Source organism: Mycobacterium hippophais, from assembly GCF_027529605.1.
GTDB lineage: Bacteria > Actinomycetota > Actinomycetes > Mycobacteriales > Mycobacteriaceae > Mycobacterium > Mycobacterium arseniciresistens.
Genome location: NZ_JAPZPY010000010.1, coordinates 56,621 through 170,044, shown reverse-complemented (window position 1 = coordinate 170,044; position 113,424 = coordinate 56,621). Strand labels below are relative to the sequence as shown.

110 protein-coding genes, 1 other RNA gene and 1 pseudogene (2 of these 112 only partly in view) are annotated in these 113,424 nt (G+C 68.2%); 68 read left to right on the top strand and 44 right to left on the bottom strand.

Features of this window, described 5'->3' with window-relative positions; genetic code table 11:
- The 6 genes from O6P37_RS20600 to O6P37_RS20575 form a co-directional block, all read right to left on the bottom strand.
- Nucleotides 1–732: the 5' portion of an SDR family NAD(P)-dependent oxidoreductase gene (locus tag O6P37_RS20600; RefSeq protein ID WP_269895820.1), read on the bottom strand. The gene continues 687 nt to the left of window position 1, outside the view; only the first 732 of its 1,419 coding nucleotides appear in the window; its start codon is at nucleotides 730–732; its stop codon lies off the left edge, out of view.
- A 70-nt stretch (nucleotides 733–802) separates the two neighbouring features.
- The gene (locus O6P37_RS20595) at nucleotides 803–2,497 is read right to left on the bottom strand and encodes a glycoside hydrolase family 13 protein (RefSeq protein WP_269895819.1); all 1,695 of its coding nucleotides are present in this window, start codon (nucleotides 2,495–2,497) and stop codon (nucleotides 803–805) included.
- The gene (locus tag O6P37_RS20590) at nucleotides 2,494–3,498 is read right to left on the bottom strand and encodes a glycosyltransferase family 4 protein (protein WP_269895818.1); all 1,005 of its coding nucleotides are present in this window, start codon (nucleotides 3,496–3,498) and stop codon (nucleotides 2,494–2,496) included. Before O6P37_RS20590 ends, O6P37_RS20595 begins: the two co-directional genes overlap by 4 nt.
- 98 nt (nucleotides 3,499–3,596) lie before the next feature.
- On the bottom strand, nucleotides 3,597–5,219 hold the full coding sequence (locus tag O6P37_RS20585) for a sensor domain-containing protein (RefSeq protein WP_269895817.1): 1,623 nt from the start codon (nucleotides 5,217–5,219) through the stop codon (nucleotides 3,597–3,599).
- A gap of 118 nt (nucleotides 5,220–5,337) precedes the next feature.
- Nucleotides 5,338–6,078, bottom strand: a complete 741-nt coding sequence (locus tag O6P37_RS20580; protein ID WP_269895816.1) for an alpha/beta hydrolase — start codon at nucleotides 6,076–6,078, stop codon at nucleotides 5,338–5,340.
- Between the two features lie 95 nt (nucleotides 6,079–6,173).
- Complete coding sequence (locus O6P37_RS20575) at nucleotides 6,174–6,968, bottom strand: SDR family NAD(P)-dependent oxidoreductase (protein ID WP_269895882.1); 795 nt, start codon at nucleotides 6,966–6,968, stop codon at nucleotides 6,174–6,176.
- Between the two features lie 121 nt (nucleotides 6,969–7,089).
- Here O6P37_RS20575 and O6P37_RS20570 point away from each other — a divergent pair, with 121 nt between their 5' ends.
- Entirely contained in the window at nucleotides 7,090–8,514 is a 1,425-nt protein-coding gene (locus O6P37_RS20570) for a dihydrolipoyl dehydrogenase family protein (protein WP_269895815.1), read from the top strand.
- A 21-nt stretch (nucleotides 8,515–8,535) separates the two neighbouring features.
- Here O6P37_RS20570 and O6P37_RS20565 read toward each other — a convergent pair whose 3' ends face one another.
- From O6P37_RS20565 to lnt, 3 genes and pseudogenes are all read right to left on the bottom strand, one after another.
- Nucleotides 8,536–9,645 carry a transglycosylase family protein gene (locus O6P37_RS20565; protein WP_269895881.1) on the bottom strand — a complete coding sequence of 370 codons (1,110 nt, stop codon included), beginning with the start codon at nucleotides 9,643–9,645 and terminating at the stop codon, nucleotides 8,536–8,538.
- A 165-nt stretch (nucleotides 9,646–9,810) separates the two neighbouring features.
- Nucleotides 9,811–10,098: pseudogene (locus tag O6P37_RS20560) on the bottom strand (transposase); the annotation flags it as partial.
- A 187-nt stretch (nucleotides 10,099–10,285) separates the two neighbouring features.
- Nucleotides 10,286–11,812 (bottom strand): apolipoprotein N-acyltransferase, encoded by a 1,527-nt coding sequence (gene lnt / locus O6P37_RS20555; protein WP_408633215.1) that lies wholly within the window; start codon nucleotides 11,810–11,812, stop codon nucleotides 10,286–10,288.
- A gap of 94 nt (nucleotides 11,813–11,906) precedes the next feature.
- Between lnt and O6P37_RS20550 the strand changes: the two genes are divergently transcribed.
- The 4 genes from O6P37_RS20550 to O6P37_RS20535 all read left to right on the top strand — a co-directional run bounded on the left by O6P37_RS20550 (nucleotide 11,907) and on the right by O6P37_RS20535 (nucleotide 14,301).
- Nucleotides 11,907–12,425 (top strand): hypothetical protein, encoded by a 519-nt coding sequence (locus O6P37_RS20550; protein ID WP_269895813.1) that lies wholly within the window; start codon nucleotides 11,907–11,909, stop codon nucleotides 12,423–12,425.
- Nucleotides 12,426–12,613: 188 nt separating this feature from the next.
- On the top strand, nucleotides 12,614–13,033 hold the full coding sequence (locus tag O6P37_RS20545; protein WP_269895812.1) for a hypothetical protein: 420 nt from the start codon (nucleotides 12,614–12,616) through the stop codon (nucleotides 13,031–13,033).
- Between the two features lie 101 nt (nucleotides 13,034–13,134).
- Nucleotides 13,135–13,344: a hypothetical protein gene (locus tag O6P37_RS20540; protein ID WP_269895811.1), complete on the top strand. Its 210-nt coding sequence runs from the start codon at nucleotides 13,135–13,137 to the stop codon at nucleotides 13,342–13,344.
- A gap of 363 nt (nucleotides 13,345–13,707) precedes the next feature.
- Nucleotides 13,708–14,301: a TetR/AcrR family transcriptional regulator gene (locus O6P37_RS20535; protein ID WP_269895810.1), complete on the top strand. Its 594-nt coding sequence runs from the start codon at nucleotides 13,708–13,710 to the stop codon at nucleotides 14,299–14,301.
- A 133-nt stretch (nucleotides 14,302–14,434) separates the two neighbouring features.
- Here O6P37_RS20535 and O6P37_RS20530 read toward each other — a convergent pair whose 3' ends face one another.
- Nucleotides 14,435–15,313, bottom strand: coding sequence for an enoyl-CoA hydratase (locus O6P37_RS20530; RefSeq protein ID WP_269895880.1), 879 nt, complete (start codon nucleotides 15,311–15,313; stop codon nucleotides 14,435–14,437).
- A 95-nt stretch (nucleotides 15,314–15,408) separates the two neighbouring features.
- Between O6P37_RS20530 and O6P37_RS20525 the strand changes: the two genes are divergently transcribed.
- Nucleotides 15,409–16,263 carry an alpha/beta fold hydrolase gene (locus O6P37_RS20525; RefSeq protein WP_269895809.1) on the top strand — a complete coding sequence of 285 codons (855 nt, stop codon included), beginning with the start codon at nucleotides 15,409–15,411 and terminating at the stop codon, nucleotides 16,261–16,263.
- A gap of 88 nt (nucleotides 16,264–16,351) precedes the next feature.
- Here O6P37_RS20525 and O6P37_RS20520 read toward each other — a convergent pair whose 3' ends face one another.
- The gene (locus O6P37_RS20520) at nucleotides 16,352–17,974 is read right to left on the bottom strand and encodes a flavin-containing monooxygenase (RefSeq protein ID WP_269895808.1); all 1,623 of its coding nucleotides are present in this window, start codon (nucleotides 17,972–17,974) and stop codon (nucleotides 16,352–16,354) included.
- A 123-nt stretch (nucleotides 17,975–18,097) separates the two neighbouring features.
- On the opposite strand from O6P37_RS20520, the gene O6P37_RS20515 reads away from it, so the two are divergent.
- From O6P37_RS20515 to O6P37_RS20480, 8 genes are all read left to right on the top strand, one after another.
- Nucleotides 18,098–19,153 carry a ferredoxin--NADP reductase gene (locus O6P37_RS20515; protein ID WP_269895879.1) on the top strand — a complete coding sequence of 352 codons (1,056 nt, stop codon included), beginning with the start codon at nucleotides 18,098–18,100 and terminating at the stop codon, nucleotides 19,151–19,153.
- Between the two features lie 88 nt (nucleotides 19,154–19,241).
- On the top strand, nucleotides 19,242–20,423 hold the full coding sequence (locus tag O6P37_RS20510) for an acyl-CoA dehydrogenase family protein (RefSeq protein WP_269895807.1): 1,182 nt from the start codon (nucleotides 19,242–19,244) through the stop codon (nucleotides 20,421–20,423).
- Nucleotides 20,424–20,438: 15 nt separating this feature from the next.
- Entirely contained in the window at nucleotides 20,439–21,347 is a 909-nt protein-coding gene (locus O6P37_RS20505; protein ID WP_269895806.1) for a VOC family protein, read from the top strand.
- Complete coding sequence (locus O6P37_RS20500) at nucleotides 21,344–22,810, top strand: FAD-dependent oxidoreductase (protein ID WP_269895805.1); 1,467 nt, start codon at nucleotides 21,344–21,346, stop codon at nucleotides 22,808–22,810. The genes O6P37_RS20505 and O6P37_RS20500 overlap by 4 nt, the downstream gene beginning before the upstream one ends.
- Nucleotides 22,811–22,990: 180 nt before the next feature.
- A complete protein-coding gene (locus O6P37_RS20495) occupies nucleotides 22,991–23,842 on the top strand; it encodes an IclR family transcriptional regulator (RefSeq protein ID WP_269895804.1) in 852 nt (283 codons plus the stop codon).
- Nucleotides 23,839–24,783 (top strand): alpha/beta hydrolase, encoded by a 945-nt coding sequence (locus tag O6P37_RS20490; RefSeq protein WP_269895803.1) that lies wholly within the window; start codon nucleotides 23,839–23,841, stop codon nucleotides 24,781–24,783. Before O6P37_RS20495 ends, O6P37_RS20490 begins: the two co-directional genes overlap by 4 nt.
- The gene (locus O6P37_RS20485; protein WP_269895802.1) at nucleotides 24,776–25,123 is read left to right on the top strand and encodes a hypothetical protein; all 348 of its coding nucleotides are present in this window, start codon (nucleotides 24,776–24,778) and stop codon (nucleotides 25,121–25,123) included. Before O6P37_RS20490 ends, O6P37_RS20485 begins: the two co-directional genes overlap by 8 nt.
- Complete coding sequence (locus tag O6P37_RS20480) at nucleotides 25,116–25,733, top strand: Dabb family protein (RefSeq protein WP_269895801.1); 618 nt, start codon at nucleotides 25,116–25,118, stop codon at nucleotides 25,731–25,733. Before O6P37_RS20485 ends, O6P37_RS20480 begins: the two co-directional genes overlap by 8 nt.
- 221 nt (nucleotides 25,734–25,954) lie before the next feature.
- Here the strand turns inward: O6P37_RS20480 and O6P37_RS20475 are convergent, their stop codons facing one another.
- The gene (locus O6P37_RS20475; protein ID WP_269895800.1) at nucleotides 25,955–26,842 is read right to left on the bottom strand and encodes an SDR family NAD(P)-dependent oxidoreductase; all 888 of its coding nucleotides are present in this window, start codon (nucleotides 26,840–26,842) and stop codon (nucleotides 25,955–25,957) included.
- A complete protein-coding gene (locus O6P37_RS20470; protein ID WP_269895878.1) occupies nucleotides 26,820–28,661 on the bottom strand; it encodes a flavin-containing monooxygenase in 1,842 nt (613 codons plus the stop codon). The genes O6P37_RS20475 and O6P37_RS20470 overlap by 23 nt, the downstream gene beginning before the upstream one ends.
- Nucleotides 28,662–28,878: 217 nt before the next feature.
- Between O6P37_RS20470 and O6P37_RS20465 the strand changes: the two genes are divergently transcribed.
- The 6 genes from O6P37_RS20465 to O6P37_RS20440 all read left to right on the top strand — a co-directional run bounded on the left by O6P37_RS20465 (nucleotide 28,879) and on the right by O6P37_RS20440 (nucleotide 34,837).
- The gene (locus O6P37_RS20465) at nucleotides 28,879–30,465 is read left to right on the top strand and encodes an acyl-CoA synthetase (protein ID WP_269895799.1); all 1,587 of its coding nucleotides are present in this window, start codon (nucleotides 28,879–28,881) and stop codon (nucleotides 30,463–30,465) included.
- Between the two features lie 100 nt (nucleotides 30,466–30,565).
- Entirely contained in the window at nucleotides 30,566–31,045 is a 480-nt protein-coding gene (locus tag O6P37_RS20460) for a nuclear transport factor 2 family protein (RefSeq protein WP_269895798.1), read from the top strand.
- 5 nt (nucleotides 31,046–31,050) lie between these two features.
- The gene (locus tag O6P37_RS20455; RefSeq protein WP_269895797.1) at nucleotides 31,051–31,911 is read left to right on the top strand and encodes an SDR family NAD(P)-dependent oxidoreductase; all 861 of its coding nucleotides are present in this window, start codon (nucleotides 31,051–31,053) and stop codon (nucleotides 31,909–31,911) included.
- Between the two features lie 4 nt (nucleotides 31,912–31,915).
- Nucleotides 31,916–32,860 carry an alpha/beta hydrolase gene (locus O6P37_RS20450; protein ID WP_269895796.1) on the top strand — a complete coding sequence of 315 codons (945 nt, stop codon included), beginning with the start codon at nucleotides 31,916–31,918 and terminating at the stop codon, nucleotides 32,858–32,860.
- A gap of 114 nt (nucleotides 32,861–32,974) precedes the next feature.
- Entirely contained in the window at nucleotides 32,975–34,051 is a 1,077-nt protein-coding gene (locus O6P37_RS20445) for a hypothetical protein (RefSeq protein WP_269895795.1), read from the top strand.
- Nucleotides 34,052–34,054: 3 nt separating this feature from the next.
- Nucleotides 34,055–34,837: an SDR family NAD(P)-dependent oxidoreductase gene (locus O6P37_RS20440; protein ID WP_269895794.1), complete on the top strand. Its 783-nt coding sequence runs from the start codon at nucleotides 34,055–34,057 to the stop codon at nucleotides 34,835–34,837.
- Between the two features lie 3 nt (nucleotides 34,838–34,840).
- On the opposite strand, the gene O6P37_RS20435 is transcribed toward O6P37_RS20440, so the two are convergent.
- From O6P37_RS20435 to O6P37_RS20425, 3 genes are read right to left on the bottom strand one after another with little or no spacing between them, the layout of a single operon-like run.
- Nucleotides 34,841–35,653 carry an SDR family NAD(P)-dependent oxidoreductase gene (locus O6P37_RS20435; RefSeq protein ID WP_269895793.1) on the bottom strand — a complete coding sequence of 271 codons (813 nt, stop codon included), beginning with the start codon at nucleotides 35,651–35,653 and terminating at the stop codon, nucleotides 34,841–34,843.
- 9 nt (nucleotides 35,654–35,662) lie between these two features.
- Nucleotides 35,663–35,950, bottom strand: coding sequence for a ferredoxin (locus tag O6P37_RS20430; protein ID WP_269895792.1), 288 nt, complete (start codon nucleotides 35,948–35,950; stop codon nucleotides 35,663–35,665).
- Nucleotides 35,947–37,086 (bottom strand): Rieske 2Fe-2S domain-containing protein, encoded by a 1,140-nt coding sequence (locus O6P37_RS20425; RefSeq protein ID WP_269895791.1) that lies wholly within the window; start codon nucleotides 37,084–37,086, stop codon nucleotides 35,947–35,949. Before O6P37_RS20425 ends, O6P37_RS20430 begins: the two co-directional genes overlap by 4 nt.
- Before the next feature lie 99 nt (nucleotides 37,087–37,185).
- Between O6P37_RS20425 and O6P37_RS20420 the strand changes: the two genes are divergently transcribed.
- Nucleotides 37,186–38,901 carry a 3-ketosteroid-delta-1-dehydrogenase gene (locus tag O6P37_RS20420; protein WP_269895790.1) on the top strand — a complete coding sequence of 572 codons (1,716 nt, stop codon included), beginning with the start codon at nucleotides 37,186–37,188 and terminating at the stop codon, nucleotides 38,899–38,901.
- 41 nt (nucleotides 38,902–38,942) lie between these two features.
- On the opposite strand, the gene O6P37_RS20415 is transcribed toward O6P37_RS20420, so the two are convergent.
- Nucleotides 38,943–39,611: a PadR family transcriptional regulator gene (locus O6P37_RS20415; RefSeq protein ID WP_269895789.1), complete on the bottom strand. Its 669-nt coding sequence runs from the start codon at nucleotides 39,609–39,611 to the stop codon at nucleotides 38,943–38,945.
- A gap of 123 nt (nucleotides 39,612–39,734) precedes the next feature.
- Here O6P37_RS20415 and O6P37_RS20410 point away from each other — a divergent pair, with 123 nt between their 5' ends.
- Genes O6P37_RS20410 through O6P37_RS20400 form a run of 3 tightly spaced genes read left to right on the top strand, consistent with a single transcriptional unit; the run spans nucleotide 39,735 to nucleotide 42,422 of the window.
- A complete protein-coding gene (locus O6P37_RS20410) occupies nucleotides 39,735–40,280 on the top strand; it encodes a flavin reductase family protein (protein ID WP_269895788.1) in 546 nt (181 codons plus the stop codon).
- The gene (locus O6P37_RS20405) at nucleotides 40,273–41,832 is read left to right on the top strand and encodes an FAD-binding protein (protein WP_269895787.1); all 1,560 of its coding nucleotides are present in this window, start codon (nucleotides 40,273–40,275) and stop codon (nucleotides 41,830–41,832) included. Before O6P37_RS20410 ends, O6P37_RS20405 begins: the two co-directional genes overlap by 8 nt.
- Nucleotides 41,829–42,422 (top strand): PaaI family thioesterase, encoded by a 594-nt coding sequence (locus tag O6P37_RS20400; protein ID WP_269895786.1) that lies wholly within the window; start codon nucleotides 41,829–41,831, stop codon nucleotides 42,420–42,422. The genes O6P37_RS20405 and O6P37_RS20400 overlap by 4 nt, the downstream gene beginning before the upstream one ends.
- Nucleotides 42,423–42,443: 21 nt before the next feature.
- Here the strand turns inward: O6P37_RS20400 and O6P37_RS20395 are convergent, their stop codons facing one another.
- Nucleotides 42,444–42,584 (bottom strand): hypothetical protein, encoded by a 141-nt coding sequence (locus O6P37_RS20395; protein ID WP_408633214.1) that lies wholly within the window; start codon nucleotides 42,582–42,584, stop codon nucleotides 42,444–42,446.
- A gap of 179 nt (nucleotides 42,585–42,763) precedes the next feature.
- Between O6P37_RS20395 and O6P37_RS20390 the strand changes: the two genes are divergently transcribed.
- Nucleotides 42,764–43,027, top strand: a complete 264-nt coding sequence (locus O6P37_RS20390) for a hypothetical protein (RefSeq protein WP_269895785.1) — start codon at nucleotides 42,764–42,766, stop codon at nucleotides 43,025–43,027.
- Between the two features lie 90 nt (nucleotides 43,028–43,117).
- On the opposite strand, the gene O6P37_RS20385 is transcribed toward O6P37_RS20390, so the two are convergent.
- The 10 genes from O6P37_RS20385 to prfB form a co-directional block, all read right to left on the bottom strand.
- A complete protein-coding gene (locus O6P37_RS20385; RefSeq protein WP_408633213.1) occupies nucleotides 43,118–44,056 on the bottom strand; it encodes a cutinase family protein in 939 nt (312 codons plus the stop codon).
- Between the two features lie 141 nt (nucleotides 44,057–44,197).
- Nucleotides 44,198–44,566: a transfer-messenger RNA gene (ssrA, locus tag O6P37_RS20380) on the bottom strand.
- 127 nt (nucleotides 44,567–44,693) lie between these two features.
- Nucleotides 44,694–46,961, bottom strand: a complete 2,268-nt coding sequence (locus tag O6P37_RS20375; protein WP_269895783.1) for a putative bifunctional diguanylate cyclase/phosphodiesterase — start codon at nucleotides 46,959–46,961, stop codon at nucleotides 44,694–44,696.
- A 155-nt stretch (nucleotides 46,962–47,116) separates the two neighbouring features.
- Nucleotides 47,117–47,941: an EamA family transporter gene (locus O6P37_RS20370; protein ID WP_456094130.1), complete on the bottom strand. Its 825-nt coding sequence runs from the start codon at nucleotides 47,939–47,941 to the stop codon at nucleotides 47,117–47,119.
- A 29-nt stretch (nucleotides 47,942–47,970) separates the two neighbouring features.
- A complete protein-coding gene (gene smpB, locus O6P37_RS20365) occupies nucleotides 47,971–48,465 on the bottom strand; it encodes an SsrA-binding protein SmpB (protein ID WP_269895782.1) in 495 nt (164 codons plus the stop codon).
- A gap of 2 nt (nucleotides 48,466–48,467) precedes the next feature.
- Nucleotides 48,468–49,364, bottom strand: coding sequence for a permease-like cell division protein FtsX (gene ftsX, locus O6P37_RS20360; protein ID WP_269895781.1), 897 nt, complete (start codon nucleotides 49,362–49,364; stop codon nucleotides 48,468–48,470).
- A complete protein-coding gene (ftsE, locus tag O6P37_RS20355; protein WP_269895876.1) occupies nucleotides 49,365–50,054 on the bottom strand; it encodes a cell division ATP-binding protein FtsE in 690 nt (229 codons plus the stop codon).
- A 40-nt stretch (nucleotides 50,055–50,094) separates the two neighbouring features.
- The gene (locus tag O6P37_RS20350) at nucleotides 50,095–50,592 is read right to left on the bottom strand and encodes a hypothetical protein (RefSeq protein WP_269895875.1); all 498 of its coding nucleotides are present in this window, start codon (nucleotides 50,590–50,592) and stop codon (nucleotides 50,095–50,097) included.
- Nucleotides 50,593–50,618: 26 nt separating this feature from the next.
- Entirely contained in the window at nucleotides 50,619–51,599 is a 981-nt protein-coding gene (locus O6P37_RS20345; protein WP_269895780.1) for a mechanosensitive ion channel family protein, read from the bottom strand.
- Nucleotides 51,589–52,704: a peptide chain release factor 2 gene (gene prfB, locus O6P37_RS20340; RefSeq protein ID WP_269895779.1), complete on the bottom strand. Its 1,116-nt coding sequence runs from the start codon at nucleotides 52,702–52,704 to the stop codon at nucleotides 51,589–51,591. The genes O6P37_RS20345 and prfB overlap by 11 nt, the downstream gene beginning before the upstream one ends.
- A gap of 195 nt (nucleotides 52,705–52,899) precedes the next feature.
- Here prfB and O6P37_RS20335 point away from each other — a divergent pair, with 195 nt between their 5' ends.
- Nucleotides 52,900–54,270, top strand: coding sequence for an FAD-dependent oxidoreductase (locus tag O6P37_RS20335; protein WP_269895778.1), 1,371 nt, complete (start codon nucleotides 52,900–52,902; stop codon nucleotides 54,268–54,270).
- A gap of 4 nt (nucleotides 54,271–54,274) precedes the next feature.
- On the opposite strand, the gene O6P37_RS20330 is transcribed toward O6P37_RS20335, so the two are convergent.
- The gene (locus tag O6P37_RS20330; protein ID WP_269895777.1) at nucleotides 54,275–54,628 is read right to left on the bottom strand and encodes a hypothetical protein; all 354 of its coding nucleotides are present in this window, start codon (nucleotides 54,626–54,628) and stop codon (nucleotides 54,275–54,277) included.
- Nucleotides 54,629–54,651: 23 nt separating this feature from the next.
- Between O6P37_RS20330 and hisN the strand changes: the two genes are divergently transcribed.
- Nucleotides 54,652–55,440, top strand: coding sequence for a histidinol-phosphatase (hisN, locus tag O6P37_RS20325; protein WP_269895776.1), 789 nt, complete (start codon nucleotides 54,652–54,654; stop codon nucleotides 55,438–55,440).
- 261 nt (nucleotides 55,441–55,701) lie between these two features.
- Here hisN and O6P37_RS20320 read toward each other — a convergent pair whose 3' ends face one another.
- Entirely contained in the window at nucleotides 55,702–57,450 is a 1,749-nt protein-coding gene (locus O6P37_RS20320) for an MOSC domain-containing protein (RefSeq protein WP_269895775.1), read from the bottom strand.
- 59 nt (nucleotides 57,451–57,509) lie between these two features.
- On the opposite strand from O6P37_RS20320, the gene O6P37_RS20315 reads away from it, so the two are divergent.
- Complete coding sequence (locus tag O6P37_RS20315; RefSeq protein WP_332909804.1) at nucleotides 57,510–58,019, top strand: nitroreductase/quinone reductase family protein; 510 nt, start codon at nucleotides 57,510–57,512, stop codon at nucleotides 58,017–58,019.
- A gap of 12 nt (nucleotides 58,020–58,031) precedes the next feature.
- Here the strand turns inward: O6P37_RS20315 and O6P37_RS20310 are convergent, their stop codons facing one another.
- A complete protein-coding gene (locus tag O6P37_RS20310; protein ID WP_269895774.1) occupies nucleotides 58,032–59,030 on the bottom strand; it encodes an NAD-dependent epimerase/dehydratase family protein in 999 nt (332 codons plus the stop codon).
- 244 nt (nucleotides 59,031–59,274) lie between these two features.
- On the opposite strand from O6P37_RS20310, the gene O6P37_RS20305 reads away from it, so the two are divergent.
- From O6P37_RS20305 to O6P37_RS20295, 3 genes are all read left to right on the top strand, one after another.
- Nucleotides 59,275–60,480, top strand: coding sequence for a cytochrome P450 (locus O6P37_RS20305; RefSeq protein ID WP_269895773.1), 1,206 nt, complete (start codon nucleotides 59,275–59,277; stop codon nucleotides 60,478–60,480).
- Between the two features lie 48 nt (nucleotides 60,481–60,528).
- On the top strand, nucleotides 60,529–62,721 hold the full coding sequence (locus tag O6P37_RS20300; protein WP_269895772.1) for an MMPL family transporter: 2,193 nt from the start codon (nucleotides 60,529–60,531) through the stop codon (nucleotides 62,719–62,721).
- Between the two features lie 97 nt (nucleotides 62,722–62,818).
- Nucleotides 62,819–64,237 (top strand): wax ester/triacylglycerol synthase family O-acyltransferase, encoded by a 1,419-nt coding sequence (locus tag O6P37_RS20295; RefSeq protein ID WP_269895771.1) that lies wholly within the window; start codon nucleotides 62,819–62,821, stop codon nucleotides 64,235–64,237.
- A 19-nt stretch (nucleotides 64,238–64,256) separates the two neighbouring features.
- On the opposite strand, the gene O6P37_RS20290 is transcribed toward O6P37_RS20295, so the two are convergent.
- A complete protein-coding gene (locus tag O6P37_RS20290) occupies nucleotides 64,257–65,117 on the bottom strand; it encodes a Coq4 family protein (RefSeq protein ID WP_269895770.1) in 861 nt (286 codons plus the stop codon).
- Between the two features lie 201 nt (nucleotides 65,118–65,318).
- A complete protein-coding gene (locus O6P37_RS20285) occupies nucleotides 65,319–66,584 on the bottom strand; it encodes a cytochrome P450 (RefSeq protein ID WP_269895769.1) in 1,266 nt (421 codons plus the stop codon).
- Between the two features lie 327 nt (nucleotides 66,585–66,911).
- Between O6P37_RS20285 and O6P37_RS20280 the strand changes: the two genes are divergently transcribed.
- Nucleotides 66,912–68,312 (top strand): acyl-CoA dehydrogenase family protein, encoded by a 1,401-nt coding sequence (locus tag O6P37_RS20280; protein WP_269895768.1) that lies wholly within the window; start codon nucleotides 66,912–66,914, stop codon nucleotides 68,310–68,312.
- A 35-nt stretch (nucleotides 68,313–68,347) separates the two neighbouring features.
- Complete coding sequence (locus O6P37_RS20275) at nucleotides 68,348–69,562, top strand: acyl-CoA dehydrogenase family protein (RefSeq protein WP_269895767.1); 1,215 nt, start codon at nucleotides 68,348–68,350, stop codon at nucleotides 69,560–69,562.
- 10 nt (nucleotides 69,563–69,572) lie between these two features.
- Here O6P37_RS20275 and O6P37_RS20270 read toward each other — a convergent pair whose 3' ends face one another.
- Nucleotides 69,573–70,571 carry an acrylyl-CoA reductase family protein gene (locus O6P37_RS20270; protein WP_269895766.1) on the bottom strand — a complete coding sequence of 333 codons (999 nt, stop codon included), beginning with the start codon at nucleotides 70,569–70,571 and terminating at the stop codon, nucleotides 69,573–69,575.
- Between the two features lie 72 nt (nucleotides 70,572–70,643).
- Nucleotides 70,644–71,618, bottom strand: coding sequence for an esterase family protein (locus O6P37_RS20265; protein WP_269895765.1), 975 nt, complete (start codon nucleotides 71,616–71,618; stop codon nucleotides 70,644–70,646).
- Nucleotides 71,619–72,000: 382 nt separating this feature from the next.
- Here O6P37_RS20265 and O6P37_RS20260 point away from each other — a divergent pair, with 382 nt between their 5' ends.
- The 3 genes from O6P37_RS20260 to O6P37_RS20250 are packed head-to-tail and all read left to right on the top strand — an operon-like array spanning nucleotide 72,001 to nucleotide 74,171.
- On the top strand, nucleotides 72,001–73,167 hold the full coding sequence (locus tag O6P37_RS20260) for an acyl-CoA dehydrogenase family protein (RefSeq protein WP_269895764.1): 1,167 nt from the start codon (nucleotides 72,001–72,003) through the stop codon (nucleotides 73,165–73,167).
- 27 nt (nucleotides 73,168–73,194) lie between these two features.
- On the top strand, nucleotides 73,195–73,581 hold the full coding sequence (locus tag O6P37_RS20255) for a nitroreductase/quinone reductase family protein (RefSeq protein WP_269895763.1): 387 nt from the start codon (nucleotides 73,195–73,197) through the stop codon (nucleotides 73,579–73,581).
- 26 nt (nucleotides 73,582–73,607) lie between these two features.
- On the top strand, nucleotides 73,608–74,171 hold the full coding sequence (locus tag O6P37_RS20250) for a TetR/AcrR family transcriptional regulator (RefSeq protein WP_269895762.1): 564 nt from the start codon (nucleotides 73,608–73,610) through the stop codon (nucleotides 74,169–74,171).
- A 9-nt stretch (nucleotides 74,172–74,180) separates the two neighbouring features.
- Here the strand turns inward: O6P37_RS20250 and O6P37_RS20245 are convergent, their stop codons facing one another.
- The gene (locus tag O6P37_RS20245) at nucleotides 74,181–74,666 is read right to left on the bottom strand and encodes an SRPBCC family protein (RefSeq protein WP_269895761.1); all 486 of its coding nucleotides are present in this window, start codon (nucleotides 74,664–74,666) and stop codon (nucleotides 74,181–74,183) included.
- 150 nt (nucleotides 74,667–74,816) lie between these two features.
- Between O6P37_RS20245 and O6P37_RS20240 the strand changes: the two genes are divergently transcribed.
- From O6P37_RS20240 to O6P37_RS20205, 8 genes are read left to right on the top strand one after another with little or no spacing between them, the layout of a single operon-like run.
- Nucleotides 74,817–75,938, top strand: a complete 1,122-nt coding sequence (locus O6P37_RS20240; protein WP_269895760.1) for a homogentisate 1,2-dioxygenase — start codon at nucleotides 74,817–74,819, stop codon at nucleotides 75,936–75,938.
- Nucleotides 75,939–75,971: 33 nt separating this feature from the next.
- Nucleotides 75,972–77,159 carry an alpha/beta hydrolase family protein gene (locus O6P37_RS20235; RefSeq protein WP_269895759.1) on the top strand — a complete coding sequence of 396 codons (1,188 nt, stop codon included), beginning with the start codon at nucleotides 75,972–75,974 and terminating at the stop codon, nucleotides 77,157–77,159.
- Nucleotides 77,156–78,397, top strand: coding sequence for a CaiB/BaiF CoA transferase family protein (locus tag O6P37_RS20230; RefSeq protein WP_269895758.1), 1,242 nt, complete (start codon nucleotides 77,156–77,158; stop codon nucleotides 78,395–78,397). Before O6P37_RS20235 ends, O6P37_RS20230 begins: the two co-directional genes overlap by 4 nt.
- Complete coding sequence (locus tag O6P37_RS20225; RefSeq protein ID WP_269895757.1) at nucleotides 78,394–79,308, top strand: hydroxymethylglutaryl-CoA lyase; 915 nt, start codon at nucleotides 78,394–78,396, stop codon at nucleotides 79,306–79,308. The genes O6P37_RS20230 and O6P37_RS20225 overlap by 4 nt, the downstream gene beginning before the upstream one ends.
- 2 nt (nucleotides 79,309–79,310) lie before the next feature.
- Nucleotides 79,311–79,922, top strand: a complete 612-nt coding sequence (locus tag O6P37_RS20220) for a TetR/AcrR family transcriptional regulator (RefSeq protein WP_269895756.1) — start codon at nucleotides 79,311–79,313, stop codon at nucleotides 79,920–79,922.
- Between the two features lie 19 nt (nucleotides 79,923–79,941).
- Nucleotides 79,942–81,180, top strand: coding sequence for an acyl-CoA dehydrogenase family protein (locus tag O6P37_RS20215; RefSeq protein WP_269895755.1), 1,239 nt, complete (start codon nucleotides 79,942–79,944; stop codon nucleotides 81,178–81,180).
- Between the two features lies 1 nt (nucleotide 81,181).
- On the top strand, nucleotides 81,182–82,168 hold the full coding sequence (locus O6P37_RS20210) for a phosphotransferase family protein (protein ID WP_269895754.1): 987 nt from the start codon (nucleotides 81,182–81,184) through the stop codon (nucleotides 82,166–82,168).
- Nucleotides 82,168–82,512 (top strand): DUF6285 domain-containing protein, encoded by a 345-nt coding sequence (locus tag O6P37_RS20205; RefSeq protein ID WP_269895873.1) that lies wholly within the window; start codon nucleotides 82,168–82,170, stop codon nucleotides 82,510–82,512. The genes O6P37_RS20210 and O6P37_RS20205 overlap by 1 nt, the downstream gene beginning before the upstream one ends.
- Here the strand turns inward: O6P37_RS20205 and O6P37_RS20200 are convergent.
- Complete coding sequence (locus tag O6P37_RS20200; protein WP_269895753.1) at nucleotides 82,497–83,135, bottom strand: class I SAM-dependent methyltransferase; 639 nt, start codon at nucleotides 83,133–83,135, stop codon at nucleotides 82,497–82,499. The genes O6P37_RS20205 and O6P37_RS20200 overlap by 16 nt on opposite strands.
- Before the next feature lie 93 nt (nucleotides 83,136–83,228).
- On the opposite strand from O6P37_RS20200, the gene O6P37_RS20195 reads away from it, so the two are divergent.
- From O6P37_RS20195 to O6P37_RS20105, 19 genes are all read left to right on the top strand, one after another.
- Nucleotides 83,229–83,633, top strand: a complete 405-nt coding sequence (locus tag O6P37_RS20195; protein ID WP_269895752.1) for a nuclear transport factor 2 family protein — start codon at nucleotides 83,229–83,231, stop codon at nucleotides 83,631–83,633.
- Between the two features lie 2 nt (nucleotides 83,634–83,635).
- Nucleotides 83,636–84,172 (top strand): YceI family protein, encoded by a 537-nt coding sequence (locus O6P37_RS20190; RefSeq protein ID WP_269895751.1) that lies wholly within the window; start codon nucleotides 83,636–83,638, stop codon nucleotides 84,170–84,172.
- Nucleotides 84,173–84,250: 78 nt separating this feature from the next.
- Nucleotides 84,251–84,652 carry an Rv3143 family two-component system response regulator gene (locus O6P37_RS20185; RefSeq protein WP_264012235.1) on the top strand — a complete coding sequence of 134 codons (402 nt, stop codon included), beginning with the start codon at nucleotides 84,251–84,253 and terminating at the stop codon, nucleotides 84,650–84,652.
- A 183-nt stretch (nucleotides 84,653–84,835) separates the two neighbouring features.
- Entirely contained in the window at nucleotides 84,836–85,240 is a 405-nt protein-coding gene (locus tag O6P37_RS20180) for an NADH-quinone oxidoreductase subunit A (protein ID WP_269895750.1), read from the top strand.
- Nucleotides 85,231–85,785, top strand: coding sequence for a NuoB/complex I 20 kDa subunit family protein (locus O6P37_RS20175; protein WP_264012237.1), 555 nt, complete (start codon nucleotides 85,231–85,233; stop codon nucleotides 85,783–85,785). Before O6P37_RS20180 ends, O6P37_RS20175 begins: the two co-directional genes overlap by 10 nt.
- Entirely contained in the window at nucleotides 85,782–86,495 is a 714-nt protein-coding gene (locus O6P37_RS20170) for an NADH-quinone oxidoreductase subunit C (protein WP_269895749.1), read from the top strand. The genes O6P37_RS20175 and O6P37_RS20170 overlap by 4 nt, the downstream gene beginning before the upstream one ends.
- Nucleotides 86,495–87,835 (top strand): NADH dehydrogenase (quinone) subunit D, encoded by a 1,341-nt coding sequence (gene nuoD / locus O6P37_RS20165; protein WP_269895748.1) that lies wholly within the window; start codon nucleotides 86,495–86,497, stop codon nucleotides 87,833–87,835. Before O6P37_RS20170 ends, nuoD begins: the two co-directional genes overlap by 1 nt.
- Nucleotides 87,832–88,707: an NADH-quinone oxidoreductase subunit NuoE gene (gene nuoE / locus O6P37_RS20160; protein ID WP_269895747.1), complete on the top strand. Its 876-nt coding sequence runs from the start codon at nucleotides 87,832–87,834 to the stop codon at nucleotides 88,705–88,707. Before nuoD ends, nuoE begins: the two co-directional genes overlap by 4 nt.
- Nucleotides 88,704–90,029, top strand: coding sequence for an NADH-quinone oxidoreductase subunit NuoF (gene nuoF / locus O6P37_RS20155; protein ID WP_269895746.1), 1,326 nt, complete (start codon nucleotides 88,704–88,706; stop codon nucleotides 90,027–90,029). Before nuoE ends, nuoF begins: the two co-directional genes overlap by 4 nt.
- Nucleotides 90,026–92,416, top strand: coding sequence for an NADH-quinone oxidoreductase subunit G (locus O6P37_RS20150; protein ID WP_269895745.1), 2,391 nt, complete (start codon nucleotides 90,026–90,028; stop codon nucleotides 92,414–92,416). The genes nuoF and O6P37_RS20150 overlap by 4 nt, the downstream gene beginning before the upstream one ends.
- On the top strand, nucleotides 92,416–93,672 hold the full coding sequence (gene nuoH / locus O6P37_RS20145; protein WP_269895744.1) for an NADH-quinone oxidoreductase subunit NuoH: 1,257 nt from the start codon (nucleotides 92,416–92,418) through the stop codon (nucleotides 93,670–93,672). Before O6P37_RS20150 ends, nuoH begins: the two co-directional genes overlap by 1 nt.
- On the top strand, nucleotides 93,665–94,189 hold the full coding sequence (gene nuoI, locus O6P37_RS20140) for an NADH-quinone oxidoreductase subunit NuoI (RefSeq protein ID WP_269895743.1): 525 nt from the start codon (nucleotides 93,665–93,667) through the stop codon (nucleotides 94,187–94,189). Before nuoH ends, nuoI begins: the two co-directional genes overlap by 8 nt.
- A gap of 11 nt (nucleotides 94,190–94,200) precedes the next feature.
- Complete coding sequence (locus tag O6P37_RS20135; protein WP_269895872.1) at nucleotides 94,201–94,995, top strand: NADH-quinone oxidoreductase subunit J; 795 nt, start codon at nucleotides 94,201–94,203, stop codon at nucleotides 94,993–94,995.
- Nucleotides 94,992–95,291, top strand: coding sequence for an NADH-quinone oxidoreductase subunit NuoK (nuoK, locus tag O6P37_RS20130; RefSeq protein ID WP_264015819.1), 300 nt, complete (start codon nucleotides 94,992–94,994; stop codon nucleotides 95,289–95,291). The genes O6P37_RS20135 and nuoK overlap by 4 nt, the downstream gene beginning before the upstream one ends.
- 6 nt (nucleotides 95,292–95,297) lie before the next feature.
- Nucleotides 95,298–97,178 (top strand): NADH-quinone oxidoreductase subunit L, encoded by a 1,881-nt coding sequence (gene nuoL / locus O6P37_RS20125; protein ID WP_269895742.1) that lies wholly within the window; start codon nucleotides 95,298–95,300, stop codon nucleotides 97,176–97,178.
- A complete protein-coding gene (locus tag O6P37_RS20120; protein ID WP_269895741.1) occupies nucleotides 97,172–98,752 on the top strand; it encodes an NADH-quinone oxidoreductase subunit M in 1,581 nt (526 codons plus the stop codon). The genes nuoL and O6P37_RS20120 overlap by 7 nt, the downstream gene beginning before the upstream one ends.
- 1 nt (nucleotide 98,753) lies before the next feature.
- Complete coding sequence (gene nuoN / locus O6P37_RS20115) at nucleotides 98,754–100,319, top strand: NADH-quinone oxidoreductase subunit NuoN (RefSeq protein WP_269895740.1); 1,566 nt, start codon at nucleotides 98,754–98,756, stop codon at nucleotides 100,317–100,319.
- A 12-nt stretch (nucleotides 100,320–100,331) separates the two neighbouring features.
- Complete coding sequence (locus tag O6P37_RS20110; protein WP_269895739.1) at nucleotides 100,332–101,114, top strand: enoyl-CoA hydratase; 783 nt, start codon at nucleotides 100,332–100,334, stop codon at nucleotides 101,112–101,114.
- A gap of 28 nt (nucleotides 101,115–101,142) precedes the next feature.
- Nucleotides 101,143–101,922, top strand: a complete 780-nt coding sequence (locus O6P37_RS20105; protein ID WP_269895738.1) for an SDR family NAD(P)-dependent oxidoreductase — start codon at nucleotides 101,143–101,145, stop codon at nucleotides 101,920–101,922.
- Nucleotides 101,923–101,925: 3 nt separating this feature from the next.
- On the opposite strand, the gene O6P37_RS20100 is transcribed toward O6P37_RS20105, so the two are convergent.
- Both O6P37_RS20100 and O6P37_RS20095 read right to left on the bottom strand, forming a co-directional pair.
- A complete protein-coding gene (locus O6P37_RS20100; protein WP_269895737.1) occupies nucleotides 101,926–102,615 on the bottom strand; it encodes a PIG-L deacetylase family protein in 690 nt (229 codons plus the stop codon).
- Nucleotides 102,616–102,619: 4 nt separating this feature from the next.
- Entirely contained in the window at nucleotides 102,620–103,222 is a 603-nt protein-coding gene (locus O6P37_RS20095) for a TetR/AcrR family transcriptional regulator (RefSeq protein WP_269895736.1), read from the bottom strand.
- Nucleotides 103,223–103,265: 43 nt separating this feature from the next.
- Here O6P37_RS20095 and O6P37_RS20090 point away from each other — a divergent pair, with 43 nt between their 5' ends.
- Nucleotides 103,266–104,402, top strand: a complete 1,137-nt coding sequence (locus tag O6P37_RS20090; RefSeq protein ID WP_269895735.1) for a phosphotransferase family protein — start codon at nucleotides 103,266–103,268, stop codon at nucleotides 104,400–104,402.
- Nucleotides 104,402–105,514, top strand: a complete 1,113-nt coding sequence (locus tag O6P37_RS20085) for a hypothetical protein (RefSeq protein WP_269895734.1) — start codon at nucleotides 104,402–104,404, stop codon at nucleotides 105,512–105,514. The genes O6P37_RS20090 and O6P37_RS20085 overlap by 1 nt, the downstream gene beginning before the upstream one ends.
- On the opposite strand, the gene O6P37_RS20080 is transcribed toward O6P37_RS20085, so the two are convergent.
- The 3 genes from O6P37_RS20080 to O6P37_RS20070 form a co-directional block, all read right to left on the bottom strand.
- Nucleotides 105,511–105,861 (bottom strand): hypothetical protein, encoded by a 351-nt coding sequence (locus O6P37_RS20080; protein ID WP_269895733.1) that lies wholly within the window; start codon nucleotides 105,859–105,861, stop codon nucleotides 105,511–105,513. The genes O6P37_RS20085 and O6P37_RS20080 overlap by 4 nt on opposite strands.
- A 280-nt stretch (nucleotides 105,862–106,141) precedes the next feature.
- Nucleotides 106,142–107,632, bottom strand: coding sequence for a flavin-containing monooxygenase (locus O6P37_RS20075; RefSeq protein WP_269895732.1), 1,491 nt, complete (start codon nucleotides 107,630–107,632; stop codon nucleotides 106,142–106,144).
- 43 nt (nucleotides 107,633–107,675) lie between these two features.
- A complete protein-coding gene (locus tag O6P37_RS20070) occupies nucleotides 107,676–108,659 on the bottom strand; it encodes an LLM class F420-dependent oxidoreductase (RefSeq protein ID WP_269895871.1) in 984 nt (327 codons plus the stop codon).
- Between the two features lie 28 nt (nucleotides 108,660–108,687).
- On the opposite strand from O6P37_RS20070, the gene O6P37_RS20065 reads away from it, so the two are divergent.
- A complete protein-coding gene (locus O6P37_RS20065) occupies nucleotides 108,688–110,052 on the top strand; it encodes a flavin monoamine oxidase family protein (protein ID WP_269895731.1) in 1,365 nt (454 codons plus the stop codon).
- Here the strand turns inward: O6P37_RS20065 and O6P37_RS20060 are convergent.
- Nucleotides 110,049–111,011: an alpha/beta fold hydrolase gene (locus tag O6P37_RS20060; protein ID WP_269895730.1), complete on the bottom strand. Its 963-nt coding sequence runs from the start codon at nucleotides 111,009–111,011 to the stop codon at nucleotides 110,049–110,051. The two genes, O6P37_RS20065 and O6P37_RS20060, sit on opposite strands and share 4 nt — an antisense overlap.
- A 44-nt stretch (nucleotides 111,012–111,055) precedes the next feature.
- The gene (locus O6P37_RS20055; RefSeq protein ID WP_269895729.1) at nucleotides 111,056–112,141 is read right to left on the bottom strand and encodes an NAD(P)-dependent alcohol dehydrogenase; all 1,086 of its coding nucleotides are present in this window, start codon (nucleotides 112,139–112,141) and stop codon (nucleotides 111,056–111,058) included.
- 60 nt (nucleotides 112,142–112,201) lie between these two features.
- Here O6P37_RS20055 and O6P37_RS20050 point away from each other — a divergent pair, with 60 nt between their 5' ends.
- Both O6P37_RS20050 and aceA read left to right on the top strand, forming a co-directional pair.
- Nucleotides 112,202–113,173 carry an NADPH:quinone oxidoreductase family protein gene (locus tag O6P37_RS20050; protein ID WP_269895870.1) on the top strand — a complete coding sequence of 324 codons (972 nt, stop codon included), beginning with the start codon at nucleotides 112,202–112,204 and terminating at the stop codon, nucleotides 113,171–113,173.
- A 94-nt stretch (nucleotides 113,174–113,267) separates the two neighbouring features.
- Nucleotides 113,268–113,424 carry the start of an isocitrate lyase ICL2 gene (gene aceA / locus O6P37_RS20045; RefSeq protein WP_269895728.1) on the top strand. The gene runs 2,129 nt beyond the window's last position, so 157 of the gene's 2,286 nt are visible here — the first part of the coding sequence; its start codon is at nucleotides 113,268–113,270; its stop codon lies off the right edge, out of view.

Here is a 113,424-nt window from a genome sequence, read left to right as displayed (position 1 = left end):
CCGCTCCGCTTCGACGAGTGCCGCATACGAGCCGGGGGCCCGGCGCACCGTCTGGGCGGCGTTGTTGATCAGGATGTCCAGCGGGCCCTGCGCGGCGACGCTGTCCGCGAGCGCGACCACCTGCGCGGGGTCCCGGAGGTCGATACCCACCACGCGGAGCCGGTGCAGCCAGTCGGCGCTGTCGGGCATCGCGGAGAAGCGGCGCACGGCGTCGTTCGGGAATCGGGTGGTGATCGTGGTGTGCGCCCCGTCGCGGAGCAGTCGCAACGCGATGTACATGCCGATCTTGGCGCGACCACCGGTGAGCAGTGCGGTCCTGCCGGTCAGGTCGGTGCGGGCGTCGCGCTTCGCGCGGTTGAGCGCGGCGCACGCCGGGCAGAGTTGGTGGTAGAACGCGTCGACCACCGTGTAGCGGATCTTGCACATGTAGCAGGCCCGCGGCCGGAGCAATGTGCCCGCGGTGGCGCCGACCGCAGCAGACACCAGCGGCAGGCCCTGCGTCTCGTCGTCGATGCGGCCGGGCGCACCGGTGGCGGTAGCGGCGGTGACAGCCTCGTCGGCGGCCGCCACTGCATCGCGCTTGGCGTGCCTGCGGGCCTTCCGCACCGACTTGAAGATGCTCGCCGTCGCCCGGCGCACGGCCACGGCGTCGGGATGCTCGGGGGGCAACGACTCGATGTCGGCCAGCACCTGCAGGCACATGTCGAGCTTGTCCGGGTCGATCGCGTTCACCAACAAAGAGTACTGGTCGGAAACCGCCGGTCCCGCACACGCACGACGCGGCCGAATGGCCCGTCGCCCGTCAGGTCACATGGGTCGAGTAGATTCGCGCGTCCCAGCCGGCGAGTTCGAGGCACGACGACAGCATGGTGACCGGGGTGTCCGGCATGTTGCCGAGCAGCAGCTCGGCCGCAGTCCATTCCCGACCGACATCGACGGTCCGCCGATCGCGCCCGCAGTTCGCGATCACGAGAATCCTCATCGCCGGGGTGGTTCTCGTGTAGGCCCAGATCTGCGGATCCTCCGTCATCAGCGGTGTGAAGTCGCCGTCGAACAGGACGGCCGACTCGTGACGAAGCCGAATGAGGGCCTGGTAGTGCGCGAAGACCGAATCAGCCGAATCGACCTGGTTCTCGGCGTTCAGCCAGACGTGGTTGGGGTTGACCGGCAGCCAGGGATCACCGTCGCTGAATCCGGCGTTGCGATCTGCGTTCCACTGCATCGGCGTCCGGGCGTTGTCACGGCTGATCTCGGCCATACCGGCAAGCGCAACCGCCTCGTCGTTGCCGAGTTCGAGCACACTCCTCAGATAGTTGACGGCCTCGATGTCTTTGTGGTCCTTCGCCGTTCGGAACGGATAGTTCGTCATCCCGAGTTCCTCGCCCTGGTAGACGAAGGGGGTGCCCCGCATCCCGTGCAGAACGGTCGCGAGCGCCTTGGCCGATGCGGCCCAGTGGTCCGGGTGGTCGTCGCCGAACCGGGACACGACGCGCGGCTGGTCGTGGTTGTTCCAGTACAGACTGTTCCAGCCTGTTTCGGCCAAGGCCGCCTGCCATCGATGCAGCGATCGCTTCAGGACGACGAGGTCGAGACCGATGTAGTCGAACTTGTCCGAGGGGCTCTGGTCAACCGACATGTGCTCGAACTGGAAGACCATGTCGAGCTCGCCGCGTGCCGGATCGGTGTACAGCCGCGCTTGTTCCGGCGTCACGGCGGGCATCTCTCCGACAGTGAGGAACTCGCCGTCGCGGCTTCCGAAGACCTCGCGGTTCATCTCGGTGAGGTAGTCGTGCACGTGCGGCCCGTTGGCGAAGAGGTCGATGGCACTTGCGAATGTGCGCCCCGGCTCCGTTGCGGCGTCGGGCAGTCCGTCGGCCTTGGAGATGAAATTGATCACATCCATGCGGAAGCCGTCGACTCCACGGTCGAGCCACCAGCCCATGACCTCGTGAACAGCACGCCGAACTTCGGGGTTCTCCCAGTTGAGGTCGGGTTGCCTTCGGTCGAACAGATGCAGGTAGTACTCGCCGGTGGCCTCGTCCAGCTCCCACGCCGAACCTCCGAAGACCGACGCCCAGTTGTTGGGTTCTCTGCCGTCACGAGGCTGCCTCCACACGTACCAATCCCGCTTCGGGTGGTTGCGTGACGACCGGGACTCGACGAACCAGGGGTGCTCGTCGGAGGTGTGGTTGACCACCAGATCCATCACCAGCTTCATGCCGCGTTCGTGCACCTCGGCCAGCAGGGTGTCGAAATCGGCGAGCGTGCCGAACATCGGATCGATGTCGAGGTAGTCGCTGATGTCGTAGCCGTTGTCCGCCTGCGGCGAACGGTATACCGGCGACAGCCAGATCACGTCCACCCCGAGCTTCCGCAGATAGTCGAGCCGGGCGAGGATGCCGACCAGATCGCCCATCCCGTCACCGTTGGAGTCGACGAAGCTGCGAGGGTAGATCTGGTAGACGACAGCGGACTTCCACCACGCGGCTGACGTCACGGCCGTTCGCCGATCACGTTGCGGTACAACGATACATACTTGTCGACCATGGCAGTGACCGTGAAATGCTGCGCTGCGTGGCTGGCGATTCCGTGCCGATCGAGCCCACCTGCGGCCGCCACCGCGGTCACCGCCGAATCGATGTCGTCGACCAGGAAGCCGGTGACACCGTCGACGATCAGCTCGCCCATCGACCCCCTCGAATTCGCGATGACCGGTGTGCCACAGGCCATCGACTCGACGACGCTGTAACCGAACGGCTCGTCGAAGTCGATCAGGTGGAGCAGGGCATGCGCCCCTCCCAGCACGTCGGCGCGCTCGGATGCATCGACAGCACCGAGGTAACGCACACGCTCACCGTCTATGTGCGGCGCGACCTCGTCACGAAAGTACCGCTCATCCTGGATGATTCCGGCGATGTCGAGCCGGCGGCCACACCGGCGGGCGACCTCTATCGCGTGCGCGGTGCCCTTGTCGGGGTGGATCCGCCCGAAGAACAGCAGGTGCTCGCCGGGGCTCGGGTGCACCGCGAACGCGTCGATGTCGATGCCGTGATGGATGGTGGCGGCGTAGCGCAGGTCCGGGTGTCGATCGGCGTCGCTGATCGACACGTAGGCGGTGGTGCGGTCGTAGCGCTCGTACACGGGGACGATCTGGTGCGAGGAGAACCCGTGGACGGTGGTGATCACCGGTGTCGCGACGAGGTCACTGTAGGTCAGCGGCAAGAAGTCGAACCCGTTGTGGATGATGTCGAACTGGTCTGCCCGCTCGAACACCGAGGCGATGTGCAGGCACTCTGCGACCTTGGGTTCGATCGTCGCATCTTCGGACCAGCCGGATCGCACGGTGGCATGCAGATGCGCCGTCGTTATCGAGTCTGCGGTGGCGAACAGCGTCACCTCGTGGCCGGCCGCGACGAGTCCTTCGGTGAGCAGCGAGGCGAACTGCTCCCATGGCCCGTAGTGACGAGGGGGCGTCCGCCAGGCGATGGGCGAGAGCACAGCTATTCGCAGGGGGCCGCCGGCACAGGTCTGGATAGGAATGCGACCAGGCTACGCGGACTCCTGCCCTCGAGCCGCCACCTGCTGCCGGCGCCGCGTCACTGACTCCGTCGGCCCCGCGTGCGTTTGGCCTCGTACATCGCCTGGTCGGCGTCGCGCAGAAGCTGGTCGGCCGTTCGCCGATCCGATCGGCCGACCTCGACCACACCGATGCTGGCGCCGATCGGGCCCTGCCCGGCGGGGACGGCGAGCGCCGCGTGCAGACGGTTCACCAGGTCGTCGAGATCGGCGGACGTCGCAGCCCGACATACCAAAACCACGAATTCATCACCGCCCCAACGTCCGACGACGTCGTCGGGAGCGACGGTGCGGCGCAGCCGTTCTGCGGTGGTGCGTAGCACCTGATCTCCGGCCTCGTGACCGTGCGTGTCATTCGTCGTCTTCAGGTGATCGACGTCGATGAAGAGCACGGCCCGCAACCGGAAGTCGCCCGAGTCCCCGCTCAGAGCGTCATTGATGCGCAGGAGCACCGCGGCGCGGTTGGGCAGAGACGTCAGACCGTCGTGAGTGGCGAGAAATTTCATCTCCTCGGCCTCGGCACGTTGCGCAGTGACATCGGTGAAGGTGATGAGCATGTCCGAGCGCCCCGGCTTGTCGGGATCGAGCAGCCGGCAGCTCGACAGGATCCACCCCCTGCCCTGCGGGCGGTCCCACCCGTACACCCGGTTGTCGAACGACATACCTGTACGGAGTACCGCGAGAGCCGGACGGTCCTCTGGCGCGATGGGCGCGCCGCCCTCGTCGTAAAACGGGTGTCTCTCGGTCACGTCGAAGAAATCGACACCCACGAGGTTCGTTCCCTCGGGTGCACCCAGGATCCGCAGGCCGGCGGGGTTGATGGACTTGATGGTGCCGTCCTTGTCGGTAACGATCAGGCCTTCGATCATCGACGTGACGACGGCTTCGAAGTGCTGTTCCGCGCGGTGCAGTGCGGTCAGGTCGCAGCACACCAGGACGTATCCCTCGGCCATCGTCGCGGCGGAGACCCGCACATCGAGGAGGTGGCCCTCGGCCGAGCAGTGTTGAGCCTGGACGACGCCGCCGGACGCGACGATCCAGGCGGGCCTGAGATCTGCGCCGACCGCGACGGCGACGGGCAGTCCCACCGCGTCGGCCGCGGAGCGCCCGTAGATGGCCTCGGCCGCCGGATTCCAGCTGGTCACCGCGCCGTCTGCGGTGGTGCCGATGATGGCGTCGCTGACATGGTTGACGAGTGCGGCCTGTTTCCTGAGCGCCGCCTCGGCGGCGTGCCGCACACTCACGTCCCGGGTGATGATCTGCCATGCGTCGGCGTCATCCGACCCCAGCCTTACCGCGACGACCTCGACCGCGAGCGTGGTGCCGTCGCTGCGCTTCAACTCGGCCGCAAGGTGCGGCGAGCAGTCGCCGGGGTTCACGACGCCGGCAAGATCGGCGAGCATCGGGACCAGCGACTCGGCCGTGACGAAGTCGCTGATCGGGCGGCCCACGAGCTCGGCGCTCGTGTCGGCTCCCATCAGTCGCACACCGGCCGGGTTGACGTAGATGACGCGCGCGGCTGCTGTCACGCAGATTCCGTCGGGGCTCTGCTCGATCAGTTGCCGGTACCAGTGCTCACCCGACCGCAGCAGCTTCCCGTCGGCCCCTGGCGCGAGCATCGACGGGGGCAGCGGGTCGGACATAGATCACCAACGTACCGGCCAGCCCTTTGCCAGGATAGACACGGGCGAATATCATCCCGATGATCTCTGCTGCTGAGCCGCGATTCCGCAGCCGTCGCCGACACCGAGGGGCAATTGCTCACACCCCTGCGTCCGTCAGCCAGCGAAGAACCGGTGGCGCGACCCGGTCGACCGCCGACGCGGCCACGATCCAGTGCGGCAGGTCAGGATGCACCTGATGCTCGGCGCCGTAGCGCTTCGCGATCCGGCGCGAGATCCATGACGCGACGTTGCGGTCGGCGCCGCCGCTGACGCACAACACAGGACACGTGACATCCGCCGCCCTCACCCGGGTCGGGGCCGCCCCGAGCGACATCTGACGGAAAACGCGTCCGGAGTCGCGAACCAGCTCGGGGATGAGCTGTTCCTGCTCGGCCGGCGGAAGCGTCACCAGCGGCACGTTGCGCATCGTGCGCGGACTGGGCAGGAACGGGCGGCCACGCAGCAATGCCGGAAGGATCGGCATCAGATACGGCGTCATCCGCGGCTGAGTCCACAGGATCCCAGGCGGCACGGATGCGAGGAGCACGAGCGCGACGGGTTCGCGCTCCGCGGCGATCTTCTGAGCGAGGAGGCCGCCCATGCTGTGACCGATGACGATGGTCGGTTCGCCGAGCGCGTCGTAGGCCGCCGAAGCGACCGCGAAGCATTCCGGGATGCCCGTCCGTGTCAAGGTCGCGTCGTCGGAGGGGTCTCGTCCGGGCAGCGTCGGCGTGATCACGCGGTAACCGGCGGACTGCAGGACGTCGACCCACGGTCGCATCAGCGCCGGCTTGCCGAATACGCCGTGCAACAACAGAACCGGTGGCTTCGTGGTCATCGGCATGTCACCCTCTTGCTTCGCGTTGTCCTGCACAAGGGCAGTGTCGCTGATCGTGGTGCGCCGCGCCATTACATGAGAGGTAATGGCGGTGGCTACTGCGCCAGGTATCCGCCGTCGACGGGCAGTACCGCGCCAGTGATGAACGAGGCGTCGTCGGACGCGAGAAAGACGATGGCGCTTGCGACTTCGCCCGGTTCGCCGAGACGGCCCATCGGGTGCATGCGTTCGATCGCCGCCAGATACTCCGCGCCACCCGGCTCGTCCGGAATCCGCCTGACAGCGTCGGTCCGGATCGTTCCGGGGGCCACGGCGTTGACTCTGATCCCCCGGTCCGCCCATTCGACCGCCAGGTGTTTGGTCAGGCCGGTGGCGACGAACTTGGCGGGCCCGTAGGCCGCCTGCCGCTTCTGTCCGGCCAGTCCGGAGATCGAGGAGAGGCAGACGATGGCGCCGCCACCGGTCGGCAGCATCGCCTCGATCGCGAACTTGCAGGTGAGGAACATGCCGCGGCCGTCGATGGCCATCACGTCGTCCCAGTCGGCGGCCGTCATCTCCAGCACGTCGCCGAGCGGGATGACGCCGGCGTTCGCCACCAGCACATCGAGCCGCCCGAAGCGCTCGGCCGCCGCCTCGATCATCCGCCGGGCGTCCTGCTCGATCGAGACGTCGCCGATGACCGTCTCGACTTCCGCGCCGGCGTGCCGCAGTTCGTCGGCGAACGCCAGCAACGGCTCGCCCTGAACGTCGGTCACGATCAGGCGCGCGCCCTCGCGCGCGAACAGCTCGGCGGTCGCCCGACCGATGCCGAATGCCGCGCCGGTGATCACCGCGGACTTCCCGACGAGGCGTCCTCGTCCCTGGGCTGTCTCCGCGTCACTGATGGTCACGCCCGAAGCGTACGGGGCTGTTCGACGCCAAAGCCCGCGAATCTGCGGTGACACCGTCACTATTCAGGGACGGCATCGGGTCCTGCCGATGCACCCACGTCCGCGGAGAGGTTTGGTCGACATGCGTGTTGTCGTCATCGGAGGTGGCCCCGCCGGTGTGTCCGCCGCATTGCACGCCGCCGGGCTCGGCGCGGAGGTCACGCTCATCGAGCGGGGGCGAGTCGGTGGAACCGCACTGAACAGCGGTCCGGCACCGGTGCGCACCCTGGCTCGCGCCGCAAGGCTGGTGCGGGACTGGAGTTCCTGGGAGAGGTTCGGTCTGCACGGGCCGCGACCCGAGGTCGACCTCGCCGCGACCCTCGGCAACGCGCAGCGGGTGGCCGACTATCTGTACGAGCGCAAACGGCTCGCAGACCACATCCGCTCCGCCGGAGTCGATCTCGTCGAGGAGGCCGGCGACGCCCGATTCGTCGACGCCAACACCGTCGCCGCGGCCGACGGGCGCAGATGGACCGCCGATCGGGTGATCATCGCCGTCGGGGGCAGGGCGGGGCGACTGCCGATTCCCGGAGCCGAACTCGGCCTGACCTATGAGGACGTCCGCAGCCTGACCGCCCTGCCCGATCGGGTTTGCGTCATCGGAGCCGCCGATACCGGCTGCCAGCTCACGTCGATCCTCGCCGACTTCGGCTCTGTCGTCACGCTCGTCGAGTTCGCGCCCCGCATCGTGCCGCGATCTGATGCCGACGTCTCGGCCGCGCTGGACCACGCTTTTCGCGGCCGTGGCATCAGCGTCGTCACCGGCGCTGCCGTGCACCGGATCGACGCGCTCGCTTCCGGTGTGCGCGTTCTCTACCGCGTCGGCGACGAGGAGGGCACGGTCGACGTGGACGCGGCGTTCTTCGCGGTCGGATGGCCCGGCAACGCCGATGTCGTCGACGCCGCCGCGGCCGGTCTGGTCACCGAGCGCGGCTACGTGGTGGTCGACGAGCACACGGCCACGAACGTGCCGCACATCTTCGCCGCCGGTGATGTCGACGGGAACAGCATGGTGATCAGCAGCGCCACCCTCGAAGGCCGTGTCGCGGCAGAGAACGCGGTGCTCGGCCGGCGTCGCAAGGTGGTGCACGAGATCGTTCCCGGCGGCAGTTTCACCAATCCCGAATACGGCAGCGTCGGGCTCACCGAGGAGCAGGCCCGTGCGCGCTATGACTGCACCGTCGCCGTGGCCCGTTACGAGGACATGCTGCGGCCCGTCGCCGATGGACACCCGGAAGGGTTCTGCAAGTTGATCGTCGAGACCTCGCGTCGGCACATCGTCGGCGCGCACGTGCTCGGCGAGTACTCCGCCGAGGTCATTCAGATGGTGGCGGCCTGCATGGCGGCGGGGATGCGGGTCGAGGACGTCGCCGAACTGCAGTTCGCCTTCCCCACGTTCACCGAAGGAGTGAGCCAGGCCGCGCAGATGGTGGTCAGCCGGCTCGGCGTCCGTCCGGTCCCCCATCTGTGGACCCGCCTGAGTTCCATGCCGTCGGATCTGGAGTAGCCGGATGGGCCGTCTAAATGGTCAGCGTCGCACTCTGGTGCTGCATACCGGCCAGGCGCCCCAGCCCTGGTTCGCACGAGTGACCTCGGCGATCGCGATCTGCTCTTCTCGAGTGGCCAGGTCGGCCCGCGGCGCATATCGCAGTCCACCGTGGCCCACCCAGGTGCTCTGTGTGAACTGCACACCACCGTAGAAGCCGTTGCCGGTGTTGATGGCCCAGTTGCCGCTAGATTCGCACGAGGCGAGCGCGTCCCATGTGGCGCTGTTGCTCACCGGCGGCACCTGGGTGCCCGGCTTGGCACCCACCCGCTGTACCTGCGCCAGGGCGGGTGTCACGACATTGTGAGCGACCAGTCGTCGGCCGACCTCGCGCCCGTTGACCGTCGAGACGGCAAAGGTGACCTCCTGGGTGCCAGGCCTTCCGCGGTGCTCGACGACGCGGCGGCTGAGGTTCATCGTCGGGTCGTGGATGCGCCGCAGCGGCGCCTGCAGGGCCGTGCGCGCGGCGACCTCGTGGGTCCTGATGCGGGTCACCACGATCCGCATGCCCGCGCTGACCGGCGTAGACGCCGGGGGCACCACCTTGTCGTCCTGCTGGAGCGGCGCGCCGGCGGCTGTCAGCAGATGCCCCACGGTGGTTGCCGCCAGGCGTCGATCGCCGGCCATGCCGCCGTCGATGATGTGCACCTGTTTCGGGCTCACCAACGGCAACGCCATGCCGGCCAACGGCAAACGGCCGGCACGAGACGCCGCAACGGGCGCATGGTCGCTCATCGACAGCTGCTCGAGTGCCTCATCAACCGTCAAGGCGGTCGTCCACACCTGCTTGTCTGGTTGACCGTCGATCGACACCTGCAGCGGGCGACCACGTCGCAGCACGATGGTGTCGGACTGATGGATCCGCTGATCGGCGCCTGGCTGGAGCTCGTCGTGCTCGCCAACGGCGAAGCCGTTTTCCCGCACCACGTCGATCACGCGCGACTTCATCGTCGATACCGTCGTCGACCCGTCGTCAACCGACAGCGTGACGCGCTTGTGCACCGCCACGGCGGAGCCGCCCGCGAACATCAACGCCGACAAGAGTGCGCCGACCAGCGCACGTTGCACCTTCGATGTTCCAGTGGCCGTGATCTGCGCTGCACTCCACGTCGCGTCCTCGGCCGTGTCGGTGCGTTCGGCGTCGGCCAGCAGGGTCGCGACCTTCTCGGCCAGGCTGTTCGTCGTCCCGTTCAGCGCGATCCGGCCCAGCCGGAGCACACCCGCTGCCCGGCACAACACCAACGCCTGCACGAAAAGCGGCTTCAGCGCAGACAAGTGCCGCCTACGGAACCGTGCGATCTCTCGATGGTCCAGGATCTGCCCTGCGGCCAGCCACCGGAAACACGCGTCATCGACACACTTGCGTTCGATCAGCCGCGACGAGCGCACCCCGGTGGCGTAGCCATAGAGCAGGACGCCCAACAGCAGACGCGGATCACACGGCGGCGTGTCACGCCCATCGGCGTAGGCGGCCCGAATGGGGGCGAGTTCCAAGTGCTCGTCGACCAAGTCCGCAATCAACCGGGCCAGTTGCTCGGAGGGCATCCCGCCGTCCAGCGTCGGCGCCGGCGATGATCTCCGAAGGCGGGCGGATAACCGGAACAGTCTGTTCCACAGCGGATTTCGACCCCGCGAGACGCGAATCTGCCCGCTGATCAAGACTGGCTCGAACAATCCACCGTCACAGGGTTCATCAGCCATCAATCATGCCCCCGAATCGATTCGGAGCCGGTCATCCCGCCCGGCGTGTTGAGCGCCTAGACCGCAGGGTCGCTATGCCGATGGCGCCGGCGAGGATGGAAAGCGCCAACGCCAATACCCAGTTGCCGAACCGTTGGAATGCGGTGGTGTGTGAATCGAGCGGGACCTCCACCACGATCGCGCCGCGTTCGGTGGCGGGGTACCAGGCGAGTTGTCGGCCTCGTGCGTCGAAGGCAGTGCTGATTCCTGACAACCCGGTGTGAACCGCCGGGTGACCCACCTCCGCGGCGTGTACCGCGGCCTGGCTGGCCAACTGCGCCTGCGCCCAAGTTCCCTGGTAGGTCGAGGTGGAGCTCTGATACACCAGCAGCTGCGCGCCGCGCTGCACCTCCCCGCGGGGAAGATCGGAGAAGGTCGTCTCGAAACTGATCAGCGGTCCGATCGCGAGCCCCCCGACGGGCATTTCCGGGTCAGCACCCGCCGGCCCTCCGGTGTGCAACACGACCTGTCCACTGCCGCGCCGTCGGTCCTCGGCCGCCGCCTCGGTGTGCCGGGTCGCCCAACCGAGCAATGGCCGCAGCGGCACGTACTCGCCGAATGGCACCAGCCGCGTCTTCGAATACGCGCCGCGCGATCCGTTCGGTCCGATGAGGACCGACGACTTGGAGATCCCGCCCGTGCGGTCACGGGCGTCGACGTTGACGAGCAGGTCCGCGCCGACCCGTCGGGACAATGCCGCGAGGTGCGCCATGGCCTCCGGCTCTCCGGTGAGATCAACCCCGACGCTGCTCTCGCCCCAGACGACCACATCGAGACGCCGGCCCGCGAGAGCCGCAGTCAACGCTTCGCCGGCCGCCTGACGAGCGGCGGAGTCCTCGATGTCGCCCGGCTGAACAAGCGCCACCCGTACCGTCGACCCGGCCGCAGGAGCCGGTCCCAGCCAGAACCACGCCGGGCCGAGTCCCGCACACGCCAGTGCCACCGCTGCCGCGATGACGCGGACGGACACGCGCCGATGCAGGATCACACCGGCGATCGCGGTGTTCGCGCCGACGATCAGGAAACTGGTGAGCCACACGCCGCCGAGTGAGGCCGAGGCGAGTGTGGCCGGCTGATTCCACTGCGACGCGCCGAGCAATGCCCATGGACCACCGAGACTCGGCCAGGATCGCACCGCTTCGGCCATCACCCATGCACTCGGCAGCACCACCATGGCCGCGAGGGTCCCGCGGGTCGTGATCGGTTCGCGCAGAAGCAGATACGCGGCCAAGCCCCACGGCAGCCACAACGCGCCGAGTCCGATGGCCAGGACGATCAGCAGCGGACCGGCACTCGGCAGCAGCCAGTACTGGGTGGCCGATACGTAGCCGGCCATACCGCAGCACGCCCGCAGAGCGGCCACGCGGGCGGTCGGCGCCGCACGCACCACCAACAGCAGCGGGACGATGCCGAACCACGCCAGCCACCACCACGACAGCGCGGGGAACGCAAGCGCCGGCAGCGCGCCGGCGAGCACTGCCGCAGCGAGGCCTGACCACGTTCGGCTCAAAACACGCACCGCCTATGCGTCACTCGACGTGTCCGATCCCGTCGGCTGGTCGGTCACCCAACCCCAGTCTGCCGGGTGCCTGGCGCGCTACGGTGGATCGACCATGCAGGTCTTGACCGCTCCTGCGAGTTTCGGTCACACGGACTGCGAGCGCATCCTCGGCGCCGCGCTGGCGCAGCCCGTCCTGGCCGTCACGAGCCTGGCGTACGTCGCCGCCGGGATGACCGTGCTGTGCTGGGCAGTGCGGTGGAGGGCGCCGCTCGCCGGTGCTGCCGGAGCGGCGCTCGTGGCGGTCGGGGCAGGCAGCGTCGCCTACCACGGGCCCCAGCCGTCCTGGGCCGAGCCCGCGCACGACTGGCCGATCGTCGCCGCGGCAGCGGTGTACGCCGCCGTTCTCGCCCGGAGCCGGCGGCCGGGATGGCGGTCGGCCTGGGCGGGAGCGGCCGGGGTCTTCGCGCTGGGAGTGGCCGCCTACGCCGCAGGACGCTCGGGATCGCCGCTCTGCCGACCCGACAGCCTCTGGCAGTTCCACGGCGCCTGGCACGTCCTCTCTGGGGCTGCGGCCGTGTTGGCCGCCCGTGCCATGGCGCCGCACCGAGCGCCTTCGGACATGTCCCCGTGACGTCGAACCGGGCCCCGGCGGCGCCGCGCGGGACGAACCAGCATGCCGGCCGGCCGCCGAAGTGTGCCACCCGCAATTTATCGAAACTGTGATCGCCAGCAACGTTGACAGGGTCTAATGACAGCACACGAGCAGCACCAATTATCTGACGCGTCAAATATCAGCAAACGCAAGGTATTCGCAGCCCGGTGGCCGCGGCGGACAAAGGAAACGACATGAACACCAGCAAGATGATGACGCGCACCGTCGCCGGGGCGCTGATCTCGGGTGCTGTCGCGGCGGCCGGTTTGGGACTGGGCGCGGGTATCGCCGCCGCCGAGAATCCCGCCGGCAGGTGGTGCCCAGGCCAACCGGTTCCGCTGGGGCCGTTGGCGGACTTCGACTGGGACGAGAACGTCTGCCACGACTTCTGGTACGTCCCCTTCGGGGAAGGCAACGTCCCCATCACGAACATTCCCACCGGCGAACCGGTGAAGAGCCATATTTGGATCGGTTCCCCACCCGGGCGGACGCCACCTCCACCGCCCGCAGCACCGGCACCGGGTTCCTATTGCGCGACCAACCCGGTTGGATGCCATTTCTTCGGCCCGTATGGACCGGGTTCATAGCCGCTTGAAGAGATGGCGCCGGGTCGGCGACACCATGAACGCCCGAAACAGAACCAGGTCAGAGACTGTGTCTCGGTCTCGGTGTTGCCGCAGCTACGTTCATGACCGGCATCGCGTTCGGGGCAAGCCCGCTTGCCAGCGCACTTCCCGAGGGCACCATCACGTCCGAATGCAAGTCCGCGCTAGGCAGGTACGAGACGGGCGTAGGACCGGACGGCAACAGGTACTCGGATTGCACCTATACAGACGTCGGCGGTGGGCTGCACATCGACCAGTACAAGAACGGCAAGTACACGGGCACGGTTGAGTAGGGCGAATCGCGATCAGCCCAACTCCACGGACCGGGCCAATACTCGTACAGCGGGCCAGGTTTTTCGTCCTGGCCCGCGTCGTTTGTGGGATGCCGGGAATCGAACCAGACGCTGAAACGCGATGAGCTGGGCGAACGCCTCAGATCACCCGCCAAACGACGCAAACTGACTCGAAGCCCGGGCAACATCCCGATGACCGGAAGGCGACAGTCGGTCAGAGCGTCTCGCCCCTTAGCGTCAAGAGATCACCGCCGCCTCGAGGTGCGACGCCACTGCGCGGCTGGAACGCCACAAGCTAGGAGGAGTGTCGTCATTCCCAGAGAGCTTCGTCTGATCGACGGCCGCCGGCAATCGGTAGAACCGATGACCGACCAGGTGGCAATCAACAGGGAAGCGCTTCCGGCGGTGCCGTCGAAACGGGGACCCCGACGTGAGCGCATCGTCGCCTCGGCACTCGCGCTCGCCGCTGAGGGCTACGACGCCGTCCACATGCGAACGGTTGCCGAAGACGCGAAGGTAGCGACCGACACGGTGTACCAGCACTTCACGTCGAAGGACGACCTGCTGGTTGCGGCGCTCGATCGCTGGCTGACCACCTTCGAACCGGCATCCGAATCCGGATGGCAAGCAGTCACCGAGCCGTCACGTCAGCTGTCCCACGTGCTGGAGGTCCTCACCCGGCGGCTGTGGGGTAACCCGCTCTGCGCGGATGCGTTGATGCGCGCGTACCTCTCGTCCGACAATTCGGCAGCATCAGACGTGGATCAGGTTCGCGACACCTTGACGCGCATCTTCACCTCGGCCATCAGCCCTCGTCCGGCACCGGCGGAACAGACCGAGATCGCCGGCCTGGTTGCCGACGTATGGGTATCGAACATGCTCGCCTTGGTGCAGGGCCGCGCGACGACGGCCGAGGCAGGGCAACGTCTACTACGAATCGCCAGAGCGCTCAGCTGATCTGACAGCGGCGACAGCTTTCCTTCTGTTCGGTTCCCGTGATCGGGTGTCTAGATGCCGGCGCGTGCAGCAACTTGTGCGCGAACACCCCGATCAGCGCCTCGACCGGAGCGTTGCTCGCACCGGCGCCGGATCAATTCTCCCTACCCGGTTGAACATTCCTGGCGCCCCGAGGTGCCGCCATCGCCTTGACATCCATATCTCCGAGTGAGCCCTGTCCTACTTCGGCATTGTGAGCATGCGCGAAGTGGTGCAGCCCGAACACCGAGTCGATTCCGTTGCGCAGACCCATCTGGTCCTCACATTGGTTGACCGCCTTCTTGGTGAGGGCCAACCCGAACCGCGGCATCGTCGCAATCCGCGACGCGAGCTCGAACGTCGCGCTTTCTAGGGCGTTCCTCGCCACAATCCGATTGACCATGCCGACCTCGTAGGCACGTCGAGCATCGAATCGGTCACCGGTGTAGAGGAACTCCTTCGCGAACCGCGGTCCGAGCACCCATGGGTGCGCGAAGTACTCCACGCCGGGAATCCCCATGCGAACGACGGGATCGGAGAAGAAGGCATCGTCGGCGGCGATGATGAGGTCGCAGACCCAGGCGAGCATGAGTCCGCCGGCGATACACGCCCCGTGCACCATGGCGATCATGGGTTTCGGAATCTCCCGCCAGCGCCGGCACATTCCGACGTAGACCTCAATCTCGCGGGCGAAGCGCTGGTCTCCCCCGGGCTTGTCGACGTGGTCCCACCACAACACCGCCCGGTTGTCGTAGGTGACGTGGTGGTCCCGCTCCGGTGTGCCGATGTCGTGTCCGGCGCTGAAGTGGTCGCCCGCGCCGCCCAGCACGATGACGGCGACGTCGTCGTCCTCGACGGCCCGCTGGAAGGCGGCATCCAAGGCGTAGGTCATGACGGAGTTCTGTGCGTTGCGGTACCGCGGTCGGTTCATCGTGATGACAGCGATACGGTCACTCACCCGGTAAGTCACTACGTCCTGGTCATCGAGCACCATGTCATCGTGGACCGTCGCGAACACGACGTCAGACACGGCGTCCGCTGACCGGAAGTCGCCTACCTCACATCAGCGGCCGATGAAAGGCTTGAGCCATGACCACCGATCTCGAGATCCCTCTTCAGGAAGTGTCGACGCCGGCCGGAACGCTGCGCTACTACGACACCGGTACCGGCTCGCCGCTGCTGTTCTTGCACGGTTCCGGGCCGGGCGTCACGGGGTGGCGCAACTTCCGCGGCATCCTTCCCGCATTCAACAGCGACTTTCGTTGCCTCGTGCTCGAATTCCCCGGCTTCGGCGTGAGCGATGACCAGGGCGGGCATCCGATGGTCACCGCACAGGGTGTCGTCGCGCCCTTCCTCGACGCACTCGAGGTGGACCACGTCGACATCGTGGGCAACTCGATGGGCGGCGGGGTTGGAATCAATTTCGCCACCCACCATCCGGACCGCCTTCGGCGCCTGGTCACGATCGGCGGTATCGGGACGAACGTCTTCAGCCCCGGCCCCAGTGAGGGCATCAGGCTGCTGCAGGAGTTCACCGAGGACCCCACTCGTCAACGGCTCGTCGACTGGCTGTATTCGATGGTGTACGACCCCGAATTGGTGACCGACGAACTGATCGAGGAGCGCTGGCAACTGGCGACCGATTCCGACACGCTGGCCGCAGCGCGACGGATGTACGGAAAGGCGGCGTTCGCCCAGATGATGGCGTTCATGCGCAGTTCCGATGTGCCGTTGCCGTGGGCGCAGATGCACAAGGTGGCTGCGCCCACGCTGCTGACGTGGGGCCGTGACGACCGGGTCAGCCCACTGGACATGGCGCTGATCCCGATGCGCACGATCCCGAACGCCGAACTGCATGTGTTTCCCAATTGCGGCCACTGGGCGATGATCGAGGCGAAGGCGGCATTCGAGGCCACGGTCAGGTCGTTCCTGCTGCGCGAGTAGCGCGATTTCCGCGCGAGCAGACACAGAATCGCGTGGTTGCCTCTCGCAGCATGCGAATCTGCGTCTGCTCGCGGACCGGAGGTCGAACTCATCCGGACTTCAGCAGGGCGAATCCTTTGTATCCGGCGTCGGCGACCTCCGCGCAGATGTCAAGGTAGACACCGAATCCGCCGATGAACAGCATGAACACCCGCGGCTTCCCGGGCACGTTGGCGCCCATGTACCAGGAGTTGGCCTTGGTGAACAGCGTGGCCTCCGCGCGGCGGGCCAGCTCCATACCCCAGCCGTCAACGGCTTCCTTCGTCGCCTCGATGGCCGCGTACCCGTGATCGTCGAGGTGGCGGATACAGTCGGCGATCCAGTTCACATGTGCTTCGGCGTGCAAGACCATGTTGGCCAGCACGGCCGGCGCCCCTGGCCCGGAGACGACGAACAGGTTCGGGTAGCCGTCGACTCCGAGGCCGAGGTATGTGCGTGGCCCGTTGCGCCAGTCATCATTGAGCGTCTTACCGCCGCGCCCAACGATCTGCATCTTTCCGAGTGCACCGGTCATCGCGTCGAAACCGGTGGCCAGCACGATGGTGTCGACGTCGTAGTGCGCGTCAGAGGTGCTGATCCCGTCCGCGTCGATCGAGGTGATCGGGGTTCTGCGGACGCTGACCAGTTCCACGTTAGGGCGGTTGAAGGTTTGGAAGTAGTTGGTGTCGGTACAGATTCGTTTGGTGCCGATCGGGTGATCGGAGGGGATGAGCAGGTCGGCGACCTCGGGGTCCTCGATGACGGCCCTGACCTTCTCCTCGTAGAACTTACGGGCTTCCTCGTTGGCCGCCGAGTCGATCATTTGGTCCCGGAAAGTCTTGGAGAACAACACTCCACCGAGCTGCCAGCGCTTCTCGAAAGCGGCCCTGCGCTCCTCGTCGGACACCTCCATGGTGAGTTTCGGGTGCGCGATGTGCGGGGAGCCGCCGCCGCTCTGCCAGGAGAGCCGGCGCCGTTCGGCATAGGTGGCCTTGACCTGAGCGACGTCCTCGGCACTGAGCGGGCGATTACCGGCCGGCACGCTGTAATTGGGCGTCCGTTGGAACACGTAGAGCTGTTCGGCCTGGTCGGCAATGATCGGGATGGACTGCACCCCGGATGATCCGGTTCCGATTACCGCCACTCGCCGACCGGTGAAGTCGACTCCTTCGTGCGGCCAGTCGGCGGTGTGGTAGATCTTGCCGCTGAATGTGTCCAGTCCGTCGAACTGCGGAGTGAGCGCCGCCGACAGCGGGCCGGTGGCCATGAGACAGAACCGGGCGAAGATCACAGCGCCGGTGTCCGTCGTGACCGTCCACCGCAGCGAGTCCTCGTCGAGGACGGCCGAGGCGACCCTGGTGTTGAACGTGATGCCTCGGCGCAGATCCAGCTTGTCGGCGACCCAGTTGATGTAGCGCAGGATCTCGGCCTGGGTCGCATACTTTTCAGTCCACGTCCACTCCTGCTGGAGATCCTCGGAGAACGAGTAGCAGTAGTCGACGCTCTCGACGTCGCATCGCGCACCGGGATAGCGGTTGTAGTACCAGGTACCTCCGACGTCGGGCGCCGCCTCGAAAACCCGGACCGTCAGACCCTGTTCCCGTAGCTTGTGGAGAGCGTAGAGGCCGGCGAAGCCGGCGCCGACGACCACGGCATCGACGGCTTCGGGCAGCAGGTCAGCGGTGGTGGCCACGAGAGTCGAAGGTAGGCGTCCCGCACGCGCGGAGGGTGAGCCCGTCCCGGTCACCGGACGTCGCGATCGTGGCATCCCAGCCATCGGACTCGGAAGTCGCGCACCGCATGAACCGACAGCAACATCACCGCTGTGTCTTCGCCACCCGAGTCTCGCAGCGTGAAGCTCACCGTGACCGATGTCATCGAGGAGAGCCACGACGCCCGCTCCCTGATCTTCGCCGTCGCAGAACACGAACAGCGTCGGCTGAACTACCGGCCCGGCCAATTCCTGACCCTACGGGTACCCGGCCAAGACAGTACGTCGGTGGCCCGCTGCTATTCACTGTCGAGTTCACCGCACACCGATCAATTGCCCAAGGTGACGATCAAGCGGGTTGATGGCGGCTACGCATCGAACTGGTTGTGCGACAACGTCAATCCCGGTGACGTCATCGAGGCGCTGCTCCCGTCTGGGGTCTTCACGCCGGCGGACCTCGACGCCGATCTGCTGCTGTGGGCGGCGGGCAGCGGTATCACCCCGGTGATATCGATACTGAAATCGGCGCTGGCTGCGGGCACCGGCCGGGTGACGCTGATCTATGCCAACCGCGACGAGCATTCGGTCATTTTCGCCGAAGAGTTGGCTGACCTCGCTATCCGCCATCCCGACCGGTTGACGGTGATGCACTGGCTGGAATCCGTGCAGGGGTTGCCACAGCAGCCGCAACTCACCGGCCTCGCGCGCCGTCTCAACACCGCCGAGTCCTACATCTGCGGCCCCACGCCGTTCATGGCTGCCGTTCGGGCCGCGCTCGAGAACGCCGGTGTCCCACGCAGCGCCGTGCACACTGAGGTCTTCCAGTCGCTGACCGGCGACCCCTTCGCGATCGCAGAACCACCGGTCGTCGACCCCTCCGTCGATCGCGAGGCGGTCACCGTCCGGGTCGACCTCGACGGACAGCAGCACACGTTGCGTTGGCCTGCCAGGTCGACCCTGGTGGACGCGATGTTGGCGGCGAATATCGATGTCCCGTACTCCTGCCGGGAGGGCCAATGCGGATCCTGCGCCGCGACCCTGCTAGGCGGCGAGGTCGACATGCCGACCAGTGACATCCTCGAGTCCGACGACATCGAGGCCGGGACCATCCTCGGCTGCCAGGCGCGGCCGGTGTCAGACGACATACACGTCGAATTCTGACGCGCCGTCCATTCACCGGGATCAGCCCACATATCGGTGCCCTTCGCGGTAGACCATCCAAGACAGCCTCACGAGAGAAGGACACCTCATGACCGAGCGGGTAATCGACCGGGTGATGGAACTGGCCGACCAGTTCAAGGAGCAGGCCGTCGAGGCCGAGAGGCTCGGCCAGCTGTCGGATGCCACCGTCAAGAACATGAAGGCAGCCGGATCGATCCGCCTGCTGCAGCCGGCCGAATACGCCGGGTTCGAGGTGCATCCCCGCGAGTTCGCCGAGACCGTGATGGCCACCGCGGCGCTCGACCCGGCGGCGGGGTGGGTCAACGGCGTGGTCGGCGTGCACCCCTACCAGCTCGCGTACGCAGATCCTCGAGTCGCACAAGAAGTCTGGGCCACCGATGTCGACACCTGGATCGCCTCACCCTATGCCCCACAGGGGGTGGCCAAGCCGGTCGACGGCGGCTACTTGTTCAACGGCCGCTGGCAGTTCAGCTCCGGCACCGACGCGTGCGACTGGATCATCCTCGGCGCGATGGTCGGTGACGCCGACGGCAAACCGGTGATGCCGCCGCAGATCCTGCACATGATCCTGCCGCGTAGCGACTACGAGATCGTCGACGACTCGTGGGACGTGGTCGGTCTGCGCGGCACGGGGTCGAAGGACGTGATTGTTCGCGATGCGTTCGTGCCGGCATACCGCACGATGGACGGCTTGAAGGTGATGGACGGCACCGCGCAGATCGAAGCCGGCATGACGAAGACGCTCTACAAGATGCCGTGGTCGACGATGTTCCCGCTGGGGATCAGTGCCGCCACGATCGGCATCTGCGAGGGTGCGCTGGCGGCGCACCTGGACTACCAGCGCGAACGTGTTGGCGCCAACGGCACCGCGATCAAGGACGACCCCTACGTCATGTTCGCCATCGGCGACGCTGCAGCGGACATCGAGGCATCCCGCCAGGCGCTGCTGGCCAACGTCGACCGCGTCTATGACATGGTCGACGCAGGCAAGGAAGTCAGCTTCGCCGACCGTGCGGCTGTGCGGCGCAGCCAGGTGAAGGCGGTCTGGCGGGCAGTCGCCGCGGTCGACCAGATCTTCTCCCGCTCGGGCGGCAACGCACTGCGCATGGACAAGCCGCTGCAGCGGTACTGGCGCGATGCGCACGCCGGCGTCGCCCATGCCATCCATGTCCCCGGAACCATCTACCACGCCTCGGCGCTGAGCTCGCTGGGGGTCGACCCGCAGGGGCCGCTGCGGGCGATGATCTGACCTCTAGGACACAACATGACAGCACTCAAGAGCCTCGGATACGTCACCGTCCAAACCGCCGACATCGATCGCTGGCGCCACTTCGCCTTCCAGGTGCTGGGTTTCGCAGAAGGACGCGGATCCAACGAGTCGGCGCTGTACCTGCGGATGGACGAGCGAGCAGCACGCATCATCGTCACCCCGGGAGACACCGACCGCATCATGACCGTCGGCTGGGAGGTCCGTGACCGTGCCGGCCTGGAGGACGTCAAAGCCGCCCTCGACGGCGCGGGCGTGCCCTTCAAACAGTTGCCGCTGGAAGAGGCGGACGCACGCCGCGTCGAAGAGGTCGTCGCCTTCGACGACCCGGCCGGCACCGCGATCGAGGTCTTCCACGGACCGGTCCTCGACCACAGTCCGGTGATCACGCCGTTCGGGGCACGGTTCGTCACCGGAGCACAAGGGCTGGGACACGTGGTCCTGCCCGCACTGGACGCCAACGGCCTGTTCGAGTTCTACACCGGTGTAGTCGGGTTCCGGTCCCGCGGCGCGTTCCGCGTGCCGGTGCCACCGGAGTACGGGCCGGTGCGTGTGCGCTTCCTCGGCATCAACGAGCGCCACCACAGCCTGGCGATCTGTCCGGCGACAACCCTTCGCGATCCCGGTCTGGTCCACCTCATGGTCGAGGTCGACAGCCTCGACACGGTCGGGCAGGCGCTGGACCGCGTCGGCGCCGACGGGTACCAGTTGTCGTCGACGCTCGGCCGGCACACCAACGACAAGATGGTGTCCTTCTATGTCCGGGCACCGGGCGACTGGGACATCGAATTCGGCACCGACGGCATGCGCGTCGACGAAACCTACTACACTGCAGAGGAAATCACCGCCGACAGCTACTGGGGTCACCAGTGGGTGAGCGACCTGCCGGCAGCGATGCGGCCATGACGCCCGACGCCGACGTCAGCCCGGTCTCGGCGTCCACGATCAGCCATTGGGATCATGAGGCGGACGTGGTGATCGCCGGTTACGGCATCGCCGGCGCCGCCGCAGCGGTTGAGGCCGCCCGAGCGGGTGCGGATGTGCTCGTGCTCGAACGGACCGGCTCCTGGGGCGGGGCGGCAGCCATGGCCGGCGGCTTCATCTACCTCGGTGGCGGGACGGCGCTGCAAAAGGCCTGCGGCTTCGACGATTCCGTCGAGAACATGGCGGCGTTCCTGAACGCGGCGATGGGTCCCGGCGCCGACGGCCGCCGCATCGCCGACTACTGCGAAGGCAGCGTCGCCCACTTCGACTGGCTCGTCGAAAGCGGTGTGCCGTTCAAGGCCGAGTTCTTCGGTGAGCCGGGCTGGGAGCCGATGGGCGACCAGGGTCTGATGTACAGCGGCGGGGAGAACTCCTATCCGTTCAACACCATCGCCACGCCGGCACCCCGCGGACACGTCCCGCAGATGTCGGACAAGAAGCAGGGCGAGGCCAGCGCCGGCTACATGCTGATGAAGCCGCTGGTCGAGACCGCCACCGCGGCCGGGGCCCGGGCGCTCTACGACGTGCGGGTGCAAACCCTGGTGGTCGAAGCCGACGGCCGGGTGGCTGGAATCCGCGCCCGGCAGTACGGCACCGAGGTGACGATCCGCGCGCGCCGTGGCGTGGTGCTGGCCACTGGCAGCTTCGCCTACAACGACGCGATGGTGGCGCAGTACGCCCCGCGTATCGCCGGACGCCCGGCGGCGTCGATCGAACAGCACGACGGTCAGGCGATCCGGATGGCCCAGGCGCTCGGCGCCGACCTCGCCCACATGGACGCCACCGAGGTCGCGATCTTCATCGACCCGCAGCAGTTGGTCCGCGGCGTCCTCGTCAACGAACGCGGCCAGCGCTACGTCGCCGAAGACACCTACCCGGGCCGGGTGGGCCAACTGACGCTGTACCACCAGAACAACACCGCGTACCTGATCATCGACGGCGACGCCCAGGAAGAGGCGATGGCATCGCTGTCCCCACAGTTGATGATGCGTCCGCCGACGTGGGTGTGCGAGACCGTTGCCGAACTCGAAGCCGAGATCGGGTTGGCGCCCGGATCACTTCAGGCCACGATCGCCGCCTACAACGACGGGGCAGCGTGCAGTGAGGATCCGCTGCTGCACAAGAAGCCGCAGTGGCTGCGCCCGGTCGGCTCGCCGGTCGGGGCGATCGATCTGCGGGAGAGCACCGGAGGATTCACCCTGGGCGGCCTGCAGACTTCGCTGGACGGCGAGGTGCTGCACGTCAGCGGCGAGCCCATCCCCGGCCTGTTAGCCGCCGGGCGCTCGACCGCGGGCCTTGCCGCGTGGGGTTACGCCAGCGGCATCTCGCTGGGCGACGGCAGCTTCTACGGGCGACGCGCCGGCCGTCGCGCTGCCAAAGGCTGACCGCCACCCAGCCGGAACAAACCGTGGCGTCGTCCTCGTAAGCCGGGTAGACGACCGGTTGACCGGCGCTGCCTCCTGATGGCCTCGGTCACATCGAAACTCCTGTGTGACACGGCGCACTCTCGTATGATACAAACAGGCATATTCCTATTAGGCATATGCACTCAGCGAGGAGATGTCATGACTGCAGCCCCCGTCATCCAGGAATCCACTACGCCCAGCGCGGTCATCGATCGGGTGTCGCTGGTGCTCGACGCGTTCGACGGCCCGGGCAGACTGACGCTGGCTCAGATCGTCCGCCGCACCGGGTTGCCCCGATCGTCGGCGCACCGCATGCTCGAGCGCCTCGTACAGCTGCGGTGGCTGCGCCGCAGCGGTCGTGACTACGAACTGGGAATGCGGTTGGTCGAACTCGGCTCACTGGCCGTTCACCAGGACCGGCTGCACCGCGCCGCCGCCCCGCTGCTGCACGACCTGCACCGCGCCACCGGCCTGGTGGTGCACCTGGCCGTGTTGGACGGCGCCGACGTGGTGTACCTCGAGAAGATCGGCGATCGTATGGCCGCCGCACTGCCCAGCCGTGTCGGCGGGCGCCAGGCCGCGCACTGCACCGCGATCGGCAAGGCCATGCTGGCGTACAACGCCGACGCGAGCGACGAGGTCGACCTGTCGAATCGTCGCACCCGGTACTCCATCGGAAGCGCCGCCCAACTCGCCGGCGATCTGGCCAAGGTCCGGGCGCACGGCGTCGCCTTCGACCGGGAAGAAGCGCTGAGCGGATTCGGCTGTGTCGCAGCGCCGATCGGTGCCCCCGGTGACGCCGTCGCTGCACTGTCGGTGTGCGGGCCGATGAGCCGGATGGCCTTCGACCAGCGCCTCGCCGCACCGGTGCGGATGACCGCCATGGGCATCTGGCGCAACGTGGAAGGCGGTCCGCAGCGCGTCGCTCCCACGCTGCAGCAGGTGCGCCCGCTGCGCGGCGGACCCGCGCACCGTCCGCTGCACGAGTCGGCCGCCCTGCAGCTCGCATGACGCTCGACCCTCAGATCGCCGAGATCATCGACGCTCTCGACGGCGGATTCCCGGCCGTCGAGACGATGACCGGTGAACAGGCGCGCGCAATCATCCGATCGCGTTTCGTCGCACCGGCCCAACCGGAACGGGTCGGCAGTGCCACCGATCGGGTCGTCGACGGTCCGGGTGGCAGCATCCCGGTTCGGGTCTACCACCCCACCGGAGCCGCGGCCGGATTGCTACCGGGCCTCGTCTACGCCCATGGTGGCGGATTCGTGTTCTGCGACCTCGACAGCCACGACGGGCTGTGCCGAGACCTGGCCAACCGACTCGGCGCGGTGGTGGTGGCGGTCGACTACCGCCTCGCACCCGAGCACCCGTGGCCGGCGGCGGCGGAGGACGTCTACGCCGTCACCCGGTGGATCACCGACAACTGCATCGAACACGGCGTCGACACCGGCCGCATCGCGGTGGGCGGCGACAGCGCCGGCGGCAATCTCGCCGCGGTGACGGCCCTGATGTCTCGCGACCGCGGGGGGCCGGCGCTCTGCGCTCAACTGCTGATCTATCCGATGATCACGCCCGACTTCACCACAGAGTCCTACCAGCGCTACGGAAGCGGCTTCTACAATCCCGAGTCCGCGCTGCGCTGGTACTGGGACCAGTACGTGCCCGACGAGGCGAGCCGCACCAACCCCTACGCCTCCCCGTTGCACGCCGACCTGCACGGGCTACCGCCGGCGGTGGTCGTGATCGCGGGACACGATCCTCTGCGCGACGAGGGTGTTGCCTACAGCGCAGCGCTGACCGCTGCCGGAGTGCCCACCGTGATGGAGATGTTCGAAGGCGGCATCCACGGGTTCATGACAATGCCCAAGTTCACGATCGCTCAGACGGCGCGAGCTCGATTGTGTGAACAGGCAGCGAGTCTCATGGCCGGAGTAGCGGCGCGTGGGTGAAGGTGCGGTGTACGTCATCGACCGCGTGGTCACCCGGCCGGGATGCGCGCGGCGCTTCGTCGACGCCTACCTCGCCGGATACGCACCGGGTGCTCGCAGCCGCGGTATGACTCTGGAGCATGTGTTGGTCAGTCCCCCCATCTGGTTCGAGGAACACCCGAATACGGTCACCGCGACGTGGTCACTGCCCAGCGCGCAGGCCTGGTGGGAGATGACGTGGCAGGGCCGCCCGGATCCGGCGATCGGTGAGTGGTGGGAGAGCATCAGCGATCTGATTCAAGAGCGCAGCCGCAGCGTGGCTTCCGCCGCCGCTGACGTGGACACCCTCTGCGATGTCTAGTGTCATCCGGCTGGTCGACACGGCCGACGAGCATCGGGACCGGTTGCTCGACGAACTGCGCGACTGCGCCCGCGAAATCGGTGCCGAACGGGCACTCGTGCAGCCCACGCTGCCGGGTGTGCGGAACGGCGGGGACATCCTCATCCACCTCAGATTCTCGGGGACCGCTACCCGGGCGAAGGGTGTCAAGGCGATCGATGACCTGCTGAGCGACACGGCGGTGCGACACTACAACGGCGCCACCTACGGCGGCGTGCCGGTCGCAGGCGCCGACGGGAGGGGCGCCGTGTACCGGACGCTGCTGCTGCGGGTGCGCCCCGGCACCGACGACATGGTCGTCCAGCAGTTCGAGAACGACCTGCGCCTACTCCCCCGCTACGTCCGCACCATTCATTCGTGGCAACTCAGCCGGGTCGAGAACGCCGTCGGCGCCTCTGCGTGGACGCACGTGTTCGAGCAGGCGTTCACCGACCTCGACGGCCTGATGGGCCCCTACCTGATGCACCCCGTCCATTGGGCACGCGTCGACCGCTGGTTCGACCCGGAGTGCCCGGAAGTGATTGTCCGAGAGCGCGTTTGTCACAGCTTCTGCCGAAACGTCGAGAACTGAATCTGGACCGTGTGGGCACCTGCGCCGTCACCGGCTAGGGGACTTCGGCGACCCCGGACAGCTCGCCGACTGGGCGCAACTCATGCTCTCCGATGCTGCCGAATTTCTCTGCCGCAGTGTCCTGTTCGTCGACGGCGGCACCGACGCGCATTTCCGGCCCGACGACTGGCCCCGCCCGGTCCGGCGCGCAAGCTGGTCGGCTACCTGCGGCGTTTCCGGAACTAGACCCCGGCCGGGAGGATGTTCGGATTCGCCGTCGCGGGCGGCTCGAACGGGGGCAGTAGACCCGTCCCGTCGAGGCTGTGCACCGGCAGGTTCTGCGACCACGGGTAGTGCAGGCTGAAGGCGACCAGTCCGGTGCGTTCGGCGGCGGGCAGGTGGCTCATCGCCAGCACGGTTTCGGCGAGGTACTCGACAGGCTCGGTCGGGAAAGTGTCCGGGATCAGGTCCGAGGCGCCCGGCGTACGCACGGCCGTCGACGGGCCGACGCAGTTGACGGCGATGTTGTCGTCGACCAACTCGGCAGCCAGGCCTTGGGTGAATCGGTGCAGTGCCGCTTTCAGCGAGGCGTACACCACGTCTCCGGAACTCTTGTTGTACTCGCGAAAGGGGCGCACCGGCGCCATGCCGGTGACCGAGCCGATGTTGACGATCCACCCGCCACCGCGGCTGCGCATGTGCGGAATCGCGGCCTGCGACAGGACGAAGGGCGTGCGCAGGTAGTGCTCGACGGTGCGGTCGAACGTGTTCATCGCCATCTTTTCGATGACCGAGTAGTCGGCATAGCCGGCGTTGTTGACCAGGATGTCGAGTCGGCCGGTGTGTTCGATGACGTTCGGTATCAGTGCTTCACGCTGCACGGTGTCTTCGAGGTCGGCCGCAAGGCCGATGGCTGTGCCACCTGCCGCCTCGATGAGTGCAATCGTCTCGCCGATCGTCCCGGGCAGCGCCGTCGCCCCTCCCGCGCGCACCGAGGGCGACGGCGTGTGGGACCGCGCAGTCACCACCACGGTGGCGCCCTCGGCGGCCAGTCGCTGGGCAATCGCCCGTCCGATCCCCCGGCTGCTTCCGGTGACCAGTGCGGTCTTACCCCGCAGCAGATCCGCCACCGGATGCTCCTTGTCGGCCGTCCAATACGAAATGCTCCTCGATCGGCGCCCGGTGCTGATGCCAGACGTCGACCAGCCGCCACGGGGTGGCCACCACCACCCGTCCCGAGCCCGACCGGTAGTAGGTGTGCGCGTTGGGGGTGTGGCACCACACTGTGCGCGACATGGCGTCGTCGATCTGCGCCACGTAGTCGTCGTAGGCCTGCTGTGTCACTTCCATCGTCGTCGCGCCGCGTAGGGCCATCAATTGCAGGCACTCCCCGATGTAGTGCGCGAGCACCTCCATCGAGAAGTTGGCGCCGGCGCCATGGCCCGGGCTGTAGTTGGGCGCCGAGGTGATGAAGAGGTTCGGGAAGCCAGGCACGGTGCCGCCGCGGTACGCACGAGGGCTGTCGCCCCACTCTGCACGCAGTGTGCGCCCGTCGCGTCCGCGGATGTCCACCGTCGACAGGAAGTCGAGGTGATAGCCCGTTGCGTAGATGAGCACGTCGAGGTCGATCTGTCGACCGTCCTGCGTGACGATTCCTTCTGCGTTGACCGCTGCGGGCTCACTGGCCTCGACGTCGACGTGGTCGCGGGTCAGCGCGGCGTAGTAGCCGCCGGGATCGCGGATGATGCGCTTGCCGTACGGCGCGAAATCCGGCGTGACCTTCTTCGCCAGTTCTGTTCCCTCGCCGAACATCCGGTCGATGTATTCCGTGCACATCTGCAACAGCACGTCGTTCGCCGGAGAGATCGACAGATGCTCGGCGGCCCACTCCGGGTCTCGCAGGATCACGGGATAATTGTTGTCCGCGGTACCCCAGTACGACTTGAGCCGATGCCAGTTGGCGTAGTACGGCAGGTGTCGCCCGAGAAAACGGCGGAAGTCCGGGACGTCGTCGGAGAGCCGTTTGCGCGGTGCCACCCAGTGCGGCTGCCGTTGGAACACGGTCAGATGGTCGACCTGATCGACACAGGCATCGACGATCTGCACCGCTGTGCAACCGGCGCCGACGATCGCCACCCGCTTGCCGGTCAGATCCAAGGCCGAATCCCACCGCGCGGAATGCACGCTGACACCGGCGAAGCTCTCGCGGCCGGGAAGGTCCGGCCAGCGAGGACGATTCAGGTAGCCCGCAGCGGTGATCACCACCCGGGCGTGACTCACCTCGCGGTGACCCTCGCGAGTCACCGAGTGGATCTGCCACTGCCGGCGGTCCTCGTCCCACCACAGCGCCTCGACTTCGGTACCGAACCGCGTGTGCTCACGAAGCCCGTACCTGTCGGCGAGTGACACGAGATAGGCCTGATATTCCGCGCCCTGCGGGTAGTAGTTCGACCAATCCGGGTTGACCTCGCGTGACAACGAGTAGTACACCGACGGGGTGTCCACCCCGATGCCCGGATAGGTCGTCGTCAACCAGGTACCGCCGACCTCGTGGTTGCGGTCGTAGATCTCGTAGGTCACACCCGCGTCCTCGGCGGCCAGCGCATTCACGATGCCGGCGATACCGGCGCCGATGATCGCGACCGTCGTGGTGGACGGAATCGGCACATCACGCGGGAGTGCAGGTTGCGACGGCTGGAAGCCGCCCTGCTCGAGCAGCAGTGGGACGAACTCGTCGTCGACATCGGAACCGAGGGCAAGCGGGAGCAGGCGGCTGAAGAGCACCTCGTCGACGGGCACCGGTGCCGCTTGAGCTTCGACGGCGCTCACCAGTGCCGCCACGATCGCCTCCATGGTGTCGGAGTCGGTGACACCCCGCTTCTCCGGAGGGTCGGGTTCGTGCGAGATCTTCGGCGCGAACCGTTCGAGCACCGATGCGTCATCGGTCATCTGTGCCAGCACCGCCACCAGTACGCCCGGATCCGCCTGCCGTAGGTGGGTCCTCAGCGCCTCGAGGTCGACCTGGGAGGCGTCGTGCGTCGTCGGGGTTGCGGCGTCAATCGTCACGTCACCGAGTATCGAACCGCTGACCGGTGACGGCACCTGCTGTGCCTACTGAGCGGGACAGCGATCGGTGAGCGGGGGTGGTTCGTGTTTGGCTGCCCTCATGCAAGGCGACCCCGACATCGACAGCCTGGTCGCACGGGCTCGCAGCCACGCCCTCGGTGACATCCCGCGGCGGTCGGCCCGCCGGCAACCCGACAAGACCGCGATCATCGATGGCGAGATCACACTGACGTTCGCAGAGTTCGATCGGCTTGTCGACTGCACCGCAGCAGCGCTGCGCGACAACGGTTTCGACGTCGGTGACCGGATTGCGCTGCTGTCCCACAACTGCTGGCAGTACGCCGTGCTGACGTTCGCCACCGCGCGTGCGGGCGTGGTGCTGGTGCCGGTGAACTTCATGCTCACCGCCGAGGAGATCGCCTATCTGCTCGGCCACAGCCGGGTCACCGGCTTCATCGTCGAAGCCGAGCTGACGCCCACCGCCGAGGAAGCCATGCTTAGCGGCGGCGCGGTCACCACCACGGTGGCGCTGACCCCCGACGGGGCCACCCCGCCGCCGGGATGGCAGGACTTCGCCACGTGGCTCGACACCGACAGCCCGGCCCCGCGCCCGCATATCGACGACGAGCAGCTACTGCGCCTGATGTACACCAGCGGCACCGAATCGCGGCCCAAGGCGGTGATGCACACCAGTCGCAGCCTGATGTGGCAGTACGTCAGCACCATCCTGGCCGGAGCCATGTCCGGTAGCGACGTCGAGATCCACTCCCTGCCGCTGTACCACTGCGCGCAGTTGGACAACTTCCTGGCCACCGACATCTACCTGGGAGCCACCAGCATCATCCTGGCACTCCCTGATCCCGAGACGGTTCTGCGCACCATCGAGCGGTACCGGGTGACGAACTACTTTGCGCCTCCGACGGTGTGGATCAGCCTGCTGCGCTGTCCGGTCTTCGATCAGGTCGACCTGTCCAGTCTGCGCAAGGGCTACTACGGTGCGTCGGCGATGCCGACGGAGATCCTCGCCGAGATGCGGGAACGCCTCCCCGACCTGCGGCTGTGGAACTTCTACGGACAGACCGAGATGGCGCCGCTGGCCTCGGCGCTCGGCCCCGAAGAGCAGGACACGCACGCCGGCTCCGCCGGGCGCCCGGTGCTCAATGTGGAGACCACCATCCTCGACGCCGCTGACTCGCCGGTGCCCACCGGCGTCATCGGCGAGATCGCCCACCGCAGCCCCCATCTCATGCTCGGCTATCTCGACGACCCGGCCAAGACGGCGGAAGCCTTCCGTGCCGGCTGGTTCCACTCCGGTGACCTCGGCTACTACGACGAGCACGGGCTTCTCCACGTCGTCGACCGCAAGAAGGACATGATCAAGACGGGCGGGGAGAACGTGGCCAGTCGTGAGGTCGAAGAAGTCCTCTATCGCCACAACGGAATACAAGAAGTTGCGGTCTTCGGGTTGGCTCACCCGGTATGGGTGGAAGCCGTTGTCGCCGCGGTGGTGCTGCGCGAGGGGGCCGACATCACCGAGAACGACGTGATCGCGCACTGCCGAGCGCACCTGGCCGGGTTCAAGGCTCCCAAGCAGGTGTTCTTCGTCGAGGCGCTGCCGAAGAACCCCAGCGGCAAGCTGCTCAAGCGCGATCTGCGCCGGCGGTTCAGCCTCGAGCACAGTCACTGAGAACGATGCCGGACTGTGGAACCTCATCGCCGGCTGATGGTGTTCCGCTCACCGGTCACGCCCCTGTTTCCGATTCCTCAAGGAGGCTTGACTGGCCGACATGAGCAACGACATCACGCTGGCGGAACTCCAGGACTTCGTCTCCGGCTACTGGTACGCCTACGACGAGGCGCTGTACGACGACATGGCGGCGGCGAAAGCCGAAGACATCCGCTTCATCACTCGCAGCGATTCCGGGGCCAGCCCGTTCGAGGAGCTGATGTCGCCCGATCTGCACGGCCGCGACGCCGTGATGGAATGGCTCACCGACCATCGCCGCCAGAGCCCCTACCCGCTGCGCCACCACGCCACCAACATCCACCGCACGGGCACCCTCGATGGCACCGTCCGTGCCCGCTTCTACATTTTCGTCAACCAGATCACGAATTTCGTGCCGTTCGCGGTGTCCAGCGGCGTCGCCAACGTCGCGGTGCGCCGCGGCGCGAGCGGGCTCGAGTTCACCGAGATGGAAATGGTCCTCGACACCACGAATTCGGTGCTGCTGGCGGAGATGTCCGCCGACGCGGGCGCGGGCGCCTGAGCGGCGTGGACGCCCGCGAGACCTTCTCCGGCGGTGTCGCCGTCATCACCGGCGCCGGTGCCGGCATCGGCGCCGGGCTCGCACGTCACGCTGCCCGGCTCGGGATGACGGTGATCCTGGCCGACATCGACGGCGACGCCATCGCCGCACTGCGCGACGAACTGACCGCGCAGGGCGTTCATGCACTTGCTGTCGTCTGCGATGTCACTGATTTCGACGCGGTGCAGGAACTCGCCGCCCGGACCTACCGCGACGCCGGGCCGGTCCGTCTCCTCGTCAACAACGCCGGTGTCGAACAGTTCGGCTTCCTGTGGGACACCCCGGTCGCCAATTGGCAGCGGCTGGTGGACATCAACATCTCAGGCGTCTTCAACGGCATACGTGCGTTCCTTCCGCACATGATCGCCGCCGGATCGCCGGCGTGGGTGTGGAACCTGTCCTCGATCGGCGGTGTCGCGGTGGTGCCGCTTCAGGCGCCCTACATCATGAGCAAGCACGCGGTGCTGGCCCTCACCGAATGCCTCGCGTTGGAGACGCAACTGGCGAGGCACGACCACATCCACGTGCAGGCGGTGTTGCCGGGTGCGGTGGTGTCGAACATCTTCGAGTCCGCAGGCGGCGTCTCCGACGGCGACATCGGGGCTGCCGAAGCGCAACGCAGCGCCATGCTCGACATCAAAGCCGAGGCGATGGATCCCGTGGCGGCGGCCGAGGTGGTCTTCGAGCAATCCGCCGAGGGCCGTTTCTATCTGCTCACCCAGCCGGAGTACGTCGGGTCGGCGATGGCCGAGCGCGCCGACGTGCTCACCTCGCAGCGCGCACCGGTACTGAAGACCAAGCAGCGCTTCGACTCCGCGAAGCACTGACGGGATGTCCAGGTACGTCTTGGATCCCGACGCCGCCGCGCGCGTCGCGGCGTTCGGAGTGATCCCCCCTATGCGGCAGCGTGGCCTGACCGAGGTCCGCCGAACCGTCGAGGCGGCAGCGCATCCTGATGTGATGCCGGAGATGTCCAGTGTCGAGGACCGGCTCGCGCCGGGTCCGGCTGGGCCCATTCCGCTGAGGATCTACCGACCCGCGGGCGACGCCGACGCTCCCGTGCTCGTCTACTTTCACGGCGGCGGCTTGGTGCTCGGATCCAACCACTCGTTCGAGCCGCTGGCCCGGGAACTGGCCGCGGCCAGCGGGGCGACGGTGGTGTCCGTGGACTACCGCCTCGCACCCGAGGCGCCACCCCCCGCCCAGTTCGACGACGCCTATGCCGCCACCGCACACATCGCCGCAAACGCGGAGTCACTACGCGTCGACGCCGATCGGCTCGCCGTGATCGGGGACAGCGCAGGCGGCTCACTGGCGGCGGCGGTGTCGCTGGCCGCACGCGACCGTGACGGGCCATCTATCCGGTGCCAGGTGCTGATGTATCCGGGTCTCGACCGCGACATGATGTGTTCGTCGATCGCGAGCATGCCCGACGCACCGATGTTGACCCGTGACGACATCGACTACATGCACGAGCTCGCCGACAGTGGCGTGACCACGCCGCCTGACCCTTACCGGTTCCCGGCAATGGCCACCGAGCTGGTCGGACTTCCGCCGGCGATCGTGGTGACCGCGGCCTGCGATCCGATTCGGGATTGGGCAGAGCGCTATGCGGTGCGCCTTCGAGATGCAGGTGTGCAGACGACCCTGACCCGCTATCCCGGCGTCTATCACGGGTTCCTGATGCGTTCGGACGCCACCGCCAGAGGCCGGCTCGCGATCGCCGAGACTGGAGCTTTGATTCGCGCGAAGTTCGCTCACCCCCTGTTGGTCTGAGCCGGTGTTCACCTCCCGATCACCGGACAGTTGGGCTCACCGGAAGCCGCTACGGCCCCAGTATTGACGTGACGACGGTGCTGCCGAGCGCCTGATGGAACTAGAGGAGATCCGATGCTGACTGATGATCGGCGCATGGAGCTGTCGGACGTGCTGCGCCCGGCCTCACCGCCGCGGGAGATCGACGACGTCTACACCGACGACCAGCGGGAGCGTCTGCTCGACGTCGTGCGGACCCAGGGCCCGTGGAAGTTGATCATCGCGCAGCATTTCGCTTCGGCCGACGAACTCATGGCCACCATGAGTGGTGCCTTCCCCGAAGGCTTCGAGCCGTCACTCGACCTGTTCCTCACCCCGACGTTCCGTGGCTACCTGGCGAACTACGGCGCCGTGCTATACCCGGAACTGCACGATTGCTTCTACAACGAGAAGTTCCTGAACCAGGCCAAGAGCTACTGGAACGCCCAATACGCCAAGCCCGAGCTGATGCTCTTCAACATCAACGGCCCGTGCGCCAACCGCGACCCCGGCCACCTGGACTCCCCCAGCTTTCGCGGTGTGCGCCACGAGAACGCACCGACGTGGCTCTGCAGTGTGATGGGGAAATCTGGTCTGTTCCAGGACTATTTGATCAAGATGGCACAGGTGATCACCTGGTTCTCACTCGACGAGAGCAGCGGGTTCACCTACTGGCCCGACGGTCCACTCAAGGCCCCGCAGCGTCTGCTGCCGCCGGTCTACAACCGCGGAGTGGTCGTGCAGAACGAGATGATGGTGCACCGCGGTGAAGCCAACGGCCCGCTACAGCAGCAGGTCCCGGCCGGTCTGGCATTCGATACGGTCTTCACCGGGGACTCGAACGACCGCGACCAATGGTTGTTGAAGAACGGCGACGATGTGATCGCGCGGCACCACACCGACGAACTACGCTTCCTGGTGCACTGGTCGGCCGAGGTGTTCTCCGACTTCGACGAGCTCAAGAAGAACATGGACCACTCCGACGACCTGACCGTCGACCGCGCGATCGGCATGATGGTCGACGACCTGCGCGCCAAGGGCATCAAACTCGACGTGCCCGGTGAGCCGCTGCACGACCCGCAGTTCATCGGTGCGCTGAACGCCGCCTACGACCTCGGTGGACCGGCGATCTATCCCGACGAAGCGCCGCTGTCGGCGTTCCAGATGGCCTGACCGATGGACCGGTTCATGGACCGCCGCGTCGTCGTCACCGGTGCGGGATCGGGCATCGGTCAGGCGACCGTCGGACGTCTGCTCAACGAGGGAGCGACCGTCGTCGCCTTCGACATCTCGGAGGACGGCTTGGCGCAGACAGTGTCGGCCGCCGCCGACGCCGGCACCGACAAACGTCTGACCACTGCGGTTCTCGACATCTCAGACGAGCAGTCAGTGACCTCCTCGGCCGCCTTCGCGATCGATGATCTGGGCGGACTGGATGTCCTCGTCAACGCAGCGGCGATCCAACGGTGCGCCCACACCCACGAGCACACGCTCGACGACTGGAACGCCACCTTGGCGGTGAATCTGACCGGCACTTTCCTGATGACCCGCCAGGCGTTACCGGCGCTGTGCGAATCCGGCCGAGGCGTGGTCGTGAACTTCACGTCCACCTCGGCATCCTTCGCTCACCCGTACATGGCGGCCTACGCGGCCAGCAAGGGCGGGATCCTGGCGTTCACGCACTGCCTCGCACTCGAATACGCGAAGCAGGGATTGCGCGCGGTCAACATCCAGCCCGGTGGCGTGTCCACGGCGCTGGCGCTGAGCACCCTGGACAAGATGCCCGAGGGCTACGACCTCGGCCTGTGGGCCAAGCAGACACCGATCCTGCCGCAGGACGACGGCGGCATCCTGGGCGAGCCCGCCAAGGTCGCCTCCGTAATCGCGATGGTGGCCTCCGACGACGGAGCTTTCGTCACCGGCACCGAGATCCGCATCGACGGCGGCGCCCACGCCTGATCGTCAGCGCACGACGACCTCGCTCGGTGTCCGTGGCGCGCCCAACATCTCGCGGTGTGACGGCGGAGTTCGCCCTTCCTCGTCCGTGACTCCATAGCGCTGCGCCAGCTCGGCACTGATCAGGGTATGGCCGCTGAGCGCCGCCCGGTCCGGGTCGCGGAAGAGGGCGTCCACGACCCAGCCGGTGAACTCCGGTGTTTCCGCATGCTGCGCGAAATCACGCAGGCCTACTGGATCGCCGCCGAACACTTCTCGCATCTTCTCGGTGAGCAGGATCCCCATCCAGAGAGACACGACGTCGACCGGCGTACCGCGGAAGTCGACTCCCATGTCGGCCGCCATCTTGTCTATCCCGGCTTTCTGCGCGCCGTACGCCGGGCCGTGCATGTAACAGACGGAGCCCGGGGATGACGTGAAGACGATCAAGCCCGCTCTGCTTCGCAACAGAAGCGGGGCCGCATGCCAGGACGCGACGTAGGCCGATCGCAACCCGACATCGAGGATGTCGACCAAGTCGATCGGCTTCTTCCAGAACGGGTTCGGTCCGGTCAATTCATCATGCACTGCGGCGGCGTTGTTGACCAGCAGGTCGAGCCGGCCGTTTTCCCGCTCGACCCGCGCGAACAGTGCAGCGACCGCCGCGTCGTCACGATGGTCGAGCGGTACCGCGATCGCCTCGTCGCCGGTCTCGACCACGGTTCGGCCGGTTGCGTACACCCGCCATCCGCAGTTCGACAGGGCTCGCGCAATTCCGCGGCCGGCACCGCGGCTGGCGCCCGTCACCACCGCGACGGGCGTGTCAGAAGAGTGAGTCACACAGCGAGGTTAAGGCGCGACCGGCGCCTCGTCGACGATCTGCAACCGGCCCCCGCGCACCGCGTCCACGATCGAATGGGTCAGCTCGGAGCAGGAGAGAAATACTGGGGGGCGACCGTGTGCAGCCAGCTCCTCGGCGGCGCGGCGCTGCGGACATGTACGCACCGCCGCGGCGTTCCACTGCACACTCGTCTGCTCCCAGGTGCTCTTGCGCGCCAACACGCCCGCCCCGCAGGCCCGGCAGGTCACCGGAACCATCGGCGCGTCGTCCAGCCGGTTGTCCGGCCGAATGCTCATCCGGCGCTCGACGCCGAGACTCTGGCCGCCAGGTTGTCCTCGACGACCTTCATCCACTCCTCCCGGGGGCGGGTGGTGTCGATCTCGTACTCGAAGCGGTCGACCATGTCCGGAGTGACATCTGCGGCGTCGACATAGAACTGCTCGTACCAACGGCGCAGCTGGTAGACCGGACCGTCCTCTTCGCACAGCAGCGGGTTGTCGATGCGCGCCTTGTTCTTCCAGATTTCGACATCCTGCTCGAAGCCCATCTTAACGAAATCTCCAAGGCCGATAGCGGTCTGCATCGCCAGCTCGTCGGTCAACGCCTCCGACTTCTTCACGATGATGCCGTACTGCAGCACGAACGATTCGGCGTCGACGGGATAGTGGCAGTTGATCAGAACTGTGCGGTGATCGATGTTCTCGTAGTGGTACGTGAGGTCATCGATCATGAAAGAAGGACCGTGATACCCGGCTACCGAGGTGGTGCCGAGCATCTTCGGCCCCTCGAGTGGCTGCATGTCGGGACGGCCGGCACTGTTCATGCACTGGATCGCCACGTGACCTTCGAACACGTTCTTGAAATGCGTGGGCAGCGATCCGTGGATGTAGAAGAAGTGCGCCATATCGACCACGTTGTCGATGACTTCACGGCAATTGGTGCCGACCACGGTGGTGTACCAGTGCCAGTCGGTCCACTCGTCGCTGGTGGCTCCTTCGATCCGCGGGATCGTCACGCCATCCGGCGGCGGTTTGCGCTCAGGATCGTTCCACACGAACAGCATTCCGTCCTGCTCGAGTGTCGTCCACGTCGCCGTGCGCGCCAGTCGCGGAGCCCGCTTGCTGTACGGCACCTTCTTGCAGCGGCCGTCACCGCCCCAACGCCAGTCGTGGAACGGGCAGGCGATCTCGTCGCCTTTGACCTCGCCCTGGCTCAGGTCCCCACCCATATGCCGGCAGTACCCGTCCAGGACGTTGATCTTGCCGTCGCCGCCACGGAACACCACCAACTTGTTGCCGAAGGCGTTGATTGAATGAGGTTGACCGTCACCGAAATTTTTCGTCAGACCGAGGCAGTGCCATCCGCGGGCGAAGCGTGTCGGCGCCGCATCGGCTTCGATGTGCCGCACCTCGACATCGGGCTGTAGCGTCATGGCACTGTTCTACCGCCGTTGGCCGCAGCGAGAAACCTGCTGTTCCGCTCATCAGGACAGGGAATGCCCTCCTCCGCCCGAGCCACCTAACGTCGGTTCGTGACCACTGCGCCGCACAGCACCATCCCGACGGGCCTGCCCGTCAACGACACCATCATCGACTTGTTGGTGGTTGGGTCGGGCACCGGTATGGCTGCGGCCCTGGCCGCAAGCGATCACGGGCTGTCGGTGCTGATCGTCGAGAAGTCCGAATACATCGGTGGGTCGACCGCACGTTCCGGTGGAGCGCTCTGGCTGCCCGCCAGCCAGGTGATCGACGGCGATGGGGGCGGCGACACTCAGCAAAGGGCCCGGACCTACCTCGATGCGGTGGTGGACGGCACCGCGCTCTCGTCGCGATCCACCGCATTCCTCGCACACATCGACGCGACGGTCGACCTACTGCGCCGCACCACACCGATGCGCTTCTTCTGGGCTAAGGAGTACTCCGACTACCACCCCGAGCTGCCGGGAGGCAGCGCGACGGGTCGGACCTGCGAGTGCCGGCCGCTGGACACCGCGGTGCTCGGCGAGCATCGCTCGCGGCTGCGTCCCGGGGTCATGGAGGTCAAGATCCCCATGCCGACCACCGGCGCGGACTACCGCTGGCTGAACTTGATGTCACGGGTGCCCCGCAAGGGTTTACCAGTGGTGCTCAAGCGGCTCGGTCAGGGCGTCGGTGGCCTTCTGCTGGGCCGGCGGTACGCCGCCGGCGGTCAAGCGCTGGCGGCGGGACTGTTCGCCGGAGTGTTGCGGGCCGGCATCCCGGTGTGGACCGAGACGTCGCTGCAGCGCCTCACCACTGACGACGACGGCCAGGTGAGGGGTGCGGTGGTCGTCGACCAACAGGGCAGGGAGATCAACGTGACAGCGCGGCGCGGCGTCGTGCTTGCGGCCGGCGGATTCGACCACCGCATGGACATGCGCTGGAAGTTCCAGTCCGAGTCGCTGGGTGAACATGCCAGCCTGGGCGCGGAGACGAACACCGGCGATGCGATCCGCGTCGCTCAAGATATCGGCGCTGCAATCGATCTGATGGATCAGTCATGGTGGTTCCCCGCCGTGGCGGCCCTGCCCGACGCCGATCCGAAGGTGATGCTGGCAGAGCGGTCACTACCCGGATCACTCATCGTCGACCAGAGCGGCAGCCGGTTCGTCAACGAGGCCACCGACTACATGTCCTTCGGACAGTGTGTGCTCGAACGTGAGCGGACGGGCGATCCGGTCGACTCCATGTGGATCGTGTTCGACCAGCAGTACCGCAACAGCTACGTCTTCGCGGCGGAACTGTTTCCTCGCATGGCGGTTCCGCCCTCGTGGTACGACGCCGGCATCGCGCACCGCGCCGGCGATCTGGGCGAACTCGGCCGCAGGATGGGGGTGCCCTCCGCCGACTTCCTCACCACCATCGCTCGTTTCAACGAGATGGCTCGAGCCGGACAGGATTCGGATTTCGGGCGCGGTCGCAGCGCCTATGACCGCTACTACGGCGATGTCACGGTGACGCCCAATCCGAATCTGCGGGCGCTCGACCGCGGGCCGTTCTACGCGGTGAAGATGGTGCTCAGCGACCTCGGCACCTGTGGCGGCCTACGCGCCGACGAGCGCGCCAGGGTGCTGCGGGAGGACGGCACCGCGATCACCGGTCTCTACGCGATCGGTAACACTGCCGCCAACGCGTTCGGGACGACGTATCCGGGCGCGGGCGCGACGATCGCGCAGGGACTGGTGTACGGATACATCGCCGCCCGAGACGCCGCACAACACGCGATGTAGAGCGGCCGATGCGTCAGAGACGCACCAACGTGAACGACGGACTACTCCGGCTCTTCGGCCTGCACTCTGCGCTCGATCTCGTACCAGTAGTCGCGCAGCAAGGGCGGCGTCCCTTTGTCGCTGGCGGGTTGCGCCTTCGCGAAGGCTTCCTCGGCCTCGTCGAGGTCCTTGATCACTTTGAGCGCCAGTTCCCGTTCGGCGGCGTAGTAGCGCTCGGCCCATTGCAGTGCCACGCGTCCGTATGCCCAGGCGGGTTCCACCTCGGCCCACTTCGCCTCGACGGCGGCTTCGCGCTGCATCCGGTCGGCGAACGCCACGTGCTCCTGCATGATCTCTTTGAGTCGGGCCGGATTGGTCAGGTGCCCGAACGTCACTCTCAGCAGAGGATTGTGCTTGAGCTGCGGCGGGTCGACAGGCGCTTTTTCGGCCCATTCCCGCAACGCAGCCGATCCGGCTTCGGTGATCTTGTAGAGCCGCTTGCTACGTGCACCGCCGTCGTTCTCGACCCGCGAGGTGAGCAGATGCTGTTCTTCGAGCTTCTTGAGTTCGGTGTAGATCTGGCTGTAGGCCGGGCTACCGTAGAAGAACCGCAAGCTCCACTCGGTCCACTTCTTGATGTCGTATCCCGACAGCTCGTCCTCATACGACAGCACCCCGAGCAGGGCCCAGCCTGTCGCGGTCACCTTCGGCCTGTCGGCACTCGATGGCATTTGTCCAGGCTAACAACTCCTGGTCGCAGCGGTCGTCGCGTCATCCGCTGATCGGGAGCGCCACTTGCCAGTGCGTTGTGCGCCGCCGACAGTTGAGGTACTCCAAACCCGGCCAGGATGGTGATGACGATCAGCGAGACCACTCAGACGAGCGTCGAGGACTGCTCTCCCGATCCCGCGGTGATGCGGCGGGTGTTGGGCCACTTCTGCACCGGCGTTGCCGTGGTGACCGGACACGGCGGTGAAGGTTCACTCGGCTTCACCTGCCAGTCGGTGACGTCGGTGTCGCTCGAGCCGCCCTACATCTCGTTCTGCCCGTCCAACGGCTCGAGCAGTTGGCCACGGATCCGTGAGGCCGGTTCCCTGTGCGTCAATGTCCTCGCCGCCGACCAGCGCGAGGTCTGCTGGAGCTTCGCCAGCAGCGGCGGCGACAAGTTCGCCGGCGTCGACTGGCGACCGGGGTCGAATGGCGCCCCGGTCCTCGACGGTGTGCTCGCCTCCATCGAAGCCGACATCGAGTTCGAGCACGAGGCCGGTGACCACACCATCGTCGTCGCCCGGGTGACCGCACTTCGTGCTCACCCGCAGCGCGAGCCCCTGCTGTTCTTCCGGGGTGACTTCGGCGGGTTCGCAGGACACTTGGAGGCGGCGGGCTCGGGCGATGCCTGACGACGCCGTGACCTTCGATGACGAGGTGGATGTCCTCGTCGTGGGGTCGGGCGGCGGGGTCGCGGGCGCGTACACCGCGGCGCGCGAAGGCCTCTCGGTCGCCCTGGTCGAGGCGACGGATCAATTCGGTGGCACCACCGCGTATTCCGGCGGTGGCGGCATGTGGTTCCCCGGCAATCCGGTGATCCACCGAGCGGGCGTCGACGACAGCCCGCAGCAGGCGCTCGAGTACTTCCACGCGGTGGTCGGCGATCGAACTCCGTACCAATTGCAGCAGACCTACGTGGCGGGCGGGTCGCGACTCATCGAATATCTCGAGTGCGACACGCATTTCGCGTTCGCCGAGCTTCCGTGGCCGGACTACTACGGATCGGTGCCGGGTGCGCGCGCCGACGGGCGGCGGCACATCGTGCCGGTACCGGTGTCGGCGTCGGCGCTCGGAGCTCTGGCCGACGTCATCCGTGGTCCGCTCGACACCGAACGTCTGGGCCATCCGGCCCCGCCGATGCTCAGCGGGGGGCGGGCACTCATCGGCCGGTTTCTGTGGGCGCTCAGCCGGTTTCCTCAGGCACGAACATATTTGAATTCGCCCCTCGTCGAGCTGATCACCACGGGCAACGGCGCGGTGACCGGAGCCGTCGTGGACCGCGGCGGCGAAGAAGTCAGGATTGGCGCGCGGCAGGGGGTGCTGCTGGCGGCCGGCGGCTTCGAACAGAACCCTTGGATGCGCCGGTACTGGGGTGTGCCGGGACGCGCCGACGACAGCATGGGGTGTCCCGGCAACACCGGGGCCGCACATCAGGCGGCGATCCGCGTCGGAGCCGACACCGACCTGATGGATCAGGCCTGGTGGTCGCCTGGACTGACCCACCCCGACGGCCGCTCGGCCTTCGCCCTCTGGTTCACCGGCGGCATATTCGTCGACCGGACCGGTGAGCGATTCGTCAACGAGTCCGCCCCCTATGACCGGCTCGGTCGTGCGGTACTGGATCACATGAATTCGCGTGGCACGGCTTTGCCTTTCTGGATGATCTACGACGACCGTGAGGGCGAGACGCCGCCGGTGAAGGCGACCAACGTCTCGATGGTGGATCCCGCGCACTACCGGTCGGCTGGTCTGTGGCACACGGCTGAGACCCTCGACGACCTAGCGGCGCTGATCGACGTGCCGCCCGGCGCGCTGTGCGCCACCGTCGCCCGTTACAACGCCCTGGTCGCCAGTGGCCGCGACACCGACTTCGGACGCGGTGAAGAACCCTACGATCGAGCGTTCTCCGGCGGAGAGCTGCCCCTGGTCCCGATCGAGAAGCCGCCCTTCCACGCCGCGGTCTTCGGGCTGTCCGACCTCGGGACCAAGGGCGGTCTGCGGACCGACACCAACGCACGGGTACTCGACACGTCCGGTGCGCCCATTCCTGGTCTCTACGCGGCCGGCAACACCATGGCGGCGGTCACCGGCACCACCTATCCGGGCGGCGGCAATCCGATCGGCGCGTCGCTGTTGTTCAGCCACCTCGCCGCTCTCGACATGGCCGGCCGGGCATCGCAGTGACCACCGACGGCGAACTCGGCGCCCATGAACCGCTGACAGAGTCGGTGCGGGCGCTGATCGACAGGGTGATCCGCACCAAGGTCGACACGGCAACGCAAGAGGCGGCACTAGCGCATGTGAGCGCCGCTCTGAATCTCCTCGGAGAACGGACCATGCCGGATTCGTTCGGCATGCACGCAATGGCGACCCACGGACCCACGACAGCGGGCAATGTGGTGATCGGCGAACGCAATGCCATCGCTCCCCCGCTCATCGTCGAGCGCGACGGCACCGGCCAGGTCAGTGCCGACGTCGACCTGGGTGCCGCGTACGAGGGGCCCGTCGGCCACGTGCACGGCGGTGTCTGCTCACTGCTCCTCGACCACGTGCTCGGCGCCACCGCCCACCGGCCAGGACGTCCCGCCTACACCGGCACGCTGCAACTGCGTTACCTTCGCCCGACTCTGCTGGGTCGGCTCCGGGTGGAGGCGTGGGTGGAGCACGAGCAAGGGCGCAAGACCTATGCGCGGGGTCGCATTCTGCGCGATGGCAACGTCACGGTCGACGCGCAGGGCATTTTCATCCGACCCCGAGACGTCGACGCCGGTTGACGGCGGCTTCAGACTGTCTCGTCAGATCGGGTCGAGAGCCGAGATGAGTAAACGCCCGTCGACCTTGGTGAGACTGTCGATCACGCTGCTGGCGTTCTGAGCGGCTTTGGGACGTTCTCGACTCGTCGTCGTCTGGTTGACGAACAGCAGCACCTTCGCCACCCACACAACAAAGCGGGCCAGGACTTCTGTCCTGGCCCGCTTCCCTTACCTCGGGGCAAGCCTGACCTATCCAAGTGGACGGAAAACAGTGGCTTCCAAAGGGATAGAAGGCGACACTGCAGCGTTCATACGATCTCCAGCAACCGGCTCACCTTCAGGGTCGAGACAAGGAGAATCCCATGACCTCCACCATCGTGACTCGAATCGGTCTCGGCGTTGCCGCAGCCGCTTTCATGACGGGCATCGCGTTCGGGGCAAGCCCCCTTGCCAGCGCACTTCCCGAGGGCACCATCAAGTCCGAATGCAAGTCCGCGGGAGGCACTTACGGGACGGGCGTCGGACCGGACGGCAACAGGTACTCGGATTGCACCTATACAGACGTCAGCGGTGGGCTGCACGTCGACCAGTACAAGAACGGCAAGTACACGGGCACGGTTGAGTAGGGCGGAATCGCGATCAGCCGAACTGGGTGGCACCGCTTGTTGGAGGCTCTTGCCCGGGGCGAAACGCCCCTATCCATGCGAGGTCGAACGTCAGGGCAAGCCGGTCACTACCGAGGGGTCGTACCCCGGCACGGACGAGGTGTAGCCGGGTGACTGCTGGTAGCCCGGTGTCTGCGGGCCATACGCCGGCGTCTGCGCGACGTACCCCGGCGGCATGTGGTCGGTGCCCTGCGGCGGCGACGCGTAGACGGGCGCCTGCATGGCAGATCCCGGCAGCTGTCCATACCCTGTCGGCGGCCCGAAGCCGGGTACCGATGGGGCCATACCAGCCAGCAGTTTGGACGCCGCGAAAGTCGCGGCCTGCGTGGTGTACGCGGGGACGTAGCCGTCGGTGTGCCCGCTCCATGCGTTGCCTTGGCCTGCGTGACAGATCGGGTCGGCTGGGTTGCAGAGGTCGATCGCCTTGCCGGTGAACATTGCGGACTGGGAAGGCAGCTTGGTACCTGAGCGGTTCGCGACGTTCCCGAAGGTGGCGATCGCCGCGATGTTTCCCGCCAGCGAAGACGGCATCGACTCGCCCCATGCGATGCCGACGATGGGGTTACCCGCGACGATGTTGACGACGTTCGCGCCCTGCGAGTACCCGCCCAACACGATCTTGGTGTCGGGGCACGTGGCCGCCATGGATTTGATGTGCTTGATCGCGTCCTTGGCGCCGTCGCCACTGCCCAGCTGCAGCTTGCCCGCGTCATAGTCCACCGCGTAGGTCGCGATGTTCATGCCGACGGCCTGCTCGCGCAGCGAGTTGACGAAGGCACTGCCGACGACGCCGATGCCTTTGGGCTCGTCCGTTCCCCTGGCGAACACGACCTCGGCGTCGGCGCAATCGGCGGCGGACGCCACCGGTAGAGCGCTCGGAATCCACTGCTGAACGGCGACGATGGCCAGCGCAACCGCGCCGCGCCCGGACCAGCGGCCCACGGATCGTGCATTCGACGCCCGCGAGCTACGCCCGCAACGAGGTGGCATGTCTCGAATTTACCGTCAGCCAGGGGATACGCACCACTTCTGCATGTTCCAGCATTTTGAGCGAATGTGAACGCGGCCGCTGTGGTGGACAGACGGCGAGGACGCAACAAGCAGGCCAGATTGCTCTGACCTGCTTGTCGTCGGTGGAGCTGCCGGGAATCGAACCCGGGTCCTACGGCACTTCCTCGAGGCTTCTCCGTGCGCAGTTCGCTATGCCTCTACTCGGATCTCCTGATCACGCGAACAAGTCAGGATGACGATCCCAGTCGCTGTTTGATGTCCCCACGGGTTCCGCGACCGAACCCATGGGTGGGTCCCTCTAGCTGATGCCAGGGTCCGGGCCGAGGGCGCTCCCGGTCTGACAGACACACCGTCGCTTAGGCAGCGAGGGCGTAGTCGCGCTGATTGGTATCGGCGCTTAATTGGTTGCAACGACGCTTACGGTGGTCAATTGCCTGCACCGGCACGCTTCCCTTGATTCGATGCGCGAAGTCGAAACCGTTCAGCCCCTCGCACACCCGCCGAAGTTCGGCAGGAAAATCAATGGTACGCCCACATCAACGAGCGATTCCAGTCGATTGTTCCGTGTCGCGGCACGCACCTCGGCAGGGCGCGAGCGTGCGCCGATGCCGGCGATCTACGGCGTGTCGGCCGACAGACCCGCACGCTCGCGGGATGTGGTGGTGGGGTCGAGCTCGGCGGCGATCTCGTCGATCAGCATCGCCCGGCCGAACAGATGGCCCTGCGCCATCCGGCAGCCAGCCCGGAACACGACGTCGGCCTGTCCCTGCGATTCGATGCCCTCGGCGATCACCTGCAGACCCAGCGCGTCGGCCAGGCCGACCACCGAGCGGTACACCGCCAGGTTGCCGTCGTGCTCGGCGCCGACGGCGAGGCTGCGGTCCAACTTGAGGATCTGCACAGGCAGGGCGTGCAGGTATGTCAGCGAATTGAACCCCGCGCCGAAGTCGTCGAGTGCCACCCGCACCCCACCGGCACTCAACCGCCTGATCGCGGCGGCGCCGTCCGCGAGGTCCACGATCGGCACCGTCTCGGTGACCTCGAGCACCAGCCGCCTCGGTGCCACACCGTGGCGGCCCAGTGTCCGGTTCACCAGCTGCTCGAAGGCCCGGTTACCCAGTCGGGCCGCGCCGACGTTGACGTGGATGTCGAGGTCCAGCCCGGCAGCCTGCACCTGCCTGCAGGCCAGGTCGAGCACCAGGGCGTCGAGGGCGGCGCCCTGCCCGGCGCCTTCGGCCGCCGCGACGAACGAATCCGGCGGGATCTGCATGCCGTTCGGCGCTGCCCATCGGGCGAGTGCCTCGACGGCGACGAATCTGCCGTGCGGGAGATCGACGACGGGCTGATAGGCGAGGCTGAAGCCCTCCGGCGAGTCGCCGTTCGCCCGCCGCAGCGCGGTCGGGAAGTCGACCGACACTCCCGACGACGGCTGGTACACCACGGCGGTGTCCTTGCCGAGCCGCTTACCCGCATACATCGAGATGTCCGCCTGCCGGAGCAGGTCATCGGAGGTCGGACGCGGTTCGTCGGCTCCGGGCCGGACCAGACCCATGCTGGCGCGCACCCGGACCGACGAACCGTGCACGGCGAACGGATCACGTAACGCGACCCGAAGCCGGTCGGCGACCACCTCGGGTGCCTCGTGTTCGTCGTCGACCAGGATCGCGAACTCGTCGCCGCCGATCCGGGCCAGCGTGTCGGTGGCGCCGACGCACCCCCGGAGACGATCCCCCACGGCCCGCAGCAGCTCGTCTCCCGCGGCGTGGCCGAACCGGTCGTTGACCTCCTTGAAGTCGTCGAGGTCGACGAAGATCAGCACGAAGCCGCCCTCGGTCAACGCAGTGTCGAGCCGTTGGGCGAACAGCACCCGATTGGGTAGGCCGGTCAGCGGGTCGTGATGAACCTGGTGGGCGAGTCGGCGCTGCGCCTCGTACAGGCGAGCGGTCAGCTGCCGTTGCGCGCGCATCGTCGCGACCTGTCGTGCGGTGACCAGCAGGACGATCACCACCCCGAGAACCACCACCGCGGTGCTGAGACTGCGTCCGATCAGCACGTGGTAGGCCGCGAGCACGACGATGCCCAGGAAACCGAGGTAGGGCACCACCGACCGGACCCAGTCCATTGCGTCCTGAGCGCGGGCGCTCGACGGCTGTGGCCGGAGGTCGAGCACGGCGAACATGATGCTCAGCGGCCCGAGGATGGCGCCGATGCCGCCCCAGAGATCCCAATTGTCCGCGCCGACGGAATGGAAGTACGCCACCAATCTCTCCGACGCCGCGATCATGACGACCCCGCCGGCGAGCAGGAGATAATTCGCGCGGTAGGGACGGTTGCGCTGGAAGGCCATCGCCATCAGGACGGCCAGCACGACGACGATCAGCTCCAGCGTGGAGTACGCGATCACGACGGCGGCGGTCTGTGACCGGGGGGCCGCGGCGCCGGTCAACGCGCCGCTGCCGGCGATCACGACGAGGAACGCGAAGGACACTGCGGCGACCAGCCCGTCGAGCGCGGCGATGACGGGCGGGTTGCCGGCACGCCCGTCCTTGGCGGTGCGCAACCCCCCGGCGCGGGCCAGCATGATCATCGCTGCCAGGGACAGCACGGGCGGAAGGAAGTAGGCGACCACCGCAGCCGCCGGCGCGGCCTCACCGCGCTCGTCCGCGCCACTGAACTGCCAGATCAGCTCGCCGACGAGCCAGCTGACCATGGCGGCGATGACCAGCAACCGCCACCAGCGCGCGACGCCGTCGACCCGGCGAGCGACCGTCATCGCACACACCATCGCACTCGCGCCGATGACCGATTGGAGGGCGACGCCGACCCAGCGGGCGGCCTGGTCGCCGTAGGGAGCGAGCGCGTTCACCGACGCCAGCACCAGCACGCCGGCGAACAGAGAGAGGCGAAGATGGTTGGCGCTGACCGCGACCGCCTCCTCTCCTCACGCAGGTCATGAAAGCTATCTCGCCCCATGATGGCCTACCGGGCTTTGCGCCGTTCCACAACGCAGCTACCAGGTGGTCCGCGCGGTGAGAGTCGTCAGCCGCCGGCGATCATCGCGACCGCGGCCAGCGCCGCCACCATGCCGACCACCTGCCAGCGGGTGACGCGTTCCCGCAGCACCACGATGGCCAGCACCATCGTCGCCGCCGGATACAGCGACATCAGCACCCCCGCCAGTGACAGCAGTGAGGCCTGCAACGCCAGCAGCATCGCCACATTGGCCCCGGTGTCGAGCACACCCGCCAGCAACGCCAGCCGCAGCGGAGTGCCCGTCGGGGCACGAAGGTTCCTGCTCACCACAGCGATCACCAGCACCAGCACCGTCGCGGTGACCCGCGCGAAGACCAACGGCCACAGTCCCGCTTCGGCGGGCGCCTGGTCGATCAGGACGAAGTTCAGGCCGAACGCGACGCCGGAGCCGAGCGTCAGCCACGCGACCTTCGGGGTGAACGGCAGCGCCGCCGCGTCGGGGGAAGCCGACTGCCTGCTCACCAACACCACGGCCACCAGTGCGAGCGCGACACCCGCGGTCGCGACGGCACCGGGCCGCTCCCCCAGCGCCAGGCCGACACCGACCGGCACACCCGCGACGATCACCGCCGTCAGCGGGGAGACCACCGAGATGGGACCCGACCCGAGCGCGGCGTAGAACCACCACACCCCGAATGCCTGCGACACCCCGCACAGCGCCCCCCAGACCACCGCGCCACGGGAGATGTCACCGCCCACCACGAGCGCGAGCACCGCCAGCAGCACCATCGCGACGGGATAGGACACCAGCACCACCCGCAGCGCCGCGACCTTGCGCGAGGCGATGCCGCCGACGAAGTCACTGACCCCGTAGGCCAGACCCGATGCCAGTGCGAAAGACGGACCCTCGAGCGGCCCGGTCAGGACATGCCCTTGGCGCGCCGGCCCAGTTCGCGCACGACCTCGCGGGCGGCGTCGCGCTTGGCGATGTCCTGCCGCTTGTCGTGGGCCTGCTTGCCGCGTGCCAGCGCCAGCTCCACCTTGACCTTGCCGTCGGTGAAGTACAGCGACAGCGGCACCAGCGTGAGGTTGCCGTCACGGATCTTGCCGATCAAGGTGTCGATCTGGCTGCGGTGCAACAGCAGCTTGCGGTTGCGCCGCGGCGTGTGGTTGGTCCAGCTGCCGTGGTGATACTCCGGGATGTGCAGATTGCGCAGCCAGATCTCGCCGTCGTCCACGGTGGCGAACGCGTCGGCCAGCGACGCCGTGCCGTCGCGCAGGCTCTTGACCTCGGTGCCCATCAGGGCGACGCCTGCCTCGTAGGTCTCCAGAATGGAGTAGTTGTGCCGCGCACGACGGTTCGTGGCGACCACCTTGTTGTTGGATTTGGCGGCCTGCTGAGCCTTGTTCGCCATCGCTACCTCCGCACGTACAGGCGCAACGTGATGTAGGCGGTGATGCCCGACATGGTCAGGCCGAGGCCCAGCATCCACGGCGCGCAGTAGTAGACGACGTCCTTGAAGTCGACCTTCGCGATGAGATTCGCCTGATAGAACTGGTCGAGCGCGTCCTCGAGGAACAGCGCGCGCACCAGGATGAGCCCGACGATCGCGAGCACCACGCCGATGAACGCGGCGAGCATGGCCTCCACGAGGAAGGGCAGCTGCGTGTACCAGCGGGTGGCGCCGACCAGTCGCATGATGCCGATCTCGGTGCGCCGCGTATAGGCGGCGACCTGAACCATGTTCGCGATCAGCAGCACCGCGCCGACGGCCTGCACCAGCGCGATCGCGAACGCGGCGTTGCTGATGCCGTCGAGGACGGCGAAGAGCCGGTCGATCAGATCCTTCTGGTTGAGCACGTTGAGCACGCCGGCCTGGCCCACCATGGACTCGTCGAAGCCTTGATGCTCCTCCGGGTTGGTCAGCTTGACGACGAACGACGCGGGGAACGCGTCCCGCCCCGCGACCTCCCTGTACTGCGGGAACTTCTTGATCGCGTCGTCGTAAGCCTGGTCGCGGTTGAGGAAGCGCACCGACGCGACGTCGTCGCGCTCCTCGATCTTCGCCCGCAGCGCCCGGCACGGGTCGGCGTCGCAACTGGGATCGCCAGCCGACACCTCCGGCGTCAGGAAGACCTGGCTCTCCACCCGGTCGAGGTAGATCTCCCGGGACTGGTCGGCCAGCCGGATCACCAGCAGGCCGCCGCCGAACAGGCCGATCGAGATCGCCGTGGTGAGGATCATCGCCACCGTCATGGTGACGTTGCGACGAAGGCCGGTGAGGACCTCGTTGATGAGGAAGCCGAAGCGCACTTAGCGGTCCATTCCGTAGACGCCGCGCTGTTCGTCGCGAATCAGGCGGCCGAGTTCGAGTTCGATGACGCGCTGGCGCATCGAGTCGACGATGTGGTGGTCGTGGGTGGCCATCAGCACCGTCGTGCCCGTGCGATTGATCCGCTCGAGCAGGTCCATGATGTCCCTGCTGGTGTCCGGGTCGAGGTTTCCGGTGGGCTCGTCGGCGAGCAGCACCAGCGGCCGATTCACGAACGCGCGGGCGATCGCCACCCGCTGCTGCTCACCACCGGAGAGTTCGTTGGGCAGCCGGTTCGCCTTGCCCGACAACCCGACCATCTCGAGCACATCGGGCACGACACGGTTGATGACGTCGCCCCGCTTGCCGATGACCTCGAGCGCGAATGCGACGTTCTCGAACACCGTCTTCTGCTGCAGCAGCCGGAAGTCCTGGAAGACGCAGCCGAGCACCTGCCGCAGCCCGGGGATGTGGCGACCGGGCAGCTTGTTCACATGGAACTTCGACACCCGGATGTCGCCGGTCGACGGTGACTCCTCGGCGAGCAGCAGCCGCATGAACGTCGACTTGCCCGAACCCGATGGCCCGATCAGGAAGACGAACTCACCCTTGTCGATCTTGAGAGAGACGTTGTCCAGCGCCGGACGGGCCGAGGACTTGTACTGCTTGCTCACACGGTCGAGGGTGATCATCACGGCACGCCAGTGTAGCGGTGCGGCAGACCGGGCCGGGCTACCGCGGCGGCGCGGGCGTCGTCGGCACCGGTCCCGGCCCGTCCAACGGTGCGGTCACCGTCGGCGTGAGGGGCGGGAACGACTGCACCGTCTGCGTCTGCGGCGGCAGCGGGCCCGGGCCGTCGGGGTCGATGACCGTGGTCTGCGGCGTCGTCGAGCTCGGCGAGGTGGGCGGCGTGGTGGTGGCGCTCGGGTCGGTGGTCGTCGTCTCGGTGGGCGTCGTCGGCGTGGTGGTGGTCGTGGTGGTGGTGCGGCGCGGAGTGGTCGGCTCCTGCACCTGGGTGCGCGGCACCCAGGTGTACTCCGGATCGGGGACGAAGCCCGGGGGCACAACGGCGGCGGGCGGTGGCGCCGGCTCCGGCTCGAAGCTCTGCTGCACCCAGGTCAGCGCGAAGAACGCCAGCAGCAACGCCGCTGTCGAGGTGCGCACCCGACCGCCGAAGAGGTATCCCGGCCAGCCCTGACCGACCTTCCGCGCGGCCGCGCGGGGACGCAGCACCGCGCGGAAGAATTCGGCCGGCTTCACTTCTTCTGCTCCGCGGGGCCCTGGCTCTCTTCGGCACCACCTGCCGTGGCGGGGTGCACGATCGCGCCGACGGTCGGGGTCGCGCCGCCGTCACCCGGAGTCACGACACCCGCGCGTCGTAGCGCGGCGATCACCAGGACCCGGAGCCGCCTGCCGACCTCGAACTGCTTGCCCGGCAGTGTGCGGGCCACCATCCGCAGGTTCACGGTGTCGAGTTCGATGCTCTCCACGCCCATCAGCTGCGGTGCGTCGAGCACCAACTGGCGCAGACCCTCGTCCTCCATCGCCTTCTGCGCCACCTCGTGCAGTAGGTCGTTGACCTTGTTCAGATCGGCCGCCGCAGGCACCGGCACGTCGATCACCGCGCGTGCCCAGTCCTTCGACAGGTTCACCGTCTTGACGATCTGGCCGTTGGGGATGGTGAGCATCTCACCCTCGGCGGACCGCATCTTGGTGACGCGCAGCGTGACGTCCTCGACGGTGCCCTCGGCGGGCATCGCGATACCGGCGACCGTCAGGGCGACGAGGTCACCGAAGCCGTACTGCTTCTCGGTGATGATGAAGAAGCCGGCCAGCAGATCCTGGACTATCCGCTGGGCGCCGAAACCCAGCGCGGCGCCGAGCACCGCCGCGGGGGCGACCAGTGACCCGACCGGGATCGCCAGCGCATCGGTGATCTCGACCGCGACCACCACGAACAGGATCGCGATGGAAACCCACGAGATCACCGAGGCGACGGCCTGGCGGTGTTTGGCGCTCTCCGAGCGCACCAGCTGGTCGCTCTCCTGATACTCGGCGTCGATGCGGCGGCTGATGCGCTGAGCGACCCAGTTGATGAAGCGCGCGGCCAGCAGTCCTGCTATCAGCAGCAGCGCGATGTGGATGCCGTTGGTGAGGATCCACCGGCCGATATCGCCCTGCCAGAAGCCGGACCAGCGTTCTGACGTCGATACTGCGAGTAGCGAGTTAATCGTCATCTTTCCTGTTGCGCCAGCGGATTCCCGCCTCCAGGAACCCGTCGATGTCGCCGTCGAGCACGGTGGCCGGATTGCCGACCTCGAAGTCGGTGCGCAGATCCTTCACCATCTGGTACGGGTGCAGCACGTAGGAGCGCATCTGGTTGCCCCACGAACTTCCGCCGTCGCCCTTCAGCGCGTCCATCTCAGCACGTTCTTCGCGGCGTTTGCGTTCCAGCAGTTTCGCCTGGAGCACTCGCATCGCCGAAATCTTGTTCTGCAGCTGCGATTTCTCGTTCTGGCAGGTGACGACGATTCCGGTCGGGATGTGGGTGAGCCGGACGGCCGAGTCCGTCGTGTTCACCGACTGCCCGCCGGGACCGCTGGAGCGGTAGACGTCGACGCGCACGTCGCCCTCGGGGATGTCGATGTGGTCGGTGGTCTCGGTGACGGGCAGCACCTCGACCTCGGCGAAGGACGTCTGACGGCGGCCCTGGTTGTCGAACGGGCTGATCCGCACCAGCCGGTGGGTGCCCTGTTCGACCGACAGCGTCCCGTACGCGAACGGCGCGTGCACGGCGAAGGTGGCGCTCTTGATGCCGGCCTCCTCGGCGTAGGAGGTGTCGAACACCTCGACGCCGTAGGAGTGCTGTTCGGCCCAGCGGATGTACATCCGCATCAGCATCTCCGCCCAGTCGGCGGCGTCTACGCCGCCCGCGCCGGACCTGATGGTCACCAGGGCCTCGCGTTCGTCGTACTCGCCGGACAGCAGCGTGCGGACCTCCATCGCCGCGATGTCCTCGCGCAGCTTGGCGCGCTCGACGTCGGCCTCGACCGCGGCCTCCGAACCGCTCGCTCCTTCTTCCTCGGAAGCGAGTTCGTAGAGGATGGGCAGGTCGTCGAGGCGCTGGCGCAGTTCCCCGACCCGGCGCAGTTCGTTCTGGGCGTGCGACAGCTCGCTGGTCACCTGCTGGGCATGGGCCTGGTCGTCCCACAGTGTCGGGTCCGACGCCTCGTTCTCGAGCTTGTCGATGCGGGCGCGCAGACCGTCGATGTCGAGCACCCGCTCCACCGTGGTCAGCGTGGTGTCGAGGGCGGCGAGGTCGGCTTGACGGTCGGGATCCACGAAAGTCGAGGGTACCGGTCAGCGGGCGGATTCCCGCCTGCCGCCCGCCTGGGACCGCCCCGCTGCCCGCCGCACCGTTCTCCGCGACTTCCCGCGACGCGGCGGGTCACCCGGCTAGCATCGGTGGCGGTTACCAGCCCGGCCGCGCCGTGACAGCCCCTCGCGGGTGACCGGGCAAGCGACAGAAGGCTGCCCATGCAGAAGCGCCCCTATCACGTGGCGATCGTCGGCTCCGGTCCATCCGGATACTTCGCCGCCGCGTCACTGCTCAAAGCCGCGGATCTCGACGACGCCCCCGATGTGCGGGTCGACATGCTCGAGATGCTCCCGACACCGTGGGGACTGGTGCGGTCCGGCGTCGCGCCGGATCACCCGAAGATCAAGTCGATCAGCGCCCAGTTCGACAAGACCTCCGGCGATCCGCGGTTCCGGTTCTTCGGCAACATCGCCGTCGGTGAGCACGTGCAGGCCGACGAGCTGACCGAGCGGTACGACGCCGTGGTCTACGCCGTCGGCGCCCAGTCCGACCGGTCGCTCGGCATCCCCGGTGAGGACATCCCGGGAAGCGTCGCCGCGGTGGACTTCGTCGGCTGGTACAACGCCCACCCGCACTTCGAGCAGATGGGCCCGGACCTGTCGACGGGACGCGCGATCGTCGTGGGCAACGGCAACGTCGCCCTCGACGTGGCCCGCATCCTGGTCACCGACCCCGACGTGCTCGCCAACACCGACATCGCCGACCACGCGCTGGACTCGCTGCACGCCCGCGGTGTCGAGGAGGTCGTCGTCATCGGCAGGCGCGGGCCGCTGCAGGCCACGTTCACCACGCTGGAACTGCGCGAGCTCGGTGCGCTCGAGGGTCTCGGCGACGTCGACGTGATCGTCGACCCGGCCGATTTCGCCGGCATCACCGACGAGGACCTCGAAGCCGCGGGCAAGACCGTCAAACAGAACATCAAGGTGTTGCGCGGCTACGCCGACCGCGAGCCGGCCGGCGCCAAGCGTCGCATCGTGTTCCGGTTCGGCACCTCTCCGATCGAGATCAAGGGCGACGGGCACGTCGAATCGATCGTGCTCGGACGCAACGAGCTGGTCGAGGAGAACGGCCGCATCGTAGCCAGGGACACAGGTGAGCGCGAGGAACTGCCCGCCCAGCTGGTGGTGCGGGCGGTGGGTTACCGCGGGGTGGCCACCCCGGGCCTGCCGTTCGACGAGAAGTCCGGCACGATTCCGCACACCGACGGCCGCGTCGACGGCCGGCGCAACGAGTACGTCGTCGGCTGGATCAAGCGGGGACCGTCGGGCGTCATCGGCAGCAACAAGAAGGACTCACAGGCGACTGTCGACACGCTGCTCGCCGACCTGTCCGGTGCGCAGCTCGCCGACTTCGACGCCGACCACTCCGAGGAACTGGTCGAGTGGCTGCTGTCGCGGCAGCCGAAGCTGGTCACCGACGACCACTGGCGGCTGATCGACGAACACGAGCGCACGGCGGGCGAGTCGGCGGGCCGGCCGCGCAGGAAGCTCACCAGCGTGGCCGAACTGTTGCGCATCGGCCACGGCTGAGCGTTCAGGAGTAGGTCTGCGGCGGGGGCGGTGGCGGCGCCTCGTCCGACCCGAAGCCCCACTTGTCCGGGTTCTTCGTCGAGTACACCACCGGGATGAGTTGACCCATCGTCGGCCACTGCTCGACATCGACCGCCATCCGCTGGTAGACGACGTGCTCGTTGACCGTGGGCCCGTTGATCACGCCGGTGATCGTGACGAACTGCTCGCCCGGCGCGTCCGGGCGCGGGCTGACGCCCGTCACCAGCAGCGTGCCCTGAGCCAGTTCACCCTTCATCCCGCGCCGCCGCATGATCATCGGCCCGATCAACAACGCGAGCGCACCGACCATGAGCAACAGGATTCCGAATTCCAACACCCGGCCATGGTAGGACTGCTGCCATGACCGCGGCTCCTCCTGACGATCTGACGCTGGCTCTGAGGCTTGCCGACCAGGCCGACGCGGTGACCGTGGAGCGCTTCGGTGCGATGGATCTGCACGTCGACACCAAACCCGACCTGACCCCGGTGACCGACGCCGACCGGTCCGTGGAGGCGGCGATGCGCGACACGCTGTCGGCAGAGCGGCCGGGCGACGCGGTGCTGGGCGAGGAGTTCGGCGGTTCGGCGGTCTTCACCGGACGGCAGTGGGTGATCGACCCCATCGACGGCACCAAGAACTTCGTCCGCGGCGTACCGGTGTGGGCCACGCTCATCTCCCTGTTGCACGACGGTGTGCCCGTCGTCGGCGTGGTGAGCGCACCGGCGCTGCAACGCCGGTGGTGGGCGGCGGCGGGCGTGGGCGCCCACCTGTCGGCGGCGGGCGGACCGGCGCGCCGGCTGTCGGTGTCGTCGGTCGGTGACGTGGCGGCCGCCAGCCTGTCGTTCTCCAGCCTGTCCGGCTGGGCCGACCTCGGTCTGCGCGACCGGTTCATCGCGCTGACCGACGCGGTGTGGCGGGTGCGCGGATACGGCGACTTCTTCTCGTACTGCCTGCTCGCCGAGGGCGCCGTCGACATCGCGGCCGAACCCGAGGTCTCGCTGTGGGATCTGGCCGCGCTCGACGTGCTCGTGCGTGAGGCGGGCGGTGCGTTCACCGGTCTCGACGGCACCGCGGGACCACACGCGGGCAGCGCGGTCGCCACCAACGGCCTGCTGCACGGCGCGGTGCTGGCGGCACTCCGCGACTGACGATCGCCGAATGTGAAACGTCGGCGATTTTCGGGCCGGATTCTCGCCGTGGATTCACACTCGGCGTTCGTCGGCCAGGCCTCGGGCCATCAGGTCGCGCGCCCAAAGCTTGCCCTCCGACTCGGCGACGGCGCATCATGATTAGCGCCGTCGATGAATCGCGGTACGGGTTGAATCGGCGAAGGTCGGGGGATCGGCCGAATGCCTCGGGTATGTCGGTTCCGCACCGGGTGACGCTCCCCGGTGTGGCACCGCCGCTCATTACAGATCGACCACCACGGGCTCAGCGGGTTGTGCGCAGCAGATGAGGACGTTGCCCTCGGCGGGCGGTTCCAGGGGTTCGGGGTCGTAGCTGACAGATCCGGAGAGCAGCGGCGTCTCGCAGTTGTGGCACACCCCGGTTCGACACGACCACCGAGTCGGGACGTCGCAGGCCTCGGCGAATTCGAGCAGGCTGGTACTCGGCGGACCCCACGGCGCCGAGATGCCGCTGCGGGCGAATTGGACAGCCGGGCCGGGCCCGGGCGGTCCCCCGGGCACATGCGGACGACGTGCGGCCGCCGCGACGATCCCGGGAGCGAGCGACGCTGCGGCGCCGAATATCTCGGTGTGAACGCGGGCGGAACCGAGGCCGCGGGCGACGAGGTCGGCGCCCAGCTCCGCCATGAAGGTCGCCGGCCCGCAGAGATACGCATCGGCGTCGTTGGGCAGGTCGAGCCGGCCGACGGCCTCGGATGAGAGGCGGCCCCGGACGTCGTAGTCGACGCCGGCCCGGTCGCCGGATGCCGGGCTGCTGAAGAACACCCGGGAGTGGCTGCCCGGCAACTGCTCGAGCAACGCGCGACTCTCCCGCGCGAACGGATGCTCAGATCCGTTGCGGGCGCCGTGCAACCACCAGACCGGGCGCGTCGACCGCGCGTCCGCGAGCGCATGCAGCATGGAGAGCACCGGGGTGGCGCCCACTCCGGCCGACAGCAGGATGACCGGGGTGTCGCCCTCGGCGAGGACGAACGTTCCGCGGGGCGCGGCGATGTCGACCAGGTCACCGGCCGCGATGTGTGCGTGCAGGTGACCGCTCGCGAGCCCGAGCGGCTCACGCTTGACGCTGATCCGGTACTCGCCCGATCCGGGTCGATTCGACAGCGAATAGTTGCGGATCACCGGACCTTGCGGGGTGGGCAGGCGCAGCGTGATCGCCTGACCGGGAAGCCATTCCGGTAACGGCGCACCATCGGGATCCGCGAGCGTGATGGACCGGACGAGGCGGCTCTCGTCGTGGACGGCGCGCACACTCAGCGGTCGGAAGCCGGCCCATGCCGGCGGCGGGCTGCCCGCGGCGGCCGTCAGGCCGACATTTCCTGCGGCCCCCGGCTTTTCGGCCAGACTCTGCAGCGACGTCCGCCAACCCGGGCTCAGCGCCGGGATGCGCAGCGCGCGGTGCAGTTCGTCGCGCGGATGGCCCGGCAGGTACAGCAGCGCGTCGATTTCGGCGACCGTGACCTGCTCGGGGGCGGAACCGACCTTGACGATCTCCTGACCCGCCTCGACTTTCCCTTCGGTGATCACCCGGCAGTAGAAGCCGGGGCGACGGTGTGACACCAGCAGCGCGGCCATCCTCGGCTCGCCGATGCGTAGGCCGGCCCGGTAGCAGGTGACCCGCGGTTGGGTGACCTCGAAGACCGCATCGCCGATCGCGAAGCGGTCCCCGATGCACACCTCGTCGTCGGGCAGCCCGTCGACGGTGAGATTCTCGCCGAGCATCCCCGGCACGAGGTCGTCTCGGCCGAACTCCTCGGCCCAGTGCCGGTACGAATCCAATTGGTAGACCAGCACGGCGCGGTTCTCGCCGCCGTGCCCACCGAGGTCCCCCTGGCCGTCCCCATCGACGTTCAGCCGCCGGACCATGCGCGGACCGGTGACGGGGTGCTTCCAGGCGCCGGTGTACACGGTTCGGTCGTTCCAGGCGACATTCCTGGGCAGACCGACGTTCACCGACATCAACGTCGCCATACCGACCACTCTCGACCATCGACCGCTCCTCGTCAGGGCAACGCCGTTAACATCGGGCGGTGAGGCTGACGTACATCGATCCGGGCCGCCCGGCGACACGGCCGATTCGTCTGATGGTTCGCTTCGGCAGGTCCCGCGCGGGGCAGCTGTTCGCCCGTCACGTCGCGGCGCGGACGGATGTCTGGCTGAGCCGGGCGTCGCGGGGACGGCTGAATTCGGGGATGTTCAGCGTGCCGTCCGCGACGCTGACGACGACGGGCGTCAGGACCGGGCTGCGACGCACGGTGCAGATCGCCTACTTCCACGACGGCGACGACGTCATCGCCATCGCCTCGAATTTCGGCGGCGAGCGCGACCCGGCCTGGTACCGGAATCTCGTCGCACAGCCACACTGCACGCTCGGCGGGCAGCCCTTCACTGCCCGTGAGGTGACCGATGAGGCGGAGTACGACCGCCTCTTCGCCGTGGCCGAGCGGTACTACGGCGGATACGCCGACTACCGGGCCAGGACGGCGCTCATCGGTCGACGGATTCCGATCCTGAGATTGACGTCCGCGGAGAACGGCTGACAGGCAACGTGTTCACGAGGCGAGTGCACCTGCCTGCCGACGGGTGATGCGGCCGGTTCGGTGCAACCAGCGGATCGTATCGGCGTAACTGCTTCTCACGTCTCGAAGCGCGGGGCCAGGCGACCCGGTGCCCGGAGCGGAGGTGTCCGGCCATGCGGTCGCGAGTTCCATCGTCTCCGCCGACAGCGGCAGGTGCAGAGGCACCCGATCGGCGGCGCGCCCGAGTGCCCGCAGGAAGGCGCCGTTGAGGCGCATTCGCCGGACGCGGCGTCCGGTCAGGTCGTCGAAGAGTGCGATGAGTTCGGGCCAGCGCAGGAAGTGGCCGTTGACGACGCGGCGTCCGGGACGGCCATCGAAGGCCGAGGCGCTGATCAGTGCGGCCAGGTCCCGGACGTCGATGACCTCGTAACCCGATGTGGTGTCGGGCACGAGTTGGGACAGGAACCCCCCGACCGCACGGTTGCCCTCGGACAGGCCCGGGTCGTCCGGACCGATGACGCCGGGCGGATACAGGGTGGTGACGGGCGCGCCGTCATCCTGCAGCGCCCGCACGTAGCTGTCACCCGCGGCCTTCGACCGGGCGTAGGCGCCGCGCGCCACTGCGGGTGCGGATCGCGCGTCGATCGGCGCTCCCGGCGTGAACAACGCTGTCTGACTGGACAAATACACGATCGCGTCAATACCCCGGTGCACCGCTCCCCCGATCACCAGTTCGGTCGAGCGCACGTTGACGGTGTGCATCTCGCGGCCCCGGCGGGTTCGCGGGGACACGTCCGTCGCGACGACGGCCGCACAGTGCACGACGGCGTCGACGCCGCTCAGCGCCGCGGCCACGGCGGCCGGATCGGTCACATCGCCGACGACCACATCACCCGGACATTCTGTGCCGTAGACACGTTCGGCCTTCGCACGGTCACGGACAAGCAGTCGCACATCGTGTCCATCCGCGCGCAGCGCGCGCACGGTGTGCGACCCGACGAAGCCGGTGCCGCCGGTGACCAGGCAGAGCATCAGCCGCGCCGGTACATGTCGTGGAGATGATGCGGGAAGCCCGCGGCACACCGGAGCACACGGGTCGCCGTCACACCGACCATGATGACACTTCGCTTCGAAGCGGAACCACGATCGCCGAATGTGCTTGTCCGTCAATTGATTGGCTCACGTAGGCTGCCGATGCGAATCGACGCGATGGCGCCGCTGGGCAGTGCGATCGCCCGGGTCGCCGCTCGATGCCGGTCTACGGGAGGGAACCTCGATGGCTCAGCCGGACGTCATCTTCGATCCGTTCTCGGCCGAGTACTTCGCCGACCCGCACACGGTCTACCGGAGGCTGCGCGACGAGGCGCCGGTCTACTACAACGCCGAGCACGACTTCTACGCCCTCACCAGGCACAGCGACGTCGCGGCGGCGTACCGCGACTTCCGGACGTTCTCGTCGACGGGAGGCATCGACCTGGCGATGGTGAAATCCGGCGAGCCGCCGCCCAGTTCCATCCTCTTCATGGACCCACCCGAACACCGGCGGATGCGCGGCCTGCTCGCCAAGGCGTTCACGCCGAACGCCGTACGACATCAGCGCTCGACGGTGACCGACCTTGTCCGCAAACATCTCGGCGCTGCGGATCCCCGCCGATTCGACGTGGTGCAGGACTTCGCGGCACTGTTCCCGGTCGAGGTGATCACCAGGATCACCGGTGTGCCCGAACAGTTCAGCCAGCAGGTGCGGCACTGGATAGACGAGGCGCTGCACCACGACCCGGGGCAGCTCGAGCGCACCGAGACGAGCATGGCCGGATTCGTGAACGTGGCGATGTTCTACTTCAACCTGGTGCAGCAGCGGCGTGCAGAACCGCACCGGGACGACATGATCGGCACACTGATCGCCGCCGAGGTCGAGAGGGACAACGGCGAGCTGAGCAGTTTGGACGACCTGGAGATCGCCGGCTTCGCCACGCTGTTGGGCGGGGCAGGCGCCGAGACGGTGACCAAGCTGGTCGGCAACGCCGTCGCGGTGTTCGCCGACCATCCGGATCAGTGGCGCATGCTCGTCGAGGACCGCAGCATGATCGGATCGGCCGTGGAGGAGGTGCTCAGATACGAGGGGCCCGTGCAGCACAACATCCGGCGCACATTGCGGGACACCACCCTGCACGGGGTGACCATTCCGGCGGGCAAACCGGTGCTGCTCTGCGGCGCCTCGGCGAACCGCGATCCGAGGGCGTTCACCGATCCCGACACCTTCGACATCGACCGCGATCACTCCGAGGCTCAGCAACTCGGACTCGGATTCGGCGTTCACATCTGTCTCGGAGCCGCCCTCGCCCGGATGGAGACCGCGATCGCACTCGACCATCTGCTCGACTTCATGCCCCGCTACGACGTGCTCTGGGACGAGGCCAGACGGATCAGCTCACCGAACATGTCGGGATGGTCGCATCTGCCGGTCGCAGTGCACCGCTGACCGCGCGCTGATGTTCATCGCGCTCCGACCGCACGCAGAAAGGACTGGATGCTCGACGCCATAGCCCGGGCGGTCATCGCCGCACCACGACGTGTGCTCGCGGTGGCCGTCATGGTGATGGCGTTCGCCGGTGTCCTCGGCGCACCGGTCGGCTCGATGCTGTCGGTCGTCGGATTCAGTGATCCAGGTGCGGAATCCAGCCGTGCCAACCGGATACTCATCGACGACCTCGGCCAGGGTTACGTCCCGCTCTACCTCCTCGTCGAAGCACCCGGACCGGTCTCCGCGCCGCAGGCACGGGCGGTGATCGACGATGTGGTCGCCGACCTGCGGCGCGCCGGCGAGGTGGCCCGGGTGAACTCCCCCTTCGAGGTGCCCGATCCCGTTGCGGCCGGACTCGTCAGCAGGGACGGCCGTTCGGCGCTGCTCGTCGCGTTCCTCGACGGAGACGAGAGCGAGGGACTCGCCAACGCACCGGCCGTGCAGGAGCGGTTCGCCGGGGATCTCGGCGCCGGGATCACGGTCTCGGTGGGCGGACCGGGTGCCGTGTCCGCGCAGATCGCCGAACAGAGCCGCAGCGACCTGACACTCAGCGAGGCGATCGTGCTGCCGTTGAGCTTCCTGGTGTTGATCTGGGTTTTCGGTGGTGTGATCGCCGCACTGATCCCGCTCGCGGTGGGGGCGTTCGCGATCGTCGGAACGACTGCCGTGCTCCGCGGACTGGCCGAGGTGACCGAGGTGTCGATCTTCGCCATGAATCTCGCGGTGGCGCTGGGACTCGCCCTCGCGATCGACTACTCGCTGCTCCTCGTGAGCCGATTCCGGGAGGAGATCGCCTCCGGGCTCGAGCCACCCGAAGCCGTCCGGCGGACCCTGCGCACCGCGGGCCGTACGGTCGTCTTCTCCGCGGTCACGGTGGCGCTCGGGTTGGCGACGATGGCCGCTTTCCCCATGAGTTTCCTGAGGTCGTTCGCCTACGGGGCGGTGTCGGTGGTGGCGCTCGCGGCGGTGGCCGCGCTGGTGCTGGCGCCTGCGGCGATCCTGTTGACCGCAGGCCGGATCGGCAAGGCCGGCCGACGCGGCCCGCTCACCGAGAGCCGCTGGTATTCCTGGGCGCTCGCGGTGATGCGCCGGCCGAGAACGGCTGCCGCTGTGACGGTGATCCCGTTGATCCTCGTCGGCTTACCGTTCCTCGGAGTCGAATTCGGTTTCCCCGACGATCGCATCCTGCCGACGTCGACCGAGGCGCGTCAGGTCGGCGATCGCATTCGCGCTGACTTCACGCAGGAGGCCGGGGCGGCCACCGCGATCGTGATCACCGGCGCGGACGGCGTCGACGCGGGACTGCTCGACACCTATGCCGCCGATCTGTCCCGGGTGCCGGGCGTGGCAACGGTTTCCGCGTCGAGGGCGATCTATGCACGCGGGGCGCCGGTGGCGCCTCCTCTGAAGGCGGCCGTCGAGCGTGAAGACGTCGCGCTGATCACCGTCAGTTCGGTGGCTTCGCCGTACTCCCCCGAATCGAAGGCGGTGCTCGAGGATCTGCGGGCCGTGCCGAAACCGGCCGGCGCCGGGGTGCTGTTCACCGGCGCCGAGCAGTCCAACCACGATGCGGTGCAGTCGATCGAGTCGAAGTTGCCGCTCATGCTGGCGCTCATCGCGGTGGTGATGTTCGTGCTGCTGTTCGCCCTCAGCGGCAGCCTGGTGATACCGCTGAAGGCGTTGGTGCTCAATGTGTTGTCGCTGACGGCAACCTTCGGAGCGATGGTGTGGATCTTCCAGGACGGGCACCTGGGCGGCCTCGGAACGACGGCAACGGGGACGCTGCAGGCGAACATGCCGGTCCTGATGTTCTGCATCACCTTCGGTCTCTCGATGGACTATGAGGTGTTCCTGATCTCCCGGATCCGGGAGTTCTGGTTGGCATCCGACCGTACGGACGCCGCGAACACCGAGTCGGTGGCGCTGGGGCTGGCGAGCACCGGGCGGATTGTCACCGCCGCGGCGTTGATCATGGCGATCACCTTCGCCGGCCTGATCGCGTCGAAGGTGGCGATGCTGCGCTTCTTCGGACTGGGACTGACGGTCGCGGTGCTGGTGGACGCGACGGTGATCAGATCGGTGCTGCTGCCGTCGGTGATGGTGCTGCTGGGCCGGTGGAATTGGTGGGCGCCAGCACCATTGGTGCGTCTGCACGCGCGACTCGTCGGCGCCGACGACCGCCCGTCCAGGAGCGGGTGATGCCTACCGGTTCACCGCCGGCTGCGGTAGATTTCCTGAGAGTGCCGTTCTCGTTTCGGCAGAATCTTGTTCTTCACGGTGATCCGGGGGTGTCGACGTGACCATTCAACGACTCAGCGGCTTCGACACCAGCCTCTTGCGACTGGAGACCGCCGCCGAGCCCATGACGATCTCGGTGGTCCTGGAGCTGGACACGTCGACCATGCCGCGCGGATACCGCTTCGAGACCTTCCGAGAGGACCTGCTCGGGCACATCGGAGCGGTGCCCGAGTTCCGGACGATGCTCTCCGACCGACGAACGGACCTGGGCAACCCATTGTGGGTGCAGGACCGCGACTTCGACGTCGACCGGCACCTGCACCGCGTCGAACTGCCGGCGCCCGGCGGCAGGCACGAGTTGTCGGAGCTGGTGTCTCGGCTGGTCGCCGTGCCGCTCGACCGTACGAGGCCGCTGTGGGAGATGTGGATGATCGAGGGCCTGTCGGACTCGGCCTTCGGCACGGACGGGCGCATCGCCGTGCTGACGAAGATCCACCACAGCATGCTGGACGGTTCCGGTAGTCGCGATCTGTTCTCCCGGCTGCTCGGCACCGATCCCGATCCCTCGCCGCCCGCCCCGGTGCCGGATGCGGCTCCCCCGAGCCGCACGGTGATCGCCCGGGACGGCCTGGCGCGCATCGGCCGTCGCATCCGGCACTTCTTCACGGCGGTGCTGCCGGCGAGTGCGACCGCACTGGTCAAGGTGGTCCGCCGGACCGCCACCGGGCGCGGCACCACCGGCGTGCTCAGCGCGCCGCGAACGCTGTTCAACGGCGACATCACCACGCGCCGCGCCGTCGCGTACACCGGGCTGAGCCTCGTGGACGTCAAGGCTGTGAAGAATGCGTTCGGAGTGAAGGTCAACGACGTGGTGCTCGCGGTGGTGTCGGGTGCGATCCGTCGCTATCTGGTGGATCGCGACGCCCTCCCGGAGGAGGCACTGGTCGCGATGATCCCCATCGGGGTCGTCGACGAGTCGGACCTGTCGGGCGCCAACAACATGTCGGTGATGTTCTCCAGCCTGCACACCCACGTGGCGGATCCGGTACAGCGACTGCTGGCCGTCGCCGCGGCGACGGCGCGCGCCAAAGAGGCCAGTGCCGACATCGTCGGCACGCTGGTGCGGGACTGGGCCGAGTGCGCCCCGGGCCTCATGGGCGCGGTGACGTGGCTGTACGCCCGCTCGGGGCTCAGCGGTCGCCGGCCGTGGTTCAACCTGTCGCTGTCCAACGTCATCGGCGCGCTGGAGCAGTCCTACCTGCTGGGGGCCACGGTGCGCCGGATCTATCCGCTCGGACCGGTCCTGAACGGAGTCGGCCTGAACGTCTCGGTGGGCACCTACTACGGACACTTCGACGTGGGACTGGTGGCGTGCGCCGACCTGCTGCCCGACGTCTGGGAGCTGGCCGACGGCCTCCCGGTGGCGCTCGCCGAATTGCTTTCTGCTGCAGACGAACTCACTGCGAAGAGCTCTTAGCAGCGCGCGACCTTCGGCGTCAGGCGGGAACGGAAGCGCTCGACATCGAGCCGGCGCGCGCCTCGGCGAGGATCTCGTCGTAGTCCCATCGCGTCGGCTTCGGCATACCGATCGGGGTCCACTTCGTGAACCACCAGCCGTTCGGATGGGCCTCTTCGGCGGGCGCGACTCCCAGCAGCGCGCGCACCTCGTCGAGGGGCTTGTCGAGCAACTCTTCCCACGGCGCCGCCACGATGAGGTCGGCCCGGCTCCCCCGCTCGAGGGCCTCCCGATAGACGCGCAATTTGTGTCGCATCGACGCGCCGGGAATGAAGATCGCCATCAGATAGCCGAGCTTCTTGAGCGGCCCCGCGGGTTCCATCTGCCCGCAATGCAATCCGATGGTCGCCACCTCGCCGGCCATGTCCGGCCCGTAACCGCCGAGAACGTGGTGCATGTCGTGCAGTGCGGTGGTCCGCACCATGAGGTAGTAGAAGTCGTCCGACCAGTTGTACTTCTCGGCGAGCGGACGAATGGTCTTGTTCTCCTGGAACACCCCCGCGTCGAGCCGGTTGCTCCGTAGGAAAGAGCGGTACGCGTGACCCACGGTTCCCGGGGGCAGTGACGCCAGGTAGTCGTCGTCGCGCAGGACCGCCAGCAGGTCGGGCTTGTCCCGCAGCAGGATCCGGCCGGTGGGGTGCGAGCGCACCTGGTAGTACGACCGTGCGTACTGGGCCGCCTGCATGGCGAGGTACGCGAAGTACACCTGGTCGATGTGGTGACCGGTCAGGATGAAGCCGCGCCAGCACTTCAGGACTGTCAGCCAGCTCTTCTGGTCCGGCACGATCCCGTCGGGATTCGAATACTCGTCAGCGCGCGCAGCGACCTCGGTCGACGACATCAAACGTCCCTCCCCGGATTTGCGATGTTCACCGACCCTACAGCGGTGATCACCCCCCCGCCAAGGTTTTGCCGGCGCGGAGACCGGCGCGTAATTAATAGCCACACTGGTCAATTCGCGATTTCCCGGCCTGAACGATGCGGAGGCGAGCGGATTAACCACAACGCTTACGGCACGGTCTACCGTGAGGCCGACGACGGCTCATGCCCACAGCGCCCCGGCCGCGGCCGGTCCGGCTTCGGCAACTCTGTCGGTGGACCGCTCGCCTGGGGTGAACACCACCGGGATGCGGCGGTATCCGCGGGTGATCGAGTTCCCGTGGAAGTCGGCTGCGTCGCCGGGAGCGAGCGAGAGTTCGGGCATCCGTCGCAACGCCTGCTCGACGCCGATGCGGAACTCCAGCCGCGCGAGATTGGAGCCCAGACAACGGTGCACACCCGCACCGAAGCCGAGGTGCCGGTTCGCCGTGCGATCCAGCAGGCAACGGTCCGGCTCCGGGAAGGCGTCGCCGTCCCGATTGGCTGACGCGTAATTGACCACAACCGACTCTCCGGGATGGAACGTGTGCCCGCTGACTTCGACTTCCTTCGTGACGGTCCGCGGGATGCCGTGGATGGAGCCGGCGAATCGGAGGAACTCCTCGATGGCCTTCGGCATCAGGTCGGGTTCCCCGATCAGCCGATCGCGGTCCCCGTGATGCGTGGCGAGGTGATGGAACGCGTATGACATCGCGTTCGCCGTGGTCTCCAGCCCTGCCTGGACCAGCAACATCGCATTGGAGACGACGTCCTCGAAACGAAGTCTCTCGCCGTCGATCTCGGCGCTGAGGAGGACGTCGATCATGTCATCCCGAGGCGATTGGGTGGTGCGCAGTGACACCGCGTCGTGGATGTGCTGATAGAGACCGCCCCACGCCGTCATCCGATCCTGCTCGGTCACACCGTTCAAGGCGCAATCGGCCAGCTGCAGACACAGCGGGACATCGTCGACGGGCATGCCGAGTAGGTACTTGAAGAAGACGATCCCGGGCTGACGCCAGGCGATCTGCGCCAGGTCGCCCTCCCCCGCCTCGATGAACTCGTCGATCAGCAGGTCGGTCTCGGCGCGGATCTGTGGGCTGAGCGCCTTCATCCGCGCCGGTGAGAAGTATGGGTTCAGAACCCGGCGGAACTTCTGCTGCCGTGGCGGATCGAGGGTGATCACGAGGTCGCCGGCGAGATGCTCGGCGCCCTCCGGAGTCGGATTGCTCGAGAAGTGTTCCCAGTCCTGCAGGATCTGATGACATTCCCGGTAACGCACGGCGACCCAGGCGCCGCCCGGCGACGGCGCGAGGAACGGGGTGTCGGTGTGGGCGAAGGGGCCGTCGCGGCGCATGACGGCGTACACGTCGTAGAGGAACCCGTCGTCCTGGAAGTCCTCGTGCCGAAGGTCCCAGTCGGCGGCATGTGATTCGGGCGGCTTCGGCACGCTTGCGGCTCCTACCTGTGTCCGGCCGTGCGGCAACGCCCTCGCCGTCTCCCGGCAAAGACGATAGAGCTACGGCTCATCCTCACTGACTATAGTCATTCAGACAGCCGTCACGGAACCTGTCATCACGGTCCGAGTCGGTGCTTAAGTGCTATTCGACCGACGTCCACCGCCGAGCTTCCAGCGTTCGATGACCTCAGTCAGCAGATCGCCTCCCCGCGTGAATCCGGTGCCGGGCCCGGCTGTGACGTTCACGACAGAACGGGCGTACCTTACTCTGGAGTAAGATACGGTCGCAGGTACCGCCCGACGAAGTGAGGCTGTCGCATGACCAACACCCTGCCGTCCAAGAACGGCTCAGAGCCGAAGCGTCAACGGCGCTCCGGACGTGAGAGCGCCATCGGCCTGCAACGCCCCAAGCGGACGGCGACCTCGGTCGGGTTGGCCCTGGTCACGCCCCTCGTCGGCCAGGAGTTCCTGGACCGGCACGGGCTGCGCGATCCGCTCAATCGCGGCCTGCGCTACGGCGTGCGGACGGCGTTCTCGGCACTCGGCGCCTCCACCCGCCAGTTCAACCGGGTGCAGGGTCTCGGTAAGCCGCCGACGCGACTGAAGCCGAGCGGCGCGGATTACTTCGACCTCACGCCCGACGACGACCAGAAGATGATCGTCGAGACCGTGGCGGAGTTCGCCGAGGAGATTCTCCGCCCGGCCGCGCACGACGCCGACGCCGCCGCGGCGTACCCGGCGGATCTCATCGCCAAGGCCGCTGAACTCGGCATCACCGCCGTCAACGTGCCCGAGGATTTCGACGGCATCGCCGAGCACCGCGGCACCGTCACCAACGCGCTCGTCGCCGAAGCCCTCGCATACGGCGACATGGGACTCGCGCTGCCGATCCTGGCCCCCGGCGGTGTCGCGTCCGCACTGACCCACTGGGGCAGCGCCGACCAGCAGGCCACCTACCTCAAGGAGTTCGCCGGCGAGAACGTGCCGCAGGCGTGCGTCGCGATCGCCGAACCGCATGCGCTGTTCGATCCGACCGCGTTGAGGACCACCGCGGTGCGCACCCCGAGCGGCTACCGGCTGAACGGAGTGAAATCCCTGGTGCCTGCCGCGGCCGACGCCGAACTGTTCGTCATCGGCGCTCAACTCAACGGCAAGCCCGCCCTCTTCATCGTCGAGTCGGCCTCCGAAGGGCTGACGGTCAAGGCCGACCCGAGCATGGGCATCCGCGCCGCCGCACTCGGCCGTGTCGAACTCGACAACGTCGCGGTCCCCCTGGGCAACCGGCTGGGCGAGGACCAGGCCACCGATGCGGACTACTCGGAGGCCATCGCACTGGCCCGATTGGGCTGGGCCGCACTGGCCGTCGGCACATCGCACGCGGTGCTCGACTACGTCGTGCCCTACGTCAAGGAACGTGAGGCCTTCGGCGAGCCGATCGCGCACCGGCAGTCGGTGGCATTCATGTGCGCGAACATCGCCATCGAACTCGACGGGCTACGGCTCATCACCTGGCGCGGCGCCGCACGCGCGGAGCAGGGCCTGTCCTTCGCCCGTGAGGCGGCACTGGCCAAGAAGTTCGGCACCGACAAGGGCATGCAGATCGGCCTCGACGGCGTCCAGCTGCTGGGCGGTCACGGATTCACCAAGGAACATCCGGTGGAACGCTGGTACCGCGACCTTCGTGCGCTCGGCGTCGCCGAGGGCGTCGTCGTCCTGTAACGGCAACCTAGACACCAGGAACGGAAAACCCAGTCATGGCAATCAATCTGGAAATGCCGAAGAAGTTGCAGGCCGTCATCGACATGGCCCACGAGGGCGCCGCCGAGATGCTGAGGCCGATCTCGCGCAAGTACGATCTCGCCGAGCACGCCTACCCGGTGGAGCTGGACACCCTCGCAGACCTGTTCGAGGGCATCTCCGAGGCGAACACCATCTCCTTCGCCGGCGCCGAGGCGTTCCGCGATTCGAGCGGTGGCCCCAAGCAGAACGTCAACGGCGGGAACATGTCCGCGCTGGTGAACGCGCTGGAGGTCAGCTGGGGCGATGTGGCGTTGCTGTTGTCGGTGCCACGTCAGGGCCTCGGTAACGCCGCCATCTCCTCGGTGGCGACGCCCGACCAGCTGGAGAAGCTGGGCAAGGACGTCTGGGCCGCGATGGCGATCACCGAGCCCGGCTTCGGATCGGACTCGGCGGCGGTGACCACCACCGCGGTGCTCGACGGCGACGAGTACGTGATCAACGGCGAGAAGATATACGTCACCGCGGGATCCCGCGCCACCCACATCGTGGTGTGGGCAACCCTGGACAAGTCACTGGGCCGGGCGGCGATCAAGTCGTTCATCGTCCCGCGTGAGCATCCGGGTGTCACCGTCGAGCGCCTCGAGCACAAGCTCGGCATCAAGGCCTCGGACACCGCCGCGATCCGCTTCGAGAACGCCCGGGTGCCGAAGGAGAACCTGCTCGGGGACCCAGAGATCCACGTCGACAAGGGTTTCGCGGGGGTGATGGAGACCTTCGACAACACCCGTCCGATCGTGGCCGCGATGGCCGTCGGAATCGCCCGCGCCGCGCTGGAGGATCTGCGCAAGATCCTCACCGACGCAGGGATCGAGATCTCCTACGACAAGCCCGCGCACGCACAGAGCGCCGCCGCCGCCGAGTTCCTGCGGATGGAGGCCGACTGGGAGGCCGGCTACCTGCTGACCGTGCGATCGGCGTGGCAGGCCGACAACGCCATCCCGAACTCGAAAGAGGCGTCGATGGGCAAGGCCAAGTCCGCCCGGGTGGCCAGCGACATCACCCTCAAGGCCGTCGAGATGGCGGGCACCACGGGCTATTCCGAGGAGACACTGCTGGAGAAGTGGGCCCGCGACAGCAAGATCCTCGACATCTTCGAGGGCACCCAGCAGATCCAGCAGCTGGTCGTCGCGCGCCGGCTGCTCGGGCTGTCCTCCGCCGAGCTCAAGTAGTCCCGGACGGTCAGAAGCCGCCGGCGACCGCGACGCGTGTGCGCCCGGTGACGCCGCCGCCGACGATGCTGCGCAGCGTGTGCGGCGCGTCGAGGATCGACACGTCGCTGGTGATCGCGTCGAGGTGAGCCGGCCTGAGGTCGCCCTCGATCGCCCGCCAGAGCTCGCGACGCCGCTCGATCGGCAGCTGTACCGAGTCGATCCCCGCCAGGGTGACGCCGCGGAGGATGAACGGCAGCACCGTGGTCGGAAGCTCCGGTGACCGGGCGAGGCCCGACACCGCCGCCACGCCGCCGTAGTTCAGGACGCTGAGCGCATACGCCAGGGTGTCCCCGCCGACACTGTCGACGACGGCGGCATAGCTGGACTTGCCCAGCGGGCGGACCTTCTCGCCCTCGGCCGGCAGCCGGCCGATCACCTGGTAGGCGCCCAGCTCCATCAGGAAGTCATGGGCATCGGCCTTGCCCGTCGAAGCGATCACCTCGTAACCCAGCCCCGCCAGCAGGTCGACGCTGATACTGCCGACGCCCCCCGTGGCGCCCGTCACCAGGATCGGCCCGTCCTGCGGACGGATGCCGTTGAGGCGCAACACGTCAACGCTCATCGCGGCGGTGAAGCCTGCGGTGCCGATCGCTGCCGCCTCGGCCGTGCTGAGCGCATCGAGCTTGACCAGGTAGTCGGCGGGGTAGCGGGCACGGTCGGCGTAGCCCCCGTGTCGGCCGGTCCCGATGTCGTAGCCGTGCGCAACCACCCGGTCGCCGGGCGCAAAACCGTCGGCCGTGCTGGCGACCACGGTCCCGGCGGCGTCGATGCCCGGGATCAGCGGGTAGGACCGGGCCACGCCACCCTTAGGGGTGATGGCCAGTGCGTCCTTGTAGTTCACACCGGAGTATTCGACGGCGATGGTCACCTCACCGTCGGGCAGGAAGCTTTCGTCGACCACCTCCGGGTTCAGGGCGATCGATCCGTCGGAGTCCTGGTGCGCCACCAGAGCGTTGACTGCGGTCATGACGCCATCGTAGAGACGCGAAACCCCCGCGACGCACGAAGCGTGGCGGGGGTTCGGCGATCTTTCGTCGGGTCAGCCGATCAGCACCCGCTGCAGGTCGGGCTTCATCTGCTGCAGCTGCTGGCCCCAGTACATCCAGGTGTGGGTGCCGCTCGGCGGGAAGTTGAACACGCCGTTCTGGCCGCCCGCGGCGATGTAGCGCTCCTGGAAACTGATGTTGCTGCGCAGCGTCAGACTCTCCAGGAACTCCTGCGGCAGGCCTCCGCCGCCCAGCTCACCGGGCTTGCCGCTGCCGCAGTAGACCCAGATGCGGGTGCCGTTCGCGACGATCCTGTCGATGTTGACCGTCGGGTCGTTGCGCCGCCACGCCTCGCTGCCGCCCGGGCCCCACATCGGTTCGGACTTGTAGCCACCGGCGTCGCCCATCGCCAGGCCGACCAGGAACGGCCAATGGCCCTCGGACAGGTTCAGGAAGCCCGACAGCGAGGCGGCATAGATGAACTGCTGCGGGTGGTAGGCCGACAGGATCAGCGAGGCGGATCCGGCCATGGAGAGACCGACCGCGGCGCTGCCGGTGGACTTGACGTCACGGTTGGCCGCCAGCCAGTTCGGCAGCTCGGAGGTCAGGAAGGTCTCCCACTTGTAGGTCTGGCAGCCGACCTTGCCGCACGCCGGCTGGTACCAGTCGGTGTAGAAGCTCGACTGCCCACCCACCGGGAGCACGAGTGACAGACCCGAATCGAGATACCACTCGAACGCCTGGGTCTCGATGTCCCAGCCGTTGAAGTCTTCGCGGGCGCGCAGACCGTCCAGCAGGTAGACGATGGGCGATCCCGCGCCACCACTCTGGAACTGGACCTTGATGTCGCGGCCCATCGACGGGGACGGAACCATCAGGTACTCGACCGGCAGGCCCGGGCGGGAGAACGCCCCGGCGATCGCCGAGCCGCCCGTGAAGCCGATCACGCCGGGGAGGAGTGCCGCGACGGCGACGACCACCGCGAAGCGGCGGGCCCAACGGTTACGAATCTTGTCAACGAAGGTCATAGAGAGGAGTCCATCCATCTACCGGTTACCGCGTCATTCGCCAATACCTCGCGATCACAGATCGCAAATACGGCACCGCAGCAGTTTCTTCACTGCGCTGTCGCGCGCCCGCCCGGGCTGATCGTGAAAAACGGCAGCAGAACGGACCGAGAGATTCAGTTGTCGCGCCTGAAGTAAAACATGAGGGTCAAGCTGAGAAAACCCCGTCAAGTCGGCCGGACCACGTCCCGAGGTTCCGGACACCAAGCCGCCCGCCCGCGAAGAACGCCGCCCACATGCCGTCTACCAGGACAGACTGCGGCCGGTCGCCGTTTCAGCGACCGTATCGGCAGCCCCGCCGCGGACCGCTTTCCATACCTAAAAGTATGGTAGCTTGGCCGCCATGCTCACCTCCACGGCGGCTCAGTCACCGATCGGGCCCGCCTTCGTCGACCGCCTCGCCGAGCGCGCTCGAGAGGCCGAGGAGCTGCGGCGCCTGCCGGCGGCGACCATCGAGGACCTCCGCGAGTCGGGTTTCACCGAGCTGCTGGCGCCGGCCCGCTTCGGCGGCAGGCAGGCCGACTTCCCGGCGATCCTCGACCCCGTTCGCCGGATGGCGCACGGGTGCGCGTCGAGCGCCTGGACGATCGGCTTCTACGCGCTGCACAACTGGCTGCTCGCCCTGTTCGGCGAGCAGGCACAGGCGGAGGCCTTCGCGACGGGCCCGGTGCTGGCGCCCGCACCGCTTGCCCCTACCGGCCGCGGTACGCCGACTGCCGGCGGGGTGCGGCTGAGCGGCCGCTGGTCCTGGGCCACGGGTGCGATGCACGCCAACTGGTTCATGGTCGGTGCATTGTGCGGGCCCGACGACGGGTTCTATCCCGCGCTGGCGCTGCTGCCGACCTCCGATGTCGAGGTCGTCGACGTCTGGCACACCGACGGCATGCGGGCCACCGGATCCAACGACGTGGTGATCACCGACGTATTCGTCCCCGAACACCGCCTGGTCCGGGCCGCCGACATCTATGCGGGCACCGCGCCGGGCGCCGCCCTGCACGACTCCCCCACCTACCGCTGGCCGTTGGTGCCTGCGCTGGCGCTGTTGGCCGCGATGCCGGCGCTGGGCAGCGCGGAACGGGTCGCCGACATCTATGCCGAGCGACTGTCAGAGCGGGTGCTGGCGTACGAGGGCGTGAAGCAGAAGGACAAGCCGATGGCGCAGGCGCGTCTCGGCGAGGCGCAGGTACGGCTGCGGGCGCTACGTGGGCTGCTCACCGAGACCGTCACGGAGATCAACCTCCTGGTCCGCACCGGCGATCCGATCAGCCGACAGACCCGAGGTCAGGGCCGGCTGGTCGCCGCGCACATCGTGCACGAGTCGCGCTCGGTGATCGGGCTGCTGCTGAGCGCGTCGGGCGCCTCCGCCCACTTCGTGGACAATCCGCTGCAGCGAGCCAAGCGCGACGTCGACGTGCTGTCCGGGCACGCGATCTTCGACTACGACACCAGCCGGGAGCTGGCCGGCGCGCTGAGCGTCGGCCTTCGGATCTCACCGATCGCGATGGTCTGATCGGACGACGACGAGGAGGAGGAGACGATGGCCGAACTGCGCGATGGCTTCACCCGCGCGTTCCAGAAGTACCTGGCGAATCCGGTGATGCGGCTGGTGCCGATGCAGACGCTGCTCGAGACCACCGGACGCCGATCAGGTCAGCCGCGACGAACCCCGCTGGGCGGCAGACGGACCGGCAACACGTTCTGGTTCGTCTCGGAGTTCGGCGAGCGATCCCAGTACATCCGCAACATCCAGGCCGACCCCCGGGTGCGCGTGCGGCTGCGGGGCAGGTGGCACTCGGGTACCGCACACCTGCTGCCCGAAGACGACGCCCACGCGCGATTGCGTGAGCTCCCGCAATTCAACAGCTTTGGAGTGCGGACCTTCGGCACCAGCCTGCTCACCGTGCGCGTCGACCTCGACGGGTGACGATCCCCGGCACGTAGGATCCCGACATGGCGGCCCGAACGAGGACGAACAGTCGACTGTCGGTCGACGACTGGATTCTCGCGGGCTATTCGATCCTCGCCGAAGACGGCCTGCCTTCGCTGAAACTCGACCGGCTCACCGAACGACTCGGCGTCACCAAGGGCAGCTTCTACTGGCACTTCACGGACATGGCCGGCTACCGCGCCGCGCTGATCGAGAACTGGGGAGCACAGCGCGGTGCAGAGCACCGGGTGTTCGCCGAGATCGCGGGACATCCACCGCGCCAACGGTTGTCCATGTTGATCTCGGCACTCGTCAGCCCGCGGCACTGGCGGCTCGAACGCACCATGCGGGAATGGGCACGCTCCGACAAAGCCGTCGCGGCGAGCGTCGACGCCGCGGATCGGCGGGTGCTGCGCGCGGTGCGCCAGGCCTTCCTCGACCTCGGCTTCTCACCGGAGGAGACGGAGCTGCGCGCGGGCACGACGTTCGCCGCAGGCGTGGGGTTCCTGCACCTGGCCGGCTCGCGGCCGAGGCCGCTGACGGCGGCGCAGCGCGAACACTTCGTGGAGTTCATGCTGCGGCCGTGAGCCGCCCGATCATCCGCGGCGCGCCAGTTCGGCAAGGTGGTCGAGCGAGTTGTGCAGGTGCTCGATCGCGAACGGCGGGAACTCGATGTGCTCGCGCAGAGCCGATCCCACGCCCGACCAGTCGTAGGTGAGCGTGACACGAGTTCGAGCCGGATCCTCGGCCGTCAGGTCGTAGCGCCAGATCCAGCCGCCGAACTCGATGTCCCCGCCGTTGGCGGGCCGCTGGCCGGGCTCCCAGGCGATCCCGTGCGGGCGGTCGAAGTGCACCACCTTGTTCGCCATCTCGTAATGACCGTCGTCGAATTCGACATTGTCGTGGTACATCGCGATCCGGAATATCTGACCGGCCTCGGTCAGCGTGCGGCCGTCGAGCGACTCGCGCACCCACCCGGTGCCGTCGATCGCGGCATGCTGCGCGGGGTCCGCGAGGATGGCGAACACGGTGTCGGCGGAGGCGTCGACGGTCGTGGTGGCAGTGATGACGTCGTTCGGCATGGCGGTGGCCCTTTCTCGGCGGATGTCAGCAGAACCGACCCGGGCCGCACGCCGAACTCATCGCAGACCCTTGCGACGCTCTTGAGATAAAAGTAACGTCAGTTTCAGTTTCGCCCGTCCTCGACCGCCACCACGTCATCGGAGCCGCTGATGGAATCGTTCGTTCACCTGCACAGAGGCAAGACACCGCGGCGTCCGCACGCGGACCTCGACGGCCAGAAGGACGACGAACTCGGTCGCGGCGGGTTCACCGGGCGCACCGCCAACCTGTACCGGCGCAACGACCCAACCGAGTTCCGCGCCGCGGGTCCACTGCGTCCCCTCGACGTCCTCGGCGACCAGCTCAAGCCGTCCGACGCGGCCGACGCCGCCGGGGCGCCACTGCTGATGTTCTCGAACCCCGACTGCCAGGTGCTGCTGTCCCGGCGCGCCGAGGAGATGCCCTTCTTCGCCCGCTACATCGACGGCGATTTGTTGTCGTTCGTCCACAAAGGAAGCGGGTTGCTCGAAACGGAATTCGGGCCGCTGCGCTACCGCGAAGGCGACTGGGTGTACATCCCCAAGGCGTGCAGTTGGCGCCAGATCCCCGATCACACGGGGGACGATCCTGCCGAGTCCATGTGGCTGATGATCCAGTCCACCGACGACTTCCGGGTACCGCCGGCCGGCTCGCTGGGCAGGCACTTCCCGTTCGACCCGTCTTTGATCGTCGTTCCCGAACCGGCACCGATCGGCGACGGTGTCGGCCCGCACACCGACGGTGAGTACGAAGTGCGGCTCTACCACGAGGGCGGACCGACCAGCCTGTACTACCGGCACCATCCGCTGGACGTCGAGGGATGGCGGGGTGACAACTTCCCCTTCACCTTCAACATCGCCGACTACAACGTCATCACCTCCGACAGCGTGCACCTGCCGCCGACGGTGCACCTGTTCATGCAGGCGACCGGCGTCTACGTGATGAACTTCCTGCCCAAACCCGCCGAATCCGTGCCGGGCACCGAACGCACCCCCTGGTATCACCGCAACGTCGACTTCGACGAGATCGCGTTCTTCCACAGCGGCTCGCTCTACGGCATCCCGATGCCGCCCGGACTGATCTCCCACGCACCGCAGGGCGTGCATCACGGCGCACCGGAGAAGGCACGGGAACGGGCGAGGCGGAAGTTCGACGAGTACAGCCGGGTCGACTGGTCGGTGATCGCCGTCGACACCAGGCGCAGGCTCGTCCCGTCGGCCGAGATCCTCGCCAACGACCTCGGGCAGCACTGATGAGCGCTTGCGCGAAGAGGAGACAGCACTGACATGACGACCGCGATCAAGCACGAGTACGACCGGATCCCGTATCTGGTTGCCTATCAGAACACTTCAGGCGTTCGGGACGTCTACGGCGGCGTCGCCGAACTCGTCGTCCTGGAGAGTCATCTGCTCCGGCCCAAGACCCGAGCATCCAATACCGTGCTGGTGTTCATGCACCCCATCGGCGGCGGCGCCTACCTCCCGATGATGAATGCGTTGGCCCGCGCCGGACACCATGTCATCTACTGCAACAGCCGTTTTCGCGGCACCGACTCCGCACTGTTGATGGAGAAGGTGGTTGAGGATCTCGGCGAGTGCATCAAGGACGCCAGGAACCGGCTGGGCTACCAGAAGGTGGTGTTGGCCGGCTGGAGCGGCGGCGGCTCGTTGTCGGCGTTCTATCAGCAGCAGGCGCAGCGTCCCACCGTGACGGCGAGCCCGTCCGGCGACGGACCCGACCTCACGAAGCTGGGCCTCATCCCGGCCGACGGGATCATGCTGCTGGCCGCCCACATCAGTCGCCACGGCACGCTGACCGAATGGCTCGACGCCTCGATCCTCGACGAGTCCGACCCCATCGACCGCGATCCGGAACTCGACCTGTACGACCCCGCCAACCCCAACCAGCCGCCGTACACGGATGCGTTCCTCGAGCGCTACCGGCAGGCGCAGATCGACCGCAACCGGCGGATCACGAAGTGGGTCAGGGCGAAACTGGCCGAGCTGGAGGCCGCCGGCCGCCCCGCAGACGAGTTCGCCTTCGTCGTTCACGGCACCATGGCCGACCCCCGCTGGCTCGACCCGACGGTCGACCCCAACGAACGCGCACCGGGCACCTGCTATCTCGGCGATCCACAGGTGGTCAACAACGGCCCGGTCGGGCTGGCCCGGTTCTGCACCCTGCGCAGCTGGCTGTCGCAGTGGAGCTATGACGACGCCAACGGCGACGCCGTGAAGGCGGGGCCGGACATCGCGGTGCCCGCACTGGTGATCGGCAATCTCGCCGACGACGCCTGCACGCCCAGCCACACCCGCCGGCTCTTCGACGCGATCGGGCACCCCGACAAGGAGATGCACGAGATCCCCGGCGCCAACCATTACTACGCCGGTCCCGACCAACGCGCTCAATTGCGCCAGGCGGTGAGTATCGTGACGGATTGGCTGATCCGCCACGACTTCGCGAGGGCGCAATGACACCTACCGGCGGGCGAGAAGCCGACCCGGCGCACACTCCGACCGGCGCGCTCGACGGCGTCCGCGTCATCGAGGTGGGCACGTTGATCTCCGGGCCCTTCGCCGGCCGGCTGCTCGGCGACATGGGCGCCGATGTCATCAAGATCGAGCCGCCCGGCGCACCCGACCCACTGCGCACCTGGGGACAGGCCGAACTCGACGGCGAGCACTTCTTCTGGACGGTGCACGCCAGGAACAAGAAGGCGATCACCCTCGACCTGCGCACACCCCGCGGTCGCGAGCTGTTCCTCGAACTCGTCGAGCGCTCCGACGTCATCGTGGAGAACTTCCGGCCCGGCACGCTGGAGAAGTGGGACCTGGGTTACGACGTACTGCGCGATCGCAACAAGGGCATCATCCTGGTCCGGGTGTCGGGCTACGGGCAGACCGGACCCGACGCGCACCGAGCGGGATACGCCTCGGTCGCGGAGGCGGCCAGCGGACTGCGCCATCTCAACGGCTTCCCCGGCGGCCCGCCACCCCGGCTCGCGCTCTCGATCGGTGACAGCCTCGCAGGCATGTTCGCCGCCCAGGGCGCGCTCGCCGCGCTGTACCGGCGCTCGGTCACCGGCGAAGGCCAGGTCGTCGACACCGCACTCACCGAATCCTGTCTGGCCGTGCAGGAGTCGACGATCCCCGACTACGACGTCGGCGGTGTCGTGCGCGGACCCTCGGGCACGCGGCTGGAGGGCATCGCGCCGTCGAACATCTACAAGACCGCCGACGGCAGCTGGGTGGTGATCGCGGCCAACCAGGACACCGTGTTCCGCAGGCTCTGCCTGGCGATGGACCGTGCCGAGCTCGCCACCGACGACCGGTTCGCCGACCATGTCGCCCGCGGCCGCAACCAGGACGAACTCGACAAGATCATCGGCGACTGGGCGGCGGAGCGGCAACCGGGCGACATCATCGACGTGCTGTCGGCCGCCGGGGTGATCGCCGGGCCCATCAACACCGTCGCCGAGGTGGTCGTCGACCCGCAGCTGCTTTCGCGCGGCATGATCGCCGAACACCACGACGAGAGGATCGGGCGCACGGTCCTGGGGCCCGGCATCGTTCCGGTGCTCTCGGAGTCGCCGGGAAGCATCCGCAGCGCGGGCCCCTCGCGACCGGGCCGGCACAACGAGGAGGTCTACTCGGGTCTGCTCGGGCGGACCGCCGAGCAACTCGACGAACTGCGGGCGGAGGGAGTGCTGTGAGCGGGTTGCCGGACAGGGTCGACATCCGGGAGGTGTCGCTGCGCGACGGGCTGCAGATCGAGGCGCCGATCCCGTTGCCGGCGAAGCTGGAACTGCTGGAGGCGGTTGTCGCGACCGGCGTCCGCGAGATCGAGGCGACCGCCTTCGTGTCGCCGTCGAAGGTGCCTGCGCTCGCCGACGCCGCCGAACTGGCCGCCGAACTCGACCGGTTCCGGGACGAGCACGATGTCGAGTTCTCCGCCCTGGTGGCAGGTCCCGGCGGGGCGAAGCGCGCGATCGCCGCCGGCATGGGCTCGATCGAGTACGTCGTGTCGGCGGCCGACGGCCACAGCCAGGCCAACGTGGGGCGGTCGACGGCCGAGTCCACCGACCTGATCGCCGACATCACCCGCATCGCGCACGACGGCGGCGCCACCATCGAGGTCATCATCGCCACCGCGTGGGACTGCCCCTTCGACGGTCCCACCGACCCGCGCCGCGTCGTCGACATCGCCGCAGCGGCCACCGAACTCGGCGCCGACCGGCTGGCGATCGCCGACACGATCGGCACGACGACCCCCAAGCGGGTCGCGGACCTGGTCGCCGCCGTCCGCCCGGTGTCGGGCGACATCCCGCTCGGCGCGCACTTCCACAACACCCGCGGCGCGGGCCTGGCGAGCGCGTACGCCGCCGTCACCGCGGGGATCACCCGGCTCGACGCCTCGGTGGGCGGGCTCGGCGGCTGCCCGTTCGCTCCGGGCGCCAGCGGCAACATCGCCACCGAAGATCTCGTCTACCTGTTGCGCGACAGCGGCATCGAGGTCGACGTCGACCTGCGGGCGGCCATCGCCGCCGCCGACGTGGCCCGCCGGGTCGTCGGCCACGACCTGCCGAGCGCGCTGCTGCGCGCCGGCGACCGGATCCTGCCCTGACCGTGGCCACCGACTCGCTCACCGCCAAGGGCCGCCAGACGCGTGGCGCGATCGAGACGGCAGCACGGAAACTGTTCGCCGAACGCGGCTTCCACGGCACCACGCTTGCCGACATCACCGCTGCGGCGGGCAAGTCACCCGCGGTGTTCTACCGCTACTACCGCGACAAGGAAGACCTGCTGGTCGCGCTCGCGGAGTCTTTCCTGCACGACGTGGTGGTGCCGTCCGGACTCACCGTCCATCTGCCCGAGTCGGCGGACGACACGGCCTTCTTCTCGGCCGTGGTCACCGGCTACTGGAACATGTTCAAGCAGAACATCGGCATCATGATCGCGGTCAACCAGCTGGCCGACACCCGACCCAGATTCGCCGACGTGCAGAACGAGTTCCGGCGCTTCGGCGTCGACATGGTCTCCGCGACCGTGCGCCGCGCGCAGGAGCAGGGCTACGCCGCCGACCTCGATCCCGGCCACACCGGCGCGGCGATCGCGCTGCTGTTCGAGAACTTCACCGCGGTGTTCCTGCGGCCCAACGGCCTCGGGCTGCGGATCGGCGATGCCGAGGCGATCACCACGCTGTCGACGATCTGGAAGAAGACACTGTACGGCTACTGAGCACCAGAGAGGAATCAGAGTGGATTTCGCACTGCCGCAACATCTTCCGGCGCTACTGGAGGAGATGGACGCGTTCGTCGAGGCGGAGATCAAACCGCTGGAGCGCGAACACATCCAGTACTTCGACCACCGCCGCGAGTACGCGCGCACGGACTGGGACAACGGCGGGATCCCGCGCCGCGAGTGGGAGGACCTGCTCGATGAGATGCGGCGGCGCGCCGACGCGGCGGGCTGGCTGCGCTACGGACTGCCGTCCCGGTTCGGCGGCCGCGACGGCACCAACATCGACATGGCGGTGATCCGGGAACACCTGGCGCACAAGGGTCTGGGCCTGCACAACGACCTGCAGGACGAGTCCTCGATCGTGGGGAACTTCCCCCAGGTCATCATGATGGACCGGTTCGGCACCGAGGCGCAGAAAGCCGAGTGGATCGAAGCCATGCTGACCGGCGAGCGGTCGATGGCCTTCGGGCTGACCGAGCCGAAGCACGGTTCCGACGCCACCTGGCTGGAGACGCGCGCCGTTCCCGACGGCGACGGCTGGGTGATCAACGGCACGAAGCGGTGGAACACCGGGGTGCACCGCGCCACTCATGACCTGATCTTCGCCCGCACGTCCGGCGAACCCGGCCAGGCGCGGGGCATCACGGCGTTCCTGGTGCCGACCGACTCCCCCGGCTTCACAGTGCCGTACTACTGGTGGACGTTCAACATGCCGACCGACCACGGCGAGGTGGAGCTGAAGGATGTCCGCGTGCCTGCCGACGCGGTGCTCGGCGAGGTGGACCGGGGCCTCGAGGTGGGCCAGACCTTTCTGCACGAGAACCGGATCCGGCAGGCGGCGAGCAGCCTGGGCGCCGCGCAGCACTGCATCGACCGTGCGGTCGCCTACGCCAACTCGCGCAACGTGTTCGGCAAACCGCTGGCCGTCAACCAGGCCGTGCAGTGGCCGCTGGTCGAGCTGCAGACCGAGGCGCAGATGGTGCGCCTGCTGGTGTATTACGCCGCAACCGAACTGGACCGCAGCCACCACATGGAGGTCTCGGACAAGGTGTCGATGGCCAACTACCGGGCGAACCGGCTGGTGTGTGAGGCCGCCGACCGGGCCATGCAGGTGCACGGCGGCGTGGGCTACAGCCGTCACGAGCCGTTCGAACACATCTACCGCCACCACCGGCGCTACCGCATCACCGAAGGCGCGGAGGAGATCCAGATCCGGCGGGTGGCGCAGCGGCTCTTCGGGTTCGGCAAGCGCTGACATGGCGGGCGGCGATGTCGGCACCGATCTGGCCGGCGCACTCGTCACGGTGCTGCGGCCGGTGCTCGGGGACTCGGTGGCGGTGCGCGACCTGCACCGCCTCACCGGCGGAGCCAGCCGCACCACCTGGGCATTCGACGCGGTCACCGACCGGGCCCAGGCGCTGATCCTGCGCACCGGTCCGGCCGACGAGGTGCATGCGGGCATGGAACTGGAGGCCAGGGCACAGCAGCGGGCGGCCGCCGTCGGCGCACCGGTGCCTCACATCCTCGCCGCGGACGATTCGGCTGCGGCGCTGGGCAATCCGTATCTGATCTGTGGCGCCATCGCGGGCGAGACCATCGTGCGGCGGATCTTCCGCGGCCTCGACGACGCCGGGCGCGACCGGCTGCTGCGGCAGTGCGCGCAGGCGCTGGCCGCGATCCATCGCGCGGACCCCGACGACATCGGTCTGACACCGGCCGACCCGCTGGCCGAGTGGCGCGAGCGGCTCGACGAGATGGGTGACACCACCGCGACGTTCGAGTGGGCGTTCCGCTGGCTGGAAGCCAACCGGCCGCCGCCGACGCCGCCGCGGCTGGTGCACGGCGACTTCCGGATGGGCAACCTGATCGTCGACGACTCCGGGCTGGCGGCCGTGCTGGACTGGGAACTCGTCCACATCGGCGAGGTGTACGAGGATCTGGCCTGGTTCTGCATCCGGGCCTGGCGATTCGGAGCGCCCGAGCACCTCGGGGCGGGCGGGCTGGGCAGCGTCGAGAGCCTGCTCTCGGAGTACGAGGCCGCGGGCGGTTGCCCGATCGACCGGGCGGCCTTCCGGTGGTGGCTGGCGGTGGCGACACTGCGCTGGGGCGTCATCTGCCGCTTCCAGGCCGAGCGGCACCTCGCCGGGCAGACCCGGTCGGTCGAGCTCGCCGCGATCGGCCGACGGGTCTGCGAAACGGAGTGGGACCTGTTGGAACTGCTGGAAGGACGGGGCCCGAGGTGATCCACGACGCGCCGCTGCACGGTCGCCCCACCGCCGCCGAGCTCGTCGCCGCCGTCGCCGAATTCCTCGAGCACGACGTGCGCGAGGCCACCGAGGGGCAGGTCAACTTCCACGCCCGGGTGGCGGCCAACGTGCTGCGCACCGTCGAACGCGAACTGCTGGACTCGTCGGCAGCGGACGTCGCGGCCGCGGTGCGCGAACTCGGCTATGACGACGAGACGCACCTCGCCGCGGGCATCCGGGCCGGTGAGCTCGACGACCGGGCCGCCGAGCTGCTGGCCGCCCTACGGGTGCTCGTGCGACACCGCCTCACCGTCGCCCATCCCGGCTACGACGCCACGTGACGCACAGTGGCCAGCCAGGCCGGTTCGTCGACCCGGGTGCCGACCGGCACGCCGTAGGCATCGGTCTGCGCCTGCCCCACCACGCCGCGGTACGTCGTGGTGTCGAGCGCCTCGAGCGCCCAGCCGTCGGCGAACGCGCCGCGGATGTCTGCCTCACTGACCTGCGGCCCGAATCCGCGGCCGGCATCCGACAGCGCGAGCACGTGCACCAGCGCGTCGGGCCGGCACACCCGGGACAACCCGGCGACGTAGCGGGCGCGGTCGGCGGCGTCGAACACGTGGAAGAGCGCGCTGTCGACGATGGTGTCGTACCGGTGCGGCCCGTCCAAGGCCAGCGCGTCGGCGACCTCGAACCGCGCGCTCACTTCCCTGGCCGCCGCGTTGTCGCGGGCCGTGCGCACGGCGTGCGGCGAGAAGTCGATCCCGACCACGTCGTAGCCGAGGCCGGTCAGCAGGATCGTGTGCTCACCGGCACCGCAACCGGCGTCGAGGACGCGACCGCGGATCAGTCCACGCCGTTCCAGCTCGACGACCGCGGGTTGCGGGCCGTCGATCACCCACGGCGCGGTACCCGACCGGTAGGCGTCGTCGAACACGGACTTGGCGGGTGTCACTTCGGGCATTGCCTGACCTCTCCTGATGCGGAATCCTGCTTGTGACCGAAGTGTGAAACCTCAATCACCGTTGAGGTCAAGTCCCACGATCAGGAGGTCGCCGTGACACCGGCTCCGCCCCGGGCCGCCGACCAGGTGGCCGACCGGCTCTTCACGGCGATCGAGGCAGGCGACACCGCCGCCGTCGAACGGCTCTGGGCCGGCGACGTGCTGGTCTGGCACTCCGGCGACCGGCAGGACAACGACCGCGCGCGGGCCTTGCGGGTGATCGGATGGTTCATCAGCCGGACAACCGAACGCCGCTACGAGATACTCGATCGCACGCTGTTCGACGGCGGTTTCGTCCAGCAGCACGTGCTGCGCGCCGCCGGAACGGACGGTGCGACCATCGCGATGCGCGTCTGCATCGTGATCAGAGTGAGCGACGACGGGCTGATCACCCGGATCGACGAATACTTCGATCCGGCGGAGATGGCGCCGCTGCTCACTCAGCAATCACGGAGGTGATCATGGCCAGCTTGGCAGAACTGCTCGCCAGCCCGCAGGCGGTGGGCGTGTGGACTCTGGTGCCCGACCGGTCCCGCATCGGGTTCAGCAACCGGACGTTCTGGGGCGTCGCGAAGGTGAAGGGGTCGTTCAGCGACTTCAGCGGCGAGGGACAGATCACCGGAACGGGCGCCGTGTTCGGCCGGGTCGACGTGCGCGCCGACTCACTGAGCACCGGTATCGGAAAACGCGACGCACATCTGCGGTCGGAGGAGTTCTTCGACGTCGGCGCCCACCCCGAGATCAGCGTCGTCGTGACGGCGGCCGAACCCCGCGACACCGACCGCGCCGAGCTACGCGCCGACCTGCGGATCAAGGGGGTCTCCCGGCCGATCGAGTTGCCGGCCGTCGTGGAGGTCCTCGACGACGGCGCCATCCGGATCGCCGGTGAGACCACCATCGACCGCACCGACTTCGGGGTCAGCGGCAACATGATCGGGATGATGGGACCGAAGTCAGGCGTGTCGGCTGATCTGGTGTTCCGCCGCGCGAGCACCTGACCCGGCGAAACACGCGGCAACGCATCCTGATTCGCCGACATCGCTGCCGGCGTCCGCGAGGTCGGTAGCATCTCGCGCATGGCCGAGCCGTCCCGCCCGCTGCGGATCCTGGTGTACAGCGACAATCCGCGCACCCGGGAGGCAGTACAGCTGGCCCTGGGCCGGCGGATCCACCCGGAACTGCCCGAGCTGTCCTACGTCGACGTCGCCACCGGGCCCATGGTGATCAAGCACATGGACGCCGGCGGCTTCGACCTGGTGATCCTCGACGGAGAGGCAAGTCCGACCGGCGGCCTGGGCATCGCCAAGCAGCTCAAGGACGAGATCGACGACTGTCCACCCGTCCTGGTGCTGACGGGCCGCCCGGACGACGCCTGGCTGGCCAACTGGTCGCGGGCCGAGGCCGCGGTGCCCCATCCCATCGACCCGATCCGGCTCGGCGACGCGGTGGTGTCGCTGCTGCGGACGCCGGTGCAGTAGCCCCGGCACCACCGAGTTGTCAGAATGCTTGGCGCTCTTGGCTCTTGAGCGCGGAGACATCAGCGCTGCGGCGCGCCCAGCCATTGGATACCGATACTAACCAAAACGTGTGGCGCGGATCGCAAACATGGCTAGGCTGTGGGTTAGCTCACATCGACAGCCACGAGGGAGCGCTTGCGCGGTATGGATTTGTACACGCCGATCCTGGTCTTGGGGGCGATAGCGGCCGCCTTCGCGGTGGTATCGGTGGTGATCTCCATGGTCATCGGCCCAAGCCGGTACAACCGGGCCAAGCTCGAGGCCTATGAGTGCGGCATCGAACCGCTGGCGCCACCGTTCGAGCCGCAGACCGGCGGTATGCACAAAGGCGGGTCGCGGTCAGCGACCGTCCAGCGGATCCCGATCAGGTACTACCTGACCGCGATGCTGTTCATCGTCTTCGACATCGAGATCGTGTTCCTCTACCCGTGGGCGGTGGCCTTCGACAGTCTGGGACTGTTCGCCCTGGTGGAGATGCTGCTGTTCATGCTCACCGTCTTCGTGGCCTATGCCTACGTATGGCGACGGGGAGGCCTGAATTGGGACTAGAAGAACGGCTGCCGGGCGGGATCCTGCTGTCCACCGTCGAGAAGGTCGCCGGCTACGTCCGCAAGGGCTCGCTGTGGCCGGCCACCTTCGGTCTGGCGTGCTGCGCCATCGAGATGATGTCGACGGCGGGCCCGCGGTTCGACATCTCCCGCTTCGGGATGGAACGGTTCTCGGCGACGCCGCGACAGGCCGACCTGATGATCGTCGCCGGCCGGGTCAGCCAGAAGATGGCGCCGGTGCTGCGGCAGATCTACGACCAGATGGCCGAACCCAAGTGGGTGCTGGCCATGGGGGTGTGCGCGTCGTCCGGCGGGATGTTCAACAACTACGCGGTGGTCCAGGGCGTCGACCACGTGGTGCCGGTGGACATCTACCTGCCGGGCTGCCCGCCGCGTCCGGAGATGCTGCTGCACGCAATTCTCAAGCTGCACGACAAGATTCAGCAGATGCCGCTCGGGGTGAACCGGGAAGAAGCGATCCGTGCGGCCGAAGAGGCCGCTTTGGCGGTGACTCCGACCATCGAGCTCAAGGGGTTGCTGCGGTGACCGGGCCCACGAACGGCCACGGCAACGGCGCCGCCGACGGAGACGGCGCCACCACTCCGGAGGTCATCGGCGTCCGCCGAGGCATGTTCGGCGCCAAGGGCACCGGCGACACGTCGGGCTACGGACGACTGGTGCGCCCGGTGGCCCTGCCCGGTGGCAGCCCCCGCCCCTACGGCGGCTACTTCGACGACGTCGTCGACGCCCTCGCCGCCGTCCTCGGTGAGGACGTCTACGCCGAGGCCGTCGAGCGGGTGGTGGTGTATCGCGACGAACTCACCCTCGAGGTGCGGCGCGAGCATCTGCCTGCGGTGGCGCGTGCGTTACGCGACGATGCCGCACTGCGTTTCGAGCTGTGCCTCGGCGTCAGCGGGGTGCACTACCCCGACGACGCCGGTCGCGAACTGCACGCGGTGTATCCGCTGATGTCGATCACCCACAACCGTCGGATCCGGCTGGAGGTGGCCGCCCCCGACGCCGATGCCCACGTGCCTTCACTTTTCGGCATCTACCCGACGACCGATTGGCACGAGCGCGAGACGTACGACTTCTTCGGCATCGTCTTCGACGGCCACCCCTCGCTCACCCGCATCGAGATGCCGGACGACTGGGTGGGACACCCGCAGCGCAAGGACTATCCGTTGGGCGGGATTCCCGTGGAGTACCACGGAGCCGAGATTCCCCCGCCCGACGAGCGAAGGGCCTACAGCTGATGTCTCGAAACCCGAAGCCGCCCACCGACGGCGGTGGTTCCGCGGCAGGTGCCGACACAGTCGTCGTCGTCGGTGGCGAGGACTGGGACCAGGTGGTGGCCGCCGCGGCTAAGGCGCAGTCCGGTGAGCGCATCGTGGTGAACATGGGCCCCCAGCATCCGTCCACCCACGGCGTGCTGCGACTCATCCTCGAGATCGAGGGCGAGACGATCATCTCGGCGCGTTGCGGCATCGGCTATCTGCACACCGGCATCGAGAAGAATCTCGAGTACCGCAACTGGACACAGGGCGTCACGTTCGTCACCCGGATGGACTACCTGTCACCGTTCTTCAACGAGACCGCCTACTGCCTGGGTGTCGAGAAACTGCTCGACGTCACCGATGCGGTGCCCGAGCGCGCCAGCGTGATCCGCGTGATGCTGATGGAGCTGAACCGCATCTCGTCGCACCTGGTGGCGCTGGCCACCGGCGGCATGGAACTGGGCGCGATGAGCGCCATGTTCTACGGCTTCCGGGAACGGGAACAGATCCTGTCGGTGTTCGAGCTGATCACCGGTCTGCGGATGAACCACGCCTACATCCGGCCCGGCGGGCTGGCCGCCGACCTGCCCGACGACGCGGTGCCGAGGATCCGGGACCTGCTGGAGCTGCTGCCCCGACGGCTGCGCGATCTCGAGGACCTGCTCAACGAGAATTACATCTGGAAGGCCCGCACACAGGGCATCGGCTACCTCGACCTGGCCGGCTGCATGGCGCTGGGCATCACCGGGCCGGTGCTGCGGTCCACCGGTCTGCCGCACGACCTGCGCAGGGCGCAGCCGTACTGCGGTTACGAGAACTACGAATTCGACGTGATCACCGACGACGGCTGCGACGCGTACGGCCGCTACCTGATCCGGGTCAAGGAGATGCGCGAGTCGATCAAGATCGCCGAACAGTGCCTGGACAAGCTGCGGCCCGGCCCGGTGATGATCACCGACAAGAAGCTGGCCTGGCCCGCCGACCTGAAACTCGGCCCCGACGGGCTGGGCAACAGCCCCGAGCACATCGCGAAGATCATGGGCCACTCGATGGAAGGGCTCATCCACCACTTCAAGCTCGTCACCGAAGGCATCCGGGTGCCGGCCGGCCAGGTGTACTCGGCCGTGGAGTCACCGCGCGGCGAGCTCGGGGTGCACATGGTGTCCGACGGCGGGACCCGGCCCTACCGGGTGCACTACCGCGATCCGTCCTTCACGAATCTGCAAGCGGTGGCGGCGATGTGCGAGGGCGGCATGGTGGCCGACGCGATCTCGGCGGTCGCGTCGATCGATCCGGTGATGGGCGGGGTGGATAGATGACGATCTTCCTGGAACTCGGTCAGCGCCCCGACGAGGCGGGTCCGCCGATCCACGGGCCCTCGGCCTATCCGCCCGAGGTGGCCGAGAGGCTGACCGCCGACGCCGCCACGATCATCGGGAAGTATCCGCAGTCCCGCTCGGCGCTGCTGCCGCTGCTGCACCTGGTGCAGTCCGAGGACGGCTACCTGACCCCGGCGGGCATCGGGTTCTGCGCGGATCGACTCGGCCTGACCGCCGCTGAGGTCACCGCCGTCGCCACGTTCTACTCGATGTATCGGCGCAATCCCACCGGCGACTTCCTGGTCGGCGTGTGCACCAACACCTTGTGCGCGATCATGGGCGGCGACGCGATCCTGGAGGCGCTGCAGGATCATCTGGACATCCACGCCGGTGGGACCACCGGGGACGGTCGCGTCACCCTGGAGCACATCGAGTGCAACGCCGCGTGCGACTACGCGCCGGTCGTGATGGTCAACTGGGAGTTCTTCGACAACCAGACCCCGTCGTCGGCCCGCGACCTGGTCGACGAGTTGCGCTCCGGCACGCCGCCGGCACCCACGCGCGGGGGGCCGCTGTGCACCTTCCGCGAGACGGCCCGCACGCTCGCCGGACTCGCCGATCCGCGGTCCGGCGCCGCAGGGGTCGGCGCCGCCACCCTCGCCGGTCTGCACGTTGCGCAGGAGAACTCCATGACGGCACCCGCGCCGACCGCCACGGAGGACCAGCCGCCCACCGGTGACAACGGAGCCGCTGCCGCGCAGGACGCCGTGGAGACCACCCGTGACGAACCCGCACCCGCGCCGTCGGCCACGGTGCCGGTCGAGTCCGGTACCGCCGAAACCGCGCCGCGCGCAACGGAGTCCGACACATGACCGGGCTGACGCCGGTGCTGAGCCGGTTCTGGGACGAGCCCGAGCCGTGGTCGATGGAGACCTACCGCCGCCACGACGGATACCGCGCGCTGGAGCGAGCGCTGCACATGGCGCCCGACGACGTGATCGCGCTGGTGAAGGACTCCGGGCTGCGCGGGCGCGGCGGCGCCGGCTTCCCCACGGGCACCAAGTGGTCGTTCATCCCCCAGGACGACACCGGCGCCGGCGCCAAACCGCACTACCTGGTGATCAACGCCGACGAGTCCGAACCCGGCACGTGCAAAGACATCCCGCTGATGATGACCACGCCGCACTTCCTGGTCGAGGGTGCGATCATCGCCGCCTACGCGATCCGTGCCCACCACGCGTTCATCTACGTGCGCGGCGAGGTGGTGCCGGTGCTGCGCCGCCTGCAGGCGGCGGTGGCGGAGGCCTACGCGGCCGGATACCTCGGCACCGACATCGGCGGCTCCGGCTACGACCTCGAACTGATCGTGCACGCCGGCGCGGGCGCCTACATCTGCGGCGAGGAGACCGCGCTGCTCGACTCGCTGGAAGGTCGCCGCGGCCAGCCCCGGTTGCGCCCGCCGTTCCCCGCGGTGGCCGGCCTGTACGCCTGCCCCACGGTGGTCAACAACGTCGAGTCGATCGCCAGCGTCGCGCCGATCCTGCTCAACGGCATCGACTGGTTCCGCTCGATGGGTTCGGAGAAGTCGCCGGGCTTCACGCTGTACTCGCTGTCCGGCCACGTGACCAGGCCCGGCCAGTACGAGGCGCCGCTCGGCATCACGCTGCGCGAACTGCTCGAGTACGCGGGCGGTGTGCGGGCGGGGCACACACTCAAGTTCTGGACCCCCGGCGGGTCGTCGACACCGTTGCTCACCGACGAACACCTCGACGTGCCACTCGATTACGAAGGCGTCGCCGGCGCCGGTTCCATGCTCGGCACCAAGGCCCTGCAGATCTTCGACGAGACCACCTGCGTCGTGCGCGCGGTGCGGCGCTGGACGGAGTTCTACGCCCACGAATCCTGCGGCAAGTGCACGCCGTGCCGCGAGGGCACCTACTGGCTGACCCAGATCTACGCCCGGCTGGAGAGCGGGCAGGCGGGCACCGAGGACGTCGACAAGCTGCTCGACATCTCCGACGCCATCCTCGGGAAGTCGTTCTGCGCGTTGGGGGACGGCGCCGCCAGCCCGATCATCTCGTCCATCAAGTACTTCCGCGACGAGTACCTGGCGCACCTCGACCCGGCCTCCCCTGGGTGCCCGTTCGATCCGCACGCCTCCACACTGCTGGCCGCCGAGGGGGTGGGAGTATGACGCAGACCGCGCAACCCGGGACAGAAGTGCCGCCGGTCGAGATGGTCACACTGACGATCGACGGCGCCGAGGTCAGCGTGCCCAAGGGCACCCTGGTGATCCGGGCGGCCGAACTGATGGGCATCCAGATCCCGCGGTTCTGCGACCACCCGCTGCTCGACCCCGTCGGCGCCTGCCGCCAATGCCTGGTGGAAGTGGAGGGCCAGCGCAAGCCGATGGCGTCGTGCACCACCACCGTCAGTCCGGACATGGTGGTGAGCACGCAGTTCAGTTCCGAGGTCGCCGACAAGGCGCAGCGCGGGGTGATGGAACTCCTGCTGATCAACCACCCGCTGGACTGCCCGGTCTGCGACAAGGGCGGCGAATGCCCGCTGCAGAACCAGGCGATGTCCAACGGCCGCGCCGAGACCCGGTTCACCGACGTCAAGCGCACCTTCCCCAAACCCATCAACATCTCCGCCCAGGTGCTGCTCGACCGGGAGCGCTGCGTGCTGTGCGCCCGCTGCACCCGGTTCTCCGAACAGATCGCCGGCGACCCGTTCATCGACCTGCTGGAACGTGGTGCGCTGCAACAGGTCGGCATCGCTCCGGGCGAACCGTTCGCCTCCTACTTCTCGGGCAACACCGTGCAGATCTGCCCGGTCGGCGCGCTCACCGGCACCGCGTACCGGTTCCGCGCCCGTCCGTTCGACCTGGTGTCCACGCCGAGCGTGTGCGAGCACTGCGCCTCCGGCTGTGCGCAGCGCACCGACCACCGTCGCGGAAAAGTGCTGCGCCGGTTGGCCGGTGACGACCCCGAGGTCAACGAGGAGTGGAACTGCGACAAGGGCCGGTGGGCCTTCACCTACACCGGCCTCGGCGACCGCATCACCACACCTGCGCTCCGCGAGCCCGACGGCACCCTGCGGCCGGCATCGTGGTCCGAGGCGCTGGGCGTGGCGGCCGCCGGACTGGCCCGCGCGACCGGCGCGGCCGGCGTGCTCGTCGGCGGCCGCGTCACCGCCGAGGACGCCTACGCCTACACGAAGTTCGCGCGGATGGTGCTCGACACCAACGACATCGACTTCCGCGCCCGGCCGCACAGCGACGAGGAGGCCCGCTTCCTGGCCGCCCACGTCGCCGGGGCGCCTCGGACCGTGCGCTACGCCGATGTCGAGAACGCGCCCGCCGTCCTGCTCGCCGGGTTCGAGCCCGAGGAGGAGTCGCCGATCGTGTACCTGCGGCTGCGCAAGGCGGCACGCAAACGCGGTCTGCAGGTGCTGTCGATCGCCCCCTACGCGACGCGCGCACTCACAAAGATGTCCGGCCGGCTGATCCGCACCGGCCCAGGTGCCGAAGCCAACGCCCTCGACGCGCTGACCGACGAGCCGCTGCTGCGGATGCCCGGTGCGCTGATCATGGTCGGCGAACGCCTGGCGACGTCGCCAGGGGCACTGTCGGCGGCGACCAGGCTGGCCGCGGCCACCGGCGCGCGGCTGGCGTGGATCCCGCGGCGGGCAGGCGAACGCGGCGCCGTCGAGGCGGGCGCGCTGCCCAACCTGCTGCCCGGCGGCCGTCCGGTCGACGACCCGCAGGCGCGGGCGCAGACGGCAGCGGCATGGAACATCTCCGCACTCCCCGCCGCCACCGGACGCGACACGGCGGCGATCCTCGACGCGGCGGGCGCGGGCGATGTGGGCGCCGTCCTCGTCGGCGGCGTCGACATCGCCGACCTGCCCGATCCGGACGCCGCCATGGCGGCTTTGCGCGCCGCACCGTTCGTGGTGAGCCTGGAACTGCGCGAGAGCGCGGTCACCGCGATCGCCGACGTGGTGTTCCCCGTGGCCCCGGTCGTGGAGAAGTCGGGTTCGTTCGTCAACTGGGAGGGGCGGCAGCGTCCGTTCCCCGCCGCGCTGCAGACCAACGCGAACGCCGACCGCAGGGTGCTGCACATCCTCGCCGACGAGATGGGTGTGGACCTCGGACTGCCCACGCCGGAGGCGGCCGCGGCCGAGATGGCGGAGCTCGGCCTGTGGGCCGGCGCGCGGCCGGCCGGTCCGGACGAGGCCGCGCTGCCCTCCCCCGTTCCGGAGGCAGGCCAGGCGGTGCTGGCGAGCTGGCGCATGCTGCTCGACTCCGGTCGTCTGCAGGACGGGGAGCCGCATCTGGCCGGCACCGCACGCCCACCGGTGGTCCGGCTGTCGGCCGGGACCGCCGCCGAGATCGGCTGCGCCGAGGGCGATCCCGTGCGCATCGGCACCGAACGCGGTGACGTCGTCCTGCCGCTGGCCGTCACCGACATGGACGACCGGGTGGTGTGGCTGCCGACGAACTCCCCCGGCGCCGCACTGCACCAGCGACTCGGGGCCGGCGCGGGCGCCGTGGTGACGATCGGCCGGGCCACCTGATGATCCACCCCGACCCCACCCTGTTCGGCCACGACCCGTGGTGGCTGATCCTCGCCAAGGCGGTCGGTGTCTTCGCGTTCCTCCTGCTGACGGTGCTGGCGGCGATCCTCATCGAACGCAAGGTGCTCGGCCGGATGCAGATGCGCTTCGGGCCCAACCGCGTCGGGCCGAAGGGCCTGCTGCAGTCACTGGCCGACGGCATCAAGCTGGCGCTCAAGGAAGGCCTCACCCCGGCGGGGGTGGACAAGCCGATCTATCTGCTCGCCCCGGTGATCGCGACGGTGCCGGCGTTTCTCGCCTTTGCGGTGATCCCGATGGGCGGCGCGGTGTCGGTGTTCGGCCACCGCACCGCCCTGCAGCTGACCGACCTGGCCGTCGCGGTGCTCTACATCCTCGCCGTCACCTCGATCGGCGTGTACGGGATCGTGCTGGCCGGCTGGGCGTCGGGGTCGACATACCCGCTGCTGGGCGGACTGCGGTCGAGCGCCCAGGTGGTGTCCTACGAGATCGCGATGGCGCTGTCGTTCGCGGCGGTGTTCCTCTACGCGGGCACCATGTCCACCTCAGGCATCGTGGCCGCGCAGGACCACACGTGGTTCGTGTTCCTGCTGCTGCCTTCGTTTCTCGTCTACGTCACGTCGATGGTCGGCGAGACGAACCGGGCGCCGTTCGACCTGCCCGAGGCCGAGGGCGAACTGGTCGGCGGGTTCCACACCGAGTACTCGTCGCTGAAGTTCGCGATGTTCATGCTCGCCGAGTACGTCAACATGACGACGGTCTCGGCGCTGGCCACCACGATGTTCCTCGGCGGCTGGCACGCACCGTGGCCGATCAGCATCTGGGACGGCGCCAACACCGGCTGGTGGCCGCTGCTCTGGTTCACCGCCAAGGTGTGGGCGTTCCTGTTCCTCTACATCTGGCTACGCGGCACCCTGCCGCGGCTGCGCTACGACCAGTTCATGGCCATCGGCTGGAAGGTGCTCATCCCGGTGTCGCTGGCCTGGATCATGGTGGTGGCCACGGCTCACAGCCTGCGCGTGCACGGCGAGGGAGCGTGGGCGACCGCCCTGCTCATCGGCGGCACGGTCGCCACCCTGCTGCTCGCCAGGACACTGTGGCGGGCGCAGCGTCCCGGCACCGAACGATCCATCGCCGACCCGGTAGCGGGCCCGGATTCCTTCCCGGTGCCGCCGTTGCCGCACGAAACTGCCGCAGCGACGGCCGAGTCCACACCCAAGGAGAAGACCGATGCCTAAGCTCTGGGACGCCGTCGCCGGATTCGCGGTCACCTTCACCACGATGTTCAAGAAGCCCATCACCGAGGAGTATCCGGAGGAACCCGGTCCGGTCGCCCCGCGGTACCACGGCCGCCACCAGCTCAACCGATACGCCGACGGTCTCGAGAAGTGCATCGGCTGTGAGCTGTGCGCATGGGCCTGCCCGGCCGACGCGATCTACGTGGAGGGCGCGGACAACACCGAGGCCGAACGGTTCTCGCCGGGCGAGCGGTACGGCCGGGTGTACCAGATCAACTACCTGCGCTGCATCGGCTGCGGCCTGTGCATCGAGGCGTGCCCCACCCGAGCGCTGACGATGACCAACGAGTACGAGATGGCCGACGACAACCGCGCCGATCTGATCTGGGGCAAGGACAAGCTGCTGGCGCCGATGCAGGCCGGGATGACGCCGCCGCCGCACGCGATGGCTCCCGGCACCACCGACGACGACTACTACCTCGGAAGGATCGCCCCCGTCCCGGAGATCACCACGTGACCGATGCCGTGATGCTGCTCGCCGCTGAGGGCGCCACCCGCACCACCACCACCGAGGCCGTCATGTTCTGGGTGCTCGGCACGATCGCGGTGATCGGCGCGGTCGGGGTGGTGGCCGCACCGAAAGCCGTGTACTCCGCGGTGTCCCTGGCCGGCACGATGATCGTGCTCGCCATGCTCTACATCGCCCAGGACGCGCTGTTCCTCGGTGTCGTGCAGGTGGTGGTCTACACCGGTGCGGTGATGATGCTGTTCCTGTTCGTGCTGATGCTGATCGGCGTCGACCTGTCCGAGTCGCTGACGGAAACGCTTCGCGGCCAACGGGTCGCGGCGATCGCGGTCGGTGTCGGATTCGGCATACTGCTCATCGCCGGCATCGGCAGCGTGTCGACCACCGGGTTCACCGGACTGGCCGAGGCCAACGCGGGCGGCAACGTCGAGGGGCTGGCCGCCCTGATCTTCACCCGCTACCTGTGGGCCTTTGAACTGACCGGGGCGCTGCTCATCACCGCGGCGCTGGGCGCCATGGTGCTGGCCCACCGCGAGCGCTTCGAGCACCGGAAGACCCAACGCGAATTGGCCATCGAACGCTTTCAGACCGGCGGACACGCGACGCCGATGCCCAATCCCGGTGTGTACGCCCGGCACAACGCCGTCGACATGCCGGGCCGGCTGCCGGACGGCTCGGCCTCCGAATCGTCGGTCAGCGCGACCCTGCAGCGCCGTCCCGTGCCCACGATGGACGTCGCACCGGTCGACGGCAACGGCAGGAACGGCCACGCCAACGGCAGGAACGGTCGTCGATGAACCCCGACAACTACCTGTACCTGTCGGCGCTGCTGTTCACGATCGGCGCCGCGGGAGTACTGCTGCGCCGCAACGCGATCATCATGTTCATGTGTGTGGAACTGATGCTCAACGCGGCGAACCTGGCGTTCGTCGCGTTCTCCCGGATGCACGGCCACCTCGACGGTCAGGTGGTGGCGTTCTTCACCATGGTGGTCGCGGCCTGCGAGGTGGTGATCGGCCTCGCGATCATCATGACCATCTTCCGCTCCCGCCGCTCGGCCTCGGTCGACGACGCCAGTCTGCTGAAACACTAGGCGCGCATGACACTTCCGGTATGGCTGCTCATCGCCCTCCCGTTGGCGGGCGCCGCGGTTCTGTTGCTGGCCGGCCGTCGCACCGACCGGTGGGGCCACCTGCTGGGTTGCGCGGCGGCGATCGCGTCCTTCGCCGTCGGCGCGGTGCTCTTCGCGGGCATGCTCGGCCGCGGGGCCGAGGACCGCGCGGTGGTCGAGACGCTGTACTCCTGGGTGCCCGTCGCAGGCCTGCAGGTCGACTTCGGACTGCAACTCGACCAGCTATCGATGTGCTTCGTGCTGCTGATCACCGGGGTCGGCTCGTTGATCCACGTCTACTCCGTCGGCTACATGAAAGGCGACGTCGGTCGCCGAAGGTTCTTTGCGTACCTCAACCTCTTCCTGGCCGCCATGCTGCTGCTGGTGCTGGCCGACAACTACCTCGGGCTCTACATGGGCTGGGAGGGCGTCGGTCTGGCGTCCTACCTGCTCATCGGATTCTGGTCGCACAAGCCGTCGGCGGCCGCCGCGGCGAAGAAGGCGTTCGTGGTCAACCGGGTCGGCGACATGGGCCTCGCGATCGCGCTGATGATCATGTTCGCCACCGTCGGCTCGGTGTCGTTCGAGACGGTCTTCGCCGGCGCCGAGCAACTCGGTGATGGCATGCTCACCGCCGTCGGGCTGATGCTGCTGCTCGGCGCGTGCGGCAAGTCCGCGCAGGTGCCGCTGCAGTCGTGGCTCGGTGACGCTATGGAGGGCCCCACCCCGGTGTCGGCGTTGATCCACGCCGCCACCATGGTCACCGCGGGCGTGTACCTGATCGTGCGGTCCGGGCCGATCTTCGACCTCGCTCCCATCGCGCAACTCGGCGTGGTGATCGTCGGCGCGGTCACCCTGCTCTTCGGCGCGATCATCGGCTGCGCGAAGGACGACATCAAGAAGGCGCTCGCCGCGTCGACGATGAGCCAGATCGGCTACATGGTGCTGGCCGCCGGACTCGGTCCCGCCGGATACGCGTTCGCGATCATGCACCTGCTCACCCACGGCTTCTTCAAGGCGGGGCTGTTCCTGGGCGCCGGCTCGGTGATGCATGCGATGGACGACGAGGTGGACATGCGCCGCTACGGCGGGCTGCGCACCGCGTTGCCGATCACCTTCGCGACGTTCGGACTGGGATACCTGGCCATCATCGGGATACCGCCGCTGGCCGGATTCTTCTCCAAGGACGGCATCATCGAGGCGGCGCTCGGGGCGGGCGGCGCCAAGGGCATCATCCTCGGCGGCACGGCGATCCTCGGCGCAGGCATCACCGCGTTCTACATGACCCGGGTGATGCTGATGACGTTCTTCGGTGAGCGCCGGTGGGCCACCCACGTACATCCGCACGAGGCGCCGAAGGTGATGACGTGGCCGATGATCCTGCTCGCCGTCGGTTCGGTGGGCTCCGGTGCGCTGTTCGCGATCGGCGGGACACTCGAGCACTGGCTCGAGCCCGTCGTCGGCAGCCACGAGATCCATCACGTGGCACCGGTGTGGGTGGTCACCACGATCATCCTCGGCGTGGTGGCGGTCGGTATCGCGGTGGCCGTCCGCGCCTACGGCAACCGGCCGGTGCCCGCCGAACCGCCTGCCGGATCGGCACTCACCGGGGCGGCCCGGCGTGACCTCTACGGCGATGCCGTGAACGAGGCGGTGTTCATGCGCGGTGGACAGGTGGTGACCCGGGCGATGGTCGACGTCGACGACAGGGGCGTCGACGGCGCCGCCACCGGATTGGCTGCGGTGGTGAGTCGGACATCGGATGCGTTGCGGCAGTGGCAGACCGGCTTCGCCCGGTCGTACGCGTTGTCGATGCTCGCCGGTGCGGCCCTGGTGGTCGGCATGATCATGGCGGTGCGGGTGTGGTGAGCGCCTTTCCGTGGCTGAGCGTGTTGTGGGCGGCGCCGATCCTGGGCGCCGGCGCGGTCATGCTGGTACCTGCGACCCGGCGGACGGCGGCCAAGTGGGTGGCGCTGGCCGTCGCGGTGGCCGTGCTGGTGTTGACCGCGACGATCGCGGTCCGCTTCGACCCGGCGGGCGCTCAGTACCAGTTCGTCGAATCCCGGCGCTGGATCCCGTCGTTCGGCACCGGATACATCCTGGGCGTCGACGGCATCGCGCTGGCACTGGTGGTGCTGACCGCGGTGCTCGTACCGCTGCTGATCGTCGCCGGCTGGAACGACGCAGGCGGGCAACGCCGCTCGGTGCACACCTACCTCGCGCTGACCCTGGCCGTCGAGGGCATGGTCATGATGTCTCTGGTCGCGCTGGACGTGCTGCTGTTCTACGTGTTCTTCGAGGCGATGCTCATCCCGATGTACTTCCTGATCGGCGGCTTCGGCGGCGAGAACCGCTCCGGGGCGGCGGTGAGATTCCTGCTGTACAACCTGTTCGGCGGGCTGATCATGCTGGCCGCGGTGATCGGCCTCTACGTGGCGACGGCGGGCAGCGCCGCCTTCGACGCGGGCACCTTCGACTTCCGGGCCATCGTCGCCGCGGTGTCGTCCGGTGAATTCGCCCCCAGCGCCGCCGTGCTGAACCTGCTGTTCCTCGGGTTCATGTTCGCGTTCGCCGTCAAGGCGCCACTGTGGCCGTTCCACCGCTGGTTGCCCGACGCGGCAGTGGAGGCCACGCCCGCCAGTGCGGTGCTGATGATGGCCGTGATGGACAAGGTCGGCACTTTCGGGATGCTGCGCTACTGCCTGCAGTTGTTCCCGGACGCCTCGACGCTGTTCCGGCCCGTGGTGATCACCCTGGCGGTGATCGGCATCGTCTACGGCGCGATCCTGGCGATCGGGCAGACCGACGTCATGCGGTTGATCGCCTACACCTCGATATCCCACTTCGGATTCATCATCCTCGGCATCTTCGTGATGACGAGTCAGGGTCAGTCGGGGTCCACGCTGTACATGGTGAACCACGGCATCTCGACCGCGGCGCTGTTCCTGATCGCGGGATTCCTGGTGTCGCGGCGCGGTTCCCGCATGATCGACGCCTACGGCGGTGTGCAGAAGGTGGCGCCGGTACTGGCGGGCACCTTCCTGGTGGCCGGGCTGGCGACGTTGTCGCTGCCCGGCCTGGCCCCGTTCATCAGCGAATTCCTGGTATTGATCGGCACATTCACGCGGTACCCGGTGCTGGCGGTGATCGCCGCGACCGCGCTGGTGCTGTCGGCGGTGTACATCCTGTGGATGTACCAGCGGATGATGACCGGCCCGGTTCCCGACGACCTGGCCGACGGCGCCCACCGGATCCGCGACCTGGTGCCCCGCGAACTCGTCGTCGTCGCCCCGCTGATCGCACTGCTGCTGATCCTCGGCGTCTACCCCAAACCGGCGCTGGACGTGATCAACCCGGCGGTCGAGCACACGCTGACCACGATCGACCAGCGCGATCCGGCTCCGAGCGTCGCCGTGTCGACCGAAGCCGAAGGGGGCCGCTGACATGCCCACGCCGAGCGTCGAGTACGGCCTGCTGTCGCCGATGCTGATCGTGCTCGCCGCGGCCGTGCTCGGAGTTCTCCTCGAGGCGTTCCTGCCCCGGCGCAGCCGCTACGGAGCGCAGGTCGCACTGGCCCTCGGCGCCCTCGTCGCTGCGCTCGTCGCGGTGGTGGTGCTGGCGCGCAGGCACACCGAGAGCCGGGCGGTGATGGGTGCCGTCGTGGTGGACGCCCCCGCGCTGTTCCTGCAGGGCACCGTGCTGCTGGTCGCCGTGCTGGGCATCCTGCTCATCGCCGAGCGTCAGATTCCCGCCCGCAGCGAAACCGGGCACACGGCAGGCGGACTCGACTCCTTCACACCGCAGGCGTCGGCAATCACCGGAAGCGTCGCCGAGCAGTTGGCCACCAAGGCGGGGGTGATCCAGACCGAGGTCTTCCCGCTGACCATGTTCGCCGTCGGCGGCATGCTGCTGTTCCCGGCCGCCGACGACCTGCTCACCATGTTCATCGCGCTGGAGGTGCTGTCACTGCCGCTGTACCTGCTGTGCGGCCTGGCGCGACGGCGGCGGCAGCTGTCGCAGGAAGCGGCGTTGAAGTACTTCCTGTTGGGCGCCTTCTCCTCGGCGTTCTTCCTCTACGGCGCGGCCATGCTGTACGGCTACGCCGGCACGCTCGACCTGCGCGGCATCGCCACCGTCGTCTCCGCCGGGACCGGGCGACCGATCACGCTCGCGCTGATTGGCACCGGCCTGCTGCTGGTCGGTGTGTTGTTCAAGGTCGGTGCGGTGCCGTTCCACTCGTGGATCCCCGACGTGTACCAGGGCGCGCCGACCCCGGTGACCGCGTTCATGGCGGCGGCCACCAAGATCGCCGCGTTCGGGGCGATGCTGCGCATCTTCTACGTCGCGCTGCCCGAACTGCGCGACGATTGGCGGCCGGTGCTGTGGGCGATCGCCATCCTCACCATGGTGATCGGCACGGTCACCGCCGTCACCCAGACCGACGTCAAACGCATGCTGGCCTACTCGGCCGTCGCGCATTCGGGCTTCATCCTGACCGGCGTGATCGCCGAGAACCAGGCGGGGCTGTCCTCCACGCTGTTCTACCTGTTCGCCTACGGATTCAGCACGCTGGGCGCCTTCGCCGTGGTGAGCCTGGTTCGCGACGCCAATGGCGAGGAGGAGACGGCGATGGCTCGCTGGGCAGGGCTGGGCCGGCGGTATCCGCTTGTCGGAGTGGTGTTCTCGCTGTTCCTGCTCGCGTTCGCCGGGATTCCGCTCACCAGTGGCTTCGTCAGCAAGTTCGCGGTGTTCAAGGCGGCGGGCGAAGGTGGCGCGATCCCGCTGGTGATCGTCGGTGTGGTCGCCAGCGCCATCGCCGCGTACTTCTACGTGCGGGTGATCGTGCTGATGTTCTTCACCGAACCCCCCGACGACGCGCCGGAGGTGGTGGTGCCGAGTGGCCTGACGACGGCCGCGGTGACGGTCGCCGCCGCTGTCACGCTGGCGCTCGGCGCGCTGCCGCAGCCGCTGCTCGATCTGGCCGACAACGCCGACCAGTTCCTGCGCTGAGATGATCGGGCCATGACCGACCTCGACGCGCTCGTGCTGATCCTCGACCAGGGTGCGGTGCGGCTGATCACGATGAACCGGCCGCAGGCGCGGAACGCGTTGAGCCGGAGCCTGATTCGCGAGCTCTATACAGCGCTGACCGATGCCGACGCCGATGCCTCGGTGCGCGCGGTGGTGCTGACCGGCGCCGATCCGGCGTTCTGCGCCGGGGTCGACCTCAAGGAGGCCCAGCAGCTCGGCACGGCCTACTTCGAGGAGTTCCGTGAGCACAGCTGCATCAATGCCACCGGCCGGATGCGGACACCGATCATCGGGGCCGTCAACGGCGCGGTCTTCACCGGCGGCCTGGAGATGGCGCTGGGCTGTGACTTCCTGATCGCCTCGGAGCGGGCGGTGTTCGCCGACACCCATGCCCGGGTCGGCATCCTGCCCGGCGGAGGGATGACCGCGCGATTGCCCCACGTCGTCGGGTCGGCGATGGCGCGCCGGCTGTCGATGACCGGTGAGGTGGTCGACGCCGCCCGCGCCGAACGGATCGGCCTGGTCACCGAGGTCGTCGCGCACGACCGCCTCGTCGAACGAACCCTCGAGTTGGCGCACCAGATCGCCGAGGTACCGGCGCCGACGATGGCCGGGTTGAAGGAGATCTACGCGCGCGGCCAGGAACCAGTCCTGTCCCCCGCGCTGGCGGCCGAGCAGGAGATCGCGGCGGCGCAGACCCGGGACTTCGCGGACCTCGGTGAGCGGTTCAGCCAGGTGAGCGCGCGCAACAAGGGGCAGATCGCCGGGGAATAGCCCACCGTTGGTAGCGGTTGTGGCGCGCATGACCACACTTTCCGGCAAGACCGCACTGGTGACCGGCGCGTCGCGAGGGATCGGACGCGCGATCGCGCGCCGACTGGCCGCCGACGGGGCCGTCGTCGCCGTGCATTACGGCAGCAACGACGCCGCGGCCGCCGAGACCGTCGACGCCATCCGCGCCGCCGGCGGCGAGGCGTTCGCCGTCCGGGCGGAACTCGGCGTCGACAACGACGTCGAGACCCTGTTCGCCGCACTCGAACACGGACTCGACGGTCGTCCTCTCGACATCCTCGTCAACAACGCCGCCATCGCCACCGCAGACGCCACCATCGACAAGGCGACGCCCGAGCAGTTCGAGCGCGAGTTCGCGATCAACGTCCGAGCGCCGTTCTTCATCACCCAGCGAGCCCTGCCGCTGCTGCGCGACGGCGGCCGCATCATCAATGTCTCGTCGGGCGTCACCTGGTTCGCGACACCGCAAATCGTGTACTCGATGACGAAGGGCGCGCTGAACGTCCTCGGCCGCTCACTCGCCAACACGCTTGGAGAGCGTGGCATCACGGTGAACAACGTGGCGCCCGGCGTCACCGACACCGACATGAACTCGTGGCTGCACGACAGTGCCGACGCGCAGCAGGGATTCAGGAACCTCACGGCGCTCGACCGGATCGGCAAGGCCGAGGAGATCGCCGACGCCGTCGCGTTCTTCGCGTCCCCCGACAGCCGCTGGGTGACGGGCCAGACGCTCGACGTCAACGGCGGGATGTACCTAGGGCCGAAGGAAAAGCTGCTGCCCAGTTGATCGTCAGCGCTGCCGCGTGAGGATGAACTCGACGGTGCGCCGGTTGCCGAACTCCGCCCGTGGCTGCGTCGCCGTCTCGACCTGACGGCGGGCCTGCACGATCACGGGGGTGTCCGGGTCGAGAACCGACAGATACGTGTGGTGGGCGGCCAGCGAAGCGACGGCCGCGTCGATGTGGTCGTCGACCGTCTCGCCGTGGGTGCCGTCAGGACCGTTCTCGAACAGCCACCGCGGCGGATCGGTGAGCGTGTCGTAGACCGCCGCGACCGCCCGGGCGAACTCGATGTGGTCGCGCTGATTCGGGGCGCCGGGCTCCCATTCCGGCCCGCTGTAGATGGTGACGACGACGTCGGGCGAGGCGGCCGCGACGCAGTCGGCGATCGCGGCGCGCAGGGCGGGGGTGTCCCGGATGGCGCTGTCGGGGAATGACCAGAACTCGACGTCGTCGACCCCGACGACCGCCGCGGAGCGGCGCTGTTCGCCCTCCCGGATGGGGCCCGCCTGTTCGGGCGCCATCCCCGCGATGCCGGCTTCGCCGCGCCACGCCAGCGCGTAGCGCACCGTGCGGCCCGCGGCGGTCCATTTCGCCACAGCGGCGCCGATGCCGTACTCGGGGTCGTCGGGGTGCGGGACGAGGACCAGCGCCGTGTGCCAGTCGTCGGGAAACGGCTGCAGGGCGTTCGCGGGCGTCACCGCCCTATGCCACCACGCCGCGCGCCACGATGGCCGTGGTCTGGTCGACCCAGGTGTCGTCGAGCGGATGACCGGGCACGAGCAGCAGCCGCAGCATGGTGGCGCCGCCGATGATCTCGACGAGCCGATCGGGATCGACGTCGTCGTGCACCTCGCCGCGGCGCACCGCGTCGGCGAGCCGGATGTGCACCGCGGCGAACACGCCGGCGAATCGGCCCATCACCCGGGCGTTCAGTTCGGCGTCGGCGGACATGTCGGCGATCAGGCCCGGCAGCGCCGCCCGCACCACCGGAGTGGTGAACACGTCGCGGGTGGCTTCGATCATCGCGCGCACGTCGGCGGCGATGTCGCCCGCGGGCGCCGTCAGCGCGGTCGGCGCCGCGGGGAACGCCGCCTCGTGCACCAGTTCGGCCTTGCTGGACCACCGGCGGTAGAGCGCGGTCTTGGTGGTGCCGGCCCGCTGCGCCACCGCCGCCATCGTCAGGTTCGAATAGCCGATTTCCACAAGCAGATCCGCGGTCGCGCGCAGTATGGCAGCGTCAATGCGCGGATCCCGGGGCCGACCGGCGCCCGGGGCCTTGTCAAGCGAAACAGGGTCTGCTTTCATAACGCTACCCACCGTATCGTAATTGCGGCAAAGGAAGGGTCTCATGCCCACAGAACCGGCTGTCGAAGACGTCGGCCGTCTGCAGCGCTCCGGCCGCGACACCAGCACGCTGCCCGATGTGCTGTCCCAGTGGCTGGCCACCGTGCTGCCCGGCGGGGTCGCGCCCCAGGTCACCGTCGAGAGCGGCATCGATTCGAACGGGATGTCGTCGGAGACAATCGTGCTCACCGTGCGACGGGACGACGACGGTGCTCCCGTCGAGGAGCGGTTCGTCGCCCGGGTCGCGCCGTCGGCGGAGGATGTGCCGGTCTTCGACTCCTACCGCCTGGACCACCAGTTCGAGGTGATCCGGCTGGTCGGCGAGTCGACCGACATCCCGGTGCCGCAGGTGCGCTGGCTGGAGCCGACGGGATCGGTGCTGGGCACCCCGTTCTTCCTGATGGACCATGTCGAGGGCATCGTGCCGCCCGACGTGATGCCCTACACGTTCGGCGGCAACTGGTTCTACGATGCGCCGGCCGAGAAGCAGCGCGAACTGCAGGACCGCACCGTCGAGGTGTTGGCCAAGCTGCACGCCGTGCCACAGCCGGAACAGACCTTCGGCTTCCTGGCCGAGAAGGCGCCGCAGCGGAATGCGTTGCGCCGCAATCTTGATTGGCTGACGTCATGGTACGCGTTCGCCGTTCCCGACATCGGCCGCTCCGAGCTGATCGAGCGGGCGCTGGCGTGGCTGGAGGAACACTGGCCCGCCGAGGTCGCCGACGCCGACCCGGTGCTGGTGTGGGGTGACGCGCGGATCGGCAACGTCCTCTACAAGGATTTCCGGCCCGTCGCCGTCCTGGACTGGGAGATGGCCACGCTCGGCCCGCGGGAGATGGACCTCGCGTGGATGATATTCGCGCACATGGTGTTTCAGGAGCTCACCGGCCTCGCCGGGCTACCGGGCATGCCGGACTTCATGCGCGAGGACGACGTCAAGGCCACCTACACCGAACTGACCGGTGTCCCCGTCGGCGACCTGCAGTGGTTCTACGTGTACTCGGCCGTGATCTGGGCGTGTGTCTTCATGCGGACCAGTGCGCGGCGGGTGCGCTTCGGCGAGATCGAGGCGCCCCAGGACGTGGAATCGCTGTTCTACCACGGCGCCCTGCTGCGCCGACTGATCGGAGACGACGCCTGATGCTCGGACCCATGGACGAGTTCCCCGTTCACCAGATCCCGCAGCCGATCGCCTGGCCGGGCTCGTCGGACCGCAACTTCTACGACCGGTCCTACTTCAACGCACACGACCGTACCGGCGACATCTTCGTCATCACCGGGATCGGGTACTACCCGAATCTCGGCGTGAAGGACGCCTACATGCTGATCAGGCGCGGAGACACCCAGACCGCGGTGCACCTGTCCGACGGCATCGACCAGGACCGGCTGCACCAGCACGTCGGCGGCTACCGGGTGGAGGTCGACGAACCGCTGCAGCGGCTGCGGATCGTGCTCGACGAGACCGAGGGCATCGCGGCCGACCTGACCTGGGAGGGCCTGTTCCCCGTCGTGCAGGAGCAGCGGCACCTGCTGCGCACCGGCCACCGGGTGACCCTCGACGCGCAACGGTTCGCGCAGGTGGGGACGTGGAGCGGGCACCTCGTCGTCGACGGTGAGGAGATCGCCGTCGATCCCGCCCGCTGGATCGGCACACGGGACCGGTCGTGGGGTATACGGCCCATCGGCGAGGCCGAGCCGGCAGGCCGGCCCGCTGATCCGCCGTTCGAGGGCATGTGGTGGCTGTACGTGCCGATGGCGTTCGAGGACTTCGCGATCGTGCTGATCATCCAGGAGGAGCCGACCGGCTTCCGGTCGCTCAACGACTGCACCCGCATCTGGCGCGACGGCAGGGTCGAGCAACTGGGCTGGCCACGAGTGAAGATCCACTACACGTCCGGGACCCGGATCCCCTACGGCGCGACGATCGAGGCCACCACCCCCGACGGTGCACCGGTGGTGCTGGAGGTGGAGTCGAAGCTGGCGGTGCCCATCCACATCGGCGGCGGCTACGGCGGCGACTCGGACTGGATCCACGGAATGTGGAAGGGCGACAAGTTCACCGAGCGGCTGACCTACGACATGACCGACCCGGCAGTGTCGGGGCGGGCGATGTTCGGTGTCATCGACCACGTCGGGCGGGCGAGCTGCAGTGTCGGCGGCCAGACCGTCGAAGGGTGGGGCCTGTTCGAGCACGGGGCACTCGGCCGCCACGACCCGTCGGGCTTCGCGGACTGGCTGACCCTGGCGCCCTAGCGGTAGCGGCGGTGCAGCGACTGCTTCGATACGCCGAGGATGCGGGCGATGTCGCCCCAGGAGTAGCCGGCGGTGCGTGCGGCGCGGATCGCCCCGTCATAGTTCTCTCGCGCGCGGTCGAGGTCGTCGCGAGCTGAATGGAGTCCGCGTCGGCATTCGCCCGACATGATCTCGGTGATGACCGGGTCGGGTTCGTCGACGGCAGGCCGGGGGTCGCGAGCTCCGCACTCGAGTTCCTCGAGGGTGCGGCGGCGCATCTCCTCGAGGTCAGGGTGGTTGGCCCACCATGGTTGCCGCGATTGGGGCGGCTGGGGCGGCTCCGGCATGCCGCTCTCGTCGGGTGCCATGGGCGCAGTATGCGGAGGAGCACCGACAGGTGCGGGGTGCGGATTCGGCAGACATAAACGACTCGCGCGCGTCAACAAAGGTTGACGCATGCAGGTGCACACACCGCCCGCGAAGCGCGCCGCACCGACAGACCCCAACCACTCGCGTTCGTCAACAAAAGGTGACGCACGCAGGTGCACACGCCGCCCGCGAAGCGCGCCGCGCCGACAGACCCCAACGATTCGCGCCCGTCAACAAAGGTTGACGCATGCAGGTGCACACACCGCCCGCGAAGCGCGCTCAGGCGGTCTGGGTGACCGGCGCGGACACCTTGCCGAACACCATCGACTCCTCGATCCGGTCGAAGCGGTGGTCGATGACGTCGAGGAAGTAGTTGTGCCGGACGTGCCACGGCCGCCTGGTGCCCGAGCGCGGCAACGCGTGCGGGGCCCGCTGGATGTAACCGGCCTGCAGGTCGAACGTCGGCTTCTCCTTCATCGGCACCTCACCCAGATGCGGATAAGCGTGGGTATAGCCGTGAGAGTCCATGTAGGCCAGCAGCTTTGCCACCGCCTTGGCGGTCATGTCGGCACGCAGCGTCCACGATGCATTGGTGTAGCCGATGCACCACGCCATGTTCGGCACGTCCTCGAGCAGGTACTCCTTATAGACGAACCGGTCGGTGGGTTTGATCTCGCTGCCGTCGATGCTGACCTTGATGCCGCCGAGCGCCTGCAGCTGCAGTCCCGTTGCGGTGACGATGATGTCGGCGTCGAGGTGGCCGCCGGACTTCAGGGCGATACCGGTGGCATCGATGTGGTCGATGTGGTCGGTGACCACCTCGGCCCGCCCGTCGCTGATGTGCTCGAACAGGTCATGGTCGAGCACCAGGCACATCCGCTGATCCCACGGGTTGTAGCGGGGATTGAAGTGGACGTCGACCTCGTAGTCCGGCGGCAGCGCCGCCATCGTCCGGTTCCGGATCAACTTCCGGCCGAACTTAGGCGCCTTGCGGAACATGAAGTAGGTGAGCACGTGGAACACCGCGTTGCGCAGCCGAACCACCGGGTGAGCCAACTTCGGCGGCAACAACTTCCGGATGAAGTCCACCATCGGGTCGATACGCGCCATCGACATCATGTACGTCGGTGAGCGCTGCAACATGGTGACATGTGCGGCGTCCTTGGCCAGCGCCGGAATCAGGCTGATCGCGGTGGCGCCACTGCCGATCACCACCACCCGCTTGCCGGAGTAGTCGAGATTCTCCGGCCAGAACTGCGGGTGCACCACCTCGCCGCCGAACTGCTCGACACCGGGGAACTCGGGGGCATAGGGCTCGTCGTAGTTGTAGTAGCCGGTGCCGCAGAACAGGAAGCGGCCCCGGTACTGCGTCTCCTCGCTCCCGTCGGGCCCCTCGTGCACCGCGGTCACCGTCCAGGTGTCGGTGCTGGAGTCCCAGTCGGCTGAGCGGACGTGGGTGTTGAACCGGATGTGCCGGTCGATGCCGTTGTTGCGCGCCGCATCGGTCAGGTAGTCGCGGATGTCGGCACCCTCGGCGACGTTCTCGGGCCGCCGCCACGGCTCGTAGGGGAAGCTCAGGGTGAAGATGTCGCTGTCGGACCGGATGCCGGGATAGCGGAACAGGTCCCAGGTGCCGCCGATGCGCGCCCGTCGCTCCAGCAACGTGTACGTCAGCTGGGGGTTCTTCTCGTGGATCCGGTAGGCCGCGCCGATCCCGGATATGCCCGCCCCGATGATGATGACGTCGGAGTATTCGGCCGCGTGTGCCATCCCGATGAACCTCCCTTGGTCCGCTCGGGTACCACGATAGGACTCAGCCCTTGAGCTCGTCGACTATCCGGGCCAACGCCTCGATCTCGATCGGTCCCGGCTGGTAGAGACAGATCCGGTCGGACACCCCGGCCACCCGGTCGCGGATGTGCGCGGCCACCTCAGTCGGCGTCCCGCACGCGGCGATCGTGTGCAGCACCTCGTCGTCGATCAGCGTGCCCATCTCCTGCCAGCGGCCCTGCTTGGACAGCGCGTGCAGGTCCGGCTGCAGATCGCCCCAGCCGTGCACCTCGAGCACCGGGCGGTACGCCGGGGTCGACCCGTAGAAGGCCAGCAGTCTGCGGGCGGCGGCGTGGTCGGGGTTGTCGTCGCCGAGGACCGACACGATGATCTCGGGCACCACCGCGAACTCGTCGAGTTTGCGGCCCGCGGCCGACAGGCCCTCATGCACGGCCGGCAGCGTGGCCTCCTCGAGGTACCGACGCGATCCGAACGGCATCACCAGCAGGCCGTCGGCGACCTCGGCGGTGGCCCTGGTCAGCCGCGGGCCCAGCGCGCCGACGTAGATGGGCGGTGGACCATAGGGATTCGCGCGCGGGGTGAATGTCGGCGTCATCAGCGTGTGCCGGTAGAACTCGCCGCGGAAGTCCAGCCGCTCCCCCGTCGACCAGGTCTGGAAGATCGCCCGCAGCGCCGCGACCAGTTCGGTCATCCGCGCCACCGGTCGGTCGAAGTCGGCGCCGAACCGCTTCTCGATCTGGGTGCGGATCTGGGTGCCCAATCCCAGCGTGAACCGGCCCTCGCTGAGCAACTGGTGATCGATGGCCTGATGCGCGAGGTGGATCGGGTTGCGCGGAAACGCGATCGCCACGTTGGTCATCAGCTGCAGGCCGCCGACCGTCGAGGCGAGCGTCAGCGGCGCGAACACGTCGTGCGGCCCCTCGAAGGTGAACACGCCCGCCGCCCCGGCCTCGCGCAGTGCCTGCGCCCGGTCGATCGCGTCCGTCGGGCCGAACAACGCCGTCATGACCTCCACGGCGTGAGAGCCTAGTCGGATGACCATGCCAGCCGAGGCGGATGTCGTCGTGGTGGGCGCGGGATTCGCCGGATTGTCGGCCGCCCGCGAGCTGATCCGGCTCGGCCGGGAAGTGGTGGTGCTGGAAGGCCGCGACCGCGTCGGCGGCCGGTCGCTCACCACCACCATCGCCGGCACCCCGATCGACCTGGGCGCGACGTTCGTCGGCCCCACCCAGGACGCGGTCACCGCCCTCGCCGCGGAGCTGGGCTGCCCCACCGTGCGGACCCACAGCCGCGGCAAGAACCTCATCCGCTGGCGCGGCAAGGTTCGGTCCTACCGCAGCACCGTCCCGCGGCTGTCGATCATCGAACTGCTCGACGTGTCGCGGATCCAGTGGCGGTTCGAGAGGTTGTGCCGGCAGGTGAAGGTGGCCGAGCCGTGGGCGTCGCCCGCGGCGCACCGCCTCGACGAGCAGACCCTCGAGAGCTGGCTGCGTTCGGTGCACGCCAGCGCGTCGACCCGCGACCTGATGGCGATCATGGCGCGCGTGACGTGGGGCTGCGAGCCCGACGCGGTGTCGATGCTGCACGCCGTGCGCTACGTCAAGGCCGCGGGCGGGATCGGACGGATGCTCGACGTGGAGGGCGGCGCACAGCAGGACCGGTTCCTGGCCGGGACGCAGGAGATCGCGCTGCGGATGGCCGAACAGCTCGGCGCCCGAGTTGCGCTGAGCAGGCCGGTGCAGCGCATCGAACGCCATGACGACGGCACGGTCAGCGTGCACGGCGCGTCCGGCGCCTCGACGACGGCGAAGGCGGTCGTCGTCGCCGTCGCGCCCGCCCACCGGGACGCCATCACCTTCTTGCCGGCCTTGCCCGAGGGCCTGCGCGAGCTGGCCGCGCATTGGCCGCAGGGCCGGCTGAGCAAGGCCTACGCCGCCTACGAGACGCCGTTCTGGCGGGCCGGCGGCTGCTCGGGCGAGGCGCTGTCCGACGAGGGCCCGGTGTTCATCACCTTCGACGTCAGTCCGGGCGACGGGCCCGACGCGGACGGCCCCGGCATCCTGCTGGGCTTCACCGATGCCCGGACGTTCGACGCGCTGCCGCCGCAGGACCGCCGCGACGAGGCGCTCGGCGGCTTCGCGGCGCTCTTCGGCGACCCGGCACTGTCGCCGATCGACTACGTCGACCACTGTTGGGGCGCCGAGGAATTCGCGCCCGGCGGGCCGACCGCGGCCGTGCCGCCGGGGTCGTGGACCACCTATGGTCCTACGCTGCGCCGGCCGGTCGGGCCGATCCACTGGGCGGGCACCGAGACCGCCGACGAGTGGACGGGTTTCCTCGACGGCGCCGTGCGGTCGGGACTGCGCGCGGCGGCCGAGGTGCACGCCGCCCTCGGCTAGGAGGTGGCGCGGCGGTCGGCCGCCGAGGACTCCAAGAGCTCGCGCAGGTGGCGGTTGACCTCTTCGGGGCGTTCGAGGATCGCGCAGTGGCCGCCGCTCAGTTCGACGAAGGCCGCGAGGTCGGGGGCGTTCTCGGCAATCCGCCGCGACGACGTGATCGGCAGCAGCCGGTCCTTCTCGCTGCCGATCACCAGGGTCGGCACCGTCAGGTTCTGCAGGCCGATGTGATCCCTGCCCATCGCGTCGACCAGGATGCGGGCCCAGCCGCCCCGACCAGCCGGCGGGGTGTTCACGAACAGTTCGTAGACGAAGTCGGCGACCGACGGGTCGGCGTCCCGCCCGACCGCGAGCGTCGAGACGAAGCGGCGGCTCGACCGTTCGGCGGCACGCAGCGCCGGAACCGCACCGAACGTCTTGAGCAGCGTGCCGCCCGCGCGCACCCGAGCCGCTGACAACCGCTCCGGCACCGGCAGGAACTTCACGTCGCGCAGCAGGTCGCCGGTCGTGGTGTTGATCAGCGCGGCGCCGCGGACACGTTGCGTCACCCGCTGCGGATATCGCTCCGCCCACGACGTGATCGCGATGCCGCCCATCGAGTGGCCGGCGACGACGGCCCGCTCGTCGGCGGACACGGTGGCGGCGAGGACTGCGTCGAGGTCGGCGGCCAGGTAGTCCAGGCTGTAGTTGCCTCGCCGCGCGGGCACCCCGCTGCGGCCGTGACCGCGGTGGTCGAAGGCGATCACCCGGTAGTCGTGGGCCAGGTCGGCGATCTGGTACGCCCACACCCGGATGGCGCAGGTGATGCCGTGGGCCAGCACGATCGGCGGCGCGTCGTTCGGGCCGAAGACCTCTGTGTGGATGCGGACCCCGTCGATCGACCGGACCGGCACGATGCGGCCGGTCGGGAGCGATCTCGCGGCGGCGAATCCGCCACTGCCCCTACGGTCACGCCGTCCCATGATTCGCTCCGATCGCCGCCGGCAACGCTGCCGGGACTGCCAGATTAACTCCCGGTGACCAGAACCGGCTTGACGACCCGACCGGATTTCGCCGCGGACCAGCCGGCGCCGAAGTCGTCGAACCGGTACCGCGTCACCACCTTGTCCAGCGGTAGCTCGCCGCTGCGGACCAGGCCGGCCAGCCGCGGGATGAACGTGTGCGGCTCGCTGTCGCCCTCGACGACGCCGCGCACGGTCAGGCCGCTGCCCATGATCAGCCCGACGGGCAGCGCGGCGGTCGGCGCGCCGAGGCCCACGATCGCGAGCGTTCCGCGTGCCCGCAGCGCCGTCAGCGCCCCGGCCAGGACGTCGGGGATCGCGGTGGTGTCGATCGCGGCGTGCGCACCGCCGCCGGTGAGCTCGACGATCTCGGCGGTGGCGTCCGCGGAGGCGGGGTTGACGGTGACGGTCGCGCCCAACTCCGCGGCGAGTGCGCGGCGCTCGGGCACCGGGTCGACCGCGACGATGACCCCGCAACCGGCGATCCGGGCGCCCATCACCGCCGACAACCCGACCGCGCCGACGCCGTAGACCACGAGGGTGTCGCCGCGCTGCGGCGCGATGGTGTTCAGCACGGTGCCCACGCCGGTCTGCACGCTGCAGCCAAGCGGGGCAGCCAGCGCGGGGTCCAGGTCGTCATCGACCGGCACGGTGTTGCGGGCGGAGGCCAGTGCGTAGGTGGCCAGGCTGGACTGGCCGAAGAAGCCGCCGGTGATCGCCTCGTCACCCAGGTGCAGCGCGTCGCGCGCCCCGCGCATGTTGAGGTCGGTGGACCGCCTGCAGTACGCCGGACGACCTCCGACGCAGTTCGGGCACTCACCGCAGCTGGCGAAGGTCAGCACCACCCGCCGGCCGACGGCCACACGGGCAGAGGGGCCGGCCGCCTGGACGGTGCCAGCCCCCTCGTGGCCGAAGACCATCGGCATCCGCCGCTGCGGCCAGCGTGCCGCCACGCTGATATCGGTGTGGCAGATGCCGACCGCGTCGATGCGCACCAGCACCTCGTCCCCGGCGGGCGGGCGAATCCGGATTCCGGTCAGCTCCGGGTCGGCCCCGGCGTCGAGCAGCACCGCGGCACGGGCATCGATCACCCGGGAAGGTTAAATGATTCTCCGGGTGGAAATGTGGGGGTCGACGACAGGAAGGCGGCCATGCGCGCGATCCAGATTGCCCGGCTCGACGGTCCGCAGGCGGCGGAGGTCGTCGACATCGACGAACCCGGTGCCGACGGCGCTGTCCTCATCGACGTGCACGCCGCCGGGGTGGCGTTTCCGGACGCGCTCCTCAGCCGCGGCCTCTACCAGTACAAGCCCGACCTGCCCTTCGTTCCCGGCGCGGAGATCGCCGGGGTGGTGCGCAGCGCCCCCGCCGATTGCGGTGTCGCCGCGGGCGACCGGGTGGCGGGCCTGACCATGCTGTCCGGCGGGATGGCCGAGGTGGTGGCGCTGCCCCCGGAGCGGGTGTTCACGCTGCCCGACAACGTGTCCTTCGAGGCCGGCGCCGGCCTCCTGTTCAACGACCTGACCGTGCACTTCGCGCTGCGCACCCGGGGCCGCCTCGCCGAGGGTGAGACCGTGCTGGTGCACGGCGCCGCAGGAGGCATCGGCACCTCGACGCTGCGGCTGGCGCCGGCGTTGGGTGCGTCGCGCACCATCGCGGTGGTGAGCACCGAGGACAAGGCGGACATCGCCCGCGCGGCCGGGGCGTCGGACGTCGTGCTCGCCGACGGCTTCAAGGATGCGGTCAAAGAGCTCACCGGAGGCCGCGGCGTCGACGTGGTGGTCGATCCGGTCGGCGGCGACCGGTTCACCGACTCGCTGCGCTCGCTGGGGGTGGGCGGGCGGCTGCTGGTGGTCGGGTTCACCGGCGGCGACATCCCGACGGTGAAGGTGAACCGGCTGCTGCTCAACAACGTCGACGTGGTCGGCGCGGGCTGGGGCGCGTGGACGTTCTCCCATCCGGACTACATCCGGGAGCAGTGGGCCGAACTGGAGCCGCTGCTGGCGTCGGGCAAGGTCTCCGCGCCTGCGCCGGAGGTGTATCCGCTGGAGCGGGCGGCCGACGCCATCGCGGCGTTGGAGAACCGCACGGCGAGGGGCAAGGTCGTCGTCGCGCTGCGCTGAGCGGGCACCGACCTCGCGGGAAAGCCTCGCCCGCTGAACGCCCGCCATACACTCGGAGCACAGCGGCAGCCTGCTCAACGAGGAGCGTAGAACCATGACCTTGATCGACGCGGAGCCGACGGCCCGCACCAGCTTCGATGACGACGTCGAAGCCACCCAGCGCTACTTCGACAGCCCCCGGTTCGAGGGGATCATCCGGCTGTACACGGCGCGGCAAGTGGTCGAACAGCGCGGCACGATCCCGGCCGACT

Coding starts and splice junctions, on each gene's coding strand:
- O6P37_RS20210 (WP_269895754.1), top strand. CDS start 81,182: ATGGCGGGCGGCGATGTCGGCACCGATCTGGCCGGCGCACTCGTCACG.
- O6P37_RS20090 (WP_269895735.1), top strand. CDS start 103,266: ATGCCCACAGAACCGGCTGTCGAAGACGTCGGCCGTCTGCAGCGCTCC.
- O6P37_RS20300 (WP_269895772.1), top strand. CDS start 60,529: ATGCTCGACGCCATAGCCCGGGCGGTCATCGCCGCACCACGACGTGTG.
- O6P37_RS20080 (WP_269895733.1), bottom strand. CDS start 105,861: ATGGCACCCGACGAGAGCGGCATGCCGGAGCCGCCCCAGCCGCCCCAA.
- nuoD (WP_269895748.1), top strand. CDS start 86,495: ATGTCTCGAAACCCGAAGCCGCCCACCGACGGCGGTGGTTCCGCGGCA.
- O6P37_RS20270 (WP_269895766.1), bottom strand. CDS start 70,571: ATGACCGCAGTCAACGCTCTGGTGGCGCACCAGGACTCCGACGGATCG.
- nuoE (WP_269895747.1), top strand. CDS start 87,832: ATGACGATCTTCCTGGAACTCGGTCAGCGCCCCGACGAGGCGGGTCCG.
- O6P37_RS20570 (WP_269895815.1), top strand. CDS start 7,090: ATGCGTGTTGTCGTCATCGGAGGTGGCCCCGCCGGTGTGTCCGCCGCA.
- O6P37_RS20150 (WP_269895745.1), top strand. CDS start 90,026: ATGACGCAGACCGCGCAACCCGGGACAGAAGTGCCGCCGGTCGAGATG.
- O6P37_RS20070 (WP_269895871.1), bottom strand. CDS start 108,659: ATGACGGCGTTGTTCGGCCCGACGGACGCGATCGACCGGGCGCAGGCA.
- O6P37_RS20480 (WP_269895801.1), top strand. CDS start 25,116: ATGTCTAGTGTCATCCGGCTGGTCGACACGGCCGACGAGCATCGGGAC.
- O6P37_RS20425 (WP_269895791.1), bottom strand. CDS start 37,086: ATGACGCTACAGCCCGATGTCGAGGTGCGGCACATCGAAGCCGATGCG.
- O6P37_RS20235 (WP_269895759.1), top strand. CDS start 75,972: ATGACGACCGCGATCAAGCACGAGTACGACCGGATCCCGTATCTGGTT.
- O6P37_RS20385 (WP_408633213.1), bottom strand. CDS start 44,056: ATGCCACCTCGTTGCGGGCGTAGCTCGCGGGCGTCGAATGCACGATCC.
- O6P37_RS20255 (WP_269895763.1), top strand. CDS start 73,195: ATGGCCGAACTGCGCGATGGCTTCACCCGCGCGTTCCAGAAGTACCTG.
- O6P37_RS20065 (WP_269895731.1), top strand. CDS start 108,688: ATGACCATGCCAGCCGAGGCGGATGTCGTCGTGGTGGGCGCGGGATTC.
- O6P37_RS20200 (WP_269895753.1), bottom strand. CDS start 83,135: ATGCCCGAAGTGACACCCGCCAAGTCCGTGTTCGACGACGCCTACCGG.
- O6P37_RS20310 (WP_269895774.1), bottom strand. CDS start 59,030: ATGCTCTGCCTGGTCACCGGCGGCACCGGCTTCGTCGGGTCGCACACC.
- O6P37_RS20135 (WP_269895872.1), top strand. CDS start 94,201: ATGCTGCTCGCCGCTGAGGGCGCCACCCGCACCACCACCACCGAGGCC.
- O6P37_RS20290 (WP_269895770.1), bottom strand. CDS start 65,117: ATGTCGTCGACCGAGGTCGCTGCGCGCGCTGACGAGTATTCGAATCCC.
- O6P37_RS20250 (WP_269895762.1), top strand. CDS start 73,608: ATGGCGGCCCGAACGAGGACGAACAGTCGACTGTCGGTCGACGACTGG.
- O6P37_RS20445 (WP_269895795.1), top strand. CDS start 32,975: ATGCTGACTGATGATCGGCGCATGGAGCTGTCGGACGTGCTGCGCCCG.
- O6P37_RS20345 (WP_269895780.1), bottom strand. CDS start 51,599: ATGACGATTAACTCGCTACTCGCAGTATCGACGTCAGAACGCTGGTCC.
- O6P37_RS20440 (WP_269895794.1), top strand. CDS start 34,055: ATGGACCGGTTCATGGACCGCCGCGTCGTCGTCACCGGTGCGGGATCG.
- O6P37_RS20320 (WP_269895775.1), bottom strand. CDS start 57,450: ATGGCGACGTTGATGTCGGTGAACGTCGGTCTGCCCAGGAATGTCGCC.
- nuoH (WP_269895744.1), top strand. CDS start 92,416: ATGATCCACCCCGACCCCACCCTGTTCGGCCACGACCCGTGGTGGCTG.
- O6P37_RS20185 (WP_264012235.1), top strand. CDS start 84,251: ATGGCCGAGCCGTCCCGCCCGCTGCGGATCCTGGTGTACAGCGACAAT.
- O6P37_RS20275 (WP_269895767.1), top strand. CDS start 68,348: ATGGCAATCAATCTGGAAATGCCGAAGAAGTTGCAGGCCGTCATCGAC.
- O6P37_RS20500 (WP_269895805.1), top strand. CDS start 21,344: ATGACGCCCGACGCCGACGTCAGCCCGGTCTCGGCGTCCACGATCAGC.
- O6P37_RS20540 (WP_269895811.1), top strand. CDS start 13,135: ATGACCGGCATCGCGTTCGGGGCAAGCCCGCTTGCCAGCGCACTTCCC.
- O6P37_RS20550 (WP_269895813.1), top strand. CDS start 11,907: ATGCAGGTCTTGACCGCTCCTGCGAGTTTCGGTCACACGGACTGCGAG.
- smpB (WP_269895782.1), bottom strand. CDS start 48,465: ATGGCGAACAAGGCTCAGCAGGCCGCCAAATCCAACAACAAGGTGGTC.
- O6P37_RS20265 (WP_269895765.1), bottom strand. CDS start 71,618: ATGACCTTCGTTGACAAGATTCGTAACCGTTGGGCCCGCCGCTTCGCG.
- O6P37_RS20260 (WP_269895764.1), top strand. CDS start 72,001: ATGCTCACCTCCACGGCGGCTCAGTCACCGATCGGGCCCGCCTTCGTC.
- O6P37_RS20490 (WP_269895803.1), top strand. CDS start 23,839: ATGACGCTCGACCCTCAGATCGCCGAGATCATCGACGCTCTCGACGGC.
- O6P37_RS20460 (WP_269895798.1), top strand. CDS start 30,566: ATGAGCAACGACATCACGCTGGCGGAACTCCAGGACTTCGTCTCCGGC.
- nuoI (WP_269895743.1), top strand. CDS start 93,665: ATGCCTAAGCTCTGGGACGCCGTCGCCGGATTCGCGGTCACCTTCACC.
- nuoF (WP_269895746.1), top strand. CDS start 88,704: ATGACCGGGCTGACGCCGGTGCTGAGCCGGTTCTGGGACGAGCCCGAG.
- O6P37_RS20450 (WP_269895796.1), top strand. CDS start 31,916: ATGTCCAGGTACGTCTTGGATCCCGACGCCGCCGCGCGCGTCGCGGCG.
- ftsE (WP_269895876.1), bottom strand. CDS start 50,054: ATGATCACCCTCGACCGTGTGAGCAAGCAGTACAAGTCCTCGGCCCGT.
- O6P37_RS20415 (WP_269895789.1), bottom strand. CDS start 39,611: ATGCCATCGAGTGCCGACAGGCCGAAGGTGACCGCGACAGGCTGGGCC.
- nuoN (WP_269895740.1), top strand. CDS start 98,754: ATGCCCACGCCGAGCGTCGAGTACGGCCTGCTGTCGCCGATGCTGATC.
- O6P37_RS20075 (WP_269895732.1), bottom strand. CDS start 107,632: ATGGCACACGCGGCCGAATACTCCGACGTCATCATCATCGGGGCGGGC.
- O6P37_RS20510 (WP_269895807.1), top strand. CDS start 19,242: ATGACCGAGCGGGTAATCGACCGGGTGATGGAACTGGCCGACCAGTTC.
- O6P37_RS20405 (WP_269895787.1), top strand. CDS start 40,273: ATGCCTGACGACGCCGTGACCTTCGATGACGAGGTGGATGTCCTCGTC.
- O6P37_RS20530 (WP_269895880.1), bottom strand. CDS start 15,313: ATGGTGCTCGATGACCAGGACGTAGTGACTTACCGGGTGAGTGACCGT.
- O6P37_RS20585 (WP_269895817.1), bottom strand. CDS start 5,219: ATGTCCGACCCGCTGCCCCCGTCGATGCTCGCGCCAGGGGCCGACGGG.
- O6P37_RS20495 (WP_269895804.1), top strand. CDS start 22,991: ATGACTGCAGCCCCCGTCATCCAGGAATCCACTACGCCCAGCGCGGTC.
- O6P37_RS20410 (WP_269895788.1), top strand. CDS start 39,735: ATGACGATCAGCGAGACCACTCAGACGAGCGTCGAGGACTGCTCTCCC.
- O6P37_RS20535 (WP_269895810.1), top strand. CDS start 13,708: ATGACCGACCAGGTGGCAATCAACAGGGAAGCGCTTCCGGCGGTGCCG.
- O6P37_RS20580 (WP_269895816.1), bottom strand. CDS start 6,078: ATGACCACGAAGCCACCGGTTCTGTTGTTGCACGGCGTATTCGGCAAG.
- O6P37_RS20190 (WP_269895751.1), top strand. CDS start 83,636: ATGGCCAGCTTGGCAGAACTGCTCGCCAGCCCGCAGGCGGTGGGCGTG.
- hisN (WP_269895776.1), top strand. CDS start 54,652: ATGACCGCGGCTCCTCCTGACGATCTGACGCTGGCTCTGAGGCTTGCC.
- O6P37_RS20050 (WP_269895870.1), top strand. CDS start 112,202: ATGCGCGCGATCCAGATTGCCCGGCTCGACGGTCCGCAGGCGGCGGAG.
- O6P37_RS20230 (WP_269895758.1), top strand. CDS start 77,156: ATGACACCTACCGGCGGGCGAGAAGCCGACCCGGCGCACACTCCGACC.
- O6P37_RS20505 (WP_269895806.1), top strand. CDS start 20,439: ATGACAGCACTCAAGAGCCTCGGATACGTCACCGTCCAAACCGCCGAC.
- nuoK (WP_264015819.1), top strand. CDS start 94,992: ATGAACCCCGACAACTACCTGTACCTGTCGGCGCTGCTGTTCACGATC.
- O6P37_RS20085 (WP_269895734.1), top strand. CDS start 104,402: ATGCTCGGACCCATGGACGAGTTCCCCGTTCACCAGATCCCGCAGCCG.
- O6P37_RS20280 (WP_269895768.1), top strand. CDS start 66,912: ATGACCAACACCCTGCCGTCCAAGAACGGCTCAGAGCCGAAGCGTCAA.
- O6P37_RS20240 (WP_269895760.1), top strand. CDS start 74,817: ATGGAATCGTTCGTTCACCTGCACAGAGGCAAGACACCGCGGCGTCCG.
- O6P37_RS20110 (WP_269895739.1), top strand. CDS start 100,332: ATGACCGACCTCGACGCGCTCGTGCTGATCCTCGACCAGGGTGCGGTG.
- O6P37_RS20470 (WP_269895878.1), bottom strand. CDS start 28,661: ATGACCGATGACGCATCGGTGCTCGAACGGTTCGCGCCGAAGATCTCG.
- O6P37_RS20390 (WP_269895785.1), top strand. CDS start 42,764: ATGACCTCCACCATCGTGACTCGAATCGGTCTCGGCGTTGCCGCAGCC.
- O6P37_RS20465 (WP_269895799.1), top strand. CDS start 28,879: ATGCAAGGCGACCCCGACATCGACAGCCTGGTCGCACGGGCTCGCAGC.
- O6P37_RS20105 (WP_269895738.1), top strand. CDS start 101,143: ATGACCACACTTTCCGGCAAGACCGCACTGGTGACCGGCGCGTCGCGA.
- O6P37_RS20245 (WP_269895761.1), bottom strand. CDS start 74,666: ATGCCGAACGACGTCATCACTGCCACCACGACCGTCGACGCCTCCGCC.
- O6P37_RS20305 (WP_269895773.1), top strand. CDS start 59,275: ATGGCTCAGCCGGACGTCATCTTCGATCCGTTCTCGGCCGAGTACTTC.
- O6P37_RS20525 (WP_269895809.1), top strand. CDS start 15,409: ATGACCACCGATCTCGAGATCCCTCTTCAGGAAGTGTCGACGCCGGCC.
- O6P37_RS20430 (WP_269895792.1), bottom strand. CDS start 35,950: ATGAGCATTCGGCCGGACAACCGGCTGGACGACGCGCCGATGGTTCCG.
- O6P37_RS20335 (WP_269895778.1), top strand. CDS start 52,900: ATGCAGAAGCGCCCCTATCACGTGGCGATCGTCGGCTCCGGTCCATCC.
- nuoL (WP_269895742.1), top strand. CDS start 95,298: ATGACACTTCCGGTATGGCTGCTCATCGCCCTCCCGTTGGCGGGCGCC.
- O6P37_RS20060 (WP_269895730.1), bottom strand. CDS start 111,011: ATGGGACGGCGTGACCGTAGGGGCAGTGGCGGATTCGCCGCCGCGAGA.
- O6P37_RS20095 (WP_269895736.1), bottom strand. CDS start 103,222: ATGAAAGCAGACCCTGTTTCGCTTGACAAGGCCCCGGGCGCCGGTCGG.
- O6P37_RS20180 (WP_269895750.1), top strand. CDS start 84,836: ATGGATTTGTACACGCCGATCCTGGTCTTGGGGGCGATAGCGGCCGCC.